The 114,412-nt window shown below is 34.3% G+C and carries 141 protein-coding genes, 1 tRNA gene, 3 pseudogenes and 1 riboswitch; of the genes and pseudogenes, 118 read left to right on the forward strand and 27 right to left on the reverse strand.

All coding sequences use genetic code 11. The annotated features are described in order from the left end of the window. The 12 genes from BCI01S_RS00005 to dacB all read left to right on the forward strand — a co-directional run. On the forward strand, window positions 1-389 hold a 389-nt coding region (locus BCI01S_RS00005), incomplete at its 5' end, for a winged helix-turn-helix domain-containing protein (protein WP_167555716.1). Beyond that, window positions 364-1,371 carry a sensor histidine kinase gene (locus BCI01S_RS00010; RefSeq protein WP_047943466.1) on the forward strand — a complete coding sequence of 336 codons (1,008 nt, stop codon included), beginning with the start codon at window positions 364-366 and terminating at the stop codon, window positions 1,369-1,371. The genes BCI01S_RS00005 and BCI01S_RS00010, both read left to right, overlap by 26 nt. A gap of 87 nt (window positions 1,372-1,458) precedes the next feature. Beyond that, window positions 1,459-2,217, forward strand: coding sequence for an ABC transporter ATP-binding protein (locus tag BCI01S_RS00015; protein WP_047943467.1), 759 nt, complete (start codon window positions 1,459-1,461; stop codon window positions 2,215-2,217). After that, window positions 2,214-4,286 carry an ABC transporter permease gene (locus BCI01S_RS00020; protein WP_047943468.1) on the forward strand — a complete coding sequence of 691 codons (2,073 nt, stop codon included), beginning with the start codon at window positions 2,214-2,216 and terminating at the stop codon, window positions 4,284-4,286. The genes BCI01S_RS00015 and BCI01S_RS00020 overlap by 4 nt, the downstream gene beginning before the upstream one ends. 229 nt (window positions 4,287-4,515) lie before the next feature. After that, window positions 4,516-4,746 carry an NAD-dependent epimerase/dehydratase family protein gene (locus BCI01S_RS00025; RefSeq protein WP_053215808.1) on the forward strand — a complete coding sequence of 77 codons (231 nt, stop codon included), beginning with the start codon at window positions 4,516-4,518 and terminating at the stop codon, window positions 4,744-4,746. A gap of 271 nt (window positions 4,747-5,017) precedes the next feature. Then, complete coding sequence (locus BCI01S_RS00030) at window positions 5,018-5,608, forward strand: TetR/AcrR family transcriptional regulator (protein WP_061795907.1); 591 nt, start codon at window positions 5,018-5,020, stop codon at window positions 5,606-5,608. 537 nt (window positions 5,609-6,145) lie between these two features. Continuing rightward, a complete protein-coding gene (locus tag BCI01S_RS00035; protein ID WP_369988344.1) occupies window positions 6,146-6,532 on the forward strand; it encodes a DoxX family protein in 387 nt (128 codons plus the stop codon). A 370-nt stretch (window positions 6,533-6,902) separates the two neighbouring features. Beyond that, on the forward strand, window positions 6,903-7,898 hold the full coding sequence (locus tag BCI01S_RS00040; protein ID WP_369988345.1) for a zinc-dependent alcohol dehydrogenase family protein: 996 nt from the start codon (window positions 6,903-6,905) through the stop codon (window positions 7,896-7,898). Window positions 7,899-8,199: 301 nt separating this feature from the next. Beyond that, window positions 8,200-8,412: a hypothetical protein gene (locus BCI01S_RS00045; RefSeq protein WP_047944635.1), complete on the forward strand. Its 213-nt coding sequence runs from the start codon at window positions 8,200-8,202 to the stop codon at window positions 8,410-8,412. Window positions 8,413-8,622: 210 nt separating this feature from the next. Further along, window positions 8,623-9,153 (forward strand): GrpB family protein, encoded by a 531-nt coding sequence (locus tag BCI01S_RS00050; RefSeq protein ID WP_172885236.1) that lies wholly within the window; start codon window positions 8,623-8,625, stop codon window positions 9,151-9,153. A gap of 557 nt (window positions 9,154-9,710) precedes the next feature. Continuing rightward, window positions 9,711-10,520: an Fpg/Nei family DNA glycosylase gene (locus tag BCI01S_RS00055; protein ID WP_047944633.1), complete on the forward strand. Its 810-nt coding sequence runs from the start codon at window positions 9,711-9,713 to the stop codon at window positions 10,518-10,520. A 93-nt stretch (window positions 10,521-10,613) separates the two neighbouring features. Beyond that, window positions 10,614-12,104, forward strand: a complete 1,491-nt coding sequence (dacB, locus tag BCI01S_RS00060; RefSeq protein ID WP_047944632.1) for a D-alanyl-D-alanine carboxypeptidase/D-alanyl-D-alanine endopeptidase — start codon at window positions 10,614-10,616, stop codon at window positions 12,102-12,104. A gap of 55 nt (window positions 12,105-12,159) precedes the next feature. Here dacB and BCI01S_RS00065 read toward each other — a convergent pair whose 3' ends face one another. Continuing rightward, the gene (locus BCI01S_RS00065) at window positions 12,160-13,107 is read right to left on the reverse strand and encodes a nucleoside hydrolase (RefSeq protein WP_047944631.1); all 948 of its coding nucleotides are present in this window, start codon (window positions 13,105-13,107) and stop codon (window positions 12,160-12,162) included. Window positions 13,108-13,348: 241 nt separating this feature from the next. Then, on the reverse strand, window positions 13,349-13,975 hold the full coding sequence (locus BCI01S_RS00070) for a ribonuclease H1 domain-containing protein (RefSeq protein ID WP_047944630.1): 627 nt from the start codon (window positions 13,973-13,975) through the stop codon (window positions 13,349-13,351). 158 nt (window positions 13,976-14,133) lie between these two features. Between BCI01S_RS00070 and BCI01S_RS00075 the strand changes: the two genes are divergently transcribed. The 7 genes and pseudogenes from BCI01S_RS00075 to BCI01S_RS00105 all read left to right on the forward strand — a co-directional run. Beyond that, a complete protein-coding gene (locus BCI01S_RS00075) occupies window positions 14,134-15,894 on the forward strand; it encodes a sensor histidine kinase (RefSeq protein WP_082809977.1) in 1,761 nt (586 codons plus the stop codon). After that, entirely contained in the window at window positions 15,887-16,627 is a 741-nt protein-coding gene (locus BCI01S_RS00080) for a LytR/AlgR family response regulator transcription factor (protein WP_047944629.1), read from the forward strand. The genes BCI01S_RS00075 and BCI01S_RS00080 overlap by 8 nt, the downstream gene beginning before the upstream one ends. 150 nt (window positions 16,628-16,777) lie before the next feature. After that, on the forward strand, window positions 16,778-18,574 hold the full coding sequence (gene cstA / locus BCI01S_RS00085) for a carbon starvation protein CstA (protein WP_061795909.1): 1,797 nt from the start codon (window positions 16,778-16,780) through the stop codon (window positions 18,572-18,574). 424 nt (window positions 18,575-18,998) lie between these two features. Continuing rightward, the gene (locus BCI01S_RS00090; protein WP_061795911.1) at window positions 18,999-21,200 is read left to right on the forward strand and encodes a sensor domain-containing protein; all 2,202 of its coding nucleotides are present in this window, start codon (window positions 18,999-19,001) and stop codon (window positions 21,198-21,200) included. A 113-nt stretch (window positions 21,201-21,313) separates the two neighbouring features. Continuing rightward, window positions 21,314-22,243, forward strand: a complete 930-nt coding sequence (gene glsA, locus BCI01S_RS00095; RefSeq protein ID WP_061795915.1) for a glutaminase A — start codon at window positions 21,314-21,316, stop codon at window positions 22,241-22,243. A 116-nt stretch (window positions 22,244-22,359) separates the two neighbouring features. Continuing rightward, window positions 22,360-23,166, forward strand: coding sequence for an adenosylmethionine decarboxylase (gene speD / locus BCI01S_RS00100; RefSeq protein WP_061795917.1), 807 nt, complete (start codon window positions 22,360-22,362; stop codon window positions 23,164-23,166). A gap of 201 nt (window positions 23,167-23,367) precedes the next feature. Further along, window positions 23,368-23,658: pseudogene (locus tag BCI01S_RS00105) on the forward strand (amidohydrolase); the annotation flags it as partial. 80 nt (window positions 23,659-23,738) lie between these two features. Here BCI01S_RS00105 and BCI01S_RS00110 read toward each other — a convergent pair. Together BCI01S_RS00110 and BCI01S_RS00115 are read right to left on the reverse strand one after the other, a co-directional pair. Continuing rightward, window positions 23,739-24,860, reverse strand: coding sequence for a site-specific integrase (locus BCI01S_RS00110; RefSeq protein ID WP_061795921.1), 1,122 nt, complete (start codon window positions 24,858-24,860; stop codon window positions 23,739-23,741). Between the two features lie 255 nt (window positions 24,861-25,115). Then, the gene (locus tag BCI01S_RS00115; RefSeq protein ID WP_061795923.1) at window positions 25,116-25,469 is read right to left on the reverse strand and encodes a helix-turn-helix domain-containing protein; all 354 of its coding nucleotides are present in this window, start codon (window positions 25,467-25,469) and stop codon (window positions 25,116-25,118) included. A gap of 381 nt (window positions 25,470-25,850) precedes the next feature. On the opposite strand from BCI01S_RS00115, the gene BCI01S_RS00120 reads away from it, so the two are divergent. The 24 genes from BCI01S_RS00120 to BCI01S_RS00220 all read left to right on the forward strand — a co-directional run bounded on the left by BCI01S_RS00120 (window position 25,851) and on the right by BCI01S_RS00220 (window position 36,273). After that, on the forward strand, window positions 25,851-26,072 hold the full coding sequence (locus tag BCI01S_RS00120) for a helix-turn-helix domain-containing protein (RefSeq protein WP_061795926.1): 222 nt from the start codon (window positions 25,851-25,853) through the stop codon (window positions 26,070-26,072). Window positions 26,073-26,108: 36 nt separating this feature from the next. Then, entirely contained in the window at window positions 26,109-26,312 is a 204-nt protein-coding gene (locus BCI01S_RS00125) for a hypothetical protein (protein ID WP_061795931.1), read from the forward strand. A 34-nt stretch (window positions 26,313-26,346) separates the two neighbouring features. Continuing rightward, window positions 26,347-26,574 (forward strand): hypothetical protein, encoded by a 228-nt coding sequence (locus BCI01S_RS00130; protein ID WP_061795934.1) that lies wholly within the window; start codon window positions 26,347-26,349, stop codon window positions 26,572-26,574. A gap of 110 nt (window positions 26,575-26,684) precedes the next feature. Then, complete coding sequence (locus BCI01S_RS00135) at window positions 26,685-28,685, forward strand: AAA family ATPase (protein WP_061795938.1); 2,001 nt, start codon at window positions 26,685-26,687, stop codon at window positions 28,683-28,685. Window position 28,686: 1 nt separating this feature from the next. Then, complete coding sequence (locus BCI01S_RS00140) at window positions 28,687-28,935, forward strand: hypothetical protein (protein ID WP_061795941.1); 249 nt, start codon at window positions 28,687-28,689, stop codon at window positions 28,933-28,935. After that, window positions 28,932-29,192 carry a hypothetical protein gene (locus BCI01S_RS00145; RefSeq protein WP_061795943.1) on the forward strand — a complete coding sequence of 87 codons (261 nt, stop codon included), beginning with the start codon at window positions 28,932-28,934 and terminating at the stop codon, window positions 29,190-29,192. The genes BCI01S_RS00140 and BCI01S_RS00145 overlap by 4 nt, the downstream gene beginning before the upstream one ends. A gap of 21 nt (window positions 29,193-29,213) precedes the next feature. After that, on the forward strand, window positions 29,214-30,125 hold the full coding sequence (locus BCI01S_RS00150; protein ID WP_061795945.1) for a recombinase RecT: 912 nt from the start codon (window positions 29,214-29,216) through the stop codon (window positions 30,123-30,125). After that, window positions 30,122-30,823, forward strand: coding sequence for an MBL fold metallo-hydrolase (locus BCI01S_RS00155; RefSeq protein ID WP_061795947.1), 702 nt, complete (start codon window positions 30,122-30,124; stop codon window positions 30,821-30,823). The genes BCI01S_RS00150 and BCI01S_RS00155 overlap by 4 nt, the downstream gene beginning before the upstream one ends. A gap of 51 nt (window positions 30,824-30,874) precedes the next feature. Further along, complete coding sequence (locus tag BCI01S_RS25085) at window positions 30,875-31,042, forward strand: hypothetical protein (RefSeq protein WP_156485365.1); 168 nt, start codon at window positions 30,875-30,877, stop codon at window positions 31,040-31,042. Continuing rightward, window positions 31,039-31,446, forward strand: coding sequence for a YopX family protein (locus tag BCI01S_RS00160; RefSeq protein WP_061795949.1), 408 nt, complete (start codon window positions 31,039-31,041; stop codon window positions 31,444-31,446). The genes BCI01S_RS25085 and BCI01S_RS00160 overlap by 4 nt, the downstream gene beginning before the upstream one ends. Then, window positions 31,443-31,793: a YopX family protein gene (locus tag BCI01S_RS00165; protein ID WP_061795955.1), complete on the forward strand. Its 351-nt coding sequence runs from the start codon at window positions 31,443-31,445 to the stop codon at window positions 31,791-31,793. The genes BCI01S_RS00160 and BCI01S_RS00165 overlap by 4 nt, the downstream gene beginning before the upstream one ends. Next, window positions 31,790-32,071 carry a hypothetical protein gene (locus BCI01S_RS00170; RefSeq protein ID WP_061795960.1) on the forward strand — a complete coding sequence of 94 codons (282 nt, stop codon included), beginning with the start codon at window positions 31,790-31,792 and terminating at the stop codon, window positions 32,069-32,071. The genes BCI01S_RS00165 and BCI01S_RS00170 overlap by 4 nt, the downstream gene beginning before the upstream one ends. 68 nt (window positions 32,072-32,139) lie before the next feature. After that, on the forward strand, window positions 32,140-32,319 hold the full coding sequence (locus BCI01S_RS00175) for a hypothetical protein (protein WP_061795965.1): 180 nt from the start codon (window positions 32,140-32,142) through the stop codon (window positions 32,317-32,319). Window positions 32,320-32,338: 19 nt separating this feature from the next. Continuing rightward, on the forward strand, window positions 32,339-32,485 hold the full coding sequence (locus BCI01S_RS25090; protein ID WP_156485366.1) for a hypothetical protein: 147 nt from the start codon (window positions 32,339-32,341) through the stop codon (window positions 32,483-32,485). Window positions 32,486-32,514: 29 nt separating this feature from the next. Then, on the forward strand, window positions 32,515-32,820 hold the full coding sequence (locus tag BCI01S_RS00180; protein WP_061795969.1) for a hypothetical protein: 306 nt from the start codon (window positions 32,515-32,517) through the stop codon (window positions 32,818-32,820). 114 nt (window positions 32,821-32,934) lie between these two features. Continuing rightward, a complete protein-coding gene (locus tag BCI01S_RS00185; RefSeq protein ID WP_061795971.1) occupies window positions 32,935-33,246 on the forward strand; it encodes a hypothetical protein in 312 nt (103 codons plus the stop codon). A 15-nt stretch (window positions 33,247-33,261) separates the two neighbouring features. Then, window positions 33,262-33,627 carry a hypothetical protein gene (locus BCI01S_RS00190; protein WP_061795973.1) on the forward strand — a complete coding sequence of 122 codons (366 nt, stop codon included), beginning with the start codon at window positions 33,262-33,264 and terminating at the stop codon, window positions 33,625-33,627. 336 nt (window positions 33,628-33,963) lie between these two features. Further along, complete coding sequence (locus BCI01S_RS25840) at window positions 33,964-34,530, forward strand: DUF3310 domain-containing protein (protein WP_061795975.1); 567 nt, start codon at window positions 33,964-33,966, stop codon at window positions 34,528-34,530. Then, window positions 34,527-34,694, forward strand: a complete 168-nt coding sequence (locus BCI01S_RS25565; protein ID WP_167555717.1) for a hypothetical protein — start codon at window positions 34,527-34,529, stop codon at window positions 34,692-34,694. Before BCI01S_RS25840 ends, BCI01S_RS25565 begins: the two co-directional genes overlap by 4 nt. Continuing rightward, window positions 34,691-35,044, forward strand: coding sequence for a hypothetical protein (locus tag BCI01S_RS00200; RefSeq protein ID WP_061795977.1), 354 nt, complete (start codon window positions 34,691-34,693; stop codon window positions 35,042-35,044). Before BCI01S_RS25565 ends, BCI01S_RS00200 begins: the two co-directional genes overlap by 4 nt. Window positions 35,045-35,046: 2 nt before the next feature. Continuing rightward, window positions 35,047-35,319: a hypothetical protein gene (locus BCI01S_RS00205; protein WP_061795979.1), complete on the forward strand. Its 273-nt coding sequence runs from the start codon at window positions 35,047-35,049 to the stop codon at window positions 35,317-35,319. Between the two features lie 11 nt (window positions 35,320-35,330). Continuing rightward, window positions 35,331-35,822: a hypothetical protein gene (locus tag BCI01S_RS00210; RefSeq protein WP_061795981.1), complete on the forward strand. Its 492-nt coding sequence runs from the start codon at window positions 35,331-35,333 to the stop codon at window positions 35,820-35,822. Next, window positions 35,822-36,037, forward strand: a complete 216-nt coding sequence (locus BCI01S_RS00215; RefSeq protein WP_061795983.1) for a hypothetical protein — start codon at window positions 35,822-35,824, stop codon at window positions 36,035-36,037. The genes BCI01S_RS00210 and BCI01S_RS00215 overlap by 1 nt, the downstream gene beginning before the upstream one ends. Continuing rightward, entirely contained in the window at window positions 36,037-36,273 is a 237-nt protein-coding gene (locus BCI01S_RS00220; protein WP_061795985.1) for a hypothetical protein, read from the forward strand. Before BCI01S_RS00215 ends, BCI01S_RS00220 begins: the two co-directional genes overlap by 1 nt. 21 nt (window positions 36,274-36,294) lie before the next feature. Here the strand turns inward: BCI01S_RS00220 and BCI01S_RS00225 are convergent, their stop codons facing one another. The 3 genes from BCI01S_RS00225 to BCI01S_RS00235 form a co-directional block, all read right to left on the reverse strand. Beyond that, window positions 36,295-36,489: a ribbon-helix-helix domain-containing protein gene (locus BCI01S_RS00225; protein ID WP_061795987.1), complete on the reverse strand. Its 195-nt coding sequence runs from the start codon at window positions 36,487-36,489 to the stop codon at window positions 36,295-36,297. A gap of 88 nt (window positions 36,490-36,577) precedes the next feature. Further along, window positions 36,578-36,787 carry a helix-turn-helix domain-containing protein gene (locus BCI01S_RS00230; RefSeq protein WP_082809979.1) on the reverse strand — a complete coding sequence of 70 codons (210 nt, stop codon included), beginning with the start codon at window positions 36,785-36,787 and terminating at the stop codon, window positions 36,578-36,580. 30 nt (window positions 36,788-36,817) lie between these two features. Beyond that, window positions 36,818-37,063 carry a helix-turn-helix domain-containing protein gene (locus tag BCI01S_RS00235; RefSeq protein WP_061795989.1) on the reverse strand — a complete coding sequence of 82 codons (246 nt, stop codon included), beginning with the start codon at window positions 37,061-37,063 and terminating at the stop codon, window positions 36,818-36,820. A 207-nt stretch (window positions 37,064-37,270) separates the two neighbouring features. Between BCI01S_RS00235 and BCI01S_RS00240 the strand changes: the two genes are divergently transcribed. From BCI01S_RS00240 to BCI01S_RS25115, 44 genes and pseudogenes are all read left to right on the forward strand, one after another. Continuing rightward, complete coding sequence (locus tag BCI01S_RS00240) at window positions 37,271-37,483, forward strand: helix-turn-helix domain-containing protein (protein WP_061795991.1); 213 nt, start codon at window positions 37,271-37,273, stop codon at window positions 37,481-37,483. Window positions 37,484-37,624: 141 nt separating this feature from the next. After that, entirely contained in the window at window positions 37,625-38,290 is a 666-nt protein-coding gene (locus BCI01S_RS00245) for an ORF6N domain-containing protein (RefSeq protein WP_061796531.1), read from the forward strand. A 13-nt stretch (window positions 38,291-38,303) separates the two neighbouring features. Next, the gene (locus tag BCI01S_RS00250; protein ID WP_061795992.1) at window positions 38,304-38,606 is read left to right on the forward strand and encodes an AbrB/MazE/SpoVT family DNA-binding domain-containing protein; all 303 of its coding nucleotides are present in this window, start codon (window positions 38,304-38,306) and stop codon (window positions 38,604-38,606) included. 110 nt (window positions 38,607-38,716) lie between these two features. Next, a complete protein-coding gene (locus BCI01S_RS25845; protein ID WP_061795994.1) occupies window positions 38,717-39,487 on the forward strand; it encodes a hypothetical protein in 771 nt (256 codons plus the stop codon). Continuing rightward, window positions 39,372-40,280: a DnaA ATPase domain-containing protein gene (locus tag BCI01S_RS00260; protein WP_235844425.1), complete on the forward strand. Its 909-nt coding sequence runs from the start codon at window positions 39,372-39,374 to the stop codon at window positions 40,278-40,280. The genes BCI01S_RS25845 and BCI01S_RS00260 overlap by 116 nt, the downstream gene beginning before the upstream one ends. A gap of 11 nt (window positions 40,281-40,291) precedes the next feature. Continuing rightward, on the forward strand, window positions 40,292-40,453 hold the full coding sequence (locus BCI01S_RS25095) for a hypothetical protein (protein ID WP_156485368.1): 162 nt from the start codon (window positions 40,292-40,294) through the stop codon (window positions 40,451-40,453). Further along, on the forward strand, window positions 40,453-40,710 hold the full coding sequence (locus BCI01S_RS00265; RefSeq protein WP_061795999.1) for a hypothetical protein: 258 nt from the start codon (window positions 40,453-40,455) through the stop codon (window positions 40,708-40,710). The genes BCI01S_RS25095 and BCI01S_RS00265 overlap by 1 nt, the downstream gene beginning before the upstream one ends. After that, window positions 40,688-40,840 carry a hypothetical protein gene (locus BCI01S_RS25100; RefSeq protein ID WP_156485369.1) on the forward strand — a complete coding sequence of 51 codons (153 nt, stop codon included), beginning with the start codon at window positions 40,688-40,690 and terminating at the stop codon, window positions 40,838-40,840. The genes BCI01S_RS00265 and BCI01S_RS25100 overlap by 23 nt, the downstream gene beginning before the upstream one ends. A 6-nt stretch (window positions 40,841-40,846) precedes the next feature. Continuing rightward, on the forward strand, window positions 40,847-41,116 hold the full coding sequence (locus tag BCI01S_RS00270; protein ID WP_061796001.1) for a hypothetical protein: 270 nt from the start codon (window positions 40,847-40,849) through the stop codon (window positions 41,114-41,116). Window positions 41,117-41,201: 85 nt separating this feature from the next. Beyond that, a complete protein-coding gene (locus BCI01S_RS00275; protein ID WP_061796002.1) occupies window positions 41,202-41,774 on the forward strand; it encodes an HNH endonuclease in 573 nt (190 codons plus the stop codon). Window positions 41,775-42,034: 260 nt separating this feature from the next. Further along, window positions 42,035-42,562 (forward strand): HNH endonuclease, encoded by a 528-nt coding sequence (locus BCI01S_RS00285; protein WP_061796006.1) that lies wholly within the window; start codon window positions 42,035-42,037, stop codon window positions 42,560-42,562. Beyond that, window positions 42,552-43,013 (forward strand): single-stranded DNA-binding protein, encoded by a 462-nt coding sequence (gene ssb, locus BCI01S_RS00290; protein WP_061796008.1) that lies wholly within the window; start codon window positions 42,552-42,554, stop codon window positions 43,011-43,013. The genes BCI01S_RS00285 and ssb overlap by 11 nt, the downstream gene beginning before the upstream one ends. 19 nt (window positions 43,014-43,032) lie before the next feature. Then, complete coding sequence (locus BCI01S_RS00295) at window positions 43,033-43,326, forward strand: hypothetical protein (protein ID WP_061796009.1); 294 nt, start codon at window positions 43,033-43,035, stop codon at window positions 43,324-43,326. Between the two features lie 100 nt (window positions 43,327-43,426). Further along, complete coding sequence (locus BCI01S_RS25105) at window positions 43,427-43,600, forward strand: hypothetical protein (protein WP_156485370.1); 174 nt, start codon at window positions 43,427-43,429, stop codon at window positions 43,598-43,600. Then, entirely contained in the window at window positions 43,578-43,772 is a 195-nt protein-coding gene (locus tag BCI01S_RS00300) for a hypothetical protein (protein WP_061796012.1), read from the forward strand. The genes BCI01S_RS25105 and BCI01S_RS00300 overlap by 23 nt, the downstream gene beginning before the upstream one ends. A gap of 81 nt (window positions 43,773-43,853) precedes the next feature. Next, on the forward strand, window positions 43,854-44,315 hold the full coding sequence (locus BCI01S_RS00305; protein WP_061796014.1) for a class I SAM-dependent methyltransferase: 462 nt from the start codon (window positions 43,854-43,856) through the stop codon (window positions 44,313-44,315). 12 nt (window positions 44,316-44,327) lie between these two features. Further along, entirely contained in the window at window positions 44,328-44,603 is a 276-nt protein-coding gene (locus BCI01S_RS00310) for a hypothetical protein (RefSeq protein ID WP_061796016.1), read from the forward strand. Further along, complete coding sequence (locus tag BCI01S_RS00315; protein ID WP_061796018.1) at window positions 44,600-45,232, forward strand: dUTP diphosphatase; 633 nt, start codon at window positions 44,600-44,602, stop codon at window positions 45,230-45,232. Before BCI01S_RS00310 ends, BCI01S_RS00315 begins: the two co-directional genes overlap by 4 nt. Window positions 45,233-45,242: 10 nt before the next feature. Beyond that, window positions 45,243-45,485, forward strand: a complete 243-nt coding sequence (locus tag BCI01S_RS00320; RefSeq protein WP_061796020.1) for a hypothetical protein — start codon at window positions 45,243-45,245, stop codon at window positions 45,483-45,485. 120 nt (window positions 45,486-45,605) lie between these two features. Further along, window positions 45,606-46,010: a DUF1064 domain-containing protein gene (locus BCI01S_RS00325; RefSeq protein ID WP_061796022.1), complete on the forward strand. Its 405-nt coding sequence runs from the start codon at window positions 45,606-45,608 to the stop codon at window positions 46,008-46,010. Then, window positions 46,007-46,135 (forward strand): hypothetical protein, encoded by a 129-nt coding sequence (locus BCI01S_RS26105; protein ID WP_268874774.1) that lies wholly within the window; start codon window positions 46,007-46,009, stop codon window positions 46,133-46,135. The genes BCI01S_RS00325 and BCI01S_RS26105 overlap by 4 nt, the downstream gene beginning before the upstream one ends. Beyond that, window positions 46,135-46,623: a hypothetical protein gene (locus BCI01S_RS00330; RefSeq protein WP_061796024.1), complete on the forward strand. Its 489-nt coding sequence runs from the start codon at window positions 46,135-46,137 to the stop codon at window positions 46,621-46,623. The genes BCI01S_RS26105 and BCI01S_RS00330 overlap by 1 nt, the downstream gene beginning before the upstream one ends. Window positions 46,624-46,625: 2 nt before the next feature. Then, window positions 46,626-47,048 (forward strand): hypothetical protein, encoded by a 423-nt coding sequence (locus BCI01S_RS00335; protein WP_061796026.1) that lies wholly within the window; start codon window positions 46,626-46,628, stop codon window positions 47,046-47,048. A 52-nt stretch (window positions 47,049-47,100) separates the two neighbouring features. Next, entirely contained in the window at window positions 47,101-47,361 is a 261-nt protein-coding gene (locus tag BCI01S_RS00340) for a hypothetical protein (protein ID WP_061796028.1), read from the forward strand. 53 nt (window positions 47,362-47,414) lie between these two features. Beyond that, window positions 47,415-47,870 carry a hypothetical protein gene (locus BCI01S_RS00345; protein WP_061796030.1) on the forward strand — a complete coding sequence of 152 codons (456 nt, stop codon included), beginning with the start codon at window positions 47,415-47,417 and terminating at the stop codon, window positions 47,868-47,870. Between the two features lie 416 nt (window positions 47,871-48,286). Further along, window positions 48,287-48,359, forward strand: a tRNA-OTHER gene (locus BCI01S_RS25110). Window positions 48,360-48,655: 296 nt separating this feature from the next. After that, entirely contained in the window at window positions 48,656-49,576 is a 921-nt protein-coding gene (locus BCI01S_RS26285; protein WP_061796032.1) for a terminase small subunit, read from the forward strand. Beyond that, the gene (locus BCI01S_RS00355; protein WP_061796034.1) at window positions 49,545-50,891 is read left to right on the forward strand and encodes a PBSX family phage terminase large subunit; all 1,347 of its coding nucleotides are present in this window, start codon (window positions 49,545-49,547) and stop codon (window positions 50,889-50,891) included. The genes BCI01S_RS26285 and BCI01S_RS00355 overlap by 32 nt, the downstream gene beginning before the upstream one ends. An 11-nt stretch (window positions 50,892-50,902) precedes the next feature. Continuing rightward, window positions 50,903-52,219, forward strand: coding sequence for a phage portal protein (locus tag BCI01S_RS00360; RefSeq protein WP_061796037.1), 1,317 nt, complete (start codon window positions 50,903-50,905; stop codon window positions 52,217-52,219). Window positions 52,220-52,295: 76 nt separating this feature from the next. Next, window positions 52,296-52,976 (forward strand): DUF4355 domain-containing protein, encoded by a 681-nt coding sequence (locus BCI01S_RS00365; RefSeq protein ID WP_061796039.1) that lies wholly within the window; start codon window positions 52,296-52,298, stop codon window positions 52,974-52,976. 13 nt (window positions 52,977-52,989) lie between these two features. Continuing rightward, window positions 52,990-53,361: a hypothetical protein gene (locus BCI01S_RS00370; RefSeq protein WP_061796041.1), complete on the forward strand. Its 372-nt coding sequence runs from the start codon at window positions 52,990-52,992 to the stop codon at window positions 53,359-53,361. Between the two features lie 17 nt (window positions 53,362-53,378). Further along, entirely contained in the window at window positions 53,379-54,425 is a 1,047-nt protein-coding gene (locus BCI01S_RS00375) for a major capsid protein (protein WP_061796042.1), read from the forward strand. Between the two features lie 47 nt (window positions 54,426-54,472). Next, the gene (locus BCI01S_RS00380; RefSeq protein WP_061796047.1) at window positions 54,473-54,712 is read left to right on the forward strand and encodes a DUF7210 family protein; all 240 of its coding nucleotides are present in this window, start codon (window positions 54,473-54,475) and stop codon (window positions 54,710-54,712) included. Then, window positions 54,702-55,070 carry a head-tail connector protein gene (locus tag BCI01S_RS00385; protein WP_061796049.1) on the forward strand — a complete coding sequence of 123 codons (369 nt, stop codon included), beginning with the start codon at window positions 54,702-54,704 and terminating at the stop codon, window positions 55,068-55,070. The genes BCI01S_RS00380 and BCI01S_RS00385 overlap by 11 nt, the downstream gene beginning before the upstream one ends. After that, window positions 55,067-56,188: a phage minor capsid protein gene (locus BCI01S_RS00390; RefSeq protein WP_061796052.1), complete on the forward strand. Its 1,122-nt coding sequence runs from the start codon at window positions 55,067-55,069 to the stop codon at window positions 56,186-56,188. The genes BCI01S_RS00385 and BCI01S_RS00390 overlap by 4 nt, the downstream gene beginning before the upstream one ends. Before the next feature lie 13 nt (window positions 56,189-56,201). Beyond that, window positions 56,202-56,540, forward strand: a complete 339-nt coding sequence (locus BCI01S_RS00395) for a putative minor capsid protein (protein ID WP_061796054.1) — start codon at window positions 56,202-56,204, stop codon at window positions 56,538-56,540. Continuing rightward, entirely contained in the window at window positions 56,537-56,887 is a 351-nt protein-coding gene (locus BCI01S_RS00400) for a minor capsid protein (protein ID WP_061796056.1), read from the forward strand. The genes BCI01S_RS00395 and BCI01S_RS00400 overlap by 4 nt, the downstream gene beginning before the upstream one ends. After that, window positions 56,884-57,276 (forward strand): phage tail terminator protein, encoded by a 393-nt coding sequence (locus BCI01S_RS00405; RefSeq protein ID WP_053215779.1) that lies wholly within the window; start codon window positions 56,884-56,886, stop codon window positions 57,274-57,276. Before BCI01S_RS00400 ends, BCI01S_RS00405 begins: the two co-directional genes overlap by 4 nt. A 2-nt stretch (window positions 57,277-57,278) precedes the next feature. Further along, window positions 57,279-57,734 carry a phage tail tube protein gene (locus BCI01S_RS00410; RefSeq protein ID WP_061796058.1) on the forward strand — a complete coding sequence of 152 codons (456 nt, stop codon included), beginning with the start codon at window positions 57,279-57,281 and terminating at the stop codon, window positions 57,732-57,734. Between the two features lie 14 nt (window positions 57,735-57,748). Then, window positions 57,749-58,132, forward strand: coding sequence for a DUF6673 family protein (locus BCI01S_RS00415; protein ID WP_061796063.1), 384 nt, complete (start codon window positions 57,749-57,751; stop codon window positions 58,130-58,132). Window positions 58,133-58,145: 13 nt separating this feature from the next. Next, entirely contained in the window at window positions 58,146-58,784 is a 639-nt protein-coding gene (locus BCI01S_RS00420; protein ID WP_061796066.1) for a Gp15 family bacteriophage protein, read from the forward strand. 459 nt (window positions 58,785-59,243) lie between these two features. After that, window positions 59,244-59,930, forward strand: a pseudogene (locus BCI01S_RS26425) (tape measure protein); the annotation flags it as partial. A 2,264-nt stretch (window positions 59,931-62,194) separates the two neighbouring features. After that, complete coding sequence (locus BCI01S_RS00430; protein WP_061796072.1) at window positions 62,195-62,908, forward strand: distal tail protein Dit; 714 nt, start codon at window positions 62,195-62,197, stop codon at window positions 62,906-62,908. Between the two features lies 1 nt (window position 62,909). Then, window positions 62,910-63,083 (forward strand): hypothetical protein, encoded by a 174-nt coding sequence (locus BCI01S_RS25115; RefSeq protein WP_156485372.1) that lies wholly within the window; start codon window positions 62,910-62,912, stop codon window positions 63,081-63,083. A gap of 25 nt (window positions 63,084-63,108) precedes the next feature. Here the strand turns inward: BCI01S_RS25115 and BCI01S_RS00435 are convergent, their stop codons facing one another. Beyond that, window positions 63,109-63,324 carry a hypothetical protein gene (locus BCI01S_RS00435; RefSeq protein WP_061796074.1) on the reverse strand — a complete coding sequence of 72 codons (216 nt, stop codon included), beginning with the start codon at window positions 63,322-63,324 and terminating at the stop codon, window positions 63,109-63,111. Window positions 63,325-63,405: 81 nt separating this feature from the next. On the opposite strand from BCI01S_RS00435, the gene BCI01S_RS00440 reads away from it, so the two are divergent. The 7 genes from BCI01S_RS00440 to BCI01S_RS00470 all read left to right on the forward strand — a co-directional run bounded on the left by BCI01S_RS00440 (window position 63,406) and on the right by BCI01S_RS00470 (window position 71,442). Then, window positions 63,406-68,211, forward strand: coding sequence for a gp58-like family protein (locus tag BCI01S_RS00440; protein WP_061796076.1), 4,806 nt, complete (start codon window positions 63,406-63,408; stop codon window positions 68,209-68,211). A gap of 61 nt (window positions 68,212-68,272) precedes the next feature. After that, complete coding sequence (locus BCI01S_RS00445; protein WP_156485373.1) at window positions 68,273-68,704, forward strand: hypothetical protein; 432 nt, start codon at window positions 68,273-68,275, stop codon at window positions 68,702-68,704. Continuing rightward, on the forward strand, window positions 68,704-68,937 hold the full coding sequence (locus tag BCI01S_RS00450; RefSeq protein WP_061796080.1) for a hypothetical protein: 234 nt from the start codon (window positions 68,704-68,706) through the stop codon (window positions 68,935-68,937). The genes BCI01S_RS00445 and BCI01S_RS00450 overlap by 1 nt, the downstream gene beginning before the upstream one ends. A gap of 63 nt (window positions 68,938-69,000) precedes the next feature. Further along, a complete protein-coding gene (locus tag BCI01S_RS00455; protein ID WP_061796082.1) occupies window positions 69,001-69,363 on the forward strand; it encodes a hypothetical protein in 363 nt (120 codons plus the stop codon). A gap of 15 nt (window positions 69,364-69,378) precedes the next feature. Continuing rightward, window positions 69,379-69,648 carry a phage holin gene (locus tag BCI01S_RS00460; RefSeq protein WP_061796084.1) on the forward strand — a complete coding sequence of 90 codons (270 nt, stop codon included), beginning with the start codon at window positions 69,379-69,381 and terminating at the stop codon, window positions 69,646-69,648. 56 nt (window positions 69,649-69,704) lie between these two features. Beyond that, on the forward strand, window positions 69,705-70,685 hold the full coding sequence (locus tag BCI01S_RS00465) for an N-acetylmuramoyl-L-alanine amidase (protein ID WP_061796087.1): 981 nt from the start codon (window positions 69,705-69,707) through the stop codon (window positions 70,683-70,685). Window positions 70,686-71,196: 511 nt separating this feature from the next. After that, window positions 71,197-71,442, forward strand: a complete 246-nt coding sequence (locus tag BCI01S_RS00470; RefSeq protein WP_061796089.1) for a hypothetical protein — start codon at window positions 71,197-71,199, stop codon at window positions 71,440-71,442. A 387-nt stretch (window positions 71,443-71,829) separates the two neighbouring features. Here the strand turns inward: BCI01S_RS00470 and BCI01S_RS00475 are convergent, their stop codons facing one another. Genes BCI01S_RS00475 through BCI01S_RS00485 form a run of 3 tightly spaced genes read right to left on the reverse strand, consistent with a single transcriptional unit; the run spans window position 71,830 to window position 72,825 of the window. Beyond that, window positions 71,830-72,186, reverse strand: coding sequence for a YhjD family protein (locus BCI01S_RS00475; RefSeq protein ID WP_061796091.1), 357 nt, complete (start codon window positions 72,184-72,186; stop codon window positions 71,830-71,832). Window positions 72,187-72,200: 14 nt separating this feature from the next. Continuing rightward, entirely contained in the window at window positions 72,201-72,530 is a 330-nt protein-coding gene (locus BCI01S_RS00480) for a YolD-like family protein (protein WP_061796094.1), read from the reverse strand. 13 nt (window positions 72,531-72,543) lie between these two features. Beyond that, a complete protein-coding gene (locus BCI01S_RS00485; RefSeq protein WP_061796097.1) occupies window positions 72,544-72,825 on the reverse strand; it encodes a DUF1827 family protein in 282 nt (93 codons plus the stop codon). 106 nt (window positions 72,826-72,931) lie between these two features. On the opposite strand from BCI01S_RS00485, the gene BCI01S_RS00490 reads away from it, so the two are divergent. Next, window positions 72,932-73,150 (forward strand): hypothetical protein, encoded by a 219-nt coding sequence (locus tag BCI01S_RS00490; RefSeq protein ID WP_061796099.1) that lies wholly within the window; start codon window positions 72,932-72,934, stop codon window positions 73,148-73,150. Between the two features lie 2 nt (window positions 73,151-73,152). Then, window positions 73,153-73,413, forward strand: a complete 261-nt coding sequence (locus BCI01S_RS00495) for a YolD-like family protein (protein ID WP_061796101.1) — start codon at window positions 73,153-73,155, stop codon at window positions 73,411-73,413. 34 nt (window positions 73,414-73,447) lie between these two features. Here BCI01S_RS00495 and BCI01S_RS25855 read toward each other — a convergent pair whose 3' ends face one another. Then, window positions 73,448-74,023, reverse strand: coding sequence for an SHOCT domain-containing protein (locus BCI01S_RS25855; RefSeq protein ID WP_061796102.1), 576 nt, complete (start codon window positions 74,021-74,023; stop codon window positions 73,448-73,450). 598 nt (window positions 74,024-74,621) lie between these two features. Between BCI01S_RS25855 and BCI01S_RS00505 the strand changes: the two are divergent. Next, window positions 74,622-75,515 (forward strand): annotated as a pseudogene (locus BCI01S_RS00505) (peptidase dimerization domain-containing protein); the annotation flags it as partial. 544 nt (window positions 75,516-76,059) lie between these two features. Here BCI01S_RS00505 and BCI01S_RS00510 read toward each other — a convergent pair. Both BCI01S_RS00510 and BCI01S_RS00515 read right to left on the reverse strand, forming a co-directional pair. Next, window positions 76,060-76,404 (reverse strand): hypothetical protein, encoded by a 345-nt coding sequence (locus tag BCI01S_RS00510; RefSeq protein WP_235844415.1) that lies wholly within the window; start codon window positions 76,402-76,404, stop codon window positions 76,060-76,062. Window positions 76,405-76,455: 51 nt separating this feature from the next. After that, window positions 76,456-76,782: a hypothetical protein gene (locus BCI01S_RS00515; protein ID WP_156485375.1), complete on the reverse strand. Its 327-nt coding sequence runs from the start codon at window positions 76,780-76,782 to the stop codon at window positions 76,456-76,458. Window positions 76,783-77,308: 526 nt separating this feature from the next. Between BCI01S_RS00515 and BCI01S_RS00520 the strand changes: the two genes are divergently transcribed. After that, window positions 77,309-78,757: an alpha-amylase gene (locus BCI01S_RS00520; protein ID WP_061796106.1), complete on the forward strand. Its 1,449-nt coding sequence runs from the start codon at window positions 77,309-77,311 to the stop codon at window positions 78,755-78,757. Between the two features lie 42 nt (window positions 78,758-78,799). Here BCI01S_RS00520 and BCI01S_RS00525 read toward each other — a convergent pair whose 3' ends face one another. Next, entirely contained in the window at window positions 78,800-79,441 is a 642-nt protein-coding gene (locus tag BCI01S_RS00525) for a LysE family transporter (protein WP_061796108.1), read from the reverse strand. Between the two features lie 300 nt (window positions 79,442-79,741). Here BCI01S_RS00525 and map point away from each other — a divergent pair, with 300 nt between their 5' ends. The 3 genes from map to BCI01S_RS00540 all read left to right on the forward strand — a co-directional run bounded on the left by map (window position 79,742) and on the right by BCI01S_RS00540 (window position 83,273). Next, on the forward strand, window positions 79,742-80,485 hold the full coding sequence (map, locus tag BCI01S_RS00530) for a type I methionyl aminopeptidase (RefSeq protein ID WP_061796110.1): 744 nt from the start codon (window positions 79,742-79,744) through the stop codon (window positions 80,483-80,485). 355 nt (window positions 80,486-80,840) lie between these two features. Then, complete coding sequence (locus tag BCI01S_RS00535) at window positions 80,841-81,260, forward strand: hypothetical protein (protein WP_047944621.1); 420 nt, start codon at window positions 80,841-80,843, stop codon at window positions 81,258-81,260. A gap of 277 nt (window positions 81,261-81,537) precedes the next feature. Then, window positions 81,538-81,716: riboswitch (Lysine riboswitch) on the forward strand. Between the two features lie 156 nt (window positions 81,717-81,872). Beyond that, complete coding sequence (locus tag BCI01S_RS00540; RefSeq protein ID WP_061796111.1) at window positions 81,873-83,273, forward strand: amino acid permease; 1,401 nt, start codon at window positions 81,873-81,875, stop codon at window positions 83,271-83,273. 59 nt (window positions 83,274-83,332) lie between these two features. Here BCI01S_RS00540 and BCI01S_RS00545 read toward each other — a convergent pair whose 3' ends face one another. Further along, the gene (locus BCI01S_RS00545; protein ID WP_047944619.1) at window positions 83,333-83,836 is read right to left on the reverse strand and encodes a hypothetical protein; all 504 of its coding nucleotides are present in this window, start codon (window positions 83,834-83,836) and stop codon (window positions 83,333-83,335) included. Window positions 83,837-84,038: 202 nt separating this feature from the next. Between BCI01S_RS00545 and BCI01S_RS00550 the strand changes: the two genes are divergently transcribed. The 6 genes from BCI01S_RS00550 (at window position 84,039) to BCI01S_RS00575 (ending at window position 91,082) form a co-directional block, all read left to right on the forward strand. Then, on the forward strand, window positions 84,039-84,371 hold the full coding sequence (locus BCI01S_RS00550; RefSeq protein WP_047944618.1) for a PadR family transcriptional regulator: 333 nt from the start codon (window positions 84,039-84,041) through the stop codon (window positions 84,369-84,371). Continuing rightward, window positions 84,372-85,127: a DUF1129 family protein gene (locus BCI01S_RS00555; protein ID WP_061796113.1), complete on the forward strand. Its 756-nt coding sequence runs from the start codon at window positions 84,372-84,374 to the stop codon at window positions 85,125-85,127. It begins immediately after the preceding gene. A 120-nt stretch (window positions 85,128-85,247) separates the two neighbouring features. Continuing rightward, a complete protein-coding gene (locus BCI01S_RS00560; protein ID WP_061796118.1) occupies window positions 85,248-85,667 on the forward strand; it encodes a GNAT family N-acetyltransferase in 420 nt (139 codons plus the stop codon). Between the two features lie 562 nt (window positions 85,668-86,229). Further along, the gene (locus BCI01S_RS00565; protein ID WP_235844426.1) at window positions 86,230-87,858 is read left to right on the forward strand and encodes a catalase; all 1,629 of its coding nucleotides are present in this window, start codon (window positions 86,230-86,232) and stop codon (window positions 87,856-87,858) included. 306 nt (window positions 87,859-88,164) lie between these two features. Next, window positions 88,165-90,042 (forward strand): molecular chaperone HtpG, encoded by a 1,878-nt coding sequence (gene htpG / locus BCI01S_RS00570; RefSeq protein WP_082138447.1) that lies wholly within the window; start codon window positions 88,165-88,167, stop codon window positions 90,040-90,042. Between the two features lie 314 nt (window positions 90,043-90,356). After that, complete coding sequence (locus tag BCI01S_RS00575) at window positions 90,357-91,082, forward strand: MBL fold metallo-hydrolase (RefSeq protein WP_047940677.1); 726 nt, start codon at window positions 90,357-90,359, stop codon at window positions 91,080-91,082. Between the two features lie 158 nt (window positions 91,083-91,240). Here BCI01S_RS00575 and BCI01S_RS00580 read toward each other — a convergent pair whose 3' ends face one another. Further along, window positions 91,241-91,864: a LysE family translocator gene (locus tag BCI01S_RS00580; protein ID WP_047940676.1), complete on the reverse strand. Its 624-nt coding sequence runs from the start codon at window positions 91,862-91,864 to the stop codon at window positions 91,241-91,243. A 397-nt stretch (window positions 91,865-92,261) separates the two neighbouring features. Between BCI01S_RS00580 and BCI01S_RS00585 the strand changes: the two genes are divergently transcribed. From BCI01S_RS00585 to BCI01S_RS00600, 4 genes are all read left to right on the forward strand, one after another. Continuing rightward, a complete protein-coding gene (locus tag BCI01S_RS00585) occupies window positions 92,262-92,699 on the forward strand; it encodes a diguanylate cyclase domain-containing protein (RefSeq protein ID WP_061796126.1) in 438 nt (145 codons plus the stop codon). Window positions 92,700-92,973: 274 nt separating this feature from the next. Beyond that, window positions 92,974-93,348 (forward strand): hypothetical protein, encoded by a 375-nt coding sequence (locus BCI01S_RS00590; RefSeq protein WP_047940673.1) that lies wholly within the window; start codon window positions 92,974-92,976, stop codon window positions 93,346-93,348. Next, entirely contained in the window at window positions 93,345-93,890 is a 546-nt protein-coding gene (locus BCI01S_RS00595) for a hypothetical protein (protein ID WP_047940672.1), read from the forward strand. The genes BCI01S_RS00590 and BCI01S_RS00595 overlap by 4 nt, the downstream gene beginning before the upstream one ends. Window positions 93,891-94,038: 148 nt before the next feature. Further along, the gene (locus BCI01S_RS00600) at window positions 94,039-94,335 is read left to right on the forward strand and encodes a phospholipase A2 family protein (protein ID WP_061796130.1); all 297 of its coding nucleotides are present in this window, start codon (window positions 94,039-94,041) and stop codon (window positions 94,333-94,335) included. Window positions 94,336-94,442: 107 nt separating this feature from the next. On the opposite strand, the gene BCI01S_RS00605 is transcribed toward BCI01S_RS00600, so the two are convergent. The 3 genes from BCI01S_RS00605 to BCI01S_RS00615 form a co-directional block, all read right to left on the reverse strand. After that, a complete protein-coding gene (locus BCI01S_RS00605; RefSeq protein ID WP_061796134.1) occupies window positions 94,443-95,711 on the reverse strand; it encodes a glycoside hydrolase domain-containing protein in 1,269 nt (422 codons plus the stop codon). A 118-nt stretch (window positions 95,712-95,829) separates the two neighbouring features. After that, on the reverse strand, window positions 95,830-96,780 hold the full coding sequence (locus BCI01S_RS00610) for an L-lactate dehydrogenase (RefSeq protein ID WP_061796139.1): 951 nt from the start codon (window positions 96,778-96,780) through the stop codon (window positions 95,830-95,832). A gap of 131 nt (window positions 96,781-96,911) precedes the next feature. After that, complete coding sequence (locus BCI01S_RS00615; protein WP_047940669.1) at window positions 96,912-97,130, reverse strand: hypothetical protein; 219 nt, start codon at window positions 97,128-97,130, stop codon at window positions 96,912-96,914. A 191-nt stretch (window positions 97,131-97,321) separates the two neighbouring features. On the opposite strand from BCI01S_RS00615, the gene BCI01S_RS00620 reads away from it, so the two are divergent. Continuing rightward, on the forward strand, window positions 97,322-97,843 hold the full coding sequence (locus BCI01S_RS00620) for a GNAT family N-acetyltransferase (protein WP_047940668.1): 522 nt from the start codon (window positions 97,322-97,324) through the stop codon (window positions 97,841-97,843). 47 nt (window positions 97,844-97,890) lie between these two features. Here BCI01S_RS00620 and BCI01S_RS00625 read toward each other — a convergent pair whose 3' ends face one another. Further along, entirely contained in the window at window positions 97,891-98,733 is an 843-nt protein-coding gene (locus tag BCI01S_RS00625; RefSeq protein WP_047940667.1) for a TIGR03943 family putative permease subunit, read from the reverse strand. A gap of 15 nt (window positions 98,734-98,748) precedes the next feature. Next, window positions 98,749-99,615 carry a permease gene (locus tag BCI01S_RS00630; RefSeq protein WP_047940666.1) on the reverse strand — a complete coding sequence of 289 codons (867 nt, stop codon included), beginning with the start codon at window positions 99,613-99,615 and terminating at the stop codon, window positions 98,749-98,751. Window positions 99,616-99,802: 187 nt separating this feature from the next. On the opposite strand from BCI01S_RS00630, the gene BCI01S_RS00635 reads away from it, so the two are divergent. The 3 genes from BCI01S_RS00635 to BCI01S_RS00645 all read left to right on the forward strand — a co-directional run bounded on the left by BCI01S_RS00635 (window position 99,803) and on the right by BCI01S_RS00645 (window position 102,585). Next, window positions 99,803-101,059 carry a polysaccharide deacetylase family protein gene (locus BCI01S_RS00635; RefSeq protein WP_061796143.1) on the forward strand — a complete coding sequence of 419 codons (1,257 nt, stop codon included), beginning with the start codon at window positions 99,803-99,805 and terminating at the stop codon, window positions 101,057-101,059. A 123-nt stretch (window positions 101,060-101,182) separates the two neighbouring features. Then, window positions 101,183-101,599: an RrF2 family transcriptional regulator gene (locus BCI01S_RS00640; RefSeq protein ID WP_061796148.1), complete on the forward strand. Its 417-nt coding sequence runs from the start codon at window positions 101,183-101,185 to the stop codon at window positions 101,597-101,599. An 89-nt stretch (window positions 101,600-101,688) separates the two neighbouring features. Beyond that, window positions 101,689-102,585 carry an NAD(P)/FAD-dependent oxidoreductase gene (locus BCI01S_RS00645; RefSeq protein ID WP_047940664.1) on the forward strand — a complete coding sequence of 299 codons (897 nt, stop codon included), beginning with the start codon at window positions 101,689-101,691 and terminating at the stop codon, window positions 102,583-102,585. A 72-nt stretch (window positions 102,586-102,657) separates the two neighbouring features. Here BCI01S_RS00645 and BCI01S_RS00650 read toward each other — a convergent pair whose 3' ends face one another. After that, window positions 102,658-103,635, reverse strand: coding sequence for a LacI family DNA-binding transcriptional regulator (locus BCI01S_RS00650; RefSeq protein WP_061796153.1), 978 nt, complete (start codon window positions 103,633-103,635; stop codon window positions 102,658-102,660). A 6-nt stretch (window positions 103,636-103,641) separates the two neighbouring features. Then, complete coding sequence (locus tag BCI01S_RS00655; RefSeq protein WP_061796158.1) at window positions 103,642-105,123, reverse strand: sucrose-6-phosphate hydrolase; 1,482 nt, start codon at window positions 105,121-105,123, stop codon at window positions 103,642-103,644. 221 nt (window positions 105,124-105,344) lie between these two features. On the opposite strand from BCI01S_RS00655, the gene BCI01S_RS00660 reads away from it, so the two are divergent. Together BCI01S_RS00660 and BCI01S_RS00665 are read left to right on the forward strand one after the other, a co-directional pair. Beyond that, window positions 105,345-107,291 carry a sucrose-specific PTS transporter subunit IIBC gene (locus tag BCI01S_RS00660; RefSeq protein ID WP_061796160.1) on the forward strand — a complete coding sequence of 649 codons (1,947 nt, stop codon included), beginning with the start codon at window positions 105,345-105,347 and terminating at the stop codon, window positions 107,289-107,291. Window positions 107,292-107,364: 73 nt separating this feature from the next. After that, window positions 107,365-109,563, forward strand: coding sequence for an alpha-galactosidase (locus BCI01S_RS00665; RefSeq protein WP_061796164.1), 2,199 nt, complete (start codon window positions 107,365-107,367; stop codon window positions 109,561-109,563). A 225-nt stretch (window positions 109,564-109,788) separates the two neighbouring features. Here BCI01S_RS00665 and BCI01S_RS00670 read toward each other — a convergent pair whose 3' ends face one another. Beyond that, window positions 109,789-110,685 carry a LysR family transcriptional regulator gene (locus tag BCI01S_RS00670; protein WP_047940659.1) on the reverse strand — a complete coding sequence of 299 codons (897 nt, stop codon included), beginning with the start codon at window positions 110,683-110,685 and terminating at the stop codon, window positions 109,789-109,791. 113 nt (window positions 110,686-110,798) lie between these two features. Between BCI01S_RS00670 and BCI01S_RS00675 the strand changes: the two genes are divergently transcribed. Further along, complete coding sequence (locus BCI01S_RS00675; protein WP_082809982.1) at window positions 110,799-111,689, forward strand: sulfite exporter TauE/SafE family protein; 891 nt, start codon at window positions 110,799-110,801, stop codon at window positions 111,687-111,689. 422 nt (window positions 111,690-112,111) lie between these two features. Here BCI01S_RS00675 and BCI01S_RS00680 read toward each other — a convergent pair whose 3' ends face one another. Then, a complete protein-coding gene (locus BCI01S_RS00680) occupies window positions 112,112-112,774 on the reverse strand; it encodes a DUF975 family protein (RefSeq protein ID WP_047940658.1) in 663 nt (220 codons plus the stop codon). Window positions 112,775-113,078: 304 nt separating this feature from the next. Continuing rightward, window positions 113,079-114,389 carry a UDP-N-acetylglucosamine 1-carboxyvinyltransferase gene (gene murA / locus BCI01S_RS00685; RefSeq protein WP_047940657.1) on the reverse strand — a complete coding sequence of 437 codons (1,311 nt, stop codon included), beginning with the start codon at window positions 114,387-114,389 and terminating at the stop codon, window positions 113,079-113,081. Window positions 114,390-114,412: the final 23 nt, after the last annotated feature.

Here is a 114,412-nt window from a genome sequence, read left to right on the forward strand (position 1 = left end):
TGACAAAACCTTTCAGTGTAGGAATTTTATTGGCGAAGATAAATGCCATTTTAAGGCGAACAAAGCATATTTCGGATGATGAAAACAAAATAGAAGATGGAAAACTGATTTTGTTAGAAGACAGTTTAAAGCTGCAATATGAAAATCAAACAGTAGAACTTTCAAAGAATGAATATAAAATCATAAAACTATTGTTGCAAAATTCGGGAAAACTGGTCAGTAGAGATGCCTTATTTGATGCGTTGACGGACTATAACAAGTTCGTGGCTGAAAATACACTTAATGTAAATATTTCTAGAATAAAGAATAAGTTAAAAGAATTAGGCCTCGAACATGTCATCACAACCAAAAGGGGATTAGGTTATGTCCTTCATTCAACTGATTACTAATGTGATACAAGATAAGAAAGTAATCATCTTTGTTTACATCATTAATACTTTCCTAATCGTATCTTTCTATGTGCTATTACTAGGCACTGAAGAGTTTTTATATCCGATTCTATTGAGTAGTGTCCTATTCATCCTTTATTTAGGATACGAAATTTATAATTATCATAAATTTGCAAACGATATCGAGGATGGTCGGAAAAGTCCTAACTATACCACTAATTTTATGAATAACAAAGCCAAACTTGTCTTTACTACCCTTCGCGAAGTCCATCAGGAATATAACAGAAAGTTCTATGACAATAAAGTGAAACAGAACCATAAGAATGCCCTATTTTCTCAATGGATTCACAATATGAAAACCTCTGTATCCGTCATTCACCTTGCTTGTGAAGTAAGCCTCTCCGAAAGAGAAAATGATGAATATATGGAAGATATCAAAGATGAAAATGATATTTTAAAAAAGAATTTGGAGGAAGCGTTAAATTTACTTAGAATTGAAGAATTTTCAAGTGATTTTATTGCTCAACAATTGCCATTAAAAGAGCTTGTCTATCAAGCGCTGAATGAAAGAAGAAGAGAAATGAGGTATAAAGGTATTCATCCTCTGGTATATATTCCAGATGCATTGGAAATCTTAACGGATAAAAAATGGGCTCAATATATGATTGAACAAATTTTATCAAATGCTATTAAGTATTCTATTGCAGAGAAAAACCAACCAATCGTTATTCAAGCAATAGAAGAAGAAGACTACGTCATTCTTTCAATTAGGGACGAGGGAATTGGTATAGATGAGAAGGATATCAACCGTGTATTTGATCCTTTTTTTACTGGCGAAGGTGGAAGACGCGACAGAAATGCTACAGGAATTGGGCTTTATATGGTGAAACTTATTTCTGACCGATTAGGACATAAAATAAAAATTCAATCACAAAAAGACAAAGGAACTACTGTGCAAATTACTTTTCTTGCAAAACTGTAAGATTGCGAGATGAAAATCGATTTTAACTTCCTGCTTCTCCCTATATTCTTTAGGTAATCAATCTTTGAATTATTGGAGGATTTTACTATGGAAGTTTTAAAAGTAAATGATCTATCAAAAGTGTATAACTCATTTAAAGGAGCAAAAGAAGTTACTGCCTTAAATGGAATAAATCTTTGTGTGCATAGTGGAGATTTTGTTGGAATTATGGGACCCAGCGGAAGTGGAAAGACTACCCTGTTAAATTTATTATCGGGAATTGATCAATCCACTTCTGGAGAAGTCTTTATAGAAGATAAAAATATAACTGAATTATCAATGGAGGAAATGGCTTTATTTAGAAGACAAAGTGTTGGCTATATATTTCAAGACTTTAACTTACTTGATAGCCTTACTATTTCTGAAAATATTGCTCTACCTTTAATATTAGATAAAGTTGACCCCAATAAAATCAACATAAAGCTTAAAGAGCTTGTAGCCTTTTTTGAAATCGAACATATCCAAAATAAATATCCTTATCATATTTCTGGGGGACAAAAACAAAGAGCTGCCGCGGCAAGAGCACTAATTAATGATCCGGCGATAGTATTCGCCGATGAACCAACGGGAAATCTCGATTCGAAGTCTTCAAAAAACATTATGAACACATTAAAAAAAATTAATGAGGAAAAAAACAGCACGGTTTTGATGGTTAGCCATGACCCCTTCGCCGCATCTTTTTGCAAAAGAATCATTTTTATAAAAGATGGAGCTATTAAGATGGAAATTGCATCGAATGGAGACAGAAAGGAATTTTTCGATCGAATTTTAGAAGCAGAAAGTATGATTGGGGGAGGAAATGAATGAATTTCTCTTCCATCGTTTATAAAAATTTAAAATACAATTTAACCCGTTATATTTCTTTTTACCTAGTAAACAGCTTTATTGTAGCCGTTTTATTTATGTATGGGACTTTGTATTTTAACGATAGTATCCCTGTTAATATAAAAAACATTCTTAATTTTACATTTGTTGCTCTTGTGCTGTTTTGTATTATCTTTATTTCATATACACAAACCTTTTTTGTGAAATTCAGAGGAAAAGAGTTCGGGGTATACTTGACATTGGGAATGACGACACGAGATCTCAAAAAAATGATTCGCCGAGAAAATATTATTATTATTTCTATCTCATTGTCAACAGGAATTGCAGCTGGTTTGCTTTTTTCTAGGATGTTTTATTTAATACTAAGTAAAGTGTTAGTAAATATTGAATATAGCATCAGCTTTAATACTTTTTTTCTTACAATCACTGTCTTCTTACCTATTTTTATTATCAGTACATTTTTTACAGAGAGATATTTGACGAAACTTTCAATTATTGAAGTTATTCAATCGAGCTCGAAAAAAGAGATAGCTACTGCTTCCAATCCTATTATAGGTTTTATATCCATTATTGTTTTTGCTATAGCATTATATCTCTTGCCGAAAATATACACAGGTGACATCTTTGATGGAAAGAAAGTGATTTTTACATTTTGTGCCATAGCGACATTAGTTGGACCATTCTTTATTATCGGTACGCTGATCAGTACACTTCGTTCGGTCATCCGTAAATACCCAAGCAGTTACAATAATAATTTGTTGGTTCTTTCCAATCTGGAGCACCGTTTTTTATCATACCGGACGATTCTTTATGTCGTTACTCTGATGGTGTCTATCGGCATTTTTTTGATTGGAACCGGTTATACGATTCATAAAAATACGGTTACATTTAATGATTTGGAAAGACCATATGACTTTATGTTCGTCGAAAACGATAAATATAATCATATTTCGCAGGAAGAGATACGGAAAGTAATCGAAGATAATGGAGGAGAGATTAAGGATTATACTGTCTTAAACTATCTTTCATTACCGATATACAAAATGAAGGATCATAAAGTGCAGACGGGTGAACGCACGTATTCTAACAGTGTGATTATTAGTGAAAGCAATTACAACAAGCATATGGGGACAAACAAAGACATACAAAGAGGATACATGTTAGATGTTTTTCTTGATGGTGGAGAGGTTCAAACAAAACCTACTGAAGATATAATGTTTTTAATGAATAGAAAAAGTATTCAAAGCCCAGGTAAACAATTTAATGATACAAATATTACGATGGATTCTTCAGACTTCTTTCATCGTGTTCCTGCTTCGGATCTATTTATTGTCCCTAAAGAACATATATTGAATGAAAAAGCTCAATTGACAAATTTAGAATATACCAATGCCTATTCAACATATCACGCTTATGTAGTAAATGATAAAGACTATGAAATGATCAAAAGAAAAAGCGATTATAGCGATCCTTCCAAGTATCATTTAATAAATCTTTCTAACGGTGATAACTACAAAGTTTTCTCTGGAATACTCGATGCATTACGAAAAGTAAATCATGCTGATGAAGAAATATGGAAGAACAAATCTTTTTTAGGCGGACCGATAAATGAAAAGACCATGCTGGAAGCATATCGACCTTTCTCTAAAATGGAAAAAGTAGAAAGAGATAAAGAAGTAAATGGCGTTTTTTATTTCTCGATGGCCTTTTTAGGCTCATTACTTCTAATTTCTTCAAGTATTGTGCTACTTTATAAAATTGTAACAGATATAGCCGAAGAAAAGTTGCAAATCACTATTCTGAGAAAAATCGGAATCACCAACCGTGAGATGAAAAAGCATTTGACCAAACAGTTGAAACTTATATTTTTTGTGCCAACCCTGTTTGGTATCACTATGGCAATGTATTATATTGCATTAATTAATACCAACTACTCAAAAATCAATTATACGATGATGCAGGCATTATTAGTGGTAGGAATGTATATTTTGTTGCAGATCCTATTTTACTTTGGATTAAGGAGGCAGTATCTTTCTAATTTAAACGAATAGCAAATTCTTAAATAAGTAATTCTCATATCAAGCCTACAGTAATAATCTTACTCAATCGAGCCCTTTCCTGAAGTAACGAAAAAAGCCCAATTTCACCTGAGAAATTGGGCTTTTAATATAGGAATCGAGTTTCATTATTAGAAGCAGCTGAAGATATTGATATTATTATTCATTGTGCGGCTTATTTAGGCGAGGATTTAGAGAAAGCGATGAATTCAAATGTAATTGGTTGGAAAATTTAGCGAGTGTAGCAATAGAAGCAGGTATAAAGAGATTTGTACCTATATCAACTTTATCCGTTTACGGCGAGCCAATAGTGGGATCTTTTGATGAAAATTCACCAATTAAAGAAAGTCATCCGGAAGTATACATTAAGACTAAAGCCCCATCTGAAAGAATTCTAAATAATTATAAAGAGAAGGGACTCGACTTAATCATTTTAAGACCGGGAGCGATTTGAGCAGAGAAAAACTCCTATTGGGGAGATAAACAAGTTGAATGGATGATAAATTCCGACATTGTTAACTGGGTAAATCCAGATGACCTTATACCAATTTTCTAACAATATAAATACAATCTGAATATATAGTTTTATTTATATTCAGATGGAAATTGTTACAGGCTGCGCAAAGCTATTACTAGAAGATTCTAAAAACAATTTACAAACCGATGGTCGGTATGTTATATTCGATATATTCGAAATATTAATTTTACATTACGGAGGGTTGATTTTGAAGCAAGATGAGCGAAGACTGCAAACAACAAGACTTCTGCTTGAGAAGACTAAAGAGCTGATACGGGAAAAAGGCTGCGATTCGATTACGATGAAGGACATCATGGACAGATCAGGCTTGTCGAAGGGGGCCATTTTCCATTATGTGAAGAGCAAAGACGAACTTTTTGTGTGGGTGCTACAAGAGCGGTTAGAAGAAACGAATGAACTTTTTATGAACGTGGTGGAGCAAGGAAGCCGATCATTTGACGAGCCATATCAAAAAATATTTGAGAGTATTTTGGCCTATGCAGATGCGGATGTAACGAACAAACTGCTGATGTATTTGTTTGGAAAGGAAGAGAAGCCGGTTATTTCAGAAGCGCTCAAGAGGTATTATGAACGTTCTGTATTCTTATCTAGACAGTGGATTGAGACAGGTCAAAGGCATGGCGTTATTTTGGAATCAGTTGATGCAGGCAAAACAGCTGAAATGTTCGTTCTTCTGACAATTGGGCTTCGTGTCCGGTCCACGATACCATCTGTTTCCTCTGTTTTTAGCGCCGCAGATTTCTCATCGTTTATTATCGATATCTTAAAATCCCCATAAAGGGCGTGAAGGGATAATCAAGATGAGCTTATGGTTAACGGTGCACTAACGGGAGTCGTATTGATGGTTGGAAATATAATTATGGCTGCCTGTTGGAAATTAGGGAGAATTTGACGAAGAATACAGTTGAAACTCATAGCGCAGTCAAAAACGTACTGCTGACCAATTATATATTTACGGTTCTAGCTCTTCCACTCCTTAGTGGCTCGGGGAGTATAATGGCTGCACGCTCAGGAAAGCCATTGCCAGGGTTAACTGACTTATATTGTCGCTCTTATTTATTAGTTTTAACAGGGATAATTTGGGCTGAATTCTTATTCTTCAGCAGCTTAAAATGATTCATTCCGTGAGGAATGCACCGAAAACGGCATTCTCTCTAAGGCATATCAGGATGCTTCTTACTTATAGCCGTCTGCGGTTTTATTACAACGCTAATGCACTCGTTACTTTATATCTTATAATAACTAAAGGATTCTAAGGGGGATTTACATGATACCATTTTATGTACTTGTCGCAGCTTTTCTGCTGTTCAAGGCTATGGGCTTGATTGGAGTACTCTATTTCGAAGGATGGCATGCCTCGCTTCAAGGGGCAGTTGCCGTCATGCTGCTAGTTACCGCATCTGCTCATTGGGGGACAAAGCGTCCGGATTTAATCCGTATGGTACCGCCTGTTTTTCCCAGACCGGATTGGATTGTGACGGCTACAGGACTGCTTGAAATAGCCGGAGCAATCGGGATTTTGTTTCCGGCCACATCCAAAGTAGCATCTTTAGGATTAGCGGTGCTGCTATTGGCAATGTTCCCCGCAAACTTCCGGGCGGCCAGAGACAAATTAACGATAGGGGGGAGACCTGTACCTAAGCTGATTCCCCGAACGGTTCTTCAAATCATTTTTCTTACGGCCGTCCTTTTGGCAGGTTGAACCTACTATGTGAAAAAACAGCTCCATTTGAAGGGTCTAAAAAACAGCTATAGACATAGAACTCCTTCTTTCACTAGTGTGGAATAGTTAAAATCCAGCTCCAATTTGGCTGCCTTTTCTTATTCGCTAAAGGGAACTTAGTTTTATAAGAGATGACATAAAATTAAACTGGCTGTAATATAACAAGACTGCTGTTATGTAGTCTTGTTTTTATGAAATAAAGGATGGATTTCCAAAATTATATTAAAAATTATGCTTAAATCACTTACGGACACTGTAATAGATGAAAAAAGCCTTCTTGTATCACAAACGGAGGTTAGTTTAAGCTGGTATAATAAAGAAATCTAAATTATTTTAAGGAGCTTTAATAATTTTGAATACGAAATGTATTAAATTCTACGAATTCGGCAGTCCTAAAAAAGTGTTAAAAGTTGAATATAAAAGCATACAACCATTAAAAGATAATGAAATCCTTGTACGGATGCTAGCGCGACCTATAAATCCTTCTGACTTAATTCCAATTAGAGGAGCATATTCACATCGAATTTCTTTGCCTAATATTCCCGGTTATGAGGGAATTGGGATTGTAGAAGAAGTAGGTCCTTTAGTTTCCAAAAATTATATTGGGAAACGTGTTTTACCATTACGAGGGGAAGGTACTTGGCAAGAACTTGTAAGGACGTCTGCAGAATTTGCAGTTCCAATACCTGATTCCATTGATCATTTTACCGCATCACAAATGTATATAAATCCCATTACAGCGTGGGTGACTTGTACGGAAATTTTAAAACTAAATTCCAATGATGTTTTGCTGGTTAATGCTTGTGGGTCTTCTATTGGGCATATTTTTGCCCAATTATCCAAGATATTAGGTTTTCGATTAATTGCTGTGACTAGAAATAATAAACATACAGAAGACCTACTACAACTTGGTGCATCATATGTTATTAATACTTCTAAAGTTCCACTTTATAGTACAATTATGGAGTTAACAAATGGAATTGGTGCGGATGCTGCCATTGACTGTGTTGGAGGTTCATCTGGAAACGATTTGGCTTTTTGTGTACATCCTAATGGGAATTTTTTAAGCATAGGGCTTTTATCTGGAATACAAGTAAACTGGGCAGAAATTGTAAATAAAGCTAAAGTGAATGCTAATATGTTTCATTTGCGTAATTGGAATAAGAATGTCCCTACAAAAAAATGGCACGAGACCTTTAGTCACTTGATAAGACTATTGGATCAGAGAAAATTACATTTTAAGAAGGTAGATTCTATGCACGACTTTCTGGATATAAAAACGGCTATTGACGTTGTTGAATCTTCCAAAGAAAGAAAGGGGAAAGTATTTTTAACAAGCTTCTAAGTTAATTCTTCTTCAATTAAGGGGGCTTTGTAATTAGAGAAAAGGCTTTTTTCTTATTAAAATAATGGCAGGATACTCTAACTAAATATATCCACAAAGTACCTATAGCATTAAATATTAGAGATATTTGAAACCTTATATGTTATTATTCCGTATACTACTTATAGGAAGGACATTTCCTTTTTATATCACAAAAGTAGCTTTATTAACGTTTGATTCCATTACACTGACGATACGGATTGTAACAGTTTAACAATCGAGTCTGTTAATTGAGAGTTTTCTAGTGGGAGGTGTTAATAGTATGTCTAGGTCCATTACAAAATTATTTCTTCACCCAATGTTTCGTTTTTTCTTTTGGTCAGCAGCTGCTTTCTGGCTAATTTTTCTAGGAATATCGTCAAGCGGCTTGAATCGTTGGATAGATTTTTTATTATCTTTAATTTTCCTTGGTACAGCAATTGAATATGCAGTAAAAAGTGTTGCGTATTATAAAAAAGAACAATTAAATAATTGAACATTTTTATAAAAATTATAAGTGTTTCATAAAGAATCAATTCGTTTTGAAATCTTTTTTCAAAACAAGTTCATTTAATTTAACTTAAAAAGTGAATTTGTAAATAGTTTTTGAGCCAACAATATTTGAAAGCTACAACAAACTGTTTTCAATAATTTTAATAATTAAAAGTGTGATAAAATGAAAATTATTGTTGATTGGGGGAGTAACTTGCGTAAGGTAGAAGTATTGTCATATGATGAGAAATGGAAGCAAATGTTTAAAGAGGAAGCGGCAAAATTACAAACAATTTTCGGAAATGAAATTGTAGATATACATCACATAGGCAGTACCTCTGTTCCAGGGTTAAAGGCAAAACCAATAATAGACATAATGCCTGTCGTTAGAGATATTAACACCGTTGATAAATATAAAATTTTTATGCAAGAAATTGGCTATGAGCCGAAAGGAGAAAACGGTATACCTAAACGGAGATATTTTCAAAAAGGTGGGGAAAATCGCACTCATCACGTTCACATTTATCAAACTGGAAGTTATGAAATAAAAAGACACTTGGCTTTTCGTGATTATTTAGTCTTACATACAGACGAAATGGAGAAATATGCTGACAGAAAAGAAGAATTGGCTCAACAATTCCCCTATGATATTGAATCATACATAAATGGAAAGAATTATCTTGTTAAGGAAATTGAACGAAAATCATTGAATTGGTATGAGACAAACCAAAAATTAATAAAATAGCTAGAAATAAGCTAAGTTGCTACCTAATTTAGCATTTAATATCACAATGGATATACGTATTACGCTTATACTAACCGGTGTGTTCGCTTTATAAGGTTAACCAGTTTTTGCTGGTTGACCTTTTTTAATAGAGTCTATTTTATCAGTAGGTAGTTGTAAGGTGTACGAGGGTCATTGATCCATCAACTAAACTGTCCGCCTCCGACTTGTAGAAACATGTTGGACTAGTTGGGACGAAGAACTAGTTTAACAAGCAAAGCTATGATACTTCAAAAAGGAATAAGGGTCACTGGTGAGTAATTGGTGAGAGGAAAATAAACAATTAATCCATGAGTTGGTCTGGATGTTTAGTTCATAAAGAAGATAATTATTTTTATTAAGGAAAATAAGGATTTATAGAGACTGATACAACCAGTCATCTTCATTTCGTGAATATAAGAAAGATTTTCAACTATAAAAGAGATTAAAATTTTATATATTGCTCTTAAAAGTGACATAAATAGTTTTTATGATCTTGGCAAAAATAAGGGAGGAAATAAAAAGGAGAGAATGAATAAATGCCAGAATTGCCAGAAATGGAAAACTATAAAATCTTATTGAATAAATTGATTACCACCCAAACCATTACCTCGATAGCCGTTAACCGAGAAAAGTCCATTAATATTACGAAACAATCCTTTGAGAATCAATTAGTGAATACTACTATTCTTCGCGTGGAAAGGCGTGCGAAACATCTACTCTTTTACTTATCCAATCAAAAGGTTCTGCTATTGCATTTAATGTTAGGTGGATGGATGTTTTTTGGAACCGAAAAAGAAAAACCAAATAGAACCATTCAAATCCAACTAACATTCGGAGAAAGACACTTATATTTTATTGGACTCCGATTAGGTTATCTACATTTACTAACTCTTGAAGAATGTAAAGAAAGGCTGAACGACTTAGGTCCAGATCCTTTTGAACCTCTTTTTACTGAAAACAGTTTTCAAAACATGATTAACTCTAGGAAGGGGACAATAAAGCTTAAATTAGTTGATCAACATTTTATCTCAGGTATTGGCAATTGTTACTCCGATGAAATTTGTTTTGATGCGCAAATCTTACCAACTCGAAAATTAGAGGATTTAAAAGAAATGGAGCAAAAAAAGCTCTATAATTCCATTCTGCAAATATTAAGAGCGGCTACTAATATGGGTGGCTATATGGAGCATCCCCTTTATGCAGGAGATAAAAAAACCGGAGGATATGATGAGCTTTGCAAAGTATATGATAGAGAAGGAGAAATATGTCCAAGGTGTCAGCACAAAATAGTATTTATAAAGGTATCTTCTAAAAAGTGTTTTTATTGTCCAGGTTGTCAGTTTTAATTAATTATGCGGATAATTCTGCAATTCCTGGAGATAATATACATTTAGCAACTCAATGCACTTTTATCAAGGAGAAATATAAGGAGTGAGAAGATGACTTTATGGAAAAAGGGAATAGTAGTAGTAATGTTATTCTCTATATTCTTGTCTGGAAGCACACCTAACACATTTTCACCGAAAGTATTCGCAGCAGAAGACCATAAAAAAGCAACATTAGCCACGGCACTTGAATCACTGTTAAATATAGAACCAGAACTAAAAGGAAGTTTAGCAGGAATCAGTATTCGCGAACAAGAAACAGGAAAAATTATTTTTGAACATATGGCTGATTTGCGACTAACGCCTGCTTCTAATATGAAGTTACTAACTTCAGCAGCAGCATTGAACATTTTAGGAGAAGACTATCAATTTATTACGGAAATTTATGGAGATGGAAGAGTAGAAGATGGTCATTTAAAAGGAAACTTATACATAAAAGGGAATGGGGATACAAGCCTTTTAGCTTCTGATTTAGAAAAACTCTCAAAAGAAATTAAAAGAAAAGGGATTAGTTATATAGATGGAGACATAATAGGCGATGACTCCTGGTATGACAACATCCCTTTTTCAAGTGATTTGGCATGGAGTGATGAAGCTGCCTATTATGGGGCCAAAATTTCCGCTTTAACACTATCACCAGATAAAGAATATGACGCAGGGACTGTATTGCTTGAAATAAAACCTGGTAAGAAAAAAAATGAACCAGTAATAATCAATACTTTGCCAAGAACAAGCGAAATTAAAATTGTCAATAATGCTATTACAGCAGATAAAGAATCTGCTGCAAGTTTAAAAGTTAACAGAGAACATAACAGTAAAGTAGTAACAATAACAGGAAACCTGCCAATTGACACTCCCTTAAAAAAAGAGTGGGTATCTGTTGATGATCCTACAAGCTATACATTAGATGTGTTTCAACAGGCATTAAAGAAAGAAGGAATACAATGGAAAGGGGTTGTCAAAAAAGGAAGAACACCACAAATCGCTTCTATCCTTACTACTCATTCTTCTATTCCTCTCCGGGAATTACTACTTCCTTTACTGAAATTAAGTAATAATACAATTGCTGAGACATTAATCAAGGAATTGGGAGTAGTCAAAAAAGGGGAAGGAAGCTTTGCAAAAGGGATCGAGGCTCTAGAAGAAGAATTAGCGGCTTTTCATCTTGATCCAACTAAGATGCTTATCCGTGATGGATCAGGTATATCACCAATAGATTTTATTTCAGCAACCGACTTAAGTTTGTTTTTATATGAAATACAAGCACAACCATGGTTCTCCACATTTAGTCAATCATTACCTGTATCAGGTCACGAAGAAAAAATGATTGGCGGAACACTGCGCCATCGATTGAATTCTGAGAATACTAAAGGAAAAATACTCGCTAAAACGGGGACTCTTACCTCTGTAAGTTCATTATCTGGCTACATGGAAAGCAAATCAGGTAATAAATATATTTTTTCCATTTTATTAAACCATCTAACGGATGAAGATAAGGGAAAAGAGATCGAGGATAAGATAATGGAAACGTTGGTTGAATTTTGAGAAGACTGCTTTGAAATATCAGTTCCTATTTTTTTAAATAGGAACTGATATTTTTTTATAAATTATTTTTCGCCAATTTTGCTAAGTCTGTAATGTACGCGAAAAAGTCATCTCTCTTTACATCATATACAACAGAAACAGGACGGCCAGTGTCACTTATTAAAGTTCTCCCTTGGGACGGCGCTTCTGTTATAGCAATTGATTTAACTTCTTTCATTTTAACTAGCTCTTTTTTTCCAATTGTTGCTGTTGTTAGTACATCCCAAAGATAATAGGTAGAGTTCGTTTCTACATGAACAAGAGGGGGACATGCAGCATAGCATTGACCAACAAAATCAACTCCAGTAAATTTTCTTAATGAAGCCCAATGATTGCGGACAGAAATGGTTAGTGGAACTTGATTTGTACTTTCTAACGCCACCATTTCGATCTGTAAATCACTAGCCCAAACAGCTGCTACTGCCCAAGGATCCCAAAAAGCATTCCATTCAGCAGTCCCGTCATGTTCAGGTTCCTGTACATTACCAACCTCTAAGAATGTTCCGCCCATCCAGACTAATTTTTCAATTTTTTCTTGAATATCTGGAGCAATTTCAATTGCTCTTGCTAAATCTGTCAGCGGTCCAGTAAATAAGAGTGTTGTTTTATCTGGATTTTCCCTTACTGTTTTAATTAAATGTTCATGTGCTGGAAGTTCACTTTCAGGGGTAATTACTTCACCGCTTTCATTTAAAATCGGCAAGGCATCTACATAAAACGTGTGCATTCTCCATTCTTTCGGAAATGGATTAACTCCGCGAGAATTAGACCTGGCAACTTCTACTGGTCCGTGACCGAATCGATCTATAATCTTTCTACTTGCACTGATACCTGGTTCTAAATAGCCATCTGCTGGAATAACTGATACACCAATTAAGTCTACTTCATCCATTTGTAATAGAAGAAACAGAGAAACTAGATCATCAATTCCGGCATCATGATTAAAATATACCTTCTTTGTCAAAAAAATTCACTCCTATGTAAATTAACATTTATCCCCGTCAAACGGGAAGTAACTTTATAAACTAGCTACTTTCTCTATCTATTCTATAATACTATCAGACCAATGTGAATAATTAGTAAATTAAATAGAATATCTCACCATAAATAATATTATTTAAACTTTAATTTAACGAAGAATAGAAAAAGAACTTGGAAAACCACCAAGTTCTTCCCATCATCTATTATATCTATTAACAACAGCCTTACTTACGACCGAAGTCTGCTTTGATTTCACCATACTTATTCGTATCCCATTTTAGAATTTTATTTGAATAGTTATTTTCCTTCAGCCATTTTTCGGCACGTTCAATTAATTGCCACAATTCTTCTGTACGCTTATCTCTTACTAATGTTGTATTTGCCTTTTTATTACGTACCCAAGCTAACGCCGTCATACTATCACTGTATATGGTGGTGTTCTTGCCTTGTTTTTGCAAAAGACTTAATGCATGTACAATTCCTAAAAATTCGCCAATATTATTCGTACCGAATACTGGACCATAATGGAAAATTACTTCTCCTGTTTTCGTATCAACGCCTCGATATTCCATCATTCCAGGATTACCACTACAAGCTGCATCAACAGAAATGCTATTTTCCTCAATCGGCGCCAATGTTTGAATAGATTGTTTTTGAGTGGAAGTACTTTTGGATGCTGATTTTGATATATTCCCACCTTGTTTAAAGGCTTTTTCTGCTTCCTCCAAAGTTGGAAAAGATTTAAAAGAAGCACCTTTAAAACCTTTTATTTGCTTTTCACATTCCGCCCAAGTTGAGAAAATCCCTGTTTTTCTACCATTCCATACAACATAATATTTTTTTGCTGCCATAATTTCATCCAACCTTTCACTGCTATTAAATAATCATATCACAGGAAGGGATCAAAACGAAAATGTAGAGAGAGCGTAACAACATACTTGAAAAGGCTTTCTATAAATCTAGGAATTTACTATAATGATGTTGAGTAAAATAGGAAGGGGGGAATAAATTGCTCCAATTACTTCCACTAATGATTGAACGAGTCGGTATTTTAGTTATTTTTGCCTTCTTATTATCAAGAATAAAGATTTTCCGATCGATTATTCATCATGAATCACAATGGCACGATAAACTCTCGTTAATACTTATCTTTGGCGTCTTCGGAATAATTAGTAATTATACTGGAGTCGAAATATTAAAAGGAAGTATTAGCACCCATACATGGCAGCATGAATTAGATGTTTCAAGCGCTATTGCTAACACAAGAATTATGGGGGTAGCCATTGGCGGAATGATTGGCGGCCCATTAGTTGGCCTTGGAGTAGGATTAATAGCTGGCCTTCATCGCTTAACATTAGGAGGATTCACTGCAATTGCTTGTGGATTATCTACCATTGCTGCTGGATTATTGACTGGGCTGCTTGGAAGGAAATACTCCATTAAACAGGATTCTGCAAGCAAAGCAGTGAATATCGGCATCGCCATGGAAATTATTCAAATGGTATTTATCCTTTTGATTGCAACACCTTTTGAGCTTGCATTCGAACTCGTCAAAATTATTGCTTTTCCAATGATTGTCATTAATGGGTTTGGAATGCTGATTTTTATCTACATCATTCAAAACATTCTGTTAGAAGAAGAAAAAACGAAAGCAGCACAAACCAATATTGCTTTAAATATTGCTCAATCTACGCTTGCTTATTTACGTCAAGGACTGAATCCTGAATCTAGCAAGCAGGTTGCTAAAATTATGTTAAAAGCTACCAACGCTGATGCAGTATCCATAACTAATAGATCCATTGTTTTGGCACATGAGGGGCTAGGCGGGGATCATCATATTCCATTAGAGAAAACTTCTACCAAATTAACAGAAAAAGTGTTAAGGGAAGGGAATATTCTTATTGCGAAAAAGAAAGACGAGATTCAATGCAGCAATCAAACATGCCCGCTGCACGCTGCCATTTTGTTACCATTGAAAGCAAACAATAAAACTGTCGGTACCCTTAAATTATATTTTGCCAATCCCAAAAACATTCAATTAGTAGAATATACTTTGGCAGAAGGGTTAAGCAAGTTATTTTCCTTACAGCTTGAATTAGCAGAAGCAGAATTACAACAAAAGTTATGGAAGGATGCTGAAATTAAAGCATTACAAGCACAAGTTCATCCTCATTTTCTGTTTAACAGCATGAACACTATTTCTGCGCTAATTCGCACAGATGGAGAAAAAGCGCGGCAGATGATCCAACGATTATGTACTTATTTCCGCAGCAACATACAAGGATCTAAAAATATGCTGATTCCTTTAAGTCAAGAATTAGAGCATGTCCATGCCTTTTTAGCATTAGAAGAAGCGAGATTTCCTAATAAGTTTATTTTAAAAGAGTCTGTAGAGCCCGAACTAAAAAAGGTCCTTATTCCGCCGTTTACATTACAGCCCCTAGTAGAAAACTCCATTCGTCATGGCTTTTCCAAAGGTACAGTTGGGACTATTACAATATGTGCATATAAAGAAAAAGATAGGATGGTGTTAATTACAGAAGATGATGGGAAAGGAATGAGTGAAGATACTCTATACATGATTGGCCAAAAAAATATTTCCTCCAGTACAGGAACTGGTACGGCGCTTTGGAATATTCAGGAACGAGTGAAAAAGTTATATGCGGAGAAAGGGAAATTCACCATTGAAAGTGAAACGAATAGAGGAACGAAGGTGATGATTACATTGCCTTCTAAGGAACCAAGTATATGGAGGGAAGTAGATGATTAAAGCATTAATTGTCGAAGACGAACCATTAGCAAGAGATGAATTAAAGTATCTCTTGAAAAGAAGCAGCAAAATAGAGATAGTGGCCGAGTGTGATGATTTGGAGACAGCTCTGTACATAATTGATAATCAAAAAATAGACGTTATTTTCTTAGATATTCAACTTGGAGAAGATAATGGAATGAATTTAGCGGAACAGTTAAAGCACACCGCAAATCGTCCGGAAATTGTCTTTGCAACTGCATATGATGAATATGCACTTCAAGCGTTTGACGTAAATGCTGTCGATTATATATTAAAACCGTTTGAAGAAGAACGAATTAATCAAACTATTTTAAAGCTGCAAAATAAGCGGAGTCAAACTACAGAAGAAACAATAGGAAAAAGCGTAAACAAATCGCCCCTTCAAAGTAATAAGTTAGCTGTCACAGCCAATGACAAAATAAAGATTATTGATTTAGATAAAATCGTCTATATAAGTGCACAAAATGGTAAAACATTACTTATTACAGAAGAAGAGGAATTGGTCATTACTTTTACATTAACACAATTAGAGCAAAAGTTAGTAAATAGTCCTATTATGAAAGTACATCGGTCTTATTTAGTTAATAAAGAAAAAATATGTGAAATAGAACCATGGTTTAACTCTACGTATTTACTGTGCATGAATAATGGCGAGAAAGTGCCTTTAAGTAGAAACTATACAAAAGAGGTGAAACAATTATTCGGATTTTAAGTAAATTTCATTTATAATCATACAGACTGGATATTGTATTTTATCCAGTCATTTTTGCATTTCAGCTAATTTTCTTTGCATTTTACCATGAAAACGTTTTTTTATCCTTTACATTTTTTATAATAAAATCATTAAAGGAGGTAGATAAAAATGAATGCGGTTACAATCGTTATAGCATCTGCTTGTATTTTAATGATTGCTTATCGTTTATACGGAACTTTTATGGCAGTAAAAGTATTAAAGCTTAACGATAAAGAAAAAACACCAGCACATGAACTAAATGACGGAAAGGACTATGTACCAACCAATAAATGGGTTACCTTTGGACATCATTTCGCAGCAATAGCAGCAGCCGGTCCTCTTGTAGGACCTATTCTAGCTGCACAGTTCGGGTATTTGCCTGGATTGATTTGGCTATTAATTGGGGCTGTTATCGGAGGAGCTGTCCATGATGCAGTGGTATTATTTGCGAGTATGAGAAAAAAGGGCAAATCATTATCTGAAGTAGCAAAGGAAGAACTCGGCCCTGTTGCAGGTTTTTGTACAGGACTTGCTATGTTATTTATTATTACCATTACTATGGCTGGTTTATCGATGGTAGTTCTACATGCTTTAGAGAGAAATCCATGGGGAACATTTTCGGTAGGGATCACGATCCCGATTGCGATGGGAGTAGGCATATTTTATAAGAAAACAGGTAATCTCAAACTATGCACAACCATTGGATTTATTCTGTTAATGATAGGTGTGTTTGTGGGACCAATGATCCAAGATACCGTACTGGGAAATTGGTTAACACTTGATACAAAAACATTAGCTATTATTCTTCCTATTTATGCATTCTTTGCAGCTGCACTACCTGTATGGCTGTTATTGGCACCGCGAGATTATTTAAGTAGCTTTATGAAAATCGGTGTATTTATCGCCCTTATTATTGGTGTATTTATTATTAACCCCGCTATTGAATTTCCTGCATTTACGGAATTTGTAAATGGAGGGGGACCAGTTATCGCAGGACCAGTATGGCCGTTTATTTCCATTACGATTGCATGTGGTGCTATTTCCGGATTTCATGCCTTTGTCGGCTCTGGCACAACACCAAAGATGCTTGATAAGTGGAGTGATATTAAAGTCGTTGGTTTTGGTGCGATGCTTGTCGAATGTTTAGTAGGGATTATGGCCCTTATTGCTGCAACTGCTCTTCATCCAGGAGATTATTTCGCAATAAATTCCAGCCCAGAAGTATTTCGAACACTTGGTATGAGTGTTACAAACTTACCAGAACTAAGTCGTGAAATCGGCATTGATTTAGAAGGAAGAACGGGAGGAGCAGTTACCTTAGCTGTTGGAATGTCATATATTTTCACAGAAATTTCTTGGTTCTCCCATCTAGCATCTTATTTCTTCCAATTTGTGATTATGTTTGAAGCTGTCTTTATATTAACAGCCATTGATGCAGGGACGAGAACTGCACGCTATTTAATTCAAGATTTTCTTGGTGAGTTCTACAAACCATTAAAAAAAGTGGATTGGCTGCCTGGTTCTATTTTCGCAAGTGCATTAGCATGTTTAATGTGGGGATATCTCTTATTCTCAGGAGATATTAGCTCGGTATGGGCACTATTTGGTGTCTCTAATCAGCTCATGGCAACGATCGGGCTGATTGTTGGAGCAACCGTTATTTTAAAAATGGCTGATAAACGTAGATATATGCTGACTTGCCTCATACCGATGGCATATTTATTTGTAACAGTAAATTATGCTGGGGTGTGGATGGTTAAAAACGTTTATTTAAACCCAGAAGCGTCAGGTTATAATGTGCTTAATGCCGTACTATCAATTATCATGCTAATATTAGGGGTTATCATTATTATAGCTGCAACAAAAAAATGGTTTGACACCTGGAATACGCCCCGTGTTCATGTGGAATCAACGAATCTAAATTAAGATAGAATGGTTTAAACTAAGTTTTCCTGTCAAAGCTATACCCAAATAATCTACGAATCTTGCTGAGTTATTTCGTATGATTGTTTGGGTTTTTTATTCGTGTGAAAATTGAATTTCCATCTGACTTATATTTAAAAATGGAAGTGAATATTAAAAGATTTTGATTTGGTTTTACTCCCATGTCCATTTCCACATGCATATATCCTCACTATCTTCCTCCCATAAAGAGATTTCAAAAATAAAAATAATAAACGAATCCTAATAAGTGTATTCTAAGTAAACATATATTTAAAATTTTATTGTCAAGAGTTTAACTTTATGGAATTATGGATATTAAGGGAGAAGTATTTTTGTTCCATACATATTTGTTTTAATAAAAATTTTATTGACATAAATATGATCAATTAAAGTAAGGAGTTCTTCTATGGATTATAAACACAGTGAAACAAAATGGATGGTGGCCATTTGTTTTTTTGTATTTTTATCTGTGATTTTAAACATCTTTGCTGCATCAATAAATAAAGAGCTGTTTATTCTGCTGCAATTAATTATTACTAGTGGCTTATTATATGTTTTTTATCAATTAATAAAAAAGTTCACCTACATACTCGGCGAATTTGCTCAAAGCAATAAAAAATTACAATCTATTTTTGACACTTTGGATATTGCGATTTGGTTTCATGATTTAAAAACAAATAAATTAATGGTCACTGCAGGGATTGAAGCTATTTATGGTTATTCATCAGAGGCATTTTATAAAAATCATAATTTGTGGAAAGACGTTATCCATCCAGCTGATCAAGAGGTTTTAGTAGAACGAGCGGAGCTTCTAACCCATCAAGATGTCGTTGTCAGCACTTATCGTATTATTAAACCAGATGGGAAGATTCGCTGGATAAAGGATAGAGGCATCGCTGTGTTTGACAAATCGACTAGGGAGATGACTGAGTTTACAAGCGTGTTAATTGATATAACAGATAGCAAAGAAAATGAAGATAAATTTAGTAAATTGGTCGATATATCACCAGACATTGTTGCAGTAACAGTTGATTACAAGTTTCATTATATAAATAAGGCTGGCATCAAAATGTTAGGAAAAGACTATAATTCCATACAGGGGCTTGCAGTAAAAGATTTACTTTCTGAAGCCACTTATCAAAATATCGTTCGACAATATAAAAAAAGCAAAAAATTAAATCAAAATGTAGTTGAGATGGAAGTTGAATTAACGAAAGACTTAGCGGAAAACGTATTCTTAGAAATCAATTGCATGCCAATTCTTTTTGGAGGACAAGAAGCTGTTTTGATTGTTGGAAGAGATATCACATCCCGGAAACAGGCGGAATTAAAAATTAAGGAATTAGCATTTATAGATACGCTGACAAAATTACCGAATCGAAACAGTTGTATGCATCATTTAAATGATCGACTCTATAACCAAGAAGTGGAAGCAATGTCCATATTATTTTTAGACTTAGATCAATTTAAACGGATAAATGATACGAAAGGACATGGAACAGGAGATATCATTTTACAAGAAGTATCTACTATCCTTCAATCAGCTATCGACAAAAATGATTTTGTTGCCCGTCTCGGGGGAGATGAATTTTTAATCATATTAGAAAACAAAACAAAATTAGAAACAGCTGAGACTGCCCAAAAAATAATAAACCAATTTTCTTATCCTATTGTAGTGAAACAAGATGAATTCTTCGTTACACCAAGTATTGGCATCAGCATGTTTCCATCAGATGGAAAAGATCAAGAATCATTAATAAAAAATGCTGATACAGCCATGTATGTTGCCAAAGATCACGGGAAAAACAATTTTCAATTTTACTCCGCTTCCATTGCAGAAAAAGGCGCAAGAAAGATGGAATTGGAGATGGCACTACGCAAAGCTATTTTAAACAAAGAATTAGAATTATACTATCAGCCACAAGTAAATATCCATACAGGCAGCATATTTGGTGTTGAAGCTCTCCTACGTTGGAAACACCCGGTATACGGCTATTTGTCTCCAGATGAATTTATACCAATTGCTGAAGAATCCAATTTAATATTAACGATTGGAGAATGGGTCATAACGGAGGCATTTGCGCAGAAAAAGAAATGGGAAAGAGAAGGAAAAAAAGATTTAAAACTTGCTATCAATATTTCTGCTCGACAATTTCAATACATTGATTTCATTTCTTTTCTACAAAAAGAAATAGTAAGACTAGAAATAGATCCAAAAAAAATCGAGTTAGAGATAACGGAAAGCATTATGCAAAATATTGAATTAGCCCAAATGGAATTAGCTAATATTAAAAAGCTTGGCTTTCAAATATCGATAGATGATTTCGGCAAAGGTTATTCTTCGTTAAGTTATTTGAAATCACTGCCTATTGATACCATTAAAATTGATAAAACGTTTATTGATGATATCAGTCATCCTATTCACAAAGGCTCTTTAGCCAAAGTCATTATCGATATGGGTCATAATATGAATTTCCTTGTCATTGCAGAGGGAGTAGAAACAAAAAATCAAATCGATTTTCTCATAAACCACCAATGTGATATCGTACAAGGATACTACTTTAGCAAACCATTGACTTCATCTGAATTAGAAAAATTCTATCTATAAATCAGAAACCTTTTTCATTTTTTGTTTCTAAGGATATACTAATCTTATTAAGAAATTCTTTTTTATATTTTATAAAAAGGGATGTAAAAATTTTTCGTAAAGTTGGTGAAAAAATGCCTTGTCAATCTAATGAGGAATTAGAAAGTATATTGTTAGAAGCAAAACAATATACACATAATGGGAAAGTTGCTGATTATATCCCAGCTCTTAGCAAAGCAAATCCTGATGATTTATCTGTAGCTATTTACGACCATGATGGTACTTGTTATTCAGCAGGCTGCATTCATGAGAAAATTACTTTACAAAGTATCTCAAAAGTCATTACTTTAGCATTAGCACTAATTGAATCAGGAGAAGAGTACGTTTTTAGTAAAGTTGGCTATGAGCCTACTGGCGATCCATTTAATTCTATTGTAAAACTAGAAATGAGTAACCCGTCGAAGCCGTTAAATCCTATGATAAATGCAGGTGCCCTTGCAGTTACCCATATGATAAAGGGGAACTCCGTGGATGAACGCTTCCAGAAGATTATTGAATTTGTTAAGCTCTTATCAGGAAATAGTGATATTGGTTATTCAGCGGAGGTAGCTGAATCAGAGTTTGAAACATCTCATTTGAATAGAGCACTTTGTTTCTTTATGAAACAACATGGCATCATTAATGAAGATGTGGAGGAATTATTAGATTTATATACAAAGCAATGCTCTATCGAAGTAAATTGTTTAGATTTAGCGCGAATCGGAATCGTATTTGCTTTAGATGGAAAGGAACCTGTCACAAACAAACAGTTAATGCCAGCACATGTAGCTCGCATTTGCAAAACATTTATGGTTACATGCGGAATGTATAATGCTTCTGGAGAATTTGCTGTTCGAGTCGGAATCCCTGCAAAAAGTGGTGTCTCCGGCGGAATATTAGGCGCCGTTCCTTCCCGTTTTGGAATTGGTATTTCTGGTCCTGCGCTTGACGACAAAGGCAATAGTGTTGCAGGATTAAAACTATTAGAAATCCTTGCAAAAAAATATGATTTAAGCATGTTTTAATAATAAAACTTATCACTAATTCTTCTATGGAAAAAGGAAGGATTAGTGATTTTTTGGTTATTCCCCAATCTGTTCGGGTAACATAATTGTACCAATTGTTTAAAAGGGGGATAAACATGAGTTTAACACCTCAACAGCGTATAGAATTACATGGTTTTAACAATTTAACAAAGTCATTGAGCTTCAATATGTATGATATCTGTTATACTCGAATAAAAAGGGAACGAGAGGCTTATCTTCAATATATCGATGAGCAGTACAACGCTGAGCGTCTGACGAAAATCTTGAAAAATGTTTCCGATATTATTGGCGCACACGTTCTAAATATTGCAAAGCAAGACTATGAACCACAAGGAGCAAGCGTAACACTGCTCGTATCTGAGGGACCAGTTGCTGAAGCTTCAAAAGAAGTATTTGAGGAATCTCCTGGACCACTTCCAGGCTCAGTGGTAATGCATCTCGACAAAAGTCATATAACGGTACATACATATCCCGAATATCATCCAGATGAAGGAATCAGTACCTTTCGTGCTGATATTGATGTTTCAACGTGCGGGGAAATTTCGCCATTAAAAGCTTTAAACTATTTAATCCACTCTTTTGACACAGACATTATGATAATGGACTATCGTGTAAGAGGATTTACCCGAGATATACATGGTCATAAACTATTTATCGATCATGATATCAATTCCATTCAAAACTATATTCCCGAAAAGACAAAATCACAATTTGATATGATTGATGCCAATATCTATCAAGAAAATATATTTCATACAAAATGCAAGTTAAAACAATTCCATTTAAATAATTATTTATTTGGCTGCAAAGAAGAAGAATTATCTGAAGAAGATCGGATATTGATAACAGCAAAACTCACACAGGAAATGAATGAAATTTTTTATGGGAAAAATATAAAGTGATTTATTACAAAACTGGCGACGTCTTTTAAATAAAAGCGAAGCCAGTTTTTTCATTAAGTTATCAAACATCATATTTAGGAAAACATGGTAGATTCCATTGCATAATTATACTTTATATATTATTTTTAAACATGTTTTTCTAGCTTTTTTTTTTAAAATTGGTAAACTATTATTGTAGAAAGATAGAAAGGTGCGAAAATGATGAAACAAATCATCCTAGATACAATTAATGAAAACGAAGCAAAATTTAAAGATATTAGTATTTATATTGGAGAAAATCCTGAGTTAGGCCATGAAGAATTTAAAGCATGTGAAATTTTAACTGACACCTTAAAACAGCATGATTTTAACGTAGAAATAGGAATCTGTGATTTACCTACTGCCTTTAAAGCAACCTTTGACAGCGGCAAAGCTGGTCCAGTTATCGGCTTTATGGCAGAATATGATGCACTTCCTGAACTTGGACATGCATGTGGACATAATTTGATCGGGATTGTGGATTATTAAAAAGAAGCGCTTTGTATCAGTGTTTAAGAGGGCGCTTCTTTTGATTTGACCACATTTTGACCACATTACAACTCTTTTACTCGTTTTTCGAACAATTCAGCTACATTTGATTGCATTGAGATGGATGAATGACTATATGTATCTAAAGTCATTTTTATTGAAGAATGCCCAAGACGATCTGCTACTAATTTAGGGTTTACTTTTAATTCTAAAAGAATAGTAGCGTGTGTATGTCGTAAATCGTGTATACGTATTTCTGGAACGCCAGCAAGCTTACAAATTCTCCTAAACGGACGATTTAAGTTAGTTGGTCGAAAAATACTTCCGTTTTCTCTACAAAATATCAATCCATTATCTTGATACTCATTTTTGAATATTTTCTTATAATATTGATTGCGTTCAATCTGACTCTTTAACACTTCTACACATACATCATTGATAGCAATTTGACGATAAGAAGATTCATTCTTAAGCAATGATAATTCTATTCCTTCTTGAGTTTCTGTGACACTTTGTTTTAAGGTAACTACCTTATTTGCAAAGTCAACATTAATCCTTGCTAATCCTAAAACTTCACCTTTACGCATCCCTGTATAAGCAGCGAAAGAAAAAAGGTTATAATAGAATGTATCGTATTCTTTAGCCGTCATAAGAAACTTGTTTAGCTGTTCTGCTGTCCAAACATGTAAGTTATTTTTTCTTTTAGACGAAATTCTTAATTTTTCAAATGGATTTTTATTAAGTATTTCTAACTCGACAGCGTGATTTAGAATTTGTTTTAAAAAAGTGACGGCTTTACGTATAGTTGAAACTTTGTATTTTTTGATTGCTTCATCTTTAAACCTTTGACCATGAATAGGTTTTAAATCTTGTAATCTAATATTACCGAAAAAAGGTATCAATTGCCTATTAATAGTAGATACATACCGTTCATATGTTGCTTGTCTTATGTTCGGTTTATAACTATCTAAAAATTCATTAGCAAATTCGGCAAAAGTAATTTTTGACGGTTCTATCCATAGTCCATTATTCAATTCATAATTAAGTTCATTTAAAGCTTTTTCTGCTTCTTTTTTTGTTTTAAATCCACTTTTCGTTTTTTGCTTACGCTTATTTGTAATTGGATCTCTTCCAACGTCAACTGTATAACTCCACGTTTTGCCTCGTTTCCTTACATATCCCTTCATTTTTCATACTCTCCTTTTTACCTGTTCCAACAATTATCAGCGTTTCTGTGATTAGTATTGTATCCTTAGGTATATCGCTAACTTTAACTATTTTCATTCGTTGGCCCCCCTACCAAAGAAAGTATACAGAACGTATGTTCTTATATTATGAGAACTATTATACCATTAATAGGTTTATAGAACGATGAAAAAAGGAGGAAAAACAACAATAAATTTTCGACATATTTCGCAACAGCTTGACGTTAGGGATTTACGTCAGTCGTTATTGCTATTTTTCTCGTTACGTTCTAACATCGCTATTATTTCTGCATATTTCAAAGCCTGTTCGGGGGTTATTCCTTTTTTTTCTAATTCTTTTCCAACGATCATCCATTTAACGCCAGCATCCTTTAATTCTTGTGGAGGTTCTTTTTTATCTTCCAACAGATCAACAATAGAAACATCTAGTATTTCAGCAAAATCTTGTAATCTTTCTATAGGTGGAATTGTGCTTTCGGATTCAACTTTAGAAACGTAAGTGTGTGTAACTCCTAGACGTTGTGCTAGTTCTTCTTGAGTCCATCCTTTACCTTTTCTTAATGCTCTAATTCTAATTCCAAAACCCTTCATGTTCTTCCTCCTAATATATTAAAATAGCATAAATACATTATGCTAAAACTTGAATGAATCCACAAGGTATAAGTTATATATTTTGAATAATAATTCTATGGATAACTTTGTAAATTCGGATTAAAAATCATAAAAATACAACAAACGAAAATAAAACGAAAAAAAATGCATAAAATAACTTGACTAATGATTCAAGTTATTTTATGATAAACACATGAAATAGAACACTGATTCAATCGCATTATCTAGATTAACTTGAACAACCATTCAAAAAAATGATAGTTATATAATCATTTTCAATCAGTAATGGAAGCAGTTCATTTTTTTATCACAAATAACTTGAATCATTGTTCAAATTTTAAATACTAAGGAGGTTTCTCAATGGAAACACAACATGATTATTACCTAAATTTATTGGTAGATTACCCAGAATTAATGAAGGCGGAGGACGTAGGAAAATTCTTTAATAAGAAGAGACGTTTCGGCTATGAGTTAATGAAACAATCTGGTTTCCCAACATTTAAAGTCGGTGGATTGAAGTATGTAACAAAGAAAGACTTTGCTAAGTGGTTAGAGAATAGACCTGAATCTAAAATATCTTAATGCCGATTAGATAACTAATGTGAGGGAATGGACAAAATGAAAAATTACGAAGCGTGGGACATTGAAAATAATTTTTCAATTTACAATGGTGGACATATTAATTCTTTAATTAATGAATTAATGGATTATATTGAATATCAAAACCATATCGATGAAGAGTTAATAAGTGAAGAAGAGATACGAAATTTAGATTCAAAAGCTTTAAAAAAAGTAGGTATAAAGATTTTTGTAAATGCGTAGTACGAAACTTATCCGCACTAAGGAGGTAAGAACATTGGAAAACGAACAAATTTTAAACTACATTCAGCAATCAATTAATAGTGGAGCAAGCATCATATTATCAATGGGTAACTTTAATCAAGAAACTTACGAAAAAGCGAAGAAAGAAGCTAACAACGTATTTGGTGAAATGACAGAAACAGAAAACTTATATGAAGGTTTAACTGTTAAATGTCTACAATCAGAGAAAGCGAATCTATATTTCAATGTTTGGCAAGTCTAATAGATTAATAAAAAAACTAACATACGCAGCCACGTAGTTAGTCTTTAAACAAAATATATTTAACCAAACTATAACAATATTTCTAATAATATTCAAGGAGGAATATTCAATTGTCTATCTTATTATTGAACAGACTATCATTAAGAAATTTTAAAGGGTGCAAGTCATTCGAATTAGTAGTTAACGGAAGAAACGCTAAGACATATGGAGATAACGCTACAGGAAAAACAACTTTGTTTGATGCATTTAGCTATTTATTTTTTGATAAAGATAGTCAGAATAAATCGAACTTTCAAATTAAGACTTTAGATGAAAATAACAATGTTATCCCTGGATTAGAACATGAGGTAGAAGCTGAATTTAATATTAATGGTGAATATCTAAAGTTAAAGAAAGTATTTGCTGAAAAGTGGACAAAGAAACGTGGTCAAGCGATAGCAGAATTTACTGGCCATACTACAACATATTTCATAGATGATGTACCAGTAAAGAAAAAAGAGTATGAAGCAAAGATCGAATCTATCATGAGTGAAGATATCTTCAAATTACTTACTAGTCCAACATATTTTAATGAACAACTTCATTGGCAAAAACGGAGAGAAATCTTACTAAGTATTGCTGGCGATGTTACCGACAATGAAGTAATTTCATCTAGTTCAAAATTAAGTGCATTACCATCTATTCTAAATGGTAAAAGCATTGAAGATTATCGAAAGATCATTGCTAGTCGAAGAAAGAAAATCAATGATGAGTTAGAAAAGATTCCTGTTCGTATCGATGAAATTAGACGTAACCTTCCAGACACAAACGGATTAGATAAATCGGCATTGGAACAGCAAGTAACAGCGCTAAATAATGAAATCGATGAATTAATGACTAATATCAATAGCATTAAGAACGGAAAAGCTATATCAGATATTCAACAATCAATCCAAAAGATAGACATGGAATTGTTAGAGATAAAGCGTGATAACGAATCAGATAGTAAAGAAAAAATCTATCAGTTAAAATCACGCATCCAAGAAGAAACATCAAATATTAGTATTCTAAATTCTAAAATTAATAATCAAAAGCAACTGAAATCTTCAAAAGAATATAGCATTAAATCACTAGAAGAAGAGCTAAACAATTTACGGCAAGATTGGACGGTAATAAACAAACTAGAGTTCACTCATGAAGATGCTTGTGTATGTCCAACTTGTAAACAAGACTTACCAGTTGAACAAGTAGAGGAAGTTAGAAACAAAGCTTTAGCTGCATTCAATAGTGATAAATCTAATCGAATAGAAAAGATCGATAAAGAAGGTAAATCCAAAAAAGAACGTGTCGATGTTTTAGAAAATGAAATAGCCAATATTAATGGTGAAATTGAAAAGATTGAAAAACAAGTAGGCGAAAAAGAAACATTCTTAAAAGGATTAAAAGAACAATTAAAACAGCTAGAATCAACTGTAACTGACGTGTTTGATAATCCTACTTATGTTGAGAAGCTAAAAGAAAAACAAAGCTTAGAGGGGCAAATAAAGGCTATTCGTGAGGATGCTAACAAACAAATTCAGAGTATTCAAATGGAAATACTAGATAAAAAAGAACAGCGTGATCAGATTCAAAACAAAATTGGTCAACTTGCAAACATCGATGCTCAAAATAAGCGGATTGAGGAACTAATGCAAGAGGAAAGGAACCTTGCTGCCGAGTTTGAAGAACTGGAAGGCAACTTATATCTAACAGAAGAGTTTATCCGTCTAAAGGTAACTATGTTAGAAGAACGTATCAATTCTAAGTTCAAGTATGCTCGCTTCAAACTGTTTGAAACACAAGTGAACGGTGGATTGCAAGAGGTTTGTGAAACAACGTTTAATGGAGTTCCATATTCTAGCGGTTTAAATAATGCTGCCCGCATCAATGTTGGATTAGATATTATCAATACTCTTTCGGAACACTATGAGTTCATGGCTCCTATCTTTATTGATAATGCCGAAGCTGTAACTAAATTGATAGATACGAAGGCACAGACAATTGCTTTAATTGTGTCTGAACAAGATAAAGAGTTACGAGTAGAAATTGAAGATGATTCAGACCTTATACCTGTAAATGTGAAGGTGGTTTAATATGGCCGAAATAGTTGAAGTTAAAGTTGTTACTGGGTTTAATTCCGATGGAGCTAGTCATGAAACGTTGTATATCGATGGGAAAGAACGAATTGGCACTTTTCCACTATATGATTGTCCAGAAGATGCAACATTAGAACGAGATATTGTAGGTGCTTCTGAGTTCGCAAGCTTATTAGAATCATTTCTTATAGAACATAACGGTAAAAAAGTGAAATTTGTTTACGAAGAAGAGGAGGAAGAAGAATGAGTAATTATAACGTTCAAGAAAGTGTTGAATTACAAAAGAGATTATGTGAAGAGAAGGGATATCCTCATTTTGCTCCCAGAAGTGGAGTTTGTTGGAATTGCCACAAGAATATCTATGAGCCAATTGAACAAAAAAGAATAATGTTTTTTGAAGACGGTAAACCAGAAAAAACTATTGTTACTGGAATTACAGTTGATAAAGCGGCAAATCAACTTGTAACCGGATGCCCGCATTGTAATAGAACATATTGTGATTAATTAAAAGGAGGAATCTTAATAATGAGTAATCAATTAGCAATGGTAAAAAAAGATACAGTGGATGTTGTTGCAAAAAAAGTGAAAGAGTTCCAGGAGAATAACGAAATTCATTTCCCTGCCAATTATAGTCCAGAAAATGCAATGAAGTCTGCTTGGCTAATTCTTCAATCGATTAAAACCGGAAAAAATAACGGATACAAGCCAGCCTTAGAGGTTTGCACAAAGGATAGTATTGCAAACAGCTTGCTAGATATGGTTGTTCAAGGATTAAACCCAGCTAAGAAACAAGGATACTTCATTGTTTACGGAAATCAACTTACATTCCAACGTTCATATTTTGGAACAATGGCTGTTACAAAAAGAGTAACTGGTGCAAAAAGTATCGAAGCAGCTGTGATCTACGAAGGTGATGAAGTCGATTATGAAATGATAAATGGCAAGATTACTAATTTAGTTCATAAGCAAAAATTCGGAAACATCGACAAAGATAAAATACAAGGTGCTTACTGCACGATTATTCTATCTGATGAGTCTAGTTATACAGAATTAATGACCATAGATGAATTAAGAAAAGCATGGAGTAAGGCTCAATTTTGGGGAGAAGGTCAAACAGAAGAGAAAAAAGGAACTACTCATGAAGAATTCCGCCAAGAAATGGCTAAAAAGACGGTAATAAATAGAGCGTGTAAAAAATTCTTAAATAGTAGTGATGATGGAAGCTTAGTGTTTGATCATATTAACCGAGAAGATGATATTTCAGCAGAAGTACAATTGCAAGAAGAGTTAGAGCAGAATGCTAATGGAGACATTATAGATGTTGAAGTTGAAGTTGAAGTGGTTGACGAAGCAAAAGACCCACAGAAACAGGAAGATACTGATATATCTCAAGATGAACCTAAGCAAGAAACAGAAAGTGATGGTCCTACCTGGTGATTGAGATAAAAACAATCTCCACAGGAAGCAAGGGGAATGCCTATATCGTTACTGATGGCATTACTCCTTTGCTCCTAGAATGCGGGATTACTTATAAAAATATTCAAAGAGCCTTTGATTTTAAGATGTCACAAGTAGCTGGGTGCCTAGTGAGTCACGAACATGGTGATCACGTTAAATCCATAAAGGATATTTTAAAAGCTGGAATAGACGTTTATATGTCCGCAGGAACGAAAGAAGCAATAGGGATAGAACACCATCGGATCCAAACTGTTCAATCGAAGAAGCAATTTAGAGTTGGTACATGGACTATATTACCTTTCGATGTCCAGCACGATGTATCTGAACCATATGGCTTCCTATTAGCTAATCAGCAAGGAGATAAGCTTTTATTTGCGACAGACACTTATTACATCAAATATCGCTTTGCAGGGCTAACACATCTAATGGTGGAGTGTAACTATGACATAGGCATTCTGAACGAAAATATAGCCAGTGGAAGAGTCCCAGCAGTAATGAAGAAACGACTTATGAAATCTCACTTTAGCTTAGATAACGTTAAAGAATTTCTAAGAGCGAATGATCTATCAAAAGTACAAGAAATATGGTTGCTGCATTTATCAGATAAAAATTCGGATGAAGCTATGTTCAAGCGAGAAATAGCTGAATTAACAGGAAAATTAATTTTTGTTCCATAAATTGCGCGGAAATAGAAACTCACGCTTATTATCATGTAGGGAGTGGTCGATGTGTCAGCACTTAAACAAGAAGTTATATACATCGAGAAAGAGCAGAAAAAAGAGGAAGCTAAGGAACATATTTTACTAGATTCGAAACATTGGATATGGCCGATTTATTTTTGGGCTGTATCCCTTGTCATAATAATCTTATTAGGGATGGGAGTTGTTAGTGGATGAGAGAAATAAAATTTAGAGGTAAAAATGTTTATACGGATGTATGGGTTTATGGGAATTTAATAACTACCGCACCAGAGGTAGCACCTACCATTGTAACGACAGGAAGTAGTTCAGTTGGCTATTCACAAATTGAACATACTGTGGACATAGATACGGTTGGTCAATATACTGAGCAAAATGATAATTCACAAGATAATATTGAAATTTTCGAAGGAGATATTGTAGCTCGAACAGTGTTAGCATTTGGAGATCAAAGAACATTTATTGGCGAAGTTAAAATGTATGAAGGATGTTGGTGGATAGATAATGGTACAGCAGCTATTCCACTATGGAATGAATTCCATGAGCTAAAAGTTTTAGGTAATATCTATGAAAATCCTGAACTGTTGGAGGAATCCATATGAGACAGTTTAAATTTAGAATGTGGGATACAAAAGAAACGTGTTTTATGAATCATTCTAGAGTTATTGAAAGTCTTGTTTCAGCTTTAGAAAATAACGGCGAAGGTAGATTTATCTACCAACAATATACTGGTTTAAAAGACAAAAACGGTGTGGAGATTTATGAAGGAGATATTCTTCAATATAAACGGTTGTTTAGCACAGGGTCAGAAAGCGAAAAGGAAGTTGTCCAATATAGTGAGCACGCTGAATGGATTGTAGGTATGTGGTTAGTCAATAAAATTTGGCATCGAGCAGAAGTAATCGGCAATATCTATCAAAACGCTAATTTATTGGAGGAATCAAAATGAGAGAAGGAGATTGGGTAGTAGTAGATGGGAAAACAGAATTTATCCATCGATGCACAGATACATGGGCAACAATCGGATCCTACGCAAAGGATATAACAACTGGCGAATATGTAGTAAATCATAAAGCAGCAAAAAGAATAGATGAAGTACAAATAGCACCATTAGATTTAGAAAAAACTGATATTATCGCAATGATTGGATTAGCTATTGATACAAATGATACTGAATGGTTTCACGAATTAAAGAAACAGTTAGACTCATTGAAGCAAGGAGTATAAAGGTTTGTTGCTTAGCAGGAAAAGTAGATTAGTAATTAGATAACTATATCCTATAGGAGTTGTAGGTTGTGAGTAAAACATATGGACAATGGCATTTAGATATAAGACCTAGCGAATGGACTCCTGATTACTCGCTATGTACTCTTGAAGAGATCGAAAGATGGGAACGTGATTTAGAAAAAGAGAAGCAAGGTCAGAGTGATTTCGAAGGGTTTTATGGATTGGGTGTTATAAGTAAGAATAGATAACTATAGCGAGGGATGAAAATTGGACGAAAATTTTATGGGGATGGATTTTTTTACAGTCACTTGTAATAAATGTAAATCTCAAAAAGTAGATGTTTTACCACTTGAAGAGAAAGTTATTTTTGAATGTAAAGATTGCGGGGAGATTGAAATGATGATTGTTAGATAACTAATATGCGACAGGAAGGAAGATGAAAAATGAAGATGATGAAATTATCACAATTAGCAGATGATGTAGAAATAAGTGTTGAGGAATCACATTTAACCTATACGGTAGCAGAATTAAAAAGGGAAATATTAGACCTTGGGGAACCACATCATGAAACATCTAACTGGTGTGTAATCAAAAGACAAAAATGGTCACCAAATGCAAACTACATGGTCGAAAGCTATATAGAATTAGAAGCACAAGAAATGTATGAAGATTGGGATGAGCGTGCCATGGATTGTATGACAGACGAAGTTATAGAGGAAATACAAGCTATTCTTGAAAAAAGCATTTAATAGTGACCACGCTACAGCTTATTGGACTTATGAGAATCCAGTTGAAATTGATATTTTCCCAGTTAAGTAACGAACCATACGAAACTACTGCGAAGCAGAGAAAGGAGCAAAAGCATGATTAACATGACGCTTTGTTTAACCTGTAATGGATCCGGTCAAATATACGCCGGTAAATTACATGGCAGACCTAAGTATCGTACTTGTCCACGTTGTCATGGTATAGGGGAACATGAAAAAGAAATTAATCGGAAGCCAAAAGAAGATAGAGGGCGTACAGGCGCAGAATTACAAGCGTATTGTCCGAAATGTACTAAACCAGTAGTAACAAATCAATATTTCAAAGCAACTAAATATACCTCCTTTACATGCTCGTGTGGATGCAATTGGAGAATGTTAATCGAAGATGCTAAGCAGAAAATAGTATGAAGGAGGAAGAATAAAGTGAATATAGATTTAGCTAAAACATTTATGAGGTTAGTCCAAAAACATTCGCCAAAATGTTTTATAAACCATAACTTCGAATTAATTGTCGAACCAAAAAACAATATTTATTTTAGATTAGAAGATGTAGAAACAGAACTAGAATTAAAGTGTAAAGTAATCGCTTGGCTGTCTAGACCAAGTTGTAAAGGTATTAGTGATTACTGGCAGAAGCGAATTAGATCGATAGTAAATGAATTTTTAGAAACTGATTTTAATTTTGAAGAAATGCAAGAAATCTACACATATTTAGGCAATGACTGTAACAGAAAAAAGACTATTCGGTTTATTGAGTCTAACTATGATTTAAGCATATTAACAGAGTAGTTCAAAACTATTGTTCAATTAGGAAGAATAACATTGATTTATAGCCTATAGTATTTTGTTTAACAACTGTTAAACAATGTGCATAAGCGTTCTATTGTATAAACTCTTAATAAATTGTAAAGTACGGATAAAGCTATTCAAGAAGAAAATAAATTAGATATTAAGTTCATATTAAAACAATCTAAAATTTTAATATATGACCATATAAACAAATAAGGTGAAAGATATGATCGTCTACACATGCGAAGAATGTAAGAAAACAGAAATAGATTATAAAATTATCCCTAAATTCAAATGCAGATGCTGCGGCAAATATATGGATGCGGAGGAAGAGGAATGAAGTTACCTAATAAATTCGAATTAGAAATAGAGTCAGGGTGCTATGTTGCAGAATTAAACAAAAAAGGAAATTATCTAATCAATGAAAACGAATATGCTCCACCTTATGTTAGAGATAAATTGAAAGATCGTATATGGAAATTGATTTTACCCGATGAATTTGAATTTATAAACCAAATGAACAAAGTAAGTACTGCTAAAAAATACAATGATAAATATTTAATAGGTTTAAAAGGACAGAGTAGTAGCATACGGATTTTCTATAGCGAAGTATATATGTATATTTTAGAAGGTAAATGGAGCATACTTGACGATCCAGAAGAAGAGTTAGACATCATTAATAATCCATCACACTACCACAAAAACGAAATAGATGTGAATGGGTACCTGGAGAAACACTTTCCTAAAGAAGGCGAATTTACAGTATCGGAAGGCTTCTATATTGGTAATGCTCTTAAGTATATATCCAGGTATAAATACAAGAATGGATTAGAAGATTTAGAGAAGGCAGCATACTATCTTGGTAAATTAATAGATATCGAGAAAGGAAACTTACCGTTATGACTTTAGGTGATTGGGTACGAAAGTATTTTCCAGATGCCACTGACAAAGAAGTTATGTTCATACTGTGGGAAAAAACTCCTTTCCCTTTGAGTAATGCTGAAACAACAGAAAAATACCTAAGAGCTTATAAAGAAGAAATCGAAGGAAAGAAGGTTAATATATGACTGCTGAATTAAGTGAACTCGAATATAAACTTGAATATCTACAAAAAGAAAACGATCAATTGATTGAAAAGTTAGCTGATATTCGAAGCTTATTTGATGAATCAGACCAAGAAGCAGAAGGACATGGTATGGAAGATATGATTGCTAGTCCTTATTCGGTACTATGCTATGCAGAAAACAAGCTAAAACGCCTTGTTGGTAAATTAGAATTAGCAGAGTCGAATAACAAACGGTTAATCTCGCAAGTTTCCAAACTAACAAAAGAAAACAATTATATTTACGGAAGGTTAAATATGATTTCCGATATTATCGAAAATGGCAGAAAAGAAATTGATAGATTGGGTGAATAATCATGCGTGACATAGGCGAAACTACTATTGACTGTAGAAATTGTAATGTAAGAATCATAGTAAATGAAGCAATAATCTCTAATGATCTACTAGATTGGAAGGATATTGATAACTATTGTTTAGAACTAACACTTAATGAAATAGCACAGCAAATTAATACTCCTGGAACTATCTATGTATGGGAAGAAAGCGGCTTAGTAGGAAATATATACTTGTTTAATAATCAAGGTGATCGCAAATGGCATAAACACGGCAAAACTAAAGGATTTGCATAGGAGGTTATGAAATGAAAACGTTAGATGAACATATATATGAGGTTAACCAAGATAGTGATTGGTATAAGAAGAAGGATAAACAGTTTGATGATATTAACAACTTCTATCGTATCATTAAAGAGAAATATGGATTTGAAGAAGGATTTGTTTTCTATCACTCTGAATATTTCGGAATTGAATATGGTACACCTGATTATGAAAAATTCAAAGATGAGTTACTTAAAAATTCTAATAAAGATGGTATTCATATATTTAAGAAAAAATCAAAATTCAATCAGATTATGAAAGGTTTACTTGATGAAGTAGAAGAAATTAGTCCTTTTAAAGCTCATGATACGTTTGGATTAAATAATACAAGAGGAAGTCAATGGGTAAACGGTAGATGGTTTTTCTCTATCGAAGATCCAGAAAACATAAATCAATTTGGTGCAATTAGTAGCGTTGAGTTTAAAGACTATCTAAAAGTAGTTATGGATGCACTTGAAAAGGAGGAACAAAAATAATGGACATCATCATTGCGTTAGAGAAAATGATCGTAAATGACATAGAAGATGAAACACTCGGTCCGTTAATTATAAATCCCGGTGATGAAGGTGTCATAACTGGTACAGGAGATTATCCAAATGGAAAAGCATTCGAAGTTAATATAAATGGAGATCAAATATTCTTATACGGAATTTCACCAAAGTTATGGAAGTTCAAGGAGGGGGAATGTTGATGGACCCAAAACTAGAAGCCGCAATTAATACTTATTTAGAAAAGAAAGAAGAAGATGCGTGGAATGAAGTAAAAGATAAAATGATTAGCGAAAATTCTCCTGAATGGATTAAAAAGACAATAAAAGACGCGTTCATTACCGGTTTTCAATCTGGAATTATAAAAACAGAACAAGAGATATTAGAAATATCCAAAACTAATCCAACTGCTTTTTATAACTGGCTTCAAGGAAAGTAAAAAAAAGAGGATGCTCGGCCATTATCCTTGCATCCTCGACAATCTTTGCTGCTTCAATTGTTTAAAACCTAAACGGACAAGCTTTTCTATCGCTTGGCTGCGACTATCAATCTCGTTACGATGTTTAAACTTATCGATCATTACGAATAATTCTTCATCCAGTGTAATAGATGTTGTGGGTTTATAGTTTGGTTGTTTATAATGTCCTCTTTTCATATGTAGGACCTCCTTTTAATAAAGTAGTCTAATAGAGTAATAGTATAACGAAAAATTTGAATGGTTATTCAAGTTTTATCCCGAAAAATCATTTAACTTTATCAATAAATAAAAGATCGGAAATTTCGCAATCGAAAAGCTTACAAATAATTGCGATTGTATCAAATCCAATTTTTGTTGATGTTTCATTATAGAGTTTTGAAATGGTAGTTCTGCTTAACCCAGTTAATTTATGAACATCTTGAATATTCATTTTATGCTTGGCCATCAAAATACGTAAGTTGTTTTTAACTATCATAATTTATTCACCTTTAACACATCGCACATTTTAGTTTTTATTATCATTTTCATCTGTTTCTACTAATGAAAATAGCTCTCCAATGTCACAATTCAACACGTGGCAAATAGCTGTAATAGTATCGTAATGGATTTGGTTATTATCATTGTTATAGAAACGGTCAAGTGTTCGGCGCGCTATTGGATGTCCTTTATCCTTTAATTGTCTTTGTAATTCTGAAACAGATTTAATACCTTTTTGAACCATTAATAATGCAAGGTTATTTTTAACTTTCAATTTACTGTTTCTCCTTTCAATTTGGTTGTCCGTTAGTAAAATATACTACTAATATACAAAAAAGTTTCAGATTATGCAAATATTTTTTAACAAAGTGATAAAAAGTAATATTTTCTTAATAATTGTAATTGACGAATTTACTAACATGTTGTAAAATTTGATTATGAAGTTAGTAATCAAAGGTTACTTCAAAGGAGGTGATCTTAGATGATTATAAAGCATCGACTTAAGATACTTATGGCAGAAAACAACATTAATTCTGTTAGTGAATTAAGTAGAGAAACAAAACTTCCTTATGGAACGTTACTTAATTTCTATCATCAAAAGTTTAATGTATTCAACGCTGATTTGATTGCTGCTTTATGTACGTATTTCAAGTGCGAAATTACAGATTTAATCGTTCTTGAAAAATATATGTGAAAGGAGGTAAATACATGAGTGTTATTTACACGAACGAACTACCTCGTGGGGTAGTTTTCCAGATGGAAAACGGAAATGTATATATAGGAAAAGGAAAGTAACAACATGGGAGCTGCTAATAACTTTGTTGGAGGTAATTTAATGAATTTAACTGTAATCAATCATAACAATCAACGTGTTTTAACTACAGCTCAATTAGCTGAAGCATATGGAACAGATGTAAAAATTATCTCAAATAATTACACAAGAAACAGAAATCGTTATAAAGCTGGCAAGCATTTTATTCAGCTACTCGGAGAAGAACTAAAGGAATTTAAAACGATTCATCAAATTGATGAAAGCCTTAAATTCACTTCATCATTGTTTCTTTGGACAGAAAAAGGAGCTTGGCTGCACGCTAAATCATTAAATACAGATGCTGCATGGGATGCTTACGAAATGTTGGTTGATGAATACTATTCAACTGTCAAAGTTCTTTCAGAAAAAGAACAACTTATTGCATCTATGAAACTATCATTAGAAACAGCAGAAGAAATTAATCATATCAAAAACGATCTCGATTTAGTTAAACATCAAGTGAGTGAAGAATTAACACTTAACCATGGTCAACAACAAACATTACATCATGAAATTAAAAAACGTGTGGAGTCCATTAAAAATGATTATGAGTTAACAACAAGAGAAATTTACTCACAAATCCATAGTCATCTACGAAGAGCCTTTGCTGCTCCTAAGTATATTTTTGTAAAAAGAAAAGATTTTGAAGAAGCGTTATTGTGGGTGAGAACATGGAGACCATTAATTTGAGGAGGAACCAAATATGAAAGCGGTAGGTATTGTAAGAAAGATTGACCATTTAGGACGTATTATAATCCCTAAAGAAATAAGAGATATTCACGGCTGGGAAAACGGACAGCGAATGGAAATGTATGTGAATAAAGATAGTGTGATTTTAAAAGCTTATAATCCTCCAAATGATTTAACAGGAGATCTTAATAATCTAATTGCAAAGATTACAAATAAGGCAGAAATAAATGAAGAAGAGAAAAATCTAATATCAATTCTTAATTATACTGCTGAAAATATACAAAAAAATAAGTCCAGTGCGCCAACACTAGACTAAAAATTCACGATCATTTTTATAGTTTTTTCCCTGTTTCTAATTATATACCAGAAAATATAAAAAAGAAACAGGGAACTTTTGTTCGATTTACAAGGATTGAAGGTGAAAAAATGGGTATATATCGAGTCGTTAAAGACAAAAACTATGTGACTATTAATAAAACCGTACTCAATGACGATCAATTAAGCTGGAAAGCAAAAGGGATTATGGCTTATATGTTGTCAATGCCCGACGATTGGACTTTCTATGTAGAAGAATTAATAAAGCACTCAACCGATGGCGAAAAGTCATTTAGAGCGGGATTTAAAGAGTTAAAAGATAGAGGTTATGTAAAAAGGGTGCCAATCAGAGAAGGACAACGAATTGTATCATGGGAAACTCATGTTTATGAAACTCCTCTACTTGCCGATTTTGTACATGTAGAAAATGTAGATGTACAAAACGTACTTGTACAAAACGACGGACTACTAAGTAATAACTCTATACTAAGTAATGATATTAAACTAAATAATAATAATATATATACTTCTCCAAAAAAGAAAAAAATTAATTCTACTTCTAAAAAAACGAAACTAGCAGAATTTGTTTCTATGACTCAAGAAGAATATAAAAAGCTTATTGAACAATTCGGAGAAGAAAATGCTAATGAACGTATTGAAACATTAAACCTATACAAAGGATCTACTGGAAAGAAATATAAGAGCGACTATCTCACCATACTGAACTGGGCAAGGAAAGAGAAGAAAGGAGCAAATAATGGAACCAATATCAGAAGTAATGAAAACGCTCATGCAGAAGCATCCAAAATTAGCGCAGCGAATGAACGAAGAAAAAAACTCGCTAACATCCAATCCAATACAGATATTGACGTCTCCTTCTAGTGATTGCCCTTATAACAAGTGTGACGGAAGCGGATGGATATGGAAAAAAGATTGGTCAAAACGTAATAATCCTAATCCCAAAGTGTTGGATGAATGGAAAGAGCAATGCGAGTGTTATGAACAAATGATGAAGCAAAAACAAATAGAAAAAAGGTTAGAACTTTCTAATGTTCCTCCAATTTTTAAAAATGCAACAGTTGGTTCTTTTAATCCCAATATTTACAAAAGTAATGAAAGCATCGAGATAGCCGGGATTGCAAAAAAAGCTGCTGCTAATTACGTAACTAATTTTCTAACTATGCAACAGAAAGGAAAAGGAATCTATCTATATAGCAAAGTAAAAGGTAGTGGTAAAACAAGGCTGGCTTCCAGCGTTGCTAATGCGTTAGTGAAAATGTACGGAGTGAATATAGCCTTTTTGAAATCGGATGATCTTATGGATTCGGTTAAGAATACTTTTAACGCAGAATCTTCAATTACTGAAAAAGACATCATCAAAACCTTTCGTGAAGTTGATGTACTGATAATAGATGATGTTGCTGTAGAAAAAAATAGCGACTTCTCGGAACGTATTTTATTTAAGATATTAGATTATCGATTAGAACGATTGAAAGCAACGATATTCACGTCTAATAGAACGATTGATGATATTGGTCAGATATACAAAGAAGGACGGATAGAGAGCCGTATAAAGAAAATGGCGATAGAAATATATTTACCAGAAGAAAGTGTGCGAGATGAAGAAGCTGAAAAAGAAAACGAAGAATTAGAAAGTATATTATTTCAAAACTAGGAGGATGCGTCATGAATAGAAAAGTGGAAGTAATAACAAGTGAATATCTACCAACTTTTGAAGATCTAGTGAATGAAATTTTAGCTATCGCTGAAAATCCTAAAATTACTTACTCTACTGGAATTCATAACGGAAAACTATTATTCATTGCATTCGTGGAGTGTGCAGTGTAATGTCTCAATACTTCTACACAAACATACAAAGGGACGGAGATCATGCGAAAGAGGAAATTGAAAAAGCGATAGAAGATTTAACAGGTAGAGGATTCGAGCTAGTATATGGACCAGAATGTAACATACGACAAGCAAAGGCCTTTACACAAGATGAATATGGACGGTGCGTATTTAAAGAAAATATTCAAAGTCAATTATGGAGAGCGAGATTAAGAAAGGTAAAGGTGATAGAAAATGGAACAACAAACATTAACTAAAGAGCAATTAGATAGATATGAGATTTTTCATACAGCTTGGAAATGTTATTTAGCTGCTGGATTAGTTACTAAATCATTCGAACAATGGTTAACGCCACAAGCAAAGAGATTTATCTTACAAGCGGAGTGATTGCTTATGTCGGAAGCACAAGCTATTGGAAATATAGAAAGCACACATCTAGTTAAAACAAGATACGGAATTAGAATTGCTATGGAGCGAATACCAATTGATTGGATATGGTCAAATAAAGAAGTAAGAGAGTTTAAGAAAATGTGGAAAGAAAATAAACCACTAAAAGAAATAGCATACGAGTTAGATAAAGACGAATTCGATTGTCTGCCGATGGTTTTAGAATTATTGTACCTGGAGGAAATAGATCCACGAGAAAATTGGCATATATGGTAGGCGGATAAGATGAAAAATAGGAAACTTCTGGTTATAAACTTGAACAATAGTTCAATAAAAACTTGAATGAGGAGATGTTAGCCAAATGAATAGCGAATTTAATCCATATCCGAAAAGTAAACAGTTGGCAGGACATCAAAAGGAGAAAGATAGACCAAAGTTTAAAGTGCAAAAACCAAAGAAGAAGCGAAAAACGAAAGTAAATAAGAATATTGAAATGTTTCACAACCGAAAAATACCCCACTGGAAGAAACGCGGGGAAGTGAATCGGAAGACAGCAAATGAAACACTAAGATTCTATGGGGAAGCGTGCGCTATCTGTGGAAATCTTAACTATCAACTTCATCACATTATGCATAAAGGCTACGGTATCGGCGGTAGAGGTGTTTGGAGAAACCTAGTCCCATTGTGCGAGTCGCATCATACAGGAGCAGAGGGAGTACACACTATCAAAGTACTTGATCAGTTTTGGAAAGATAAACATGAAAAGTTGTTTGGTCCTCATTATTTCAAAGATGCTTGGGATCTATGGATGGAAGGACACATCGAGAATCCAACACAAGAGTTATATGAAAAATTCATGAAGCAGGAGGAAGAGCGATGTCAAAAGATAGTTGGCTCAAATGGCAAAAACAAATTATCCGAGAAGAGTATGTGAAAGATGGTGCTGCTAATGACAAGAAGAGTAGTAACACATCACGGAATATCAAGGGATAATGAACCTTTAACAGTTATCACAATATATGAACCAAAAGTAAATAAAGAGCAAATAAAGAAGCTCTCACCATATTGTAAAACGCATCAGGTACTTATTAAGACGGGCAAATCTTATGATTTTAAGTAAAAATGCGTAAATAAATCCATTATCCGTATTAGTGAAGATATACGGGAACACGCAAGAGAACGGAGTGATGTATTTTGCCAGCGTTAAAAGAAAAGCAAGTATTCTACACTATATTTATTAACGGGATTCCTTTAAATGTTACTGGGAGAAAAAGAACAAATAAGGGTTATGTTGTGTTGTGTATCAAGAAACATCCAAATTCAGATAGAAACGGTTATATTTTCGAACATCGAGTGATTATGGAAATGTATTTGCAGAGACTTTTAACTGCTGATGAAATAGTACATCACAAAAATGAGATTAAACATGATAATCGCCTAGAAAATCTGCAACTAACGACTAATAAAGAACATACAACTTTACACAATTTAGGTAGGAGTTTTAGTACTGAAACAAAAGCGAAGATGTCAGAAAAAGCTAAACAGCGTTTAGAAATCAAGGAAAATCATCCTTCATATAAAAAAATTGAAAGAGCAGTTTTGAAGGCAGTAGTGGTGGAAAAAGGGCCGACTTTAGCAGCTAAGCACTTTGGAGTAACAAGGAAGACAATCTATAACAAAATAAAAGAATTCGGATTGGAGAAAGAAATTAATGATAAATAGAGTTGTTTTATGCGGAAGATTAACTGCAGATCCGCAACTAAGATATACGTCATCAGGAGTGGCTACAGCGAGTTTTACGCTTGCGGTTAACCGAACCTTCACGAATCAGCAAGGAGAAAGAGAAGCAGACTTTATTAACTGTGTAGTGTGGAGAAAAGCAGCAGAGAACGTAGCGAATTACCTTAGAAAAGGTTCACTCGCGGGGGTTGATGGAAGAATCCAAACACGCAGCTATGAAGGCCAAGATGGAAAACGTGTATATGTTACAGAAGTTATAGCTGAATCCGTTCAATTTTTAGATACAAGAAATAACGATAGCCAATCAAATAATCGGAACAATCAATCTAGTAATCAATCAAGCCAGCAAAACAACAATCGAAGTGGTTACGTAGATGATCCGTTTGCGCCAGGTAGTCAAATAGATATCTCGGATGATGATTTACCATTCTAATTAAGAAAGGGAGAAAAGCATGCCTATTGTTGATATAGAAAAAACAAAGCAATTGGAATTTGGTTATGGAGATATAAATGTTGCTCCTGGATTATTAGCATTAGAAGGTGAATCTATTGGAGTAGTAGCATTTATGAATAATAGCAGTAGAGATCGAATCGGAAAATATACAGAGTACCCAGAGAATACTACGATTCAAGTTACGGATACCCCAGTAAGAATGCTATTTGAAAAAGTAGAAAGCATTGACGTAGTAATACGAGCATTTGAAAGTGCAAAAGCAATGATGATTAAAGGTGCTACAAAGTTATGAACCTAAGAAAAGCAACACTACAACAACTATATTACCTAGCACGTTATACAGAATATAGAACAGCAGCACAAAGTGAGTTATCAAGGAGATTAAAGCAGCAGTGAAAGAACAAAGGCCACCTATCTGTAATTGTCCTTTTGCAGATAGGTGTATGGATTTAAAGCAATGGCTAGAAGCGGAATATCGAAGAATGGACAGTAAGCGCAGTATAGAAAAGTGTTATTACTACAACAAATGGGAGAGTGTACAGCATGAACAACTTACAATTAAGTGATAATGACATTTTGGCAATGCATACGTCTTTAAAACTATCTATGCAGGGGATTGAGAAACATTGTGACTACAACATATTCGCATTAGACGAAGAAACAAAAAATATGTATATCGACATGGCGGAATTAAGAGAACGAATTGAAATGATGTTTTTCCCAGGACTGAAAGAATAAACAATTAGATAATACGAAATAAATAATTATTAGCTTCACTCTCCTTCCTTCGGGAGGGAGAGAATCAAATAGAGAAGGAGAATGACATTGCAAAGAATTTTAGATGCCTGCTGTGGAAGTCGAATGTTTTGGTTTGATAAAGAAAATGAAGATACCATTTTCATGGATAAACGAGAATTGGAAACAGAATTATGCGATGGACGAAAATTAATAGTTAAACCAGATGTAGTAGGAGATTTCCGCAATATGCCATTTGATGATGATAGTTTTTACTTAGTTGTCTTTGATCCACCACATTTACTAAAGGCTGGTGAAGATTCTTGGTTGGCCAAAAAGTACGGGAAGCTAAATCAAGATTGGCCAAAAGATATTGCTGCAGGATTTAACGAATGTATGAGAGTTCTAAAACCAAATGGAACACTAATTTTCAAATGGAATGAAGACCAAATAAAGCTAAGTGAAGTATTAAAATGTTTTGATCAAAAACCACTGTTCGGAAATAAACGAAGTAAGACTCATTGGCTTGTATTTATGAAAAATTAGGAGGTTGTGAGAATGCCAGAATCAGCATTTAAAGGAACTGTATTAGAAGGTCGTGAACGCAGATATACAGTGTTAAACGAACGCGATATTCAAAAGTACTCAAGTCCTAAATGGATAAATAATATGAATCACGCAATTAATGATGTGCTAGACGATGTTCATGCCGGAAGAGTACATGATGGGAAGAAACCTTATAACTCTTATATTGTCATTAATGTAGATGAGCCATATGTAGATGAAATTATCGAAGTGATGAAAAAGCATGGACATTGGGAGGAATCAAAATGAACCTACAAAAACTATTTGAAACACAAAAAGTCCTTAGAGATAGAATCGGCTATAAAGGTGAAGATCGTTTTGAAAAATTAATATTAGCATTGCAAGTAGAGATAGCTGAATGTGCGAATGAGTTTCGTGGCTTTAAATTTTGGAGTAAGAACCAAAAATCAAATTTAATTGATGTTGTATTAAAAAGTGAATACAGAAAAAAGCATAACGTAATTGAAGGTTTTACAAAGTCTGGTACACGTCGATTAATTCTTGATGACATAGAAATACCTTTTACAAAGATAGATGAATTTTACGAGATAAAAAATCCACTCCTTGAAGAATATGTGGATGCACTTCATTTTCTTTTAGAAATCGGATTGGAACTTAAGTATACAAATTTATCATTAGCTTCATACGAGACACCTAGCATTGAGTATCAGTTCAATGAGGTAATCACGGCTTGTTGCAAAGTTAGGGAATCAGTGGAATCGGATTGGCAGGAAGAAGAAAAACAAGACGAGTTTGATAATCTTTGCATGGGATTTATCGGATTAGGCAGAATGCTCGGCTTCACATGGGAAGAGATAGAGACGGCTTATTTTGAGAAAAACAAGATAAACCATATAAGACAAGATACAGGATATTGAGGTGTGATAAATGGCTGATAAATTAAGATATTACAAAGTTGTAGAAACAGATGGAATGTCAGCAGATGAGCTTCAAAAAACATTGAATAAAGCGACAGACGGTTTTCCAGAAATGCAAATAGATCATGTAATTGGAACTAAGATCATATTAGGTTATGATTCTATGCTAAATGAAAAAGGAAGAGCAGAAGCGAGATTATTAAACAAACTAAATGCTGCCACAAGAAGTGCAGCGGGCAAACTAGGTGTTTGACCATGGAAAGACAAGACATGATATCAACTCTAGAACACATAACTCACTACTCATACGAATACTTACAAAGCTTAAAACCAATAGAATTAACGAAACTATATAACGAAAAGGCTGGTGTAAATGAGAAACAAGTACGGAAACAAAAAGGTCGTAGTAGACAACGTAAAGTTCGACTCAATAGCCGAAGCAAAGTATTATGAACAATTAAAATGGCTGCTGCAGGCTAAACAAATTAAGTCATTCAAATGTCAGCCTAAATTCTTGTTGCAGGAAGCATTCAAAAAGAATGGAGAAACTTTTCGAAAGATTGAATATATAGCAGACTTTGAGATTCATAATCTAGATGGATCCATTGAAATAGTGGATGTAAAAGGAGCAGAGACGAAAGAATTCCTCATCAAGAAAAAGCTATTTTTAAAGAAGTATGATTATCCATTAAAAATCGTCACTCTAGATAAAACACTGGGATGGATCGAGTTAGATAAGCTAAAAAAACTAAAATCTGGGAGAGTGAAGAAGTTATGATGCATGTTATCTCGTTTGGTGTTGGAGCTTTAGTTGGAGCAGTTATAGTGGCAATGTGTACTGTTAAACCTTACGAAAAAGGATATGAGGATGGATTGAATAATTTGTACGGTGAGAAATACTAATGCAACAGCCTATTCAAGAAGAAATTTTGTCGCCAGAAGCATTAAAGGCAGCTATTAAAAATGAGCTGCCTAAGGGGGCAAGCTTAGCAATTGCAACTCATAATGATTTATTGAAATCAATCAATGCTATGGAGGAGAATCTTGATTCCCTTTCTCCGTTTCAAATAGCAAAGCTAGAGCATTATTACAATCGAGCAGAAAGAGAAGCATGGAAGATCGCTGGATACTATAAGAGCCAATATCAATTTTATTTTGGAAGAGCTGCAACTGAACGTGGACAGAGTTATGTATATGAGCGGGAGACAAATAAAAGAGCCATCAATGATTCTAACTATGCCAGTCGGATTGTAGAAGGAGTCAATTTAGAAAAGTCAGGTATCTATGAAGGGTACTTTGTTACTTGGAGAGGAATCGCTTTAAGTTACCAAGGCATGCAGAATACACTGAAAGATATGTTGAAGGCTATAATGTCAGAAGGTGGCGCTTGATTATGTCTAATAGGCAATTAAAGAAGATGTTCGGCAACGAAATTATATACGCTGTATTAAATTATCCTTGGGAAAAGATAGGAGAGAATTATTGCTCTTATGAATGCAAAAGAATCGAAACAGAAAATTACTCATTTAGAATAAAATATCAAAAATGGAATCTAACTAAAAGAGAAGTTAAAATTTATGTTAACAGTAAATTAGAGGTTATAAGTTTCAACTTATTCAACAAAGTGTATTGGGTACTACTTAAAAATGAACGAAGAATAAAAAATGGAATCAAAAATAAAAAGAACGATTTTTGGATATCAGCTATTAAAGAATTAAATAGACATCATGCTGAAAAAGAAATAGCAAAAATCCAACAAACTATAGACAATCTAACAAAAATAGAAAAAGAGTTTTTTAAAAGATTGGAAAAATAAATATGGTATAATAGATATATAGAAACCTTGTTAACGAACGGAGGTTAATCAGATGGAATTAAATGAAATACGAATAGAGCAATTAAAGTTATTAGGACAAAAGTTGGCGGATGCTTTTAAAAGAGCAAAAGAAAGTTTTTTAGCTGCATGGGGTATCTTGCTCAAAAAAATAAAAACAATCCCTAGAATAGTAGAAAAAAGACAAGATAATCGTTTTAATCCTCCAATTCAACAGACAAGAACAAATTATAAAATGCAGCATCAAGTAATTGAAAATAAACCTCGATATATGATGAGAAAGATAATCTATTAATTAGTAACAAAAACTTGAACAATAGTGAAAGTTATATAGAAAAGAGGGAAAGCATGACAGCGGGATTGATAGAACAAATAGGCCCATTAAACACATTGAAATTTTACCAAGATGTATGTAACCAAGTAGAATTTTATGAGGAATTGGTGGAAAGTATAGAAAATGAATGGAAAATACAATATAAACTTTTAAGCAGCAACCCTACTCCTAATAGAAATGGTGGATTAGTGCCTGTTCCAATGGATATTGTAGCAGGAAGAATGGATAAAATAAGCGATAATTATGACCATATGAAGCAAACGTTAGAATTTAGTAAGAAAATGAAAGAGAAAGCGGAACAGATACTATCAACGTTTGATGGAATAAAACACAAGATCATTTATTGCTATTATGTACAGGGAATGACACTGAAAGAAATAGCAGCAGAAACAGGATATAGTTACGATTACATCAAAAAGCTTAAATCGCAAATTGGCAGGGAATTAGACGGGGAAAAACTTGAACAATAGGTCACATTTTGTACACTGACACCTTGAAAAATGTGTGATATATTAATAGTATCAAATAATAATAAATTATTACCTACTTTATTACTATTTGGTCTTTCTCCTTTATTTGATTCTATTTTTCTAATTCCTTTCCAATATGTTCTTACCTTCTTTCTAAAGGCGCATTGATGTAAAAGTCGAGCGCCTTTTATTTTTCGGTTTGCCTATTTTGCGGTATCTGCATGACACATTAAGGAGATATGATATGAAATTAACAATACAAATCAAATATCATTGGTATATGCATAAGATAAAGTCGTTTATATTTGGTAAATATTCTACTAACGCACATCCTCATTTAGGAAAAGCTGTAGCATTAAGTATTATCAAAGGAATGAACGATTACGATAAAAAAATAAGGAGACACTCCTAAACGTATGGGCGCATGTTCCAAAGTGGCGAGTTGGTCACCAAAACCGACTGTGATAGGTTCGATTCCTATCGCCTATGTTGACAAGTAAATAAGTAATAAGCGTAATGAAGCTCTATTCATTATTTAAAACATATAACTAATATATGTTTGGCTATACGTCACGCACAGAAGAGAGTTAAGTAGGGAAGATTCACATGATATTGGGCGAATGCTTATAGTTGCATGGGGTGAATCAGATATAAGAGTGGTTGCTTATATCAGTTTCAATATATTGTGTGTAAGATTGTGTATGAAGTATATGGTTGTTGACACTCTATTACAAGAGTGTCTTTTTTGTTATTTGTAAATAATGGAGGTGGCAGGTGAATGTAAAATGAATTGGGAAGAAATCAGAAATGAGTATGAAAAAACAAATATTACATTGAAGGCACTAGCCGAAAAACACGATATCAAACTCGGTACATTAAAGAGTAGAAAAAGCAGAGAAGGTTGGTCAAGAGGTGCTCCTAAAAAAGATTCAACCGAACTTAAAAAGGATGCAACCCAAAAACAAAAGGTTGCAACCAATAAGACAAGAGATGCAACTACTTCAGTTCAGGAATATGCTCCAGAATTATCACTTGATGATTTCTCAGAAGAGAGCGGATTAACTGATAAACAAAGCATGTTTTGTCTTTTTTATGTGAGAACTTTTAATGCAACACAGGCAGCAATCAATGCAGGGTATTCTCCAGCAACTGCTCATGTACAAGGTCCGCGTTTGTTAGGAAATGTTAGAGTTCGTGAGGAAATCAAACGAATTAAACAAACAATGACTGGCGAGTTATTTATAGATGCTATGGATGTACTAAATAAGTACATTAAGATAGCCTTTTCTGACATTACAGATTATCTCACTTTTGGCCAAAGAGAAGAACCAGTTATAGGTGCATTTGGTCCTGTAAAAGATGAAGATGATAGACCATTAATGCAAGAAGTTAACTTTGTAGATTTCAAGCATTCAAATGTAGTAGATGGAACACTTATCACAGAAGTGAAACAAGGCCGTGATGGTGTTTCTATTAAGTTAGAGGATAGAAAATGGGCATTAGACAAGCTATCGAAATACTTTGATCTATTCCCTGATGAGTTTAAGCGGAAAATCGAGGAAGAGAAGCTTAAGATTGCTCACTTCAAACTACATGGCAAAGAAGAAGAGGATGAATATGAAGATGATGGTTTTGAAGATGCTTTAAATGCAGTGACTTCGGAGGTGTGGTCAGATGGTAGCGACTCAACCGAAGAAGACAGTTAAAGAGTTTTCCTTTTTAACAAGAGCACCAAAGAAAAAGAAACCAGCACCTTTTAAATTCAAGCCTTTTTCTATAAAGCAAAAACAAGTACTTACCTGGTGGAGAAAAGATTCACCGATGAAAGATAAAGATGGAATCATTTGTGATGGTTCTGTACGTGCCGGTAAAACGGTCGTAATGTCTTTATCTTATGTTATGTGGGCAATGGATACATTTCATGAATGTAATTTGGGCATGTCGGGAAAAACGATAGGCTCTTTTCGTCGTAACGTGATAACTCCATTAAAAAGGATGCTAAAGGCAAGAGGATATAAAGTTAAGGACCATAGAGCAGATAACTTCATGACTATTACTTATAAAGGTAAAACAAATTACTTTTATATTTTTGGTGGTAAAGATGAAGGCTCGCAGGATCTTATACAGGGTATTACGCTTGCTGGGATGTTCTTTGATGAAGTAGCATTAATGCCTCAAAGCTTTGTTAACCAAGCAACTGCTCGTTGTTCTGTTGACGGTGCGAAATTTTGGTTTAACTGCAACCCAGCTGGACCATTTCATTGGTTTAAAGTTGAGTATCTAGACCAATTGAAAGAAAAGAACATGGTTCATATCCATTTCACGATGGATGATAATCTTTCGCTTACTCCTAAAACGAAAGAGCGCTATAAGAGGATGTATAAAGGTATATTCTATCAGCGCTTTATTCTTGGTTTATGGGTGCTTGCAGAAGGTATTATTTTTGACATGTTCGATAAGGAAAAACATGTTGTTGCAACTGAAACAAGAAAATACTCCAAGTACTATGTCAGCATTGACTATGGTACTCAGAACCCGACAACTTTTGGTTTGTGGGGTCTTTGTGGTGATGTCTGGTATAAAACAAAGGAATATCATTATGATGGCCGTCAAAAGAGCAAACAAAAGACAGACCAAGAATATCTCGAGGATTTAAAAGAGTTTGTTGCTGGTATCAGTAATTTTAGAGGGGTTATCGTGGATCCGTCTGCTGCTAGTTTTATTGCTCTACTTAAAAAGAATGGATTTAAAGTAATTAAAGCCAAAAATGATGTATTAGACGGTATACGTAATATGGCGAGTGCTTTAAATAATTTAATGATCAAATACAACGATTGCTGCAAGGAAACATTTCGTGAGTTTTCCTCTTATATTTGGGATGAAAAAGCAGCTGATCGTGGAGAAGATAAACCAGTTAAACAGAATGATCACCAGATGGATGGTGACAGATATTTTGTAAATACGATTCTGTTTAATAGAAATAAACTTGGTACTATGGATAAAAAATCATTTGGTTTATAGGAGGTGATTACTTGCTGAAAATAAGAGTTAATAAAGCTGTTGGAATCACAGAAGATCTTATTACAAATATAATCGCTATGTGGGATAGTGGAAAAGAAAATGAACGTCTTTTAAAGCTAGAAAAGTATTATAAAGGCGAACACGATATTCTTGATCGTCCTGTAGATGGAGATAAGCCAAATAATAAGTTGGTAATTAACTATGCAAAGCTTATTACTGATAATGCTACGGGTTATTTTATGGGCATTCCAGTTACTTGCGAGAGTGACGAGAAAGAATTTATCAATAAAGTATTTGAAATCTTGGATGATAATTCGGAAGAAGATATCAACTTTGAACTTGCTAAAACCATGAGTAAAGCTGGAAGAGCTTATGAACTTATTTATGCAGATGAAGAAGCTAATGTCCGATTTAAGGAAATTGATAATAAATCAGTTATCCCTGTTTATACAGATGACATTCAAGAGAGGTTACTTTTCGCAATTAGACATTACACTAGTGAAGATATATCAACTGGTGACAAAACGAATAAAGCAGAGGTTTATACGTCTGATGAAATCATTTATTATGAGTCAACCTCAAATAAACTAACAGAAGTCGAAAGAAAAGAACATCATTTCGGAGAAGTGCCAATTAATGAGTACATTAATAATAATGAAATGATGGGTGATTTCGAAGTAGTTCTTTCTCTAATTGACGATTACAATAAATCTCAATCTGATAGTTCAAATGACTTTGAGTACTTTACAGATGCCTATTTAAAACTTGTTGGGATGGATGCCACAGAATGGGCTGATGTAAAAGAAATGAAGAAAAACAGGGTTATTATTGTTCCTCCAGAAGGAGATGCGGGATGGCTAATTAAAGAGGTCAATGATGCCGCAACGGAAAATTATAAAAATCGATTGCAGAATGATATTCATCGAATTAGCCAAGTGCCAGATCTTACAGATGAAAAGTTTGCTGGAAATGTATCTGGTGAGGCAATGAAATATAAGTTATGGGGCCTAGAGCAAATAGCAGCTATAAAAGAGCGTAAATTTAAAAGCCCCTTAATTAAGCGCCTTAGATTGATTACTAACTTTTTAAATAAAAAAGGCGCAAATTATGATTACAATAAAATAAATCTTAAATTTCATCGAAATATCCCTAAGAACCTTATTGAATTAGTAGAAATGGTACAAGATTTAGGTAGTACTGTTAGTCAAAAGACAAAACTTGGTCTGTTGCCATTTATTGATGATGTGGATGCGGAGATTAATCGTATTCAAGAAGATGGAAAGCGTACAATAGGAGAAATTTACGAGGGTGCAACTAAAATTATTTAACACTTCAATAAGAAGTGTTTTTTTATTTCTGCAACTTACAGGCGCGAACTGTAAGGGGCATTAGGAGGATATAAAAATGTTTGTAAAAATTGGCGGTAAATTAGTTGGAGTACCATTAATGTCACCAGATACTGGTGGAGCAGGAGATGTTGGAGGAACTCAAGGAACAGATACTGGAACTGGGCAAGGGCAAAATAATCTCAATCCTGATGACGGAAAAGGAACAATCGAACTTCCTAAATCAGAAGAAGAATTAAAAAAGCTCCTACAGAGCGAATCCGATAAGAGGGTCACAGATGCCTTAAAAACAGCCCAAGCAAAGTGGGAAGCTGATTATAAGCAAAAGTTAGAATCAGAGAAAGCAGAGGCAGAGAAACTTGCTAAAATGACTGCTGCAGAGAAGGAGCAAGCACTTCTTGATAAACAGAAAAAAGAGATTGAGGATAGAGAAAGGGCCATTCAACAAAAGGAACTTAAACTTGAGACAATCAACATTCTGAATGAGAAGAAGTTGCCTATTACTTTTGCTGACCTTTTACTTGCTGATGATGCTGACAAAACAAAAGGAAATGTTGATACTTTTGAAAAAGCTTTTCGTGAAGCGGTTGATGCTGCTGTAACAGAAAGATTAAAAGGAAATACGCCAGGTAGCGGTAGCACTAATCCTAGTGTGATCAACTATGGCCAAAAGGCTGCGGAAGCTAATAAACAAAATAATGCTTCTCTTGAAGAAGCTAGAAAATCCTATTTTAAGTAAGGAGGAAATATAGATGAGTAAATTTGAAACTACATCTTATACAAACAAAAAAGAAATTCTAAAGTTTCCAGATCATTACGTGAATGTTGCTGTAACAGTGAGTGACACAGGCGTTACAGCAAATATTGATGGTAAGAAAATTGTACCTGCAGGAACGATTGTGGGTGGAGGTTTCTTAGCAGACGAAGCAGTTAATGCAGTTAAAGCTACAACGACAGAAGGTGTATCTAATGCAGAAGGTGTTCTATTTAATGATGTAGATGTAACTTACGGTCCAGCGCCTGGAGCTGTACTTATTCATGGATTTGTAGCAATCGATAAATTACCTGTAGCGCCATCTGCTGAAGAACAAGCAGCATTAAAACAAATTACATTTTTGAAATAAGAGAGGAATGAATATATATGCCAACAATTTTTGATTTAGTAAATGCTCCAAATATCGCAACATATTATCAAGCTAATCCATCTAATGCTATTCCTTATTTAGGTGCAACACTTTTCCCACCTAAGAAACAACTTGGATTAGATTTGAGTTGGATTAAAGGTTCAAATGGATTGCCGGTTGCTTTGATGCCGTCTGAATTTGATGCTAAAGCAACTTTAAGAGATCGCATCGGATTTGACAAAGTACAAACAGAAATGCCGTTTTTCCGTGAAGCAATGAGAATTGGTGAAAAAGATCGTCAAGAATTAAATCGTCTTGCAGCTTCTAATTTAGATAGTATGATTATGCCAGTTATAAACAATATTTATGATGATGTAACTAAGTTAGTGAATGGTGCGATGGTACAACCTGAAAGAATGATCATGCAATTACTTTCAACTGGTAAAATAGCAATCACAGCAAATCGATTAAGTTACGATTACGATTATAAAATGTCTTCTGAACATAAAGAAACATTAACAGGTAGTGCGGTTTGGAGTGATTACACAGGTTCTGATCCAGTAAACGACATCATTGAATGGCAGGACAAAGTAGAAGATGATACAGGTTTCCGTCCTACGAATGCTATTTGTACTCGTAAAACATGGAATTACTTGATGAAGAACAAGTCTATTCGTTTAGATATGAATCCTATTGGTGGTCAAAATATCATCATGACAGATGCTATGCTTAGAAGCTATTTATCTGAAAAACTAGGATTATCAGTTGCTGTTTATAACAAAAAATTCGCATTGCAAGATGGATCCACTAGCTTATTTTATCCCGATGATCATTTCACTTTACTACCAGATGGTAACTTAGGTAATACATTCTTTGGTACTACGCCAGAGGAAAGTGATCTAATGACTGGCCAATCTACTGCTGACGTTTCAATTATTAACACTGGGGTTGCCATTACTACAATCAAAGAACCGCATCCAGTAAACGTTGAAACAATTGTATCTATGATTTCACTGCCAAGCTTTGAAACGATCGATAACATCTTTATTGCAAAAGTTAACTAAGGAGAGGGGTTTCCCTCTCCTATCTTATTTGAAAGGAGCTAATAAAAATGGCTAAAAAAGAAACTGCGGAAGATAAAAAGGTAAGAGAAGCCGAAGAAAAAAAGAAAGCTGAGGAATCAGCAAATCTTGAAGAGAATAATCAATCAGAGGTAGAAGAAACAGTTAAAGTGAAACTTAAAGCGAATATCAAATATAATACAGAACGATTTAAAAAAGGACAAAAAATAGAGATTAAGAAGTCTGATTATGATTCATTTTTAAAAGAAGGGCTTATCAATGAGAGATAAAGTCCTTGAAATTATTAAGCGGCGCCTAAAACTTGAAGATGAGTCTCTTGATGATTTAATCATGGATTATATCGAACAAGCAGAATGGAAAATAAGAAACTATTGTAATCTTAAAGTGGTTCCTGAAGGCTTATTGTTTACTTGGGCATCTATTGCTATAGAATTATTCAAAATAAATCATCCAAATGAGGAAGTAGTTCAAAGTTTAACGGATGATTCATTCAATTCTTTTACTGTAGGTAAATTTTCAGCTACGAAAAACAGTAGCCAAAATCAAGGTACAACTAATAGTGCGGATAATTTACTTACTTCATATAAAAGTGAATTAAATGCATTTAGGCGGTTGAAAACAATATGAATCCTGAAAAACAGCAAGAATTATCAAATTCAGTTACTGAAATTTATCTTGCTATTGAGGAACAAATATTAATTAACTTTGCGAGACAACTTAAACAAAGAAAAAGGTTGTTGAAACAAGATTCTATTGAGAAATGGGCTGAATATCAACTATCTCAATTAGAAGCCTTATCGCAACAAAACATAATCACTATAGCGAAATATAGTGGATTAGCGATCGATGAGATAACTAAGCTACTTCAAGAGATTGGTTATGCTGCCGTTAATCAAGTTGATAAGGATTTACAAGAAGCGGTGAGAAAAGGGGCTATAATCAAGCCACCAACAGAACCCAGCTCTTCACTTCAGCCTATATTATTAAGTTATCAGCAACAAGCAATAGATAAATTTAATATGGTTAATACGACCATGCTAGAACAGTCAAAACAACAGTATAAAGACGTTTTGAATAAAACAGTAGGGAAAGTATTAACAGGGACTATTACGCCTAGCCAAGCGCTAAGAGAGACTGTTAGTGAATGGGCAGAAGATGGTATTCCTGCATTAATAGATAAAGCAAATAAGGAATGGACACCTGAAGCTTATATAAATACAGTCGTGAGATCCATAAGTAATAGAGTTTCTAACACTATACAGGATAATCGAATGGATGAATATGGTGTGGACTTGATTGAAGTATCAGCACATATGGGTGCAAGGCCGCTCTGCGCTCCTTACCAAGGAAAGATATATTCTAGGAGTGGAAAAAGTAAAAAATATCCGCCTTTTAGTGAAACTAGCTATGAAAAACATATAGCTGGTTTATTCGGCATCAATTGTGGCCATGTAAAGTATCCATTTGTTGAGGGAGTTTCTGTTAAAAGAGAGATTGAAATCAATAAAGAAGAGAATGATGAAGCTTATAAATTGTCTCAACAACAGAGATATCTAGAAAGGCAAATTCGACATGCTAAAAAGCAATTAAACGTCATGAGTGCTATGGGTGATGATGTAGGTGTTCAAATGGCCAAGCAAAAAGTAAGAGAACGACAGGCTAATATGAGAAGATTCATAGATGAGACTGGAAGAACCAGAAGACGTAATCGAGAACAATTAGCTTATAATAATCCTAGAGTTTAAAGAGGTGTAAAAAGTGAATATACCTCCAATACCAAAGAAATTATTGATCCATACTATTGAATATGAAGAATTTGTAAAAGATGGATCATTTGGTGAAGAATTTGCGCCTGCTGAGACCATCTCTTTTGTGTTGGTTCAACCATCCAGTAAATTACGAAGGGATGGAAATGGAGAAGAAGTCCAAACACTTGGAGTAGTCTTTTTAGACGCGGTAAACACACCTAACTTTAAGCCTTTGAAAGAAAAGTCTAAGGTTAGATTTAAAAAGAAGGATTATCGAGTGATTGAATGCGAAAGCCTTTATACATTAGATCCAGATATGCCCCATCATTACGAGGTGAATTTGATATGAGCAGGGTAAGAATTCGAACTAATTTAAACGGTATAGCTAGACAAATAACAAGAGCAAAAGAAAGAACTCAATACGCACTGGATAATCAGATTTTAAAAGACGATAACGAATTTATTCCTGCAGACACATGGAATTTACGTGATTCTTCCATACGTGGTTCTATTATAGGTCAAGGGATTTTACAATGGTCAACACCATATGCAAGGAATCTTTATTATAACCCGCAATATAATTTTTCTTTGGATAAGAATCCTAAAGCGGGTGGTATATGGCATGAACGAGGCAAAGCAGCATATGGCGATGACTGGACTAGACTTGCGCAAAGAGAAATGGAAGATAACCTATGACAATGGATTTTTTAGAGAGATTAGTATATTTATTAGATGCCCAAAAGTATTATTCAACGGTACTTTCTCCTGTACTTGGAACAGGAAACAGCATTGCAGTAACAACTTTACCTTCGAGAACTTATCAATACTACATGGATGGATCATACAGCCAAGGATATGCCTTCCAAATCAGCACAAAGCATGATCAACAATTAGTCGCTTATAATACATGCCAATTGATTGTTGATTTTTTAAAGGATAGAAAGTCTATACCTAGTGAAAACAACTCGTATGAGTTTGAAGGAATAGACATACAAACAAGCCCAAACCTTCTTATGAAGGATGATAAGTATTACATTTTTACAGCGCAACTAAGCGCTAATTTACTAGTTTACAAGGGGGATTAACAATGCCATTTCATTTAAACTATTTGACTACCTATAAAATCGGTGAAACAAAAGAAGAACTATTACCATTAGCTGCAGGTATCTCTACTGTTGATCCATCAAATGAAGAATCTACGGAAGAATATAGCTATTATGATGGAGCAGGCGGAACAGAAACAGAAACTACTGGATTAACTTCTTCTTATGCATTCAGTGGTAACCGTAAATACGCTGATGATCCAGCACAAGAATTAATTCGGAATAAGCTGTTTACTTTAGGCCAAGGGCGAGAAGTGTACTTCCAGGTAACAGAGCCAGATGGACGTGTAATTGAAGGTCCTGCAACATTACAAGATATCACTCCTCATGGTGGAGATGCGAATGCTCGTGCAACGTTTGAATTTACAGTTACGTTTAAAGGTCTTCCAACTGATACAAAGCCTGGTGAAACAGGAACACAAACAACTACAGAAGAATAATTAGGAGGTAACATATGTCTATTAATATTAATTTAAGTAACCAATCCATTATCCCCGTGAGATTCGGGGAATTTGATTTTAATGTAGATATCTCGGATGCTGGTAAACAGAAGTTAATGGGATTAATCGAAGAATTTGATAATCGAAATACAGATATCGGTGAAGTAAAAGATAAAGAATCGTTTGCTAAAGTAATTGAAGAAACCAAATCTATTTTAAAAAGCATTTATGATTCCCTGTTTGGAGAGGGGAATTTCGATAAGATTTACGAAAAATATCCAGATGTGACTTTGCTCTCTAATAGTTTTATCGATGTTGCAAATGGTGTAATGGCCGAGTACGAAAAACGTACAAGAAGAGAACAAAAAGATAATTATGTAGCAAATCTAAAGAAGTAAGTAGGTGAGGGCAATGTTTTCCCTTGCTCGAAAATTACAGAATTCAATTGACTATAATGGCGTTACTTACGAATTGAAATTAGCTTTTGATAATGTCCTTTTAGTTTTTGATGTGCTAAAAGATGATAATATCGATGACTTGTTCAAAGTAGATGTGGTAATGGATTTATTATTAACCCAGCCACATGAACTTGAAGATGAACAAATGGTAGAACTTTATACATTGATTATGGAAACGGTCATCCTCCAAGGAAAAAAGCAAGAGGTTAAACGAGATCTTGCTGGTAATGTCATTGAAGAAGATGAGGATGATAAAAAACTATATAGCCTAGAAGAAGACGCACAGTATATCTATGCGTCTTTTTTATATGATTATCAAATTGACTTAATCGATCAACAAGGGAAGATGCATTGGTTTAAGTTTAATGCGCTGTTAGCTTCTTTAAGTGATGACACGATGTTTAAGAGAGTTATTGATATTAGACAACGTAAGCCAAATAAACACATGTCTACTGAAGAAAAAAGCAATCTTATGAAGCTTCAGCAACTATATGCACTAAAGAAATCCCAAGAAGAAATAGAATTTGAAGCAATGGATTTAGCCGAGAAGCAAGCTTACATCAAACAAAAGATGGCTGAGAGGGGTGAGTAGATGGCAGCAGATGGATCAGTTGTTATTGAGATATCCCTTGATGATTCAGGCGTATCTGGTCAGATACGAGATATAGACCGTGACTTTAACCGTGTAGGAAGTAACTTTCCACAAACTTTTCGTAATAACATGAGACAAATACGTACTAGTCTAGGGCAAATACGAACGAGCATTAGTGATACTTTTTCTGCAGCCGTGAACTCAATCCGTAATACATTTACCCGAGCTAATCCTTTTCGTTCGATGTTTACTGGATTGCAATCAGCAACTAGTGGTATAACTTCTCGGATGACAAGCGGTTTTTCGAATGCATTCAGTCGTATGAGAACTGCAGCAAGCAACTCAATCAGTCGCATGAGACAAGAATTCTCCTCTTTAGATCGTACTGTAGAAAGTCCAATTAAAAGCATGCTGAAAATGGCAGCAACAATAACTGGAATAACAGGAGCCATGAATTTAATGGGGCGGGCTATTAGTCGTGTAGATACGATAGATACTGCAACTAAATCATTAACAGTCCTTACAGGGTCTGCAGAAGATGCAAAGCTAGTCATGAACGATCTTGTAGATGCAATTGACGGTACACCAATAGCATTAAATGATGTTGCCCTTGGAGCAAAGAAAATGGTGGCTGCAGGGATGAAAGCTGAAAAGGTAAAACCTGTTTTCAAGTCCATCGCAGATGCTGCCTATGGAGTTGGTGATGGTGCTCAATCTATAGACCAAATTACAAGCGCAATAGCTTCCATGCAATCAGCTGGGACGGTTTATGCAGATGATATTAATAGATTAGTAGATGCTGGGATACCAGCATGGCAAATGCTCGCTAATCAAACCAACCAATCAGTAGCTGATATTAAGAAAGACACATCTAAAGGTTTGCTAGAATCAAACGAAGCAATCGATATGCTTGTTGATGGTATCCAGAATGGAACGGACGGTATTGCAGGAAGTACTGCTGCTATGGCTGGACTAGCCAAAACGGCAGGAGACACAATCTCTGGTTCATTCGGTAATATGCGAACAGCAATTGTTAAAATAATGGCCAACGTTGCAGACGTATTAAAAGGCGATATTATCAATGCCTTAAAAGGACTAACAAACGCTTTTAAAGCTGTAGCTCGTGTAACTGGTAGTGAAACTTTTGCAAATGGTTTAAGAGGAATGGTAAACGTTTTGAAATTACTATCTCCAGCTCTATTAGGAGTAGTAACTGCACTTGCGATATTTAGTACTTATATGGGATTAGCTAAATCTGTTGGTTTGTTGAGAATTGCTATTGGTGGATTGTTGACGACGATAACAGCAAATCCAATCATTGCTATAGTTGCAGCATTGGCTGGATTAGCGGTAATGCTGGTATCTCTATATAAGACAAACGAAACATTTAGAAATGCTGTTCAGAAAACGTGGACTTTTATTACTGACATTTATTCAAAATCAATAGATGGTATAAAAACCGCCTTAAGTTCGATAATGCCATCCCTCCAAGCATTCGGTAGTTGGTCAGCAGATAAACTTATCGCTGGATTTGCTTGGTTAGGATCTATAGGTGTAAAAGCTGTAAGTGCAATTGCTACAGGAATGACTATTGCTGGAAATGCACTTTCGACATTCTTTAATTATCTAGCAAACAGTGCTGTCGGCCAAGCAGTTTTAAATACTTTGAAACTATCTTTTGAAAATATTACGAACGTTTTATTAACTCTTGTTCCTTTTTTAAGTCGATTAGCCTTAGGATTTATTGGAGTAACTGGCCCACTCGGATTAGTAATTTCTTTAGCTATTACGTTTGCTGCTACACTCCTTAAAATGGGCGGTTTTTCAGCAGAAGGAATAAATAATGCGTTAAAAGATATTGGCAAAATGCTTATGGGAATCCTAGATGCGGCACTAGTCTTAATTCCACAATTTATCAAAATCGGAGCCGATTTAATTGTTAAATTGATGGAAGGGATTGCTCAAAGTATTCCAAAACTTGTCGCTATCGCAGAGCAATTAATGAATTTTTTTAATGAAGCGATAACAACATATCTACCAATGATTATTCAAGTTGGTCTCCAAATCATTACAGCAATAGCAAATGGAATAGTTCAATATTTGCCCATTATGATTAACTCATATATTTCCCTAGTGACTTTACTAGTCGATACGATCGCTCAATATTTGCCAACAATCATTAGTGTTGGTATAACAATTCTTACTAATTTACTGGAAGGTATTTTAACTGTACTTCCTGAGGTTATCAATACAGCAATTTTAATTATCACTTCTTTATTAGGGATTTTGGTTGATAATTTGCCAATGATTTTATCAGCCGGGATTGATATTCTGAATGCACTGATTGGCGGATTGACTGCTGCCTTACCTGCATTACTAACAGCAGCCCTAACGATTATTATATCTTTAGCAACGGCTCTTCTAGACAATTTACCGCAAATACTATCAGCTGGAATTGAATTATTAATGGCTTTGATTGATGGAATTTTGTCAATTTTGCCTATGCTAATCGAAACTGCATTGACTTTAATTATTACTCTTGCTACTGCTTTGATAAAAGCTTTGCCGCAGATTATTGCAGCTGGAATAAAAATTCTAAATGCTCTAGTTGATGGGATTATTCAACTACTGCCTGCTTTGATTGCTTGTGCTCTAAAGCTAATTATCACTTTAGCAGGTGCTATTATTAAAAACTTACCAAAAATATTGGCTGCTGGAGTTAAGATTTTAAAAATGCTAGTACAAGGGATTCTTAGTATTATAGGAACCCTCCTTAAGGCAGGAGCGGATTTAATTGTTAAATTAGCACAAGCGATAGGTAAGCAACTATCTAAGATAAAGGATAAAGGAAAAGAAGTAACTGGAAAAGTAGTAGAAGGAATCACAAGTACCATATCTAAGATGGTTTCAATCGGTGAAGATATAGTCTCTGGCATTGTGGAAGGAATAGGAAATGGATTTGGTTGGGTGAAGGATAAGATTAGCTCACTTGGTGGAAAAATTACAGATTGGGCTTCTAGCGTTCTAGGTATACATTCTCCATCAAGAGTTATGAGAGATGAAATTGGTAAATGGATTCCTGCGGGTGTAGCTGTCGGAATAGATGCAGATGCATCTAGAGTTGAAAAATCGATGAAGAATATGCTATCTATTCCTAAGTTTACTGCAGAAGGTGCTTTAGGTATTAACGGTATTGGGCTAAATAATCAATTATCTGCAAGAAATCGTGTTAGAAGTGCTACGGTAAATAATTCTTCTAATTCTGATACTAAATCAAACATTGCTCAGAAGGTTGAAGCTGTGATAAATATTGGAGGATATCAAGCCAGAGGATTGATTGAATATATTTCTTCTCAACAAAGCAATAACAAAAAAAGAGATAAAAGAAATTTTAATGGGGGTGTTTCATATTGAGTTTTAATATTACTTTTAATGGACATATTCTCCCTATTAAAGTCAGACAAGTTGGGGGAAGAGGTCCTATTCATCAAGAAGTTATCGGCCAATCTAAACCCAATTCCCCAGGTAGTTATTTTTTAAAGAGAAGATTAATAGAAAGACAGATACCTGTTGATTTTGTGTTGCCAAGTAGGGGATTAAGTCAAACGAGAAAAATAATAGATGCCTTAAATAGTGTTTTATATGTTAAAGAACCATCACCGATTACTTTTTCTGATGAACCAGACAAAACTTATTTTGCTTTAATGAATGGGAATCCGGATTGGGATGAGATTGTTTTTAGAGGTAGGGGAACCCTACCTTTTCTTTGTCCTGATCCATTAAAATATGGTCAAGAGAAAACCGTAACTTCTACAACGATTATTAACGAAGGAACAGCTTCATGTACTCCTATTTTTAATGTTGAATTCACAGAATCTGCAAGTGAGTTTCGTATTCAAAACGAAGATGGAAAGTTTGTTAGAGTCATATGGGCATTTGTTGCAGGTGATAAGTTAGTGGTTGATTTTAAGAAACGGAAAATCACGATTAATTATACTGTAAGAATGACAAGTTTAGATTTTAGCAGTAACTGGTTTGATTTGAGACCAGGAGAAAATAAATTGACGGTTACTCCTGATGGAGTGGCTGCCACAACTATAACTTATACCCCGAGGTGGTTATGATATGTTAGAAAAGAGAATGAAAGAATTAGAAAAGAAAATATCGGTGGTAGAACAATTGAATTTGTCATTAGAAAGTAAAGTAGAATGTTTACAGGGAGAAGTAAAGGAACTGAGAAAAGAAAAAACAAGGCTTGAAAGTATTCTATCGCAATTTATTTCAAATCCCAGTCACTAACCGTCAATTAGTGACTGGGTAAAACTTATTCGAATTTTAGAATGTGTTCTCTAGGTTGGGATACTTTATAACCTTGTGTTTCTGCTTCAGAAATAATTTCTTCTTTTGTCATAGAATACTGACGTACATCAATGGTAGGTACAAAGCTTCCCGGGCTTTTGAAATGCAATTGAAGATAATCATTTAAGTCTTCCCATGTGTATAATCTATTTTTCTCCGGTTTCGGGTCTAATTTAGACATATTTTTTCACCTCCTATCATACAAGATAGGAGTATTTTACCATATATAAGGTTTTCTAAAAGTTAAGAAAGGAGGAAACCTATGTCCAATTTATTAATATTTGATCCTGCAGACAATTTGCTTGCTATTTTATCGAATGAAGCAGAAGATGCATGTGCGTTTTGGGATGCACCATTTAAGGAAATGCTTAATCAAGGATCAACATTTGAGTTCATGGCAGACGGAGCACATGAAGATTCAAAATATATCATTGCTGAAAACCAAGTAGCTTTTATAGATAAAGACGAAGCATTTAGGCTATTTGTAATTAAAGAACCCGAACGAATTGATGGAGCATCTGGACCAGAGATACACGCCATTTGTGAGCCTGCTATGCTTGAGCTAAACGACGAAATTATCACAGATGTAAGACCATTTAATACAACTTTACGAGATGCGCTTACTAGAGCATTAAACGGAGTACGATGGCAAGTCGGACAAACCAGTGATAACTTTGGATTAAATTCTACAAACTTTTATTATATAAGTGTGACAGAAGCTATCGAGAATATCGTAAATACCTGGGGCGGAGAAATCCGCGATAGAGTGGAAATACAAGGTAATAGAATCGTAGGTAGATATATTGATATCTTAACCATGAGAGGAACAAACACAGGTAAGCGTTGGGAAATGGATAAGGATATCCTAAGCATTCGGCATCAAGTGCAATCCTATCCCAAAACGGCTCTCTATGGCCGTGGTGCATCTTTAGAATTAGAAGATGAAGAAGGAAATGCTACTGGCGGTTTTTCCCGTAAAATCTCTTTTACAGACGTAGAATGGAAAAAAGCTAAAGGAGATCCTGCTGACAAACCGCTGGGACAAGAATGGGTTGGTGATCCGGAAGCGTTAAATATTTATGGCCGTCCTAATAAGGATGGCACCTTACGCCATCGATTCGGAATTTTCGAATCAAGTGAACAGGAAGACCCAGCCCAATTATTATTAGAAACCTGGAACGCACTTCAAGAACAGAAGCACCCACTCGATAATTATGAGATGGATGTTTTTCTGATGGAAGAACTTACGGGATATGAACATGAGAAAGTTCGTTTAGGAGATATTACAGTAGCTATAGACCGTTCTTTTGCCAAACCAATTGAAGCAGAAGAAAGGGTGATATCCTTTGAATATGATGTTGCGGACCCAGACCATTCCGGAAAAGTCGAACTTGGCCAGTTTATCAATTTATATGATGCTGAGTTAGATAATCGTATCGATAAGCTTGAACGAAAATTAAATGATCGCTCTGGCATTTGGGATAATGCGACAAAAATAATTGATGCAGCTAACGGTAAAAATAAAAATTACTACGGCCCTATAGAGCCTGTCGGTGAATTTATAGAAGGTGACTTATGGTTTAAGGTCATTGATGGAGAGTATACACAAACGTATCGATGGAATGGAGAACAATGGCAGCTTATTGTAGATATGGATGTTAATGTCGCGAAAGAAGAGGCAGCAGAAGCAACAGAACGAGCAGAGGATGCTTTTAACAGAGCAAACGAAGCAACCGAAAATGCACAAAAAGCTATTGAAGATGCCCAAACTTCATTTGATAAAGCACAAGATGCATTAGATACGGCAAGTGCTGTCAATAGTATTGCAGTTGATGCGGTTAATGTGGCTAATACAGCTAAGCAAAATGCACAGAACGCGTTGAATAAAGCTAGTTTGTTAGAGTCCGAAGTGGATTTAATAAGTGAGGATTTAATTGCAGCTGGTGGGAAAATAACCACTATAGAGCAAAATGTGGATACGATTAATAATTCTTTAACTACAACAATTAGAACGCTATCTAATTTAGATGGAGTTGTATCGGAACAGCAAACAGCCATTACTGCATTAGATGAAAAAATAGAGTTAAGAGCGACCAAGACAAGTGTAGACACACTCACTGGGCGAGTTTCAGACACAGAAAGTAGCATTAAGGCAATATCTGGACAGATATCCCTCATGGCTAAAGCAGATGACGTGTACACAAAAAAACAAATGGATGATGCGCTAGACGATAAATTGGAAATCTCCACTTATACAAGTAAGATGTCTCAAATTGATTTATCGATAAATGGTATAACTAATCGTGTTTCTTCTACAGAATCAAATATTAACACTATTAATAGCAATATAGCTAGTCTTGATATTAAAGCAGATGGAATTATTTCTTCGGTTTCACAAGTTCAAACCAATCTAGATAACCTTGAAATTGGTGGTAGAAACTTAGTTACTAATACGTCAAAAGATTTTAAGTCCGTAACTTTTTCTAGTTGGGATTATATATTTAAAGATAAAGTTATGGATTGGGAAAAGGGGATGCTTTTAACAGGTAGGATTTATTTAAAACCTACAAGCCAAGAAGCGTCGATAATGATTCATGTCCGCTATGAAGATAATACCTATAGTCAATATAGAGGAAATATAATAAAAGCAGGAGAAGAGGGATATTCTACAGTAACGATTACTGTTCCTAATAAAGATATTAATATAATAGAATATGGTATTAGACATAGCTCTTCTTCTACACCTAGTGATACTGTCCGATATAAAGAAGCAAAAGTAGAGAAAGGAAATAAACCTACCGACTGGACACCAGCACCCGAAGATATGGCAACCGTATCACAATTTAGTACATTAGAACAGACGGTGAACGGCTTTACGACAAGGGTTGGGACTGCAGAAGGGAATATAAGTTCTTTACAACAAACTTCTAGTAGCTTTGCTACAAGAATTACAAATGCAGAAGGAAATATTTCTTCCATTTCACAAACACTAAGCGGCGTTCAAACTACGGTTTCAAATAAAGCTGATAAATCAACCGTTACCCAATTAGCTACTGTTGTAGATACAAAGATTAGTACAACGGACGCTAATAATAAATTTGCTACACAAAGTCAGTTGACTCAAACTAGTAACAGTTTAACAAGTAAAATATCTAGTGTTCAAACCAATCTTGATAATTTGGAGATAGGTGGTAGAAACCTAGTTAAAAACACATCCAAAGAGTTTAAGACTGTTACATTTGGAGGTTGGGATTATTACTTTCCTGAAAGAGTTATGGATTGGGAAAAGGGAATGACATTGACTGGTCGTATCTATCTTAAACCTACTAATCAAGAAGCTTCTATAATGCTTCATGTTAGGTATACCAATGGAACTTATACTCAATATAGAGGTTCGATTATAAAACCCAATCAAGAAGGCTATTCGGTTGTAACCGCAACAATCCAAAATAGGGATGATATTAGTCATATAGAGTATTCTATTCGACATAGTTCAGCTACTACACCTAGTGATACTGTCCGATATAAAGAAGCAAAAGTCGAGAAAGGAAATAAACCTACCGATTGGTCACCAGCTCCGGAGGATATGGCAACCGTATCACAAATATCTCAATTATCGGATGCTATCAATCTAAGAGTTACAAAAGATGACTTAATGACTCAAATTAACTTAAACCCGCAAGGTATCCTAATACAAGGGAAGAACCTTATTTTAGATGGAAATACAACCGTAAATGGTACCTTTAAAGTAGGAAATGGTAATATCACAAGTTTGGATGCTGGAAAAGTAACCGCAGGCACATTAGATGCCGCGAAAGTTTCCGTAATTAACTTGAATGCTTCCAATATCAAAACAGGAACATTAAGCGGTGTTAGGATTATTTCAACAGCAAGCGGAGATACAACAGAGATTACAGGAGGGAATATCTCTTCAACAGGTTCATTTAATAGAATATTTGGTGCGTCAAGTGTTGCTACGTATGTATCCACAATGGATAGTTATAATGGTGTGGTTCGTGTAGGGATTACTAGCAAAAAATCAAATGGCGTGGAAAGGGTAGATTCTGCGGGTGGTAGAGCAACTATGCTTACCGATAAAGGGATTACGACCCAAAGGGCGATTCATTCGGGAACATCTGATAAAAATGGTGCTAGATTCATTGACTTTTTCGCTGATGAAACATTAACTTCTGGTGTGCAAGGTTTGGGTATGCACATATTCTCGGGACAGAGCATGAGGATTGAAGCGACCCAAGGAATCACATTAACTCGTGCTGGAAATAGTGATAATGTATTATTCGTTGATGGTGATATGAGGGCAAGACAAGCGCTTGTTAATACTATTCAATACAATAACGATTTTAGCGGCGTGAATATCTATATTAAGCCTAGTGCAACTGGTGAAGTAAGATTTACAGCTGCAAACACTACGGAAAATTATGTTGATATAAGAGCAAGACAAGTATTCTCAAACACTCTTCAAAATAATAGCGGTGTTGATGGCGGAAATATGTATATTAAACCTGCCGGAAGCGGAGAATTAAGAGTTACGAGGGAAAATACCTTAGATACTTATCTTGATTTTAGAGCTAGACAAATATTTGCTAACACACTTCAGAGAAATAGTGGAGCAAGCGGCACTAATATTTATATTAAGCCTGCTGGCGGTGGAGAAGTGAGAGCAACAGTAGAAAATACAACAGATAGCTATGTGCCTGTACGTGCATCTTCATTTCCCACTGCTTCACTTGCCGAATACAAACAGGATATTAGACCGCACACCGATAGTGCCCTAGCTATTATTAATAGTGCTATAATCTATGATTATCGATTACGTTCGGAAGTTTCTCAAGGTAAGGACAGAGTTCGTATTGGATTGGTCATTGGTGAAGGTTATAAGGCGCCATCCTGTGTTGTAGATGGAGACGGTGTAGAACAGTACATGATGAATAGTTTGTCATGGTTTGCCATTCAAGAGTTAGACAAGAAATATAAAGCATTAGAAGTAGAAAACTTTGCTTTAAAACGTAGAGTAACAGAATTAGAAAAAGCAGTTTATGCAGCATAAAAAAATTAAAAGCAAAGCTGATCGTAAAATTCGGTCAGCTTTTTATTATGGAGGAAAAGTCATGAAAATATCAATCAAAGTATCTTATTTACCCGCAGCAGTAGAATTTTTATATAACTTAACACTGAAAGGAAAACAATCTCGACATCGTTCTCGCTTTGTTAAAGCTATGCAAGAAAAGTGGAAACAAGTTGTGGAAGAAGAACAAGAATTGCTAAAAGAGTACGCAGGCACAGATGAGGAAGGAAATCCGAATAAAAAAGAAGATGGTTCATTTGATGTAAAAGATGTAAAAGGATTCAAAGAACAACAAAAGGAATTATTTGATGAACTTTTTGTCATTGAAGGAGGCGATGCCACTGGTTATTTAAAAACAGTGAAAGAAATCTTATTAGGTTATGACGGAGAAGTCAGCGGAAAAGATGCAGAAGTCTATGATTATCTTTATGAAGTCTTTGAAAATAGCGATGAGAACAAGGAGGAAAATAAATAATGATTACAATTGAAGTAACCAGCGTAAATATTGCATACAGCAAAGGAACAGTCAGTGGGGTTAATGTTAACTTTTTTGCAACACATGAGCACCAAACAATCAATCTAAATGGATATATACCTTTAACATTCGAGGAATATACACCAATAGCAAATGACATTAGTGGATTACAAGCAAAAGTTAAGGATAAAGTAGTCACAGCACTTACAGGCACAGAGACAGAAGCCGAGTAAGGCTTTTTTATTTATCTTTAAGGGGGTGAAAACCTATGTATAGAGAGAAAAGGGGGATGGAAAATGCCTACACAGGAGGTTCCAAAAACTATGGAGGAAAAAGTTGAGTTTCATGAAATAAGGATAACTAAACTAGAAAAAGATGTGAACGAATTACGCTTGCAAATCAACGAGAAGCTTTCATCAGTGAATGAAAAAATCACCAACAGCATGTTAAGGTCCACTGATGAAAATAACGCACTGAGAAGTGACAACCGCAAGATGATGGAAATGTTAGTGGGGATTAAAGAAAAAGATTCTGACCGCAAGCATGAATTAAAAATTATGAACAAGCAAAATTTCTGGAAGTTGGTTTTGGCCATTGGAGGAAGTAGTACTGCTTTAATCACTATAGTTCAATTGCTAATTAGTTATTTTTCTAAATAAGGAGAGTGTAAAAAAATGAAGAAGTTTGACAAAGGCACAATCATAAGATTAGTGCTTCTTTTACTTGCGCTTATTAACCAATCATTAATTGTGTTGGGGGTTCCAGTAATACCGATTGAAGAAGGACAAATCACTAGTCTTATTGATGCATTATATTTAATCGGTTCTATTGTATTTACCATCGTGACTGCCTTAACAGCTTGGTATAAGAATAACTATGTGACCAAGAAAGGCATGAAACAAAAAGAAGTACTGAAAGAAAAAAATCTAACAAACGCAAAGTAAGAGTGGCTATTAGCTGCTCTTTTTTTAGTGAAAATAAAATGGAGTGTGAAGGAAAAATGGTAAAAATTTTTATTGATGCAGGACATGGTGGTACTGATCCGGGAGCAATAGGAAATGGATTAAAAGAAAAAGAATTAACATTAAAAATTGCAAAAAAAATCCAAACGTTACTAGGTAATTACGAAAAAGTTAGTGTGAAAATGAGCAGAACAGGTGATGCCTCACTTACCTTAAAACAACGCACAGATGCAGCAAATGCATGGGGAGCAGATTTTTTCCTTTCTATTCACATTAATGCTGGCGGAGGAACTGGTTACGAGGATTATCGTTACAATACTCTAACCGCTTCAAGCGGTACTGGAAAAATTCAAGCAGCTATTCACGATGCAGTAATGGCAGAATTAAAACCATATGGGGTAAAAGATCGCGGAGCAAAATCTGCTAATTTCCATGTACTACGTGAAAGCAATATGTCAGCTGCACTTTCTGAAAATTTATTTATCGATACAAAGACAGATGCTGACTTACTGGAACAAGATGAAGTATTAAATGCCATTGCACGCGGTCATGCTGCAGGATTAGTCAAAGCTTTTAATCTAAAGAAAAAGATAACTACTACTCCAGCAAAAACAGTTACACAGAAACCAACATCTCCATCCATCGTATACGAAGCGCATGTACAAGGAATTGGTTGGCAAGGTAAGAAAAAGGATGGACAAACAGCTGGAACAACTGGAAAATCCAAGAGATTAGAAGCATTGACGGTTAAATTAGAAAATACTACTGCAGAACTGGAAATGGAAGGACATGTACAAAAAATTGGTTGGACCAATCTTAGAACAGATGGAGAAGTAATTGGAACCATCGGAGAGAGTTTACGTTTAGAAGCAGTTAAAATAAAAGCAAAAGGTTTAAATATTCAATATAGAGTTCACGTAGAAAAAGACGGTTGGACAGCATGGAAGAAAAATGGAGCAGTTGCTGGAACAACAGGTCAAAGTAAGCGCATCGAAGCAATTCAAATTAAAATTGCATAAAATAATGCAGATGGATATAAAATAGTTATACAGCATGATTATCTCACACAACCCTGCTCTTAATTGAGTAGGGTGTTTTTAAAAAAATTACAAATTTACCATATTTTTTTAATAAAACAGTAGACAAGTGTATAGTGTTATGATATAATTAATATAGTTAAGGAGGAGGTGAAAAAATGCTAGATGATATGATAAAAATCCTTCAAATCATCTTCTATGTGGTTTCAATAGCTTGGATAGCTCAACAGTCCCACAGAGATAATAATAAGAAGGATTAAGGTTAGGAGGTTAGCCGAGGTTACGACTCGGTTAACTTCTACCAATATTATACTAAATTCTAGCATAAAATATGACAAAAAAACAAGTTTGGATAACTTCATGGATTATAGCTAGTGCAGCAGCTATTGTTATTAGAACACAAATAACCAACATATTTACAACATCTTTAGTTGCTGTTACTTTAGCACCGACAATTTACTTTATTATTAAGGATATGAGGAGAAAGTAGAAAATGGAATTTCATCTGAAAGGAAGAAGAGAGGTCGAGGATTTCTTTGCCACAGAAATTCTCGGCTCTACAGAAACAAGAGAGTTATTAGATGTGAATAGACAAAGACTTGCACAACTAAAAGATAGTGGCCGTTTAAAGCCAATCAAGTCACTTGCAAAGGAAAATTTATTCTTGCGGAGTGAAGTCTTGGCATTAAAAAAAGAACTGCAGGAATTGCGAAAACAAAAAGGATCTAAAAAATTATGATCATTTCACACTACCCTGCTCATTTGAGTGGGGCATTTTTAAATTTTAAAAGGAACAATAATATAAGCGTCGAATTAAATATTAAAGACAAAGGAGGGATGTACAATGAAAGATCCAGGCGGTGGAGGAGGAATACTAAAAGTTAAAGACCCCGGTACTGGCGGACATTAATAATTACCTACTCAATCGAGTAGGTTTTTTATTTTGTATTTTTTTTGAACTATAAGGAATTTACTTCCGCAATAAAGAAACCTCCTTGTATGAAAGGAGGAATAAAATGAACGACTTTAAAATATTATTGCAGCTGAAAGAACAGTATGAATCCACGCAAGACACCTCAGATTTAAAAATTCTAATTGAAATATTCTTAAATAACTTTCCTATTGATTAATGACGATGCAAAAAATAATCATTAAGTCGGTTTTCTGTATTGTTTCTTAGATTATCATTAAAATACCTATGTACCTCGTTATATCCATCAAAGTAAAAATTATACTCGGTAAAATAACCGTCATTTTCACCTTTTACTAACTTCCATTTGCGTTTATACATCTTGGTTTTATTTTCACGCATGTCCTTTTGAATTTTTTTCATTGTATGTTCAATTAAGTTTAGATAGACTTGATTGAGTTTAAACGGTGCAGTCTCAGCTACCTTAAAGTCACGGTCAAGCACGGTTAACAGCATTGGAAAGTATATAGCGTTTTCGAAAATATCTCTTTCTTCATCATTAAGTCTACTCATAATATCTGCTCCGTTTAGGCTTTTTCTACGTCCACAAGTTTTTTAAATGATACGTAATGTATATAACCTTTTTCGTCTTGGATACGCAGCTGGTTGTTTAAATAATCTATGTAAACAGTACGCCCAATTAAAGTATCTATGTAACCATTATTATAAAGACTGTATTTTAGTAGCTGATTATATTCCATCGCTTCATGTATTAGTATGTCTATATCGTTTAATTTGTCTTCATCCAGCACAGGCTGTTCAATCTTATTTTGGCTCTCAATAACTTCTTTTACTCCTGCTACATGTTCAGGCAGCATCATCGCTACCCATTTTTTCGTACCCCGGTCTTTTAACATGACAAGTTCTCCTTTAAATCATTTGTTTGTATATATGAATAATTCCTTTTGTCGATTTAAAGATTTCTACATCTTTGAACTTAGATTTCATAATTCTAAATAATGCATAATTAATTTCGGAAGTTTTAATACTCCTGTAAGGGTTGGAGATGCTTAAATGCTCTCGAAAAGCGTTGGAACTATAGATAATGTGTGTATCCTTATTTTTAAACACTCTCGTATCTAATGAAATGTCACCACCATTTGCTACAACTATTACTTCATCTGATTCATGAGTTATATCTTTAAAATTCATCATAGACACTCCTTTTTTAAAAATAATAACAGAACAATTGTTCGATTTCAATATTGATTTCGAACAATTGTTCGTATATAATTATGTCAAAAGGGAGGTCTAACTGATGATTGGTTTACTTAAAAGAGCTACAGAAAGTAAAGAGGTTTTAGAAATGATTTATCAAAACAATAAAGGGGAATTCAGCCAACGTAGGATTCACGTTATTAAAATGAATGAAGAGTCCTTTAGTGCTTATTGCTTTACTCGTAAGCAGCAACGCACTTTTAAGATAAGCAACGTTTTATCGGTTGGACCAGTACGGAAAGTAAGGAGAGGTGCATAATTATGACGTTAGTAAAACCTAAGAAAGTTAAAAAGCCATCAAGACCAAGCCGAGATGAATTTGAATTAGAGGAAATTGCCAACACTTTAATAGAAGCATTAGAGGATAAGGCTGAACTAAGATTAACTGTATGGAAGAGAGAAAATCCAGTCCGAGGGAAAGTAGTTAAAATGGATGGAAATACAAAACTCATACATATAGAAAGATTCACTGAAACAATCAAAATTCCGTTTATAGATATTTTGCAAGTAAAAAGAGTTTGAATAAAAGCCCAACTCGTTTGAGAAGGGCTTCTTTTTATAAATCCAACAGTTGTTTCTTCTTGTCTTCAAATTCTTCTGCTGAAATAATTCCATCATCAAGTAATTCTTTGAATTTACGAATTTCACTTGCTGCATCAATTTGTTGTTTGTTTTCTAACTCTTTTTTAATTATCATACTTGATAGTGATGAATATTCATCTACAGTACATTTAACAGCTATAGTAAATTCTCTTTTTTCTTCAATATTATATAGGGTAACTTGGGCAACTGATTGATCTTTTTTTCCACTCCCCATTCCTGCACCAGCAATGGTTCCAAGTGGTCCAGCTACTAAGGTTCCAACAAGAGCACCACCAGCAATTTTTCCACCACTTCGTCCTTCTTGAAAGTTCCATTCTACATTAGTTACGTAATACTTTTTTGCTTTACCTTTATTAAGTAATAAATATACTTTAGTAATACCGTTTTCTAGTTGTCTAAAGCAGACGTACTGATCATTACTAGCATTTTTCTTATTCAATATGAGAGAAGCGCCTGAAATAAGCCTTAAATCTAATTTGTTTATTACCTTTTCTTTATCATCTTTTGATTTTTTTGAAAATAACCCCAATTATATAACCTCCTTGATTATTTTATCTTATTTCTTCTAAGATGATTTTTCTATATATTCGACAAAAATAGACATGACTTTTATCCTTTTTATTTTTATGAAATAAATTAGATTAAATTGTAAATATATAAAAGTTAGTCAACTTAATAGAAAACATATGTAAAATGCAATTTAAACATGTACAATATGGATATTAAATAATAAAGGAGAAGGTTAGAAGGATAATATTAAAGGCGTTAAAATAGGAGAAGAAACTATAGTAGTAGATTCTTTATATGGTTTATTAGAACCTGAAGAAATTTCTTTGTTTTCTGTGACTAAAGAGCAAGGATCAGCCAGCGTATTAGTTACTGGATCCAGCAGATAAAAGTGTTATTTTAAAAAAATACTCAACAGATGTAACAGTGTTTTATAAATAAAATGTGGTCAAAGTGATTAAAAACCACAATGACCACACAATGACCACGCAATATATATAAAAATTCGAAAATAAAGCGAAAAGAACAGAAACATCACTTATAATATTTTGTAACAAAACGAAAAAATATGCTATTAAATACACTAGAAAAAAAGAACAGAAAAATTTTGAAAATCAATTCACAACATGATCGGTACTATGGGAATTGCTGCCGGAATTGGTCTTAGTAAAGTTTTAAGCGAAACAGGAGGAAAAGTGATTGTTTACGGCACGCCTGCTGAGGAAACGAAAGGCGGCAAAGTAACAATGGCAGAGGCAGGAATTTTTGAAGAGCTAGATGTAGCGATGATGGTGCATCCATTAGATAGCTATATGAAGAGCGGCGATTCTCTTGCAATGGACGCTATCCAATTTGAATTCTTTGGCAAAGCTGCTCATGCAGCAGCAAGCCCACATTTAGGCATCAATGCACTAGATGCTGTATTACAGACCTTTAATAGTATCAATGCTCTAAGACAGCATATAAAGTCAGATGCTCGTATTCATGGTGTAATCACAGAAGGTGGAAAAGCGGCAAATATCGTCCCTGACTATGCTGTTGCACAGTTTTATGTCCGAGCAGGAAAAAGAGAAGAAGTAAATAAATTAGTAGAAAAAGTGAAACAATGTGCAGAGGGAGCTGCCCTGCAAACAGGTGCTACAGTTAAATCTAGTTTCTATGAATTCTCCTATGATGATATGATTACCAACCAAACTTTATCTGATTTATTTACAAAACAACTTGTAGATTTAGGCGTAGAACCATCTGAAATACAGGAGCAGCGGGATGGTTCAGGATCCCTTGATATGGGCAATGTAAGCCAGGTGGTACCATCTATTCATCCCTATGTAAAAATCTGTAATGAGGCATACGCTTGTCATACTCATGAATTTAGAGAAGCTGCTATGTCTGATCAAGGTAGAGATGCCATGATTTTAGGTGCAAAGTCAATGGCCCTTACAGGTTTAGAAATTCTTACGAATAAAGAATTACTTGCAGAAATAAAAGCGGAATTTATAAAAACCAAAAACTAATACTTTCCCCTTACATTCAAATGGTAACTCAATTTGAATGTAAGGATTTTTTATTAAATTAAGGAATTTTATGACATTATCTTTCTTTCGATATAGAAGAAAAAGATTCCTTTATGAAAAACAGGGAAGGGAGGAACGGGTTATGAAAACTTAATATCGAGTATAAATTAATTTGTCATCTTTTCTAAACTAGATTTTAATAGGAGCCTTCTTCCATTGGTTTTCCATAAAATGCTTTTCCTCTATCCCCTTGTATAGTAAACAGTACTTCGAAATGTTGACCTTGCCCAATGAAATATTTATCGTTTAATTCCTATTAAAAATTCCATAATAAGGCAAATTTTTAACATATTACCATCAATCATCTTTTGTTCTTTTATTGTGTGACTCCATGTATAAGTCTATTGTAATAATATTCCCAGTGAAAAAGAGAAGACTACTCCATAATAAAAGAAGTGCAGTTCATTTAGTAAGACCTTAACTAAAAAGCGATAAAACTATTTAAAAGTTATGTAGGATAGAGCAGCCAAGTAAACTCACCGCTCTATAATCTTTTTAAATTATATAGTTTTGCATTAGCCACATCGTTTACACTATTACCATAAAAATTTCCCATTTTTTCTTTCGTTAATTTTTCTAGTGTTTTTACAGCCTTTTGAAATTCTATATCTGTCATTTGCCCAGTAGCAAGAAGGGAGCATAAAATAGCAAAGCCTATTGCTGTCGTATCAATATTTACTTCAACTGCCAAATCAACATCTGAATTTCCACTACTTTTTATAGTGTTAAACGATTCATTATCATTGTTAATTCTATTAAAAGTTTTAGAAAAACCCCAGGACCTTAATCTTTCTTCATTTCGAATAGAATTGTTGTTTTTTTTAACCATATTATCATCCTTTAAATAGTGGGGTACTTATGTACCCCACTTCACTATTACTTAATCAAAATCGATATCTGTGTTTTGGTCTTGATCATTATCTTGATCAGTTTCTTGATCTGCTCTAACACGTGCGTTGCTTCTGCTATTCAAACGGATATCTACACGTGAGTTCCCAGAGTTTGTAACACGAGCAGTATTGGTATTCTTATTTCTAACTTCTGCTTCAGCATCTGAATCTGCATCCGCACGTACATCATTATCTAAGTCAAAATCGTTATCAACATTCACCTCTGTTCTGCCATTATTTCTTCTATTTTTAGAAGAACCCTTAAAGTAACTTTGGTTACCAGCGCTGTCATAATCTTTTCTTGACATTCTATTCACTCCTTTCCTTTTCTTAATTTCAACTTATTCATAATAAGATAAGAAAGCATAGACAATTTCTCTACTGTTATCGCCTTTTTTTTTGAGAATTGGTCTTGAATATAAGTAGATAAAGAATAATCAACATGAAAATAACTATACAATTGTTTTAAATTTGTTGAATTAGTAATACATCCATCATAGAGAACCCAGGGTCTAGGTAAAATGCTAATGACAAAAAAACGATGAAACGTTGAAAATAAGACTAAAATAATAACAACTCAAATCAATAATAATTCCGCATATTCACTATATGAGTCTTTATATTGGAAGTACTTTTTTTATATTTAATAATTCTATAGTAATTAAATTTTAGTAAAAATAAAGAATAGAAAATATTTACTTTTTTTATAATATTCTTTTTATACTCTTTTTCAACTATGCTTGAAAAATAATATTTTTGGGTAGTATTACTTCATATGAAAGCTTCTCAATAATTTTCATTGTGAGAAAAGCTACAAATTTTATGGAGTAGGAGAAATGATAGATGGAAAATCAGACATTGATGCAATTTTTCGAATGGCATTTAGACGCAGATGGTCAACATTGGAACCGATTGAAAGAAAAAGCAGGAGAATTAAAGGAAGCTGGTATTGATTCCATTTGGATTCCACCTGTGACGAAAGCTGCCTCCAATGAAGACAATGGATATGGCGTTTACGATGTATATGATTTAGGAGAATTTGATCAAAAGGGCAGTATTCGTACAAAATATGGAACGAAAAAAGAATTACTGGAAGCAATTGAGGCATGTCATAATGTCGGAATCCAAGTCTATGTGGATGTGGTAATGAATCATAAAGCAGCAGCTGATGAGAAAGAAACATTTAAAGCAATTGAAGTGAATCCGGAAAATAGAGAAGAAGAGATATCAGAGCCACATGATATCGAAGCATGGACAAAATTCACTTTTCCAGGAAGAGGAGATACTTATTCATCCTTTAAGTGGAACTTCCAGCATTTTAACGGAACCGATTATGATAATAAAACAAACAAAGAAGGGGTATTCCGCATTGTAGGCGATAATAAAATGTGGAATTCAAACGTCGATGATGAATTTGGAAATTATGACTATTTAATGTTTGCAAACATTGACTATAATAATGAGCTTGTCCAAAATGAAATGATTTCATGGGGAAAATGGCTTTACCAAACACTAAATTGTGATGGCTATCGATTAGATGCTATTAAACATATAAACCACGATTTTATAAAAAAATTCGCCACTTCCTTGCTGAAAGAAAAAGACGATTTTTATTTCGTAGGTGAATTTTGGAAAGCTGATCTGCAAGAATGTCAGGAATTTTTAGAGCAAATGGATTACAAAATCGATTTATTTGATGTCCCGCTACACTATAAATTGCACACTGCTTCTATGGAAGGAAGTAACTTTGATTTATCAACGATTTTCGAGGGAACGTTAGTAAAAGAAAATCCTCTTAATTGTGTAACATTTGTTGATAATCATGATACACAGCCAAATGAATCGTTAGAATCATGGGTAGAAGATTGGTTCAAACAAATTGCCTATAGCCTTATTTTACTTCGAAAAGACGGCTATCCAACTATATTTTACGGAGATTATTTTGGAATTGGCGGGGATGCGCCAATAGAAGGAAAAAAGGCAGCCATTGATCCCTTATTATATGTTCGCAAGAAAAAAGCTTACGGCAAACAGGATGACTATTTTGATAATCCAAATATAATTGGCTGGGTTCGCCATGGAGAAGCTGAAATAGAAAAATCCGGTTGTGCTGTTGTCATATCCAATAAGGATGATGGATTCAAGAAAATGTTTGTTGGTGAATCACGAAGGGGAGAAGAATGGATTGACTTTACGAACACAAGAAAAGATCACGTGACAATAGATGAAGATGGATACGGTGAATTTCCTGTTGATGCGCAGAGTGTTTCCGTATGGGGATTAGCTGATTAAAAAGATAGGGCATGTTGTTTTTACGCAACATGCCCCATCTTTTTATGAGGAAAAGAATAATTTCATCATTCCTTGATAACCAAAGTACACGCCAAATATAACTAAGGAAGCACCAGAAATAATGGAAATGCCTCTTAAAGTTCCAATTGTAAGAAAACGTCTAAAGCTATTAGTTAAAGCAGCTACAATCAAGTCCCATAAAGTAAGACCAAGAAATATCATACTGCTGTATATCAATAAAGAACTAGTCCCATTTTCTTGGGCCGTCTTTGCTAATATCGAGCCATATATACCTAGCCAAAATAAAATAGATAACGGACTAGTTATAGACATGATAAATCCTGTTAAAAAACACTTAAACAAAGAATCTTTTCCTCGAAGGGAATCTAATTTAAGATGTTGGGCACCTACAATACTTTCCATCCCGGTATAAACCAAAATAAAGCCCCCAAATAGCCAGAGAAAAATTTGGATGATATCTATTTCAAGAAAATGAACCATGCCTATATAGACCAATATCATAAAAACACCATCTGCAAGCATGGATCCAAAACCAACTATCCAAGCATGCCAAAAACCATTTTTTATTCCTTTGTCAATTCTCGCGGAATTTACTGGACCAATCGGAGCAGCTAATGTAAATCCTAGCAAGATATAGCTAAGTAAGATGGTGACACTGAACATTCGTCTTTCCCACATCCTTTCTTGTACATGCTATGTAAAAAAAATAGATGATATGTGATTTTAATTAGAAAAATGAAAACTTATTTATAACCAATGGATAACAACGCTTTATTAGCAAAATAACTTCACTAAATATTTAAACCAACATAATTGAGAACGTTAAAAAAGAATAAGCCATCTCTCTGTTCTTCTTTTTTATTTGGCGATAATAATGGAATTTCTTTTACTTAGTGCTTTATTTAGCATATAATAGTATACGCGAAAAAGATTCGAGAACTGATATAAACAAGGAGAATTTATATGATAGTAAAAAGTGAACAAGACATTAACGGTTTAAAAGAAATCGGGAAAATCGTAAGCATTATCAGAGAGGAATTAATAAAAAATACAGTACCGGGAGTGACGACAAAAGAATTAGATAATCTGGCTGGAAAGTTATTTGCCGAACATGGTGCGGTTTCTGCCCCTCAAGAAATGTACGATTTCCCAGGATATACTTGTATATCTGTAAATGAAGAGGTCGCACACGGAATCCCAGGAGATCGTGTCATTCAAGAAGGAGATTTAGTTAATATTGATGTTTCTGCAAGCAAAAATGGATATTTCGCTGATACTGGAAAATCGATTGTAGTAGGAAATGGCGATCCTAAGCTTATTAAACTCTGTGAAGTAGCACAAGAAGCTTTTGAAGAAGGGCTTAAATGCTTCAAACCAGGAGCGAAGAAGAATCGTATTGGAAAGTTTGTATACAACACAGCAAAAAAGAACGGATTTACGGTAATTAAAAACCTGACAGGACATGGAATTGGAACATCTCTTCACGAAAAACCAGATCATATTCTAAATTATTTTGATTCATGGGATACAGAACTGCTTCGAGATGGAATGGTAATCGCTTTCGAACCATTTATATCAACCGGTTCGGAGGAAGTAGATGAAGAAAATGATGGCTGGACATTTACTACTAAAGATAAAAGCTATGTTGCCCAGTATGAGCACACTGTAATTATTACAAAAGATAAACCAATTATTACAACTTTATAAATAGAAAGAAGCAAGCACTGTTTCAAAATAGAGCATCCGACCATAGACAAACACCTTTAAATTCAAGGTCTTTGCCTGTGGTCTTTTATATTCCTTTTTACTACAACTGTTTACTAAGATAAGAATAAGTATGAATTATTTGTTACGGGGAAGACGCTGAAAAAGTGCAATTGGAGTTTTTAACATATTCCTTATTATATGTTCAGTTATGAAAAAATTGGTGATACAATGTATTTATATGTTCGCGCATACAAATATTGTAAATTAAAAGTTCGAACTAGGGAAAAGCACCGCTGCTTGAAATTCTGATTGGAGTGTTCTTGTATTACCGATTAAATGAAAAGGAGAGTATTTTTTGAAAAAGAAGAAGTTTCTAATCACCTGCTCAGTCTTCCTTATTGTTATTTTTTCAAGTGTTTATGTATATGCTTCGACTCTTTCCATTTCTGGTAAGTCAGACAATGGCATGTGGAAGTATACTTATAAGAAAAATATAGACCCAAGTGAGCCAACAGGCTGGCAGGGTAAATTAAAACAATTAGATAAACAAAAAGTGGAAGTAAAAGAATTAACATTTACGGATAACGATGAGATATTAGCACAAACTGATTCCTTTGTGGAAGGAACAGATATAGATGGGTCAGTCACTACTCTGCATCCTTTTGCTACAGAATTTTATTTAGGGAATAGTCCGGAAAGAGGGCATATTTATAAAATGACTGTAAAATGGCAGAAAGAGGGAGAGACATATGAAGATACTTTCACGATTCATTAAACACTTGAACGATGTAATAGATTAATTTTAATTATAGATTTCATCGTAAACTCCACATTTCTAAACAAACAAGCTCTGTTTTAAAGCAGAGCTTGTTTGTTTAGAAAAATTTAAAATTGACAATGTTTTTTAGAGAGCTCTTAAAACAATAAACGATGAAAGAATCTATAATTGCGAATTTAGCGACATTTCCTTCTATTTATATATCCATTGACATTGATGGTCATATCTCGTAACCTAGTACATGTAATTTCATAATAAAATCCTTATCAGCTCGAGATGAGGTAGAGGTCGCGATTTTTATTAGTAAAAAGAGGGAAAGCCAGAGAGCTTATTGATTGCTTTTGAAAGGAAATATCGCCGAAGCACTATTATTCTCTGATAATAGTAGCTGGGTCTGCATACGAATAGGTGCAGAACTGTCATAGGATCTTACTATGATGAACTATCCTGTTTATCTGATGGTGTTTTCGAATTTCACACCATTTAAAGGTGTGTTTTTTTTTATGCCTTGGAAATAATAAAAATACAATGGATTGTATACAGATATAAGGCTTCAAGTAAATCTCCTATGTCCTAGCATGAGCAAAATACATCATAAAGGAGACAAATATGAACACAAAAGGAAAATTAGGACTGGGGATCTTAATATCCTTAGTCGTTGGAAATATGGTTGGCTCAGGAATATTTATGCTGCCACGCTCATTAGCGGAAGTTGCAAGTCCAGCTGGCGTTATTCTTGCATGGTTATTAACCGGATTTGGTGTGTTAGTCACAGCCTTAGTATTTGGAAATTTAGCCATACGCAAACCAAAATTAACAGGTGGACCACAAATTTATGCGAAAGAGTTATTTAAACGAGGGTCCAAAAAATCTACTTTATCTGGTTTTATGTCAACATGGGGATATTGGATTGGAAATTTAGCTGGTAATGTTGCCATTATTACTACTTTTGCTGGCTATTTATCCACTTTTTTCCCTATTCTAACAAGTGAAGCAGCATTATTCCATGTTGGCTCTTTTACCCTTTACGTGGGAAATGCGTTAACCTTCCTTGTTTGTACCATTTTATTATGGGGAACCCATTGGATCATTTTAAACGGGCTAGAAAATGCCGGGAAATTAAATATACTTGCTACTTCTGCAAAAGTAATCGGTTTTATGCTATTTATTATTATTGCCTTATTTGCATTTGAAACAAGCAATATCCTTCCTTTTGCTGAACCGAAAGTTAATGCAGCAGGTCATTCGGTTGGTCTATTCGGGCAAATCAACAGTGCAGCTATTACAACATTATGGGCATTTATCGGGGTAGAGTCTGCCGTCGTTTTTGCCTCACGTGCAAAAAAACAGGCAGATGTTAAAAAAGCAACCATTATTGGACTATTAATTGCATTAGCAATCTATATTGGAATTAGTACACTTGTTATGGGAATTCTTTCTCAAAATGAATTAATCGCTTCGCAAAAGCCTTTAATCGATGCAATCGAAGCTGTACTAGGACCAATTGCCGGTAAAATACTAGCAGCTATCGGATTAATCAGCTTATTTGGCTCTACAATCGGATGGATTATGTTAAGTGCAGAAGTACCTTATGCTGCTGCTAAACAAGGAATTTTTATTCCTGCTTTCTTAAAGGAAAATAAAAAAGGTATTCCAACCTTTTCTTTAGTCGTGACCAATATTTTAGGTCAATTATTTATTTTCTCCACCGTTTCAAGAAGTATTTCGCAGGCATTTGACTTTATCATTTATATTGCCACATTAAGCTATCTTGTTCCTTATTTAATTTCGTCAATCTTCCAATTAAAATTAGTTATTTCAGGAGAAACGTATACTTCCATGAAATCGAGAAAAGTAGACTTTGCTATTGGAATCATTGCAACCATTTATTCTATATGGGTAATTATTGCAGGAACTGCAGATATTAAAACATTTAGCTTCGGAGTACTTTTACTATTAAGCGGAATTCTTTTCTATAACCAATTGAATAAAGGGGCTAAACCAGAATAATACACATATTCGAGCGGCAAAGACCTTGTTTTTACCGCTCAGTTTCTTTTTATAAAGGATTAAAGTGATTCACTCACTGTACTATCATCCCATTCCACTTCATGCTCTTTCGCAAGTTTATCTAGTTCATTCATATATTGTCGAATTAGTTTACGAGCTTCCTCCAGCATAGCATTTGCCTCTTCTACAAGTGTGATATCCTGTGTTTCTAGCGCTGTAAGTATTTTCACAAATGCATTGTATTGTGTGTCAGCGCCTTCGATATATATTTCATGAATTTCTCTTAATTCCTCTGTTTCCACTTGTACTGAATTCAACTCTTTAATAAATTCATTATAATTGGGAATAACGGTCGTTTGGATTGTATCATACATAGTCCAATCATCCGTATAATTAATACCTGAAACTGAATCGTATGCAGAAACAGCCTTTACCTCTAATTCAAATGCTGTTTTCATATCCTCATTTACATATTCAAGTAAATCCTCTCGAACTGGATCGGCTGAACAAGCAGTAATTAAAAACAGAAAGGGTAAAAACAAGATTTTAATAACTTTTTTCACTACTCCACCTCCTTCTCCTTACTGTATGAACGAGTGGAAGTCCACTATGAAAGCTAATTGGAAAAAGATGAGCCTAATTTTTAAAACTATCTTGCAATGCAAAATACTATATGGTAAGATATGTTTAAAGATAGAATCTTGCTATACAATATAACCGCTATCTTGTTAAACAATATAGCCTGAATAGAAAGGATATATGTCCATGTCAAAAAGTCAGATGTTAAAGGGAGTTTTGGAAGGATGTTTACTTGCAATTATTTCAAAAGGAGAGATTTATGGCTATGAAATGATTGAAAAATTAGAAGCTTATGGATTTACCATGATTAGTGAAGGAAGTATTTATCCTGTACTTTTACGGATGAAAAAGGAAGAGCTTGTTACAGTAGAAACAAAAGCATCTCCATCTGGTCCAAAGCGCAAATATTATTCCCTTTCGGATAAAGGAGCTAAAGTCTTAGATGAATTTGCTGACACGTGGACAGAACTGGCAACAAGTGTACATTGGTTATTAAAAGATATAAGGGAGGAGAAGTAAGTGAAATTATCGAAAGAAGCAGAAACTTTTGTGGAAAATTTACATCTATATTTATTAACAACGGGAAAAAAAGAAAAGGAAATAAAAGAGATTGTCGAAGAATTGACCGATCATTTACAAGAAGCAGAAGCAAATGGAAAGAATATATCGGAAATAACAGGAAATTCCCCGAAAGCATATATGGAAAGTTTAGCAAATGAAATGCAGACGGATTTAATCGAATGGGGGAAACTATTACCACATGTATTTATTAGCTTAATTGCCTATACCTTAATCGGGAAAATTATCTTAGGGGAAAATCAATTATCTTTATTAGTTGGATTAGGTTCTCTATTTATAAGTGTTTTCATGCTTGGGATGTACGTTGTCATATTTCGTTACATTTCATCAAGAAATAGCTCAAATAAAAAAGCATTTGCCTTAATATTTCCCTTACAATTATTGATTATAGGAATGTTTTTTGTGTTAATGTTCTACGGGAATAATTATGGTCCAGTATACATGATTGATACGGTAACTAAACAACTCCTTTTCTTAATTGTTCCTTTTGTTTATTTATGCTGGTTTGCTTGGTGGAGTAAATCATGGGTTGTCTTTTTCCCTGTTATTCTCTATCTTCCAAACCTTCTAGTAAAACCTTTGCCTATGTCAGAAGAGATGAAGACTTTAACATCGTCCATTATTTTCTTTGTTTTCATGTTTGGGTATTTTATCTTGGTAATTTGGCAAGGAAAAAAAGCAAAAAAAAATACTTAATAACCTCTTAAAGCATATCAGAAAAAGATATGCTTTTTTTATAAAAAACAATTGAATATTAATTCATAATAATGTATAAATATAAATATGAAGATTCGGCGATTAAAGGGGAAAAGAACCATGAAATATTTTATAACAGAAGAGCTGCCATCATTCACAAAGTTTGCTCAATTACATGAGGACAGCGGTTTATTAAATAACAAGAAAGGAAACTATACCAGGGAGCAGTTGTATGAAGCAGCAAAAAACAGCTGGTATTCTGTTTCTATTTATAATGATAATGATAAAAAACTTATCGCCTTTGGTCGCATGATATCAGATGGAGTATATCAAGCATTAATTTGTGATGTAATGGTTGATCCGAATGAGCAGGGCAAAGGATTGGGGAAGCAAATAATCGAAAAGCTCGTATCTAAATGCCAACAATCAGGTATTCAATCCATTCAATTATTTTCGGCTAAAGGAAAACATCCCTTTTATAAAAAATTAGGATTCATAGAAAGAGAACAAGACGCTCCTGGCATGTCTCTCCATCTTTAAAAACCGCATTTTGGATGTGGTTTTTTATTTTTTCTTGTGCATATCCAACCTTATTCTGGTAACACTATTTGCGTACATAAAGTGGAGGCATGTAAAGAAGAAGTACAATAACTTTTTTCTAGAAAAAATCTGACCCAATAGATAAAGTTATCATCGATTAAAACCAGCAAACCGAAGAACTTCTTATCAATATTGATCTAATTTCCTTACCTTGTTACTTACAACAAGTTACATAGTTTTAAAAAATTTCTTCCATTTGATATCTTTAAAAATATGTTTTCATTCCTATACCAGAATTTGCATGTATATAAATAGGTTAACCAAGAAATTAATGGGTAAAAGTAAATAGACAAAAGCATGTAATACACTTAATATTTCATGCTTTTGTTCGTATCATGTAAGTTTTTTGAGAAAGATAGTAAAAAAATAATACAGTAACCCCAATATTTATTTAAATAGTTATACCCATCATTTACTTCCAATAGCATGAATTAGCATATATTGGATACAACTAATAATGACTAAATACTAGGAGGTTATTTTTTTGGCAGAGAAAAAAGATATGAATAATGAAAAGGGGCAAGATCAGGATCGAGAAACATTAACAACAAGACAAGGACATCCTGTATTAGATAACCAAAACATCCGTACTATTGGGAATCGCGGCCCTGCTACACTTGAGAATTACCACTTTATTGAAAAGATCTCCCATTTTGATCGTGAAGAAGTGCCAGAGCGTGTCGTACATGCACGAGGCTCTGGAGCATTTGGTTATTTTGAAACTTACGGAAAAGTAGGAAATGAGCCGGTAGAAAAGTATACTCGTGCAAAAGTATTTTCCGGAGCAGGGAAGAAGACACCACTGATGGTTCGTTTTTCTACTGTTGCTGGGGCGAAGGATTCACCTGAAACAGCACGCGATCCACGTGGATTTGCTGTAAAAATGTATACCGAAGATGGAAACTGGGATTTGGTTGGAAATAACCTTAAGATATTCTTTATTCGTGATGCCATGAAGTTTCCAGATATGATACATGCCTTTAAAGCAGATCCAGTTTCAAACGTACCAAACCCACAACGTATGTTTGATTTTGTTTCCCGCACTCCTGAGGCTACACATATGATAACCTTCCTCTTCTCACCATGGGGTATTCCAGCTACATATCGTCATATGCAGGGTTCTGGGGTAAACACTTATAAATGGGTAAATGAACAAGGTGAAGCAGTATTAGTAAAATACCATTGGGAACCAAAACAAGGCATTCGCAATTTGACGCAAGAGGAAGCAGAATCTATTCAAGCCAAGAACGTTGGCCATGCGACACAAGACTTATATGAAGCAATCGAGCGTGGTGATTATCCAGAATGGGAGCTTTACGTGCAAATAATGGAGGATGATTATCATCCAGAACTAGATTTTGATCCTCTCGATGATACGAAGCTTTGGCCAGAAGATAAATTCCCATGGTTGCCAGTTGGGCGTATGGTCCTCGATCGTAATCCGGTCGATTTCCATACCGAAATTGAGCAAGCTGCTTTCGGTACTGGTGTACTGGTAGATGGAATGGATTTTTCTGACGATAAGATGTTACAAGGGCGCACCTTCTCTTACTCTGATACTCAACGCTATCGTGTTGGTGCAAATTATCTGAAAGTACCAGTAAACGCACCAAAAGCAACTGTGCGCACAAATCAACATCGCGGCCAAATGGATGTACGTGATCCGAAAGAATCTGGGGAAAACCCACATATCAACTATGAACCATCTATGCTTGGTGGTTTTAAAGAGGCAGGGAAAGAAGAGCGGCTACCTCATCAGCCGACCTATAATGCTGCGGCGATGAGTGCACCAATAGACCGGCCTAATAACTATGGACAAGCTGGTCACACATACAGAAGCTTTGAAGATTGGGAGCGCGAAGAATTAATAAAAAACCTATCGGAAGCACTGGCAATCTGTGATAAAAAAATTCAAGATGCGATGATTGAACACTTTACACAAGCAGATGAAGATTATGGCCGCCGTGTGAAAGAGGGCATCGAAACGAAAATGAAAGAGATGAAAGAAACGGCAAAGGATAATGTTCCAGGGCGTGAAGCAGGTCAATCAAAATATGGGCAAGGAACAATAGATGCCAATGAAGCAACAAAAGATGCAGTGAAGAAAAGCCATGAAGCTGACCCTTATTAATAAGTGGAATGGTAGATAAAAAGGTAGCTACTAAAAGTTCTTATTAAGTTGATGGGAGACACATTTAAAATTGTGTCTCCTTTTTGGTATTTTTAGGCCTGTTAACCACCAATTTCACAATCCTTAGTGGCAATTATATTCCATAAAGTTCTTATGTGCCAACCACATCAATCATTCTTTTCCTCTATAATAACATTAATTGACATCCCTTATGAAATATGATATTTAATTAATAGATTAGCACTCATCACATTTAAGTGCTAATATTATTACATAAGATAAAGAAGAAAGGGTGCAGGAAAATTGATCGAAACGAAAGAATTTAAAGCGGAATCCAAACGTTTATTAGAAATGATGATCAACTCCATCTATTCGCAGCGGGAAGTATTCTTACGTGAGTTAATTTCAAATGCTAGTGATGCAATTGATAAAATTTATTATAAAGCTTTAACAGATGACTCTATTAATTTTGAAAAAGATAATTATTTTATTAAAATTACTGCTAATAAAGAAAACCGTACGTTAACCATTTCTGATACTGGTATTGGAATGACAAAGGAAGAATTAGAAGCAAATTTAGGTACAATTGCTAAAAGTGGTTCCCTTGCTTTCAAAATGGAAAATGAAGCGAAGGATGGCCATGATATTATTGGGCAATTCGGTGTAGGTTTCTATGCAGCGTTTATGGTCGCAGATGAAGTAACCGTTATTACTAAATCACTGAATAGTGATACAGCTTATAAATGGATGTCAAAAGGTGCTGATGGTTATACCATTGAAGAAACGGAGAAATCAACAATCGGTACCGATATTATCCTTACAATTAAAGAAAATGCAGAAGAAGAGCAGTATGATGAATTTTTAGAAGAATATCGTTTAAAATCGATTATTAAAAAATACTCTGACTTTATCCGTTACCCAATTAAAATGGATGTAACGACAAGTAAGCTAAAAGAAGGCACAGAAAATGAGTATGAAGAAGTTAGCGAAGAACAAGTCATTAACAGTATGGTTCCCATTTGGAAAAAGAATAAAAATGAGTTAACAGAAGAAGACTATCAAAATTTCTATGAAGAAAAACGTTATGGCTATGATAAGCCATTGAAGCATATTCATGTTAGTGTAGACGGAGCAATTCGTTATAATGCAATACTTTACATTCCTGAAAAAACACCGTTTGATTATTATTCTAAAGAGTATGAAAAAGGCCTAGAGCTCTATTCAAATGGTGTCTTAATTATGGAGAAGTGCGCGGACTTGCTGCCAGATTACTTTAGTTTTGTCAAAGGGATGGTTGATTCTGAAGATTTATCCCTTAACATTTCAAGAGAAATGCTGCAGCATGATCGTCAATTAAAACGGATTGAAAAGAACTTAACAAAGAAAATTAAGAGCCAGCTCCTCAGCCTTTTAAAGGATGAAAGAGAAAAGTATGAATCCTTCTATAACTCCTTTGGAAGACAAATCAAATTCGGAGTCTACAATGATTTCGGGATGAATAAAGAAATGTTACAGGATCTTCTCTTATTCTATTCATCTAAAGAGAAAAAACTAGTATCATTAGATGAATATGTAGAAAGAATGCCAGAAGATCAAAAATTCATTTATTATGCAGCTGGTGACTCGATTGATCGTATCGAAAAACTTCCACAAACAGAATTAGTAGCAGATAAAGGCTTTGAAATTCTTTATTTAACAGATGATATTGATGAATTTGCGATAAAAATGATTGCAGCATATAAAGAGAAGGAATTTAAATCTGTATCAAGTGGAGATTTAGGACTTGATCAAGAGGAAGAAAAAGAGGAAAAAGAAGTAACGGAAGAGAACAAAGCGTTGTTTGATTACATGAAGGAGATTCTCTCTGGCAAAGTCAAAAACGTAAAAGTGTCTACACGCTTAAAATCACATCCTGTATGCTTAACTGCTGAAGGGGAAGTTTCGATTGAAATGGAAAAAGTGTTAAGTATGATGCCGGACAATCAAAATATCAAAGCAGACAAAGTGTTAGAAATTAATAAAAATCATGAAATTTTCCAATCATTAAAAGAGGCTTATGAAAAGGACAAAGATAAAGTGGCACTTTATACAAACCTTTTATATAATCAAGCCCTATTGATTGAAGGTCTGTCTATTGAAGATCCTGTCGAATTTACGAATAATATTTGTAAATTAATGAAATAAGAAAAGAAAGCGGCTGGGACTAAGTTTTCCAACCAAGATAAACTCGAACGATTATACGGAGATACTAAGAGGATTTTCGGATAATCGTTTGGGTTTTCTTTATTTTAAGAAAGGAGTTTGGAGGAATCGTCTGCAAACTGAAAACACTTCTTTTACCATGGAGCGAGCGCCGAGCCGCTTCGATTTTTAACCTATTTATTTCTTCGCCTATTTCAAATCTAAACATCATCCCCATACTTACAAATTTATATTTTACTAATTAAAACGAAAACGCTATACTTATAAAAAAACTATCAGAGATGGGGAACAATATTATGGCAGAATTAAAAGGAATAGAGATCTTGACGATTGAAAAAAATTCCTTTGTCATTCACCCAACCCTTATATGGGATGAAAAACAAACCTTATTAATCGATACAGGAATGCCTGGGTTTATGGAAGATATAAATGTAGTGATGGCTAAAGCAAATAAATCCTTGGAGGACTTAACGGGAATTTTGTTAACACACCAAGACATTGATCATATAGGTAGCTTACCAGAGATATTAACCGCTTGTACGCAGTATTTAACAATTTACGCACATGAAGGAGATATACCTTTTATTGAAGGGGATATACCTTTATTAAAAGCAAATCCTGATAATTTTAGCGAAAAAGAATGGGAATCACTTCCTGATCCATTTAAATTTATTTATCTCCATCCACCAAAGGCAAAAGTTACTGCTTCTCTACATGATAACCAACTATTAGACATAGATGGAGGTATAGAGATTATTCATACACCTGGACATACGCCAGGACATATCAGCCTGTTTCATAAAAGATCCGGTACTTTAGTTGCTGGAGATGCCTTACTTGCTGAAGATGGCCGATTACAGCATCCAGATCCAGTAAACACACCAAATATGGAGCTTGCGATTCAATCCCTAAAAAAGCTTTTAGCTTATCCGATTAAACAAATAGTTTGCTTTCATGGAGGAATGGTTACAGAAAATATCCAAGAGCAATTAGAAGGTTTGGTTCAATCGAAAGCTCTTTAAGTAGTGCACTATTAGAAATGATCCTAAAATTGCCTTATATAATGTTAGGAGACATTTCTAATAGTCACTTTTCATTTCAAATAGTCTATTATTTAGACAACTTTTCTCTATATAGTAAAGGAATTGATTCTGCTGGAGAATAAAAGAAACAGCTGCAATTATAAAAAGAACTGAATTCCCCGAATCCCAAAATATCCTCCAAATAGAATAAGAATAAGTCCAGAAATTCTACTAACAATAGTGATTAGCTGTTCAGATACGACATTTCGGAAAAAACTAGCCAGTACAGATACGGTAATATCCCAAATCGCTACGCCAAATAACATGCATCCCGTGTATAGAAGTACCGTACTTGTACTAAAATTATGTATAGTAGAGGCTAAAATAGATCCATATATTCCTAGCCAGAAGATAATCGATAGCGGATTCATAATACTCATCAGTAATCCAGTAACAAATGACCGAAACATAGAATTATTGTCTTTACCACTCCTTGATATAGTGCTAGTTTTAGTCATGATACCTTCTATCCCTGTATATATGAGGACAAATGCACCGAACAACCAAAGAAAAGTTTGAACAATTGGGATATTAGCCAATTTTGCTACGCCAAAGTATACGAGAATGATAAAAAATACATCACCTAGGAGAGAACCTAACGACAGAACCCACGCATGATGAAATCCATATCTAAGCCCTCTGTTTATAACAGCAGCATTCACTGGTCCTATCGGCGCTGCTAAAGACAAACCCAAGGCAATATAATATAAAATACTATCCATAAAGATCCTCCTAATATAAACGTCTATAATTAACGTATTCAATAAGGAGAGCATGTACCACATTTTTAGAAAACTTTTTTCTATTTATAATAGAATTGTATATTTGGCAAAAAACAAAATGAAATAGTCCATACTTCTCTTGAAAAAGAGGAAATCTTTTAATAATAGACTGACAATGATATAATAATTTTAAAAAAGAAAATACAGAAAATACCTATTTGCCTATAATTATTTTTGGTAGGGGACATAACCATGAATGTAAATGATACGCCATCTCTTGATTTTTTTCGTATACTTGTTGAACATGTAAGTGACTGGATATGGCAATTAAACGAACATTGGCAATTTACGTATTCCAATTCAATTGTTGAGGAGATATTAGGTTACTCATAAAACCATGTCTGAATTAATAGAATTCCAGAATGAAAGCCATTCATTTGCTTTACTATTTATAGACATTGATGACTTTAAACAAATAAATGATTCATTAGGGCACAAATACGGTGATCGAGCATTAAAACTCCTTGCAGCGAGAATGAAAGGATCAATAAGAGAAACTGATTTTTTATGTCGTTTGGGTGGAGATGAATTTATTCTTATCATTAAGGATATGAATACAGAACATGAATTAGAAAATTACGCTAAGAGATTACTTGCTATTTTTAATCATCCTCTTCGAATGGACAATAAACTTTATTCTATTTCTTGCAGTATCGGTATCAGTATCTATCCATATCATGGGAGGGATATCGAAACATTAATGCAAAACGCTGATAAAATTATGTATCATATGAAAAAATCAGGAAAAAACGGCTATCAAATTACTAAACAATAAAAAATTGAATTCAAAGGCAATGTCTTTGAATCTTTTTTCTTCATAGGTATAAGGACTCAACATTAAAACTATCCTTAATTAATTTCGATTATTCTTGGAAAAATCAATTGACAACACGGCTGTTTGCAACTATTTTCATATAATAAAAGTTGCAAAATTATCCCAACTCATCTAACTATTGAAGGATTTTGTAGAATATCATCGAAAAATAATGAAAAAGAATGTATAATAGATACTTAGGAAACTAGATTCTGAAAGAGGGAGGATCTTTAAAATGGAATGGACACTAGCCATATTGTTTATTGCAGCAGCCATTTTGCTCATTACTTCCGTAATTAAAGCAAAACAAACGTCAAAATCAGAGCAACGTGAAATAGATGTAATTCACCTTTCTGTGATGGAAGAAATAGCACAGTTGCAAAAACAAATACGCCATCTTGAGTTGGACATAGAAATATTAGAAAAACAAACAGGCGTTCAGCTAGCTTCTAAAGACCGAATGGTTTTACGAGAAGTGCTTGACTTGCATAGACGTAAGTATTCAGTTGAAACAATTGCAGCTCAAAAAAAGCTTACTCAAGCTGAAGTAGAAGAAATGTTAGCTCCTTACTTAACTGGAAAAGAGGAAAGGAGAAGTGTTTTACAATGAAGCCATCAATAATTACAAGTTTCGCAGCGGGAGTTCTTTTAGCAACTTCTGTTAGCGGCATTGTCTATTTCTCTACGAAGGATGATACAGCGAATGCTGAAACAAACAATAATGTCCAAAAAGTAGATAAAGTAGCAAGTGATGCAGCAAATACGCCAACTGTTGAAGAAATGAAAGATATCTTAACAAGCAGTGGTTATGTTGTACAAACTTCTGAAGAAGCAAAGAAAAAAGAAGATGATGTAAAGAAACAAGCATCTGAATCTAATACTTCTGAAGAAAAGAAAGATGACAAAAAAGAAGAAGATAAGAAAAAAGAGGAAGTTAAAACAGTTACTGTTACAGTTTCAAGTGGTATGACTAGTTATGATGTAGGAAGCATTTTACATGATGAAAAAATCATTAAAGAAACCGCCTTGCAATTCTCGCAAAAAGTAGATAAAAAAGGCGTAGCAGAATACTTAAGGCTGGGATCGTTTAAAATTAAAAGCGATATGTCAACCGACGAAATTATTTCCACTATCTTCAAAAAACGAAGCTAACTTATAAAAGCTTGTCCGAAGTATTCCTTTGGACAAGCTTTTATTGTTTATGAAACAATTTTTCATATGGAAGTTTTCTTTTTTTAGATTGATTTCCCAAGCTATTTTTTACAAGCTTCATAATCTATATAGAAGGGAGAATCAGAGAATGCAAAAGAAAAGAAGGAAAACGATTAAACTATGTCTGCCTGGCGGTTATCAATATTGCGGTCCCGGCTGCAGTGGTCCTGGTGCACCTATCAATTATGTTGACTCCTGTTGCCAAAGGCATGATCAATGTGTAGAGACATATGGTTCTTGTCGCTATTGTGACGAAAAATTACTTCATTGTGTCCAATCAAAATCTAGAGAACGAAATCAAGAAGGGAAGACTGCCAGACTTATCTCTGATTTCATGCGATTTCGACTTGAAATCAATGGCGGATGGAGAGGCAGACACTTATAACTTCCTATAACGCGACTTCGAAAAATTATTATGTGATTTCCAAATTTCTAGATTTAAAAAACGAACATCTTACTTTCCGAATTATTCGTTAGTAAGATGTCCATTTTTTAATGTTTCCACAATACATCTGTCAGGTTGCTGTCAAATAGATTAGTATCTATATTACATGTTTCATCATTAATACCATATTGCCATCCATATGCAAGCGACTCTTCCGGTGCATCCACTTTAAATTCGGGGGCATCTTCTTCTGTAGTTATCCCAATATTAGGAGAGGCAGACCATAGAAATGTATTATCTTTTATTTCCGCTTTGTTTTTTACAGCTTGATTAAAGGAAGCAGTTAACGCTTCATCTTTATCAAAAATACCATAAATAGCAGGCTCATAGGTAGATTTACTAACTTCGGCATACCATCCTTCTATAAAGGCGGCATCCACAGGATAATTGGGTTCTATGTCCGCAAAAATGGCGACACCATCTGGAGCTTCAAGCTCCTTAGCCAACTCAATTGCCTTCTTTGCTTCACTTACACCATTATCATATCCTGTTGCGTCTGTAAACCCATTATATATGAGTAAGATATCCGCTTCATTGGAATGAATTAAATCGACTTGATCTGCCGTTAAGCCATGAGAAACACCTTCATTTGTTCCTAGATAGCGCGCAATCACTTTAGGATCTCCAAAGTTATCTCTTACACAAGCAAGAAAATCCTCTGTTGTTTCACTAGCAGAATCAATTCCCCATAAATAGGATGTTTCTTCCTTGTTGTCCTTATTTCCGTTTGATTCGTTCCCGTCGTTTTCTTTCTTACCATTATCTTCTTTATTATTCTCGTTATTGTTTGTATCCCCATTTTCATTATTGGATGATTCTTTCTTTCCATTGGTATTAACTTCATTGGAGACATTAACATCCACATTTAAATCTAAATCATTCAATATATTATTCGCTAGCTCTGCTTTGTTACTAGAGAGAATATTATTCGTAATATTATTATTTGTCGTACCATTTATCTGACCTTTTAACAAGTTTTCAATAGTATTATTAATAGTGACAGATGCTTCTTTTTCTGTTTTATTATCAATGCTATTGTCAATAGCAGCATCCTTATCTTCTAAGTCATTTTTCACCTTATTTTCAATTGTTGCTTTAGATTCGCCACCAACTATATTCTGGATGTTATTTGTTACTGAAATATTAATATTGCCTGGAGCGCTTTCTGTTGTGGCATTACTCTCGGAATTGACTGAATTGCCTTGCTCTTTATCTGCTTCCACTTTATTTGTTTGAAAAAGCAAAACAGTAACAATTCCAGAAAAAAGAATCAAGAAAGTAGCAGCTGCTATAAGAAGGTATTTCTTCCAATCCATTCTGTCACACCTTTCCTAATTTACTTACTTTATAAAGTATGTAAATTAGAGAATTTGGGTGTGGGCTATTTTTGGATTGAAATATCTCTTCATTTCAGCAAACAGAAGGGTTAGAGTGTTAGGTAAAGTGAGGCTTAAGAATATCTTTTAAAATAGCAGCACTTTGCTGAAATTTTTCTTGTTCATCTAAAGCTAATTCCAACTCGATAACTTCTCGTATTCCCTCTCTATTTATAACGGCGGGAACACCAATATAAACATCCTTTTCCCCATATTGGCCATCCAAATAGGCAGAAACCGTTAATACACTATTTTCATTACTTAAAATTGCTTTTGTTATCCGTACAAGTCCCATCGCAATCCCATAATAGGTTGCACCTTTTCCTTCAATGATCTTGTAAGCCGCATCCCGTACATTCACAAAAATATTATCTAAATCTTCCATTTTATAATGAGCAGCTCTTTTCATTAACTTATAAACTGGAATACCAGCAACATCTGCCGAACTGTAAACAGGAAGTTCACTATCCCCATGTTCTCCAATAATATAGGCATGAACACTAGTTGGAGCAACTTTAAAATAATCTCCTAGTAAATAGCGAAATCTTGCAGTATCCAGTATCGTACCAGAGCCAATGACTTGATTTTTCGGCAAACCACTATAGCGCCAAGTAGCATAGGTTAGAATATCTACTGGGTTTGTAGCAACTAAAAATATTCCATGAAATCCACTTGCCATTACTTGTTCGACAATGGATTTAAAGATTTTTAAATTCTTTTCCACTAAATCAAGACGGGTTTCTCCTGGTTTTTGATTGGCTCCTGCACATATGACAACTAAATCCATTTCAGCACAATCTTTATATTCCCCATATTTAATACTAATTGGATTAGGGGCAAATACCTTGCCATGATTCAAATCCATCACATCGCCAAATGCTTTGTCCTTATTTAGATCAATTAATAATAATTCATCTACAATTCCTTGATTCATTAAAGCAAAGGCATAGCTAGATCCAACAAATCCAGCGCCAATTAAAGCTACGCGACTAACTTTATTACTTAGCATTTTCTACTCCCCTTTAAAACTATTTATTAAATAGCGTTTGTCTATCCCCTGCGAATTATGTATTTTATAAAAAATGTTACCGGAATTATAAAAAAGAAGACATCATACAAATGATATCTCCTATACAATATCTAACGCTTTCTTTTTTTATTATCTACTGCAAGTACGGCTTTTTTTACCACCTTTTCAAATTCCACATTTACTTGATATACCTCTTCTTTTAATTGATTCACGGAAAGGACTTTGCCTTTTCGTCCTTTTATTTTTACAGGTTGATCAATATTCGGTATGTCTTGCCGTAATTGGGTCAATACATTGGTACTATTTTCAAAATAATGGACAGTAATCATTCAATAACACTCCTTTAAAGGAAGTTTTTTCGGATATTAAAATTAATATGGATAAAAGAAATAATTTAGAACGATAAACATGCTAGTCATTAAAAAGACAAACCTTCCATTCATTTTAAATATTTTTAAACAAACTTGCTTAATCTTCGCTTATAATAAGAAAAGAATAAACAAAGGTGAGGGAACCAAATATGAACATTTCCTTTAAAAAAATAGATAATCCAACTGATCAATTAATTTCTTGTTTAAATAAGTGGGAAAATGACCCAAGACTTATCCCGTTCATTCATCCTTGCAGAAATAAAGAGGATTTAGAAAACTACGTACTTGTTACAAAAGAGGAAATAACAAAACGATTAACCAATTACCACATGTATGCTATTTATTTAGATGATATTCTTGTTGGAGAAATGAATTATACGATTGATCCCATTCATCTATATAGGAAAGAACAAGGGACCGCTTGGATCGCTATTACAATTGGCGAAGAAGTTGCAAGAGGAAAAGGTGTCGGATCAACATCATTAATCTATCTAGAAGAGCAGATCAAAAAACAAGGGTTTAACAGGATTGAGTTAGGCGTATTTGAATTTAATAAAAACGCACATAAATTATATAAAAAGCTTGGATATCAAGAAATTGGCAAAAATAAATTCTTCACTTATTATCAAGATAGAATGTGGGATGATATTCGCATGGAAAAATATATATAAAAAAAAGGAGAGAAGTGCTGCATATAAGCAAACATTCTCTCCTTTTTTTAATACTGTCTATATACATAAGGGTCATCTGGCTGATTAATGGACTTCCAATCTGTAACTTTAAGAATCGGAATGGTTTTCTTAAATGGTTGATAGTACACTGTTTCAAGCTTACCTGTTACTTGGAGCCATTGATCATTCTCTCTTTTCAATTCATCCGGAATATCAAGAAGCATTCCAAAAACACCAGCATCAGCAATACAATGGATAATCCCAAAGCGCAGCAGGAACAGCTGATTATTGGTTAAATCCTCTTCCTTGTAAGTAAATCCTGTCAACGTAATTTTTCTATCCATAAATTGACCTGGATAATTATAGATTGTTTCCAAATCATTTAAAAAATTATCTTCCCCTAATTTAATTTCAGGGAGATTCTTTATTTTATCTAAGCCCTTATCCATCACTTCTGCATAGCCTTCTTTGCCATAATAGCTACTCGTATTTGGCTGCAGGAATTGATGCTGACTATATTCATCTCCTTCATCATATGCAGGGAAATAGAGTCCCTTTTTCTCCACAATATTCGAATCAAGGGTAGCCACTGGAAGTATTAAACCAGTAAGAATAGGAATAAGCAATGTTATAATCGTAAATCCACGTTTCCACCAGCTATTTTCTTCATGGGAATGATCATGTCCACAATGATTACACGATGCATCATGTGTATGTTTATCCTTTTTTACATAGTTATAGACACATATAATTGTAAAGAGTACAAATATATAGATAGCAGACTCTGAAATATAAGCATATTTCATATTAATATATTTAGATATATCGCCAGTTGCATGTAAATGTAGAAATAAATAAGTAAAGCCTATTAACACGAATATTCGAAACATGTTTTTTTCACCTCTTTATAGAAAAATTGTTACGAGAAACACGCAAACTGTAATTAGACCAGTTAATAGAATGACAAACTTAGCTTTAAATGTGCTTAGCATCATCAATGTATTTTTGATATCCAACATAGGACCAAACACAAGGAAAGCAAGAATAGATCCTTCAGAAAAGCTGTTTCTAAAGCTCGCTGCAACAAATGCATCTGCTTGGGAACAAAGACTTAATATGTACGCAAGTCCCATCATAACAAGATGAGAGGAAGCCTGACCGTTTCCTATTGAAACAAGGGTAGAAGTCTTAACTAAAGTTTGTACTGCTGCAGCAATAAACGAGCCAATAACTAAGTATTTTCCAACAGAGAAAAATTCATCGATCGAATGCTTGAACATAGCTTCGATTCGGTCTTTAAAAGAGTGAATGTGCACGTGTTCAATCACATGACTTTTCAGCGGCGATTGCTTTACTGATTTATGCAGAGCAAGTCCAATAAGAATAGAACAAACAAGCGCCAATACAGAACGAAGAATTACCATTCTCCAGCTATTCCCGAAAGCAATATACGTCGAGAACATAACTACTGGGTTAATAATTGGTCCGGTAAGCATAAAGGCGATACTGGCAGGAACCGGTACACCTTTTAAAATTAACCGCCTTGTAATAGGAATAATTCCACATTCGCATGCAGGAATAATGCTTCCAACTAAAGAAGCAAATAAAATGGCCAGGATTGGATTTTTCGGCATCATTTTTGCAATAAGTTCCTCTGAGACAAAAATTTCGATAATACCCGAAATAAGAACCCCAATTAGAATAAAGGGCAATGCCTCAATGATAATACTGATAAAGATCGTATTTAACTGTAATAAGGTTTCCATATTCATTTTTTAAACACCTACTTTTTTGGTAAAAATCAGAAAGTCATCATTATAAAGAAGATTTATTAAAATCAGATGAGAATAAGGGAGAATCACTACTATTAATTATTAATTATTGCAAACGAATACACGAACCTTTACATTAAATAGTAGGAAAGCAGAAAGGAAGTGAACGAAGCTGAAGAGAAAGCTTTTGCTTTTTTTGGTCGCACTATCACAATGTGTTTTCATCGTAGCCTGTAGTGCTCCGTTACAAAAAGAAGCAGAAAATCTTAAACAGAGTCATATAAATCCAGAACAAAAGAATAGGCAGCTAACTTTAGACTATATAACTGTTCTAGTAGAAGCAGCAAATAGAGGCATGACGGATACAAGTTCCTTTAATATCTTTACAAGTACCATCGAACAAGTAATTAGCCAATGGGGGGAGCCGGATCAAACAGATCAAGTAGGAGAAGGGTACTATGCCATCTATAAGGATAAGGATACCGTATTTGGATATACTGCAAAAGGCGATATTTATGATATTCGTTCCAATAAAAAGCGATTAAATAGATTATCTCTATCGGATTTAAAAAAGAAAATAGGGGAACCAGCAGAAATTAGAGTAGGGAACGGTGAACAAATAATTGTCTATAACCTTAGTGAAGATGTTCAGCTTAAGTTTATAATTTTAAATAAAACCAACAGAATAGACCATTTATCTGTCTATCACAAAGTTAGAGGGATACAAGAGAAATATGCCTTAACTATCCAAGGCGAATCTAATCAACTTACCAATAAACAATGGAAAACGATGCAAAACTGGAGGAGGGAGATCGTGAAATTCCAAGAGAATAATGCGAATGTATACATCAATGGGCGGAATGAAAAGAAAATTTCTTTAACCTTTGATGATGGTCCTGATGATATCATTACCCCAAAAATCATTGAAATATTACAGCAATATAAAGTGAAAGGGAATTTTTTCTTTATCGGCAGTGAAGCAGAAAAACATCCGCAAGTTGTAAGAAATGCTTATAAAAACGGGAATTTAGTTTTGAGCCATAGCTATCATCATGTTGACTTATCTGGTTTAGATAAGAACCAACAATTAGAGGAAATAACACGGGCAGGCAATACTCTTCAATCGATAATTGGAAAAGAACCTGCAATGATTCGCCCACCATATGGAGAAACAAATGAAACGCTAATGAAAAACGCCGAACTAAAAGGATATTCTATTATCATTTGGTCCATCGATACACTTGATTGGTCACAAATGGAGGCAGAGAATATTATTAGAAATGTCACCAATCATTTGCGAAACGGCGATATTATTTTAATGCATTCAGATTCAGAAAAAACAGAAACTGCAAAGGCATTACCAAAAATAATTGAAACTATTCAGGAAAGAGACTTTGAAATAGTCGGTCTCGATGAATTACTAGGGATAGAGGCATACCAGTAAATAGGAAGGGAGTTCTCCTTAATAAAAGGAAATTCCCTTTAAAACTTGTTTTCTTCTCTCTCTTTCTATATAATCAATTATAGACATTAAAGATCTTTAATATATCCGTAAAGAGGTAGTATTATGAAATATTCAAGAGCAACGAATTATGCATTACACACTATGGTATATTTGACACTTGCACCACAAGGGAAAGCTGTAGGGGTAGATCAATTAGCTAAAATCCAAGATTTATCTCCAACATATCTATCGAAAATCTTAACTAAACTTGTTAAAGCAGGCTTAATTGAATCAACACCAGGTGTTAATGGTGGTTATCGTATTATAAAACGTGCCGAGGAAATTTCCTTTTTAGATGTAATTACGGCTATTGAGGGAAACACATCTTTGTTTAGCTGTTCATTGGAGCATGATAATAGAAAAAATGGCGAGTGCTTAATTGAAAATGTCATGTTAGAGGCTGAAACAAAGATGCGTGAACATTTAAGCCAAAAATATATACGCGATATTGCTAATCAAATTGAACATAATGCTAAGTAAAAAATAAAGGTGATAACTCATCTTTATTTTTAGTCTAATTACGGATATTAAGAGTCTTTAATATATGTTATTAAAAGGAGGAATAAGCATTGTTAGATTGTATTGTTATAGGTGGAGGACCCGCCGGTTTAAATGCCTCACTTGTTCTTGGAAGAGCACGAATGAAGACGATCGTATTCGACGACGATAAACCTCGAAATTCCGTTACCCAAGAATCACATGGCTTCATAACAAGAGACGGTATTAAGCCTTCCCAATTTAAACAAATTGGGAAAGAAGAATTAAAAAAATATCCCGATGTATCCTTTAAAAGCCAGCGAGTAACAGACATTAAAAAGGTAAATAAACACTTCACCATTTTTACCGATCAAAATGAATCTTATCAGGCAAAGAAAATTATATTATCTACTGGACTGATTGATATTCTGCCCGATATTGCTGGCTTGCATCATTTTTATGGAAAAAGCATATTTAGTTGTCCTTTTTGTGATGGTTGGGAACTTAAAGATCGAGCTTTAGCAGTATTGGCAGAAAATGATCATACTTTTCATTTAACCAAATTGCTTTTTAATTGGAGTAGAAACATTATCGTTTGTACAAATGGCAAGAAGATACTTACGAATGAGCAACTTGACACGCTAAATAACAAAAATATTAAAGTAATCGCACATGAGATAGACAGACTGCAAGGCGATAACGGACAATTGCAAAAGATTATCTTTAAAAATGGGGAAGAGATCGATAGAGAAGGTGGTTTTGTCACAGCCGAACTTCAACAAGCCGTTCCCTTTGCTGAATCACTTGGATGTATATTAAATAAGATGGGTGGAGTGGAAACCGATGCTCTTGGGCGGACAAATATAGAAGGAGTATACGCAAGTGGAGATAATACTCTATTAACACCACCACAGTTGATAAACGCTGCAAGCCAGGGAAGCAAAGCTGCTTCAGGAGTAATAGCTGACTTAATTAATGAGGGCTTTTAATTAAGAAATAAATACTTGTTTTAGCAAGACATTCATAAACATGAGAAAACAAACGGGCAAACAAGGCGAAAATCAACTTGTTTGCCCGCTAATTAGTTTTACGGGGATTTCATAACGGTCTTCCTGATCATTTACTCCGTCTATTTTTTGAATAAGAAGCTCTACACAAAGCTTAGCCAATTCTCCGAGAGGCTGCTTCACCGTAGTTAGTTTAGGGAAATAATCCTCTATAAAGGAAGTTCCATCATATCCGACTAGTTTAAAATCTTGTGGTGATGTTAAACCAAGTTTTTCCGCTTCATTTATAACTAAAAGTGCTTTCATATCATCTGAACAAAAGATTCCCTCTGGCTGCTCTGTTTTAAGAATTTTAGCTATCTCCACCGATTTTCTCAAGGGAGTAAAGCTTCCGTTTATGGAAAATATTCTTGGTTGTAAACCAGCATTGTTCATTTCATCTATATAGCCCTTTGTCCGTAAATAGGTTGGTGATTTAACATCATTGCTTCCAGTTAACATGATTATTTTTTGGATACCATGGTTGAGCAAGGAGCGTGTCGCTAAAACACCGCCCTGATAGTTATCACTGCTTACAATGGGAATATTAGGTGCAAGGAAACGGTCAAAGCTTATAATAGGGGCCTTGATATTCTTGTAATCATCATGGTTTAAATTATGTGCACCTGCAATGATTCCTTCTACTTGATTTGCTTGGAGCATTTGAATGTACTCCCGTTCTTTATCCGAATTATGTTCGCTATTACATTGGATTGTTTTATACCCTGCACGGAAAAGTTCTCGTTCTAAATGATCAATCAATTCTGCATAGAAGACATTATTCAAAGCAGGAAAAATTAATCCAACTAGCTTTGTGGACTTCCCCTGCAAACTGCGAGCAAGATTATTTGGTTGGTAATGAAGCTCTCTCATTGCTTCATGAACCTTAGCAATTGTTTTTTCTGATAGATAGCCTTTTTTATTAATAACACGGCTGACCGTCGTAGGACTCACCCCAGCTAATTTGGCTACATCGGTTAATTTTGCAACCATTTTAATTTACCTCTTCTGATTATTTAGTCTCCATATTGTACCGCTGAGATTACGTTTAGAATGCAGGTAAATAAATGTTTGTGATTCATCTGGAAAAACACGGCCTGTAATAACTCGTTCTCCTTCATTTACAAAGCACTCAAAAACGGAGGTATCAGCAAATATATTTACTTTAATTTCTGTATTCTTCGAAACATATGCTTCTCGCTGGAAACCATATTCTTGCGCAAAACGTTGGCCAGCATATTCTCTGTCTACAGAAACTTTACCATTTACCGAATCGAGTGTAAAGGCTAAATAACGGGTTTTATCTACATTTGAAAAGAGCAATATTTTCACAATTTCATTTGCAGGTACGCTTACTTCAAGTTCAAATCTATTGGTCTTCGCGTCAAATGACTCATAAAATGAATTCTCTATTTCACGCAATTTAATTGTTTCTTTAACTGGATATTGTTTTAGCTTCCCATCCTGTAATGTAAGTTCCTTCACTAAACTTAATAAACCTTGATAACCTTCTTTATCTGTCGGATAATTAATTTCCGGTAATCCAATCCAACTAATCGCAAGGGCCCTGCCATCAGGAGCATTAAATGCTTGTGTTGCATAGACATCGAAGCCTTCATCTAGATTTTGCAAATTTGTTGTCTTAGTGATTGCCGCCTTAACCGGGTCAAACGCTTCTCCAACGGTATACATATTCGGATAAATATTTTCATATGATTGAATTCTTTTAGATATTCCTTGTGGACAGAATAAGAGAACAGGTACCTCCTCAATAAAAATAAGATTCGGACATTCAATCATAAAGCCAAGTTCTTGATCAGAAAATGCTAATTCGCTAACCAATGTCCAATTTTTAATATCATTTTCTAATGCTTTGTAGAGAAAGATAGCCCCTTTTTTATCTGATTGTTTTTGAGCACCAATAATCATATACAATTGATCTTGATAACAAAAAATTTGCGGATCTCTAAAATGATCTGTTGTTTCATTTGGCTGGTTAATCAATGGTTTAGGAAATTTATGAATGGTTCCGTCTTTATACATAAAAGCCCCATTTTGGAAGCTGTATCGATTCCAATCTTTGTCCCTAACATTTCCAGTATAAAAAAGGAAGAGCTTGTCTTCATCAATGGGATAAGCTGAACCTGAATAAACCCCATGTGAATCATAATTATTGTCAGATTGTAGGGCAATCCCATTTTCTTCCCAGTGTATTAAATCCTTGCTTTCTAAGTGATACCAGCTTTTTAAACCATGTACAGCTCCGAAAGGATAGTACTGAAAAAAGAGCTGCCATTTCCCATTAAAGAATGAGAAGCCATTTGGATCATTTAACAAACCGGTTTTGGGCTCAATATGATACCCAGTACGCCACTTGGAGTTTTCCACTGATTTACTTAAAGCGTTCTTATAGTCAATGTCCCATTCTGAATAGGGTTTATATCTAAGATCTCGTGTCCAATTGTTAACAATATCTGTCATGTAATTAAAACTCCTTCATTGTAGTTCATAAGTGTACTTAAGGGCATTTTAAAACGTTCTCAAAAATATGTCAAACGTTTTCCTGTTTAATTTAACTACATTTATTATAATTATTTAAATCAAATTAATTTTTATGATAAACGTTTGACATAAAATAAAAACGATGTTAAATTAATCGTGCAAAAGGTTTTGAAAGCGATTTAATAGAAAGGGGAATTCACATGAAACACAGAGAAGTAGCTGAACGTGTAGCCAAAGCGTTGGGTGAAGATAACTTAATTGCTGCTACACACTGTGCAACTAGATTAAGACTTGTTGTAAAAGAAACAAAAAAGATTGACCAAACAGCTTTAGATGATGATCCAGATTTAAAAGGAACATTTGAAGCGAATGGTCAATTCCAAATTATCGTTGGTCCTGGTGACGTAAATGAAGTGTATAAAGAATTAATCACCATCACAGGCATTGGTGAAGCAACAAAAGCTGATTTAAAAGAAGTAACGGCACAAAAGGAAACGAATCCTGTCATGAAATTAGTAAAGCTCTTATCCGATATCTTCGTTCCGCTAATTCCAGCTTTAGTTGCAGGCGGGCTGCTAATGGCCTTAAATAATGTCTTAACAGGAGAAGGTTTATTCGGGCCAAAATCTATTGTTGAAATGGTCCCCGGTATTAAAGGTTTTGCAGAAATCGTCAACTTAATGGCCTCTGCACCATTTGCCTTCTTACCAATTTTAATTGGTTTTTCTGCAACAAAACGTTTTGGCGGAAATCCTTATCTAGGAGCAGCAGCAGGGATGATGCTTGTTATGCCTGAACTGGTAAATGGCTATGGGGTAGCAGAAGCTGTTGCTACAGGGCAGATGCCACATTGGGATGTATTCGGCTTACATATCGCTCAAGCCGGCTATCAAGGCCAAGTATTACCCGTGATTGGAGTAGCTTGGATTTTGGCAACACTTGAAAAGTTCTTCCATAAGCATTTAAACAATGCAGTTGATTTTACATTCACACCATTGTTTTCCGTAATTATTACTGGTTTTGTCACATTTGCATTTGTTGGGCCATTATTACGAGGTGTTTCCAATCAATTAACAGATGGATTACTCTGGTTAATTAATACACTTGGTGGAGTTGGTTATGGTTTATTTGGATTGGGATATTCTGCAGTTGTATTAACAGGATTGCATCAATCCTTCCCAGCAATAGAGACACAATTGCTAGCGGATATTGCAAAAACAGGAGGAAGCTTTCTATTTCCAATCGCATCAGCTGCAAACGTAGCACAAGGAGCAGCATGTTTAGCGATCTTCTTCTTATCAAAAAACCAAAAGCAAAAGGGATTAGCGTCCTCAGCTTCTTTCTCAGCAATGTTAGGAATAACAGAGCCAGCATTATTTGGGGTTAATTTAAAACTTAAATTCCCGTTTTTTATCGGCCTTGTTGCAGCAGGTATAGGAGCAGCATTTATGGGATTCACTGGAGTGCGTAATGTATCTTTAGGTCCTGCAGGAATAATTGGCTTTATCGCTATCAGCCCAAAAGCAATTCCCATGTTTATGATTGGAGTTGTTATTAGTTTTGTGCTCGCTTTTGCAGCTACAATGCTTTATGGACGAAAAAAATTGAATGTTCCATCTTCTAATTCTCAAGGTACTGAAACATCTGAAACAGATACTACGATTAATAGAAAAAGAGCATTTAGTGAAGAGATTACGGCACCAGTTGAGGGGAAAGCGGTTGATTTAACGAGTGTAAATGATCCTGTTTTCGCTTCTGGTACAATGGGAAAAGGAATTGCCATTATTCCGCGTTTTGGAAAAATTTATGCTCCAATCGATGGAGTTGTGACAGTTACTAGTAATTCTAACCATGCATATGGAATTCAATCAGAGAAAGGTGCAGAAATTCTTCTGCATATCGGGATAGATACAGTAAAAATGGCAGGGGATGGGTTTAAAACCTATATAAAGCAAGGTCAAAAGTTGAAAAAAGGAGACTTGCTAGGAGAATTTGATATGGCGAAAATCAAAGAAGCAGGGTTTGATTCTACCGTGATGATGATTGTCACAAATTCTTTTGAATATTTAGAGATTAATAGTATTAAGGATTCAGATATTAAGGTAGGAGATAAAGCTTTAACCTTAATACAATCAGAAAGCAAATAATGTTCGATCCTTAATATTTAATGAGTGAAATAGACTGGTATAGATAGAAAAACGTATGCAAGGAGGTACTTCATTGCCTATATTTCTTGAAAAGGATGGCAAGACACTTCATTTACAAAACAAGCAAATAAGTTATGTCCTCTCCATAGAAAAAGATAAATATGTCTGCCATCGATATTGGGGAAGAAGACTAGAAAGTTTTAATGGAAGCACTCAGCTTCAAATGATAGATCGCGGCTTTGCCACTAATCCGTTTCCTGAAGAGAGAGTGTTTAGCTTAAACGCACTACCTCTGGAAACAAGTACACAACAAAGCGGTGATCATCGAATCGCGAATTATACAATACGTTCGCATACCAATCAAACACGCACTGATTTTATTTTTAAGAAATTTGATATCCTATCCGGGAAACAGCCACTGAAAGGTTTACCTACATTAGAAGGAGAGGATACTACTGTTACGACATTAATTATTACTTTATATGATGATATTCAGCAGCTGGAAATGAAGCTTTACTATCATCTTTATGAACAACTGCCGGTTATAACAAGACATGTGGCTTTTCTTAATCACGGGCAACAAGATGTATTCCTTGATAATGCCGGAAGTCTTCAAGTAGATATCGCGGCAGCTACTTTTGATTTATTAACTCTTTACGGATCTCATACAAATGAAGCAAACATAAGTAGAAGGAAATTGCAAAATGGAATTCAAAAAATAGAAAGTACTCGTGGTGTAAGCAGTCCACAGCATCAACCGTTTTTAGCACTTTTAAATCCAAATACAGATGAATTCAGCGGAGAAGTACGTGCATTTCATCTCATTTATAGCGGGAATTTCCAAGCACAAGTCGAAGTAGAACAATATGGTTCAGCACGTGTACAACTTGGCATAAATACGGAAGGTTTTTCATGGAAGCTTTCACCTGGGGGCAGCTTTGATACCCCAGAAGCTGTGATGGTTTATTCTAATCATGGGTTAAATGAGATGAGTCATACTTTCCATACACTTTATCAACAGTATCTTTGCCCTAAGTCATTTCGAAATCAAGAGCGGCCAATTGTATTAAATACGTGGGAAGCTAATTATTTTGATATCTCAGAAGAAAAAAGTGAGAAATTAGCGGAGGCTGCAGCACAAATAGGCATAGAAATGTTTGTATTAGATGATGGCTGGTTTGGAAAACGAAATGACGATACTTCCTCCCTTGGTGATTGGATGGAGAATAAAGATAAACTGCCAAACGGGATAGCTGGTTTAGCCGAGACGGTGAAAAATAAAGGAATGAAGTTTGGTTTATGGTTCGAACCAGAAATGATTTCCCCAAATAGTGAGCTATTTAAAGCGCACCCTGATTGGGTTATCCATACCCATGGATATAAGCCCTTAGAAGGAAGAAGACAGTTAGTCCTAGATTTATCTAATCCAGAAGTACAAGAGTTTTTAATAAATGTATTATCGAAATATTTAATAACAGGCAAAATCGATTATATTAAATGGGATATGAACCGACATTTAACCGATATTGGCAGTACCGCTTTTCCTAAAGATCAGCAGGGGGAGATTAGTCATCGATATATACTAGGTTTATATCGAATCCTCGATACATTAGTAAAGCAATTTCCGAATGTACTATTTGAAAATTGCTCAAGCGGAGGGGGCAGATTTGACCCTGGAATGATGCATTATATGGCCCAGACTTGGACAAGCGATAATACAGATGCGTTATGCAGGACAAAAATTCAATATGGATATAGTTTACTTTTTCCTCCGATTATGATGGGAGCACATGTTTCTAGCGTGCCTAACCATCAGGTGGGAAGGATCACTTCACTTGAAACAAGGGGAAGGGTTGCAATGAGTGGCAATCTTGGATACGAGTTAGATTTAACAGAAGCAGCGGAAGAGGAACTACGAGAAATAGAAAACCAAATTTCTTTTTATAAACAGCAGAGAAAGCTTTTTCAGTTCGGAAAATTTTATCGATTGAAAGCGCCAGGAGAATATTTCGAAAGTGCTTGGATGTTTAAAAATGAAAAAGAAGCGATAATTGTTTATTTTAACGGGATAGCACGGCCTGCTGTGCCAGTTAACTATCTCTCTGTTTATTATCTGGAAGATCTTGCAATCTATAAGGATTTAGCAACCGGAAGACTATATTCAGGCAGTGAGCTTAACTATGCAGGAGTGACCATTCCACGTGTGAAGGAAGATTACAAAACATTGATTTATCACTTTGAGAAAGTAGAACCGCAAACTAAGAAGACATGAATAGAGAGGGGGGATAAATAAGGATTAAAATATCGAATAACCACTAATTTTCTATTTATTAATGATATATATTTCTATCTAGATTCCTAAGGAATTAGCAGAGCTGGTGAGATTCCAATGATGAGATTAAAAAGAGGAATCTCACCACTCGTTCCTTGGAAAGCAAAAAGTATTCAAGCAAAAGCTAAAATACTTAACCTCATCAAACATCTAAAAATGCCAATTTTAGTTCGTATAATCCATATTGTTTAGTGCATGCAGTAATTGATTAACGAGAGGGGAAAGCTCTACGTTTTCATTGCGTCTACAAAGGAATATTGGCCGTTTAATTTCAACTCCTTTCACCTTAACCACACCTACTTCCTTACGAAGCACATGTTCCTTAACTGCAAGAGAAGGAGCTAACATGACTCCATAACCAGCAATAACTGAATGAATAGATTCGTTTAAGCCGTGAAATTGCAATCCAACAGGAGGGTGGTTCACACCATGAATTTTACACAAAGAATATAACATGTCTCTTGTTGAGCTTCCGTTTTCTCTTACTAAAAATGGCTCTTGAACCAACTGTGAAAATGAAATTTCTTTGCCAGCAAATTTATGCTTTCGCGGAACGATGAACCAAAAATCAACATCCATTATGTGTGTGAGATGCAATTCTGGTTGCTCCCACCGTTCTTTTACAACAAGAGCTAAATCTACTTTATAGCGGAGTAATTTCTCAATCGCTTCGTTTGAGTTACCACTATATAACTCTATAAGGAGTAAAGGATTATCTATTTTCAATTTTGCTAATAGAGAAGGTAATAAAAAATTAGCCGGTAAATATGTGGATGCTATTTTGATATTATCTAGTATTCCAGCTTTCAGTTGGTTTATTTTCCCCTCAATATCTCTTTCTAAATCAAATAAACGTTCCCCTTGCTTATATAAAAATTCTCCTTCCTTTGTTAATTTAATTCCTCTTCCCGCAGACTCAATTAATGTCAATCCTGTTTCTTTTTCTAAATTTCGGATTTGCATAGTTACAGCAGGCTGACTAATAGAAAGAACTCTTGCTGCATCTGTAACACTTTTTGCAGAGGCAACAGTGATAAATATACGAAGAGCATGAAGGTTCACTAATCTTCACTCCTATAAATAATATTTATACATCCTTAAGAAATATATATTAGACTTATCTATTATAATTATATAACCTTTTTATTAGAAATGGTAAAAAGGAGCCTATAATCATGAACTTACCGATGATCAAAGAAGAAAGCAAACTACAACAGAAACAAATAACACGACAAAAAATCTTTTTCTGTATTATTCTAATCATGCTAGTATCAATCGGACTAGCAACAGCATTTTTAGGAAGAAGAGAGGGGAATTATCAACTATTCACATTAATGTTAATTGGTCTAGGAGCTTCCTTTATTGGAACATTAGCAGGAGGGGGTGGCTTAATTACCGTTCCTGGTATGATGTTAACAGGTATTCCCATTCAAACAAGTATTGCTACTAATAAGTTTTCCTCAGGAATTGCGGCACTTTCTAGTGTTTTCTATTTAATAAGAAACAAACAGCTAAGTGTCCACTTTCTATTAATTACTATCCTAATCGCTGTTTTAGGTGGAATAGGGGGAACACTAGTAACTACAAATATACAGGAAGAAACGATGAATATCATTGCGTTTGCATTACTTTGTTTTGCCTTAATAGTAACAATAAAAAATAAACAATGGACTGCTACTATACAACAAGATAAAAAGCAAAAACAACAAAAAACAACAAAGAAAAGATTATACATCCCTTTCCTTATTGCAGCATATGATGGGGGATTTGGACCAGGATCCGCCACATTTAGTATTTTATTTTATTTAAAAAGTAATTTCACCTATATAAAAGCTGTGCAAATGACAAGAGTTATTATTCTTGGCAGCTGTACAGGAGGATTTATTATTTATTATCAGAACGGTTTTATTAATTGGTATTATGCCATTTGTATGGCAGTTGGTTCTATTATTGGATCACAGATTGGATTACTCGTATTGCCTAAAGTTTCTCAAAAAGCAGCAAAAACTCTTTTGGTGGTTATTATAAGTGCATTGATGCTGCAAATGATCGTTAAAATAATTTAGTTGTATTAGCATAATTGGTAATAGTTGAAAAGAAATAGTGGATTAAAAATTTCAGCAATTTTTTATAAAACTAAAGAATAGAATTGGAGGTTATAATGACTTTTTATTCTAGTTTACATAATATATATTATACACAGCAATTAAAAATTCAGCAAATCATATCTCATTACAAAGTATACTCTAGATAGTGAGACAAAATAAAAAAATTCCTTATCATTATCTATCACAATCTATTGTTAACTAACTGTATCGTATCTTTATGGACACTTGAATTTAATTGCTTAATAATTTTAAAATTATTATTAGTTTTTTATATGCTCAATATAATTTTTCATTGAAGAAAACTTCAAAAATTAAATTCAGCTTCCATCAAAAAACCAGAAAACACAAGGTTGAATGGTGTTTTCTGGTCTATAAAAAAATTAAATGGTTTCTTTCTCATTGTCAGCAATCAAATTCTGATAAAATGTGGCATTAGATGTATATATATATGGTGCCAACCATAGAAAACCGATTCCTAATGTGAATAAACATAAAATGCCCCATCCTATAAAGCTTAAATTTAATAAAAAGTACTTTCCTTTATAGCCTTTCATTCTTCGTCTGCTTTCCGTAATTGCTTCGAAAACTGAATACTCTGGATGATCTTTTAAAAGCATAAAAGTTTGTGAATATGCTAGTGCTTTAATAATACCAGGAATTAATAATAATAAGGACCATAAAAAAGTAAAAATACCAATCATAATAGACGTTCCAATTAGTTTAAGCATTGTTTTTACGTCTGTATATATGGTGAAAACTTGAGAAATCTCTGTGTTTTTTTCTCTTACAATGTCAAGATAAAACCATACAATCGATATAGATAAAGGAATTAATAGAAGGCTAATAATAGTATTTAGTATCGTCGCCTGCGGGGGTGCATAATCTTGATAAATCCAATTCATAAATCCGCCGCTCGCGTATATTTCAATCGACAGATTAACACCTGCACTTAAAATAAAATATAGGAATGTGAGTCCAACTGCCTTCCCCCATTCTCCTTTCAAATATTCTCTTGCTTCACGCTTAATTGCTGAAATTTTCAATATATATCCTCCTTTAATAGACTATCTTTCTAATTATAACTTTTTTTGTAATAGAAAGAATTAAGTGATAAATATGGTGAAATAAAATTTCTAAATTTCTTATTTCCCCCTATCTATACGAATATCCCATAGAAAAGTTTCTACTGTTTTCATATTTTAAAAAGAATTAAGTGCCTTGATGCTGCAGATTGAAATATACAGGCTAAATCATTCATAAAAAACCAAAGATGTCTATACAAAGACCCCTTTGGTTTTTTGGTCAGTTAATTCTTCCTATTTATCTATCAAAATAGGAAGAAATCTATTATCTCATTATTTTTTCAAATTCTTGCATCATTAATAGATCATTTGTAATTTCATCTGAATGATGTAAAGAGACTTTCGCCCCAAGGCTGTTAAAAGCCGCTACTGCCTCATCATATCCTCTTTCAATATGTTCAATTCCCGTAATTGTTGTCGTCCCTTCTGCAACTACTCCAGCTAACATTAGACAAATACCTGCACGGACATCTGAAGCATGAACTAATGCCCCGTGTAAAGCAGACTTTCCTTTAATATGGGCAATCCCATTTGATACTTCAATAGCTGCACCCATTTTGTTTAATTGGTATACATGATTAAATCGGTTCGGATAAACTGTTTCTCGAAGTATACTTTTCCCTTGTGCTTGTGTTAACAAAACGGTTAATGGCTGCTGCAAATCCGTTGGAAATCCAGGAAACATAGCAGTTCTTACCCTCGACGCTTTTAATCTACCATCTAGAAATGACGTAATATTATTTTCTTTTATTTCCAAACCGACACCGATTTCTTCCAGTTTCGTGAGACAAGATGTAAGATGTTCTGGGATAATATCGTTTACAGTGATCGTTCCACCTGTAATCCCGGATGAAATAAGAAAAGCTCCAGCAATTAGCCTGTCGGGAATTACGGTATAGCTGCATCCATTCAAGTTTTTAACACCTTTAATTTTGATTGTATCCGTACCAGCACCTATAATTCTCGCACCCATTTTATTTAAAAACAATGCAGTATCTGTTACTTCAGGATCTCTGGCAGCATTTAATAAAATCGTTTCTCCCTCAGCTAATACTGCTGCTATCATGCTATTAATAGTCGCACCAGATGTAATCGTATCAAAATAGATAGTTGCCCCTTTTAATTTTTGAGCCTCCACCACATAATAATCTTCATAAAATGTAAAAGTTGCCCCCATTTTCTCGAATGCCTTAATATGCTGATCAATGGGTCTGCTTACAAAATCATCCCCGCCTGGATAGCCAAGTGATACTTTTCCGAATTTAGCAAGTAATGCTCCAATGAAATAATAAGCTGTTCTAAACTTCCTTGACTTTTCAGGTTCAATTATCGGGTTATCTATTTTAGTAGGGTCAATATAAACATCCCCGCGGCTATCTCGCTCCATGATACATCCTATTTCTTCTCCGATTTGACGAAGTACTTTAAAATCAGCAATGTTTGGGATGTTCTTTAATGTTACAGGCTCACTAGCTAAGCATGCAGCAGCTAGAATTGCCAAAGAACTATTTTTCGAACCAGGTACTGATAAGGATCCTTCCAGTTTAGAAGGTCCTTCTATATTCATCCATCTCATTTTAATCTCCTATTCCAATCTAT

The sequence above is a fragment of the Niallia circulans NBRC 13626 genome (assembly GCF_001591585.1).
Lineage (GTDB): Bacteria > Bacillota > Bacilli > Bacillales > Cytobacillaceae > Niallia > Niallia circulans.

Bases quoted from the DNA above. Each gene is read 5' to 3' on its own strand.
- BCI01S_RS00475 (WP_061796091.1), bottom strand. From the start codon at position 72,186: ATGAGTAGACTTAATGATGAAGAAAGAGATATTTTCGAAAACGCTATA.
- murA (WP_047940657.1), bottom strand. From the start codon at position 114,389: ATGAGATGGATGAATATAGAAGGACCTTCTAAACTGGAAGGATCCTTA.
- BCI01S_RS00600 (WP_061796130.1), top strand. From the start codon at position 94,039: ATGCAAAAGAAAAGAAGGAAAACGATTAAACTATGTCTGCCTGGCGGT.
- BCI01S_RS00440 (WP_061796076.1), top strand. From the start codon at position 63,406: ATGTCCAATTTATTAATATTTGATCCTGCAGACAATTTGCTTGCTATT.
- BCI01S_RS00325 (WP_061796022.1), top strand. From the start codon at position 45,606: ATGAGAAACAAGTACGGAAACAAAAAGGTCGTAGTAGACAACGTAAAG.
- BCI01S_RS00115 (WP_061795923.1), bottom strand. From the start codon at position 25,469: ATGAAGGGTTTTGGAATTAGAATTAGAGCATTAAGAAAAGGTAAAGGA.
- BCI01S_RS00020 (WP_047943468.1), top strand. From the start codon at position 2,214: ATGAATTTCTCTTCCATCGTTTATAAAAATTTAAAATACAATTTAACC.
- BCI01S_RS00630 (WP_047940666.1), bottom strand. From the start codon at position 99,615: ATGAATATGGAAACCTTATTACAGTTAAATACGATCTTTATCAGTATT.
- BCI01S_RS00385 (WP_061796049.1), top strand. From the start codon at position 54,702: ATGAGAGATAAAGTCCTTGAAATTATTAAGCGGCGCCTAAAACTTGAA.
- BCI01S_RS00480 (WP_061796094.1), bottom strand. From the start codon at position 72,530: ATGTTAAAAGACCGGGGTACGAAAAAATGGGTAGCGATGATGCTGCCT.
- BCI01S_RS00610 (WP_061796139.1), bottom strand. From the start codon at position 96,780: ATGCTAAGTAATAAAGTTAGTCGCGTAGCTTTAATTGGCGCTGGATTT.
- BCI01S_RS25100 (WP_156485369.1), top strand. From the start codon at position 40,688: ATGGAACAACAAACATTAACTAAAGAGCAATTAGATAGATATGAGATT.
- BCI01S_RS00460 (WP_061796084.1), top strand. From the start codon at position 69,379: ATGAAGAAGTTTGACAAAGGCACAATCATAAGATTAGTGCTTCTTTTA.
- BCI01S_RS00245 (WP_061796531.1), top strand. From the start codon at position 37,625: ATGAATTTAACTGTAATCAATCATAACAATCAACGTGTTTTAACTACA.
- BCI01S_RS00210 (WP_061795981.1), top strand. From the start codon at position 35,331: ATGAAAACGTTAGATGAACATATATATGAGGTTAACCAAGATAGTGAT.
- BCI01S_RS00310 (WP_061796016.1), top strand. From the start codon at position 44,328: ATGCCAGAATCAGCATTTAAAGGAACTGTATTAGAAGGTCGTGAACGC.
- BCI01S_RS00205 (WP_061795979.1), top strand. From the start codon at position 35,047: ATGCGTGACATAGGCGAAACTACTATTGACTGTAGAAATTGTAATGTA.
- BCI01S_RS25095 (WP_156485368.1), top strand. From the start codon at position 40,292: ATGAATAGAAAAGTGGAAGTAATAACAAGTGAATATCTACCAACTTTT.
- BCI01S_RS00125 (WP_061795931.1), top strand. From the start codon at position 26,109: ATGAAAAATTACGAAGCGTGGGACATTGAAAATAATTTTTCAATTTAC.
- BCI01S_RS00180 (WP_061795969.1), top strand. From the start codon at position 32,515: ATGAAGATGATGAAATTATCACAATTAGCAGATGATGTAGAAATAAGT.
- BCI01S_RS00445 (WP_156485373.1), top strand. From the start codon at position 68,273: ATGAAAATATCAATCAAAGTATCTTATTTACCCGCAGCAGTAGAATTT.
- BCI01S_RS00470 (WP_061796089.1), top strand. From the start codon at position 71,197: ATGGAATTTCATCTGAAAGGAAGAAGAGAGGTCGAGGATTTCTTTGCC.
- BCI01S_RS00315 (WP_061796018.1), top strand. From the start codon at position 44,600: ATGAACCTACAAAAACTATTTGAAACACAAAAAGTCCTTAGAGATAGA.
- BCI01S_RS00485 (WP_061796097.1), bottom strand. From the start codon at position 72,825: ATGAATTTTAAAGATATAACTCATGAATCAGATGAAGTAATAGTTGTA.
- BCI01S_RS00300 (WP_061796012.1), top strand. From the start codon at position 43,578: ATGAACAACTTACAATTAAGTGATAATGACATTTTGGCAATGCATACG.
- ssb (WP_061796008.1), top strand. From the start codon at position 42,552: ATGATAAATAGAGTTGTTTTATGCGGAAGATTAACTGCAGATCCGCAA.
- BCI01S_RS00185 (WP_061795971.1), top strand. From the start codon at position 32,935: ATGATTAACATGACGCTTTGTTTAACCTGTAATGGATCCGGTCAAATA.
- BCI01S_RS00355 (WP_061796034.1), top strand. From the start codon at position 49,545: ATGGTAGCGACTCAACCGAAGAAGACAGTTAAAGAGTTTTCCTTTTTA.
- BCI01S_RS00575 (WP_047940677.1), top strand. From the start codon at position 90,357: ATGGCAGAATTAAAAGGAATAGAGATCTTGACGATTGAAAAAAATTCC.
- BCI01S_RS00200 (WP_061795977.1), top strand. From the start codon at position 34,691: ATGACTGCTGAATTAAGTGAACTCGAATATAAACTTGAATATCTACAA.
- BCI01S_RS00525 (WP_061796108.1), bottom strand. From the start codon at position 79,441: ATGTTCAGTGTCACCATCTTACTTAGCTATATCTTGCTAGGATTTACA.
- BCI01S_RS00450 (WP_061796080.1), top strand. From the start codon at position 68,704: ATGATTACAATTGAAGTAACCAGCGTAAATATTGCATACAGCAAAGGA.
- BCI01S_RS00400 (WP_061796056.1), top strand. From the start codon at position 56,537: ATGAGCAGGGTAAGAATTCGAACTAATTTAAACGGTATAGCTAGACAA.
- BCI01S_RS00225 (WP_061795987.1), bottom strand. From the start codon at position 36,489: ATGAAAAGAGGACATTATAAACAACCAAACTATAAACCCACAACATCT.
- BCI01S_RS00365 (WP_061796039.1), top strand. From the start codon at position 52,296: ATGTTTGTAAAAATTGGCGGTAAATTAGTTGGAGTACCATTAATGTCA.
- BCI01S_RS00540 (WP_061796111.1), top strand. From the start codon at position 81,873: ATGAACACAAAAGGAAAATTAGGACTGGGGATCTTAATATCCTTAGTC.
- BCI01S_RS00010 (WP_047943466.1), top strand. From the start codon at position 364: ATGTCCTTCATTCAACTGATTACTAATGTGATACAAGATAAGAAAGTA.
- BCI01S_RS00250 (WP_061795992.1), top strand. From the start codon at position 38,304: ATGAAAGCGGTAGGTATTGTAAGAAAGATTGACCATTTAGGACGTATT.
- BCI01S_RS25845 (WP_061795994.1), top strand. From the start codon at position 38,717: ATGGGTATATATCGAGTCGTTAAAGACAAAAACTATGTGACTATTAAT.
- BCI01S_RS00420 (WP_061796066.1), top strand. From the start codon at position 58,146: ATGTTTTCCCTTGCTCGAAAATTACAGAATTCAATTGACTATAATGGC.
- BCI01S_RS25840 (WP_061795975.1), top strand. From the start codon at position 33,964: ATGAAGTTACCTAATAAATTCGAATTAGAAATAGAGTCAGGGTGCTAT.
- BCI01S_RS00435 (WP_061796074.1), bottom strand. From the start codon at position 63,324: ATGTCTAAATTAGACCCGAAACCGGAGAAAAATAGATTATACACATGG.
- BCI01S_RS00160 (WP_061795949.1), top strand. From the start codon at position 31,039: ATGAGAGAAATAAAATTTAGAGGTAAAAATGTTTATACGGATGTATGG.
- BCI01S_RS00270 (WP_061796001.1), top strand. From the start codon at position 40,847: ATGTCGGAAGCACAAGCTATTGGAAATATAGAAAGCACACATCTAGTT.
- BCI01S_RS00375 (WP_061796042.1), top strand. From the start codon at position 53,379: ATGCCAACAATTTTTGATTTAGTAAATGCTCCAAATATCGCAACATAT.
- BCI01S_RS00070 (WP_047944630.1), bottom strand. From the start codon at position 13,975: ATGGCAGCAAAAAAATATTATGTTGTATGGAATGGTAGAAAAACAGGG.
- BCI01S_RS00380 (WP_061796047.1), top strand. From the start codon at position 54,473: ATGGCTAAAAAAGAAACTGCGGAAGATAAAAAGGTAAGAGAAGCCGAA.
- BCI01S_RS00055 (WP_047944633.1), top strand. From the start codon at position 9,711: ATGCCAGAATTGCCAGAAATGGAAAACTATAAAATCTTATTGAATAAA.
- BCI01S_RS26105 (WP_268874774.1), top strand. From the start codon at position 46,007: ATGATGCATGTTATCTCGTTTGGTGTTGGAGCTTTAGTTGGAGCAGTT.
- BCI01S_RS00240 (WP_061795991.1), top strand. From the start codon at position 37,271: ATGATTATAAAGCATCGACTTAAGATACTTATGGCAGAAAACAACATT.
- BCI01S_RS00275 (WP_061796002.1), top strand. From the start codon at position 41,202: ATGAATAGCGAATTTAATCCATATCCGAAAAGTAAACAGTTGGCAGGA.
- BCI01S_RS00390 (WP_061796052.1), top strand. From the start codon at position 55,067: ATGAATCCTGAAAAACAGCAAGAATTATCAAATTCAGTTACTGAAATT.
- BCI01S_RS00265 (WP_061795999.1), top strand. From the start codon at position 40,453: ATGTCTCAATACTTCTACACAAACATACAAAGGGACGGAGATCATGCG.
- BCI01S_RS00330 (WP_061796024.1), top strand. From the start codon at position 46,135: ATGCAACAGCCTATTCAAGAAGAAATTTTGTCGCCAGAAGCATTAAAG.
- BCI01S_RS00550 (WP_047944618.1), top strand. From the start codon at position 84,039: ATGTCAAAAAGTCAGATGTTAAAGGGAGTTTTGGAAGGATGTTTACTT.
- BCI01S_RS00150 (WP_061795945.1), top strand. From the start codon at position 29,214: ATGAGTAATCAATTAGCAATGGTAAAAAAAGATACAGTGGATGTTGTT.
- BCI01S_RS00660 (WP_061796160.1), top strand. From the start codon at position 105,345: ATGAAACACAGAGAAGTAGCTGAACGTGTAGCCAAAGCGTTGGGTGAA.
- BCI01S_RS00595 (WP_047940672.1), top strand. From the start codon at position 93,345: ATGAAGCCATCAATAATTACAAGTTTCGCAGCGGGAGTTCTTTTAGCA.
- BCI01S_RS00495 (WP_061796101.1), top strand. From the start codon at position 73,153: ATGACGTTAGTAAAACCTAAGAAAGTTAAAAAGCCATCAAGACCAAGC.
- BCI01S_RS00140 (WP_061795941.1), top strand. From the start codon at position 28,687: ATGGCCGAAATAGTTGAAGTTAAAGTTGTTACTGGGTTTAATTCCGAT.
- BCI01S_RS00510 (WP_235844415.1), bottom strand. From the start codon at position 76,404: ATGGTTAAAAAAAACAACAATTCTATTCGAAATGAAGAAAGATTAAGG.
- BCI01S_RS00580 (WP_047940676.1), bottom strand. From the start codon at position 91,864: ATGGATAGTATTTTATATTATATTGCCTTGGGTTTGTCTTTAGCAGCG.
- BCI01S_RS00220 (WP_061795985.1), top strand. From the start codon at position 36,037: ATGGACCCAAAACTAGAAGCCGCAATTAATACTTATTTAGAAAAGAAA.
- BCI01S_RS00520 (WP_061796106.1), top strand. From the start codon at position 77,309: ATGGAAAATCAGACATTGATGCAATTTTTCGAATGGCATTTAGACGCA.
- BCI01S_RS00585 (WP_061796126.1), top strand. From the start codon at position 92,262: ATGTCTGAATTAATAGAATTCCAGAATGAAAGCCATTCATTTGCTTTA.
- BCI01S_RS00080 (WP_047944629.1), top strand. From the start codon at position 15,887: ATGATTAAAGCATTAATTGTCGAAGACGAACCATTAGCAAGAGATGAA.
- BCI01S_RS00090 (WP_061795911.1), top strand. From the start codon at position 18,999: ATGGATTATAAACACAGTGAAACAAAATGGATGGTGGCCATTTGTTTT.
- BCI01S_RS00465 (WP_061796087.1), top strand. From the start codon at position 69,705: ATGGTAAAAATTTTTATTGATGCAGGACATGGTGGTACTGATCCGGGA.
- cstA (WP_061795909.1), top strand. From the start codon at position 16,778: ATGAATGCGGTTACAATCGTTATAGCATCTGCTTGTATTTTAATGATT.
- BCI01S_RS00650 (WP_061796153.1), bottom strand. From the start codon at position 103,635: ATGGTTGCAAAATTAACCGATGTAGCCAAATTAGCTGGGGTGAGTCCT.
- speD (WP_061795917.1), top strand. From the start codon at position 22,360: ATGAGTTTAACACCTCAACAGCGTATAGAATTACATGGTTTTAACAAT.
- BCI01S_RS00340 (WP_061796028.1), top strand. From the start codon at position 47,101: ATGGAATTAAATGAAATACGAATAGAGCAATTAAAGTTATTAGGACAA.
- BCI01S_RS00490 (WP_061796099.1), top strand. From the start codon at position 72,932: ATGATTGGTTTACTTAAAAGAGCTACAGAAAGTAAAGAGGTTTTAGAA.
- BCI01S_RS00320 (WP_061796020.1), top strand. From the start codon at position 45,243: ATGGCTGATAAATTAAGATATTACAAAGTTGTAGAAACAGATGGAATG.
- map (WP_061796110.1), top strand. From the start codon at position 79,742: ATGATAGTAAAAAGTGAACAAGACATTAACGGTTTAAAAGAAATCGGG.
- BCI01S_RS00370 (WP_061796041.1), top strand. From the start codon at position 52,990: ATGAGTAAATTTGAAACTACATCTTATACAAACAAAAAAGAAATTCTA.
- BCI01S_RS26285 (WP_061796032.1), top strand. From the start codon at position 48,656: ATGAATTGGGAAGAAATCAGAAATGAGTATGAAAAAACAAATATTACA.
- BCI01S_RS00215 (WP_061795983.1), top strand. From the start codon at position 35,822: ATGGACATCATCATTGCGTTAGAGAAAATGATCGTAAATGACATAGAA.
- BCI01S_RS00015 (WP_047943467.1), top strand. From the start codon at position 1,459: ATGGAAGTTTTAAAAGTAAATGATCTATCAAAAGTGTATAACTCATTT.
- BCI01S_RS00045 (WP_047944635.1), top strand. From the start codon at position 8,200: ATGTCTAGGTCCATTACAAAATTATTTCTTCACCCAATGTTTCGTTTT.
- BCI01S_RS00145 (WP_061795943.1), top strand. From the start codon at position 28,932: ATGAGTAATTATAACGTTCAAGAAAGTGTTGAATTACAAAAGAGATTA.
- BCI01S_RS00295 (WP_061796009.1), top strand. From the start codon at position 43,033: ATGCCTATTGTTGATATAGAAAAAACAAAGCAATTGGAATTTGGTTAT.
- BCI01S_RS00590 (WP_047940673.1), top strand. From the start codon at position 92,974: ATGGAATGGACACTAGCCATATTGTTTATTGCAGCAGCCATTTTGCTC.
- BCI01S_RS00405 (WP_053215779.1), top strand. From the start codon at position 56,884: ATGACAATGGATTTTTTAGAGAGATTAGTATATTTATTAGATGCCCAA.
- BCI01S_RS00675 (WP_082809982.1), top strand. From the start codon at position 110,799: ATGAACTTACCGATGATCAAAGAAGAAAGCAAACTACAACAGAAACAA.
- BCI01S_RS00345 (WP_061796030.1), top strand. From the start codon at position 47,415: ATGACAGCGGGATTGATAGAACAAATAGGCCCATTAAACACATTGAAA.
- BCI01S_RS00655 (WP_061796158.1), bottom strand. From the start codon at position 105,123: ATGACAGATATTGTTAACAATTGGACACGAGATCTTAGATATAAACCC.
- BCI01S_RS00620 (WP_047940668.1), top strand. From the start codon at position 97,322: ATGAACATTTCCTTTAAAAAAATAGATAATCCAACTGATCAATTAATT.
- BCI01S_RS00230 (WP_082809979.1), bottom strand. From the start codon at position 36,787: ATGATAGTTAAAAACAACTTACGTATTTTGATGGCCAAGCATAAAATG.
- BCI01S_RS00415 (WP_061796063.1), top strand. From the start codon at position 57,749: ATGTCTATTAATATTAATTTAAGTAACCAATCCATTATCCCCGTGAGA.
- BCI01S_RS00170 (WP_061795960.1), top strand. From the start codon at position 31,790: ATGAGAGAAGGAGATTGGGTAGTAGTAGATGGGAAAACAGAATTTATC.
- BCI01S_RS25565 (WP_167555717.1), top strand. From the start codon at position 34,527: ATGACTTTAGGTGATTGGGTACGAAAGTATTTTCCAGATGCCACTGAC.
- BCI01S_RS00560 (WP_061796118.1), top strand. From the start codon at position 85,248: ATGAAATATTTTATAACAGAAGAGCTGCCATCATTCACAAAGTTTGCT.
- BCI01S_RS00305 (WP_061796014.1), top strand. From the start codon at position 43,854: ATGACATTGCAAAGAATTTTAGATGCCTGCTGTGGAAGTCGAATGTTT.
- BCI01S_RS00615 (WP_047940669.1), bottom strand. From the start codon at position 97,130: ATGATTACTGTCCATTATTTTGAAAATAGTACCAATGTATTGACCCAA.
- BCI01S_RS00335 (WP_061796026.1), top strand. From the start codon at position 46,626: ATGTCTAATAGGCAATTAAAGAAGATGTTCGGCAACGAAATTATATAC.
- BCI01S_RS25115 (WP_156485372.1), top strand. From the start codon at position 62,910: ATGTTAGAAAAGAGAATGAAAGAATTAGAAAAGAAAATATCGGTGGTA.
- BCI01S_RS00565 (WP_235844426.1), top strand. From the start codon at position 86,230: ATGAATAATGAAAAGGGGCAAGATCAGGATCGAGAAACATTAACAACA.
- BCI01S_RS00120 (WP_061795926.1), top strand. From the start codon at position 25,851: ATGGAAACACAACATGATTATTACCTAAATTTATTGGTAGATTACCCA.
- BCI01S_RS00035 (WP_369988344.1), top strand. From the start codon at position 6,146: ATGGGCTTGATTGGAGTACTCTATTTCGAAGGATGGCATGCCTCGCTT.
- BCI01S_RS00165 (WP_061795955.1), top strand. From the start codon at position 31,443: ATGAGACAGTTTAAATTTAGAATGTGGGATACAAAAGAAACGTGTTTT.
- BCI01S_RS00605 (WP_061796134.1), bottom strand. From the start codon at position 95,711: ATGGATTGGAAGAAATACCTTCTTATAGCAGCTGCTACTTTCTTGATT.
- dacB (WP_047944632.1), top strand. From the start codon at position 10,614: ATGACTTTATGGAAAAAGGGAATAGTAGTAGTAATGTTATTCTCTATA.
- BCI01S_RS00110 (WP_061795921.1), bottom strand. From the start codon at position 24,860: ATGAAGGGATATGTAAGGAAACGAGGCAAAACGTGGAGTTATACAGTT.
- BCI01S_RS00410 (WP_061796058.1), top strand. From the start codon at position 57,279: ATGCCATTTCATTTAAACTATTTGACTACCTATAAAATCGGTGAAACA.
- BCI01S_RS00640 (WP_061796148.1), top strand. From the start codon at position 101,183: ATGAAATATTCAAGAGCAACGAATTATGCATTACACACTATGGTATAT.
- BCI01S_RS00455 (WP_061796082.1), top strand. From the start codon at position 69,001: ATGCCTACACAGGAGGTTCCAAAAACTATGGAGGAAAAAGTTGAGTTT.
- glsA (WP_061795915.1), top strand. From the start codon at position 21,314: ATGCCTTGTCAATCTAATGAGGAATTAGAAAGTATATTGTTAGAAGCA.
- BCI01S_RS00625 (WP_047940667.1), bottom strand. From the start codon at position 98,733: ATGTTTCGAATATTCGTGTTAATAGGCTTTACTTATTTATTTCTACAT.